Annotated in this window: 85 protein-coding genes, 15 tRNA genes, 1 rRNA gene, 1 pseudogene and 3 riboswitches; of the genes and pseudogenes, 76 read left to right on the forward strand and 26 right to left on the reverse strand. The window is 35.8% G+C overall.

Annotated features, from left to right (window positions below; genetic code table 11):
• Positions 1-82 precede the first annotated feature (82 nt).
• The 19 genes from rrf to AC0ONG_RS29680 all read left to right on the forward strand — a co-directional run bounded on the left by rrf (position 83) and on the right by AC0ONG_RS29680 (position 12,461).
• Positions 83-198 (forward strand): 5S ribosomal RNA (gene rrf, locus AC0ONG_RS29590).
• A gap of 9 nt (positions 199-207) precedes the next feature.
• Positions 208-282, forward strand: a tRNA-Asn gene (locus tag AC0ONG_RS29595).
• A 4-nt stretch (positions 283-286) separates the two neighbouring features.
• A tRNA-Thr gene (locus tag AC0ONG_RS29600) sits at positions 287-359 on the forward strand.
• Between the two features lie 21 nt (positions 360-380).
• A tRNA-Glu gene (locus tag AC0ONG_RS29605) sits at positions 381-455 on the forward strand.
• 5 nt (positions 456-460) lie between these two features.
• Positions 461-536, forward strand: a tRNA-Val gene (locus tag AC0ONG_RS29610).
• A 16-nt stretch (positions 537-552) separates the two neighbouring features.
• A tRNA-Tyr gene (locus AC0ONG_RS29615) sits at positions 553-636 on the forward strand.
• A 65-nt stretch (positions 637-701) separates the two neighbouring features.
• Positions 702-776 (forward strand) — tRNA-Gln (locus tag AC0ONG_RS29620).
• 5 nt (positions 777-781) lie between these two features.
• Positions 782-857 (forward strand) — tRNA-Lys (locus AC0ONG_RS29625).
• 5 nt (positions 858-862) lie between these two features.
• Positions 863-934: transfer RNA gene (locus AC0ONG_RS29630), tRNA-Gly, on the forward strand.
• Between the two features lie 10 nt (positions 935-944).
• Positions 945-1,017 (forward strand) — tRNA-Ala (locus tag AC0ONG_RS29635).
• 117 nt (positions 1,018-1,134) lie between these two features.
• Entirely contained in the window at positions 1,135-2,280 is a 1,146-nt protein-coding gene (locus AC0ONG_RS29640; RefSeq protein ID WP_000869593.1) for a glycerate kinase, read from the forward strand.
• Between the two features lie 210 nt (positions 2,281-2,490).
• Positions 2,491-3,384 (forward strand): arginase, encoded by an 894-nt coding sequence (rocF, locus tag AC0ONG_RS29645; protein ID WP_000711565.1) that lies wholly within the window; start codon positions 2,491-2,493, stop codon positions 3,382-3,384.
• Between the two features lie 248 nt (positions 3,385-3,632).
• Positions 3,633-4,454: a diadenylate cyclase CdaA gene (gene cdaA / locus AC0ONG_RS29650; protein WP_001115692.1), complete on the forward strand. Its 822-nt coding sequence runs from the start codon at positions 3,633-3,635 to the stop codon at positions 4,452-4,454.
• Positions 4,447-5,934, forward strand: coding sequence for a CdaR family protein (locus AC0ONG_RS29655; protein ID WP_000359605.1), 1,488 nt, complete (start codon positions 4,447-4,449; stop codon positions 5,932-5,934). Before cdaA ends, AC0ONG_RS29655 begins: the two co-directional genes overlap by 8 nt.
• A complete protein-coding gene (gene glmM, locus AC0ONG_RS29660; RefSeq protein WP_000521478.1) occupies positions 5,927-7,273 on the forward strand; it encodes a phosphoglucosamine mutase in 1,347 nt (448 codons plus the stop codon). The genes AC0ONG_RS29655 and glmM overlap by 8 nt, the downstream gene beginning before the upstream one ends.
• 288 nt (positions 7,274-7,561) lie before the next feature.
• On the forward strand, positions 7,562-7,747 hold the full coding sequence (locus AC0ONG_RS29665; protein ID WP_001206405.1) for a hypothetical protein: 186 nt from the start codon (positions 7,562-7,564) through the stop codon (positions 7,745-7,747).
• A 12-nt stretch (positions 7,748-7,759) separates the two neighbouring features.
• Positions 7,760-9,562 (forward strand): glutamine--fructose-6-phosphate transaminase (isomerizing), encoded by a 1,803-nt coding sequence (glmS, locus tag AC0ONG_RS29670; protein ID WP_000334156.1) that lies wholly within the window; start codon positions 7,760-7,762, stop codon positions 9,560-9,562.
• 260 nt (positions 9,563-9,822) lie between these two features.
• Positions 9,823-11,787, forward strand: coding sequence for a S9 family peptidase (locus AC0ONG_RS29675; protein WP_000867578.1), 1,965 nt, complete (start codon positions 9,823-9,825; stop codon positions 11,785-11,787).
• A gap of 107 nt (positions 11,788-11,894) precedes the next feature.
• Entirely contained in the window at positions 11,895-12,461 is a 567-nt protein-coding gene (locus AC0ONG_RS29680; protein WP_000147384.1) for a DUF4256 domain-containing protein, read from the forward strand.
• Between the two features lie 72 nt (positions 12,462-12,533).
• Here the strand turns inward: AC0ONG_RS29680 and AC0ONG_RS29685 are convergent, their stop codons facing one another.
• Complete coding sequence (locus AC0ONG_RS29685; RefSeq protein ID WP_000586147.1) at positions 12,534-13,040, reverse strand: DoxX family membrane protein; 507 nt, start codon at positions 13,038-13,040, stop codon at positions 12,534-12,536.
• 393 nt (positions 13,041-13,433) lie between these two features.
• Between AC0ONG_RS29685 and AC0ONG_RS29690 the strand changes: the two genes are divergently transcribed.
• Positions 13,434-14,210 (forward strand): SDR family oxidoreductase, encoded by a 777-nt coding sequence (locus AC0ONG_RS29690; RefSeq protein WP_136996852.1) that lies wholly within the window; start codon positions 13,434-13,436, stop codon positions 14,208-14,210.
• 40 nt (positions 14,211-14,250) lie between these two features.
• Here the strand turns inward: AC0ONG_RS29690 and AC0ONG_RS29695 are convergent, their stop codons facing one another.
• From AC0ONG_RS29695 to AC0ONG_RS29710, 4 genes are all read right to left on the reverse strand, one after another.
• Positions 14,251-14,919, reverse strand: coding sequence for a methionine ABC transporter permease (locus tag AC0ONG_RS29695; protein ID WP_000428878.1), 669 nt, complete (start codon positions 14,917-14,919; stop codon positions 14,251-14,253).
• Positions 14,894-15,934, reverse strand: a complete 1,041-nt coding sequence (locus AC0ONG_RS29700) for a methionine ABC transporter ATP-binding protein (RefSeq protein WP_000571305.1) — start codon at positions 15,932-15,934, stop codon at positions 14,894-14,896. The genes AC0ONG_RS29695 and AC0ONG_RS29700 overlap by 26 nt, the downstream gene beginning before the upstream one ends.
• Before the next feature lie 12 nt (positions 15,935-15,946).
• Positions 15,947-16,759 (reverse strand): MetQ/NlpA family ABC transporter substrate-binding protein, encoded by an 813-nt coding sequence (locus AC0ONG_RS29705; protein ID WP_000756989.1) that lies wholly within the window; start codon positions 16,757-16,759, stop codon positions 15,947-15,949.
• Positions 16,760-16,844: 85 nt separating this feature from the next.
• A riboswitch (SAM riboswitch) is annotated at positions 16,845-16,959 on the reverse strand.
• A 79-nt stretch (positions 16,960-17,038) separates the two neighbouring features.
• Positions 17,039-17,947 (reverse strand): NAD(P)-dependent alcohol dehydrogenase, encoded by a 909-nt coding sequence (locus AC0ONG_RS29710; RefSeq protein ID WP_000643848.1) that lies wholly within the window; start codon positions 17,945-17,947, stop codon positions 17,039-17,041.
• Positions 17,948-18,103: 156 nt separating this feature from the next.
• Here AC0ONG_RS29710 and AC0ONG_RS29715 point away from each other — a divergent pair, with 156 nt between their 5' ends.
• The 5 genes from AC0ONG_RS29715 (at position 18,104) to AC0ONG_RS29735 (ending at position 24,075) form a co-directional block, all read left to right on the forward strand.
• On the forward strand, positions 18,104-18,868 hold the full coding sequence (locus AC0ONG_RS29715; protein WP_000733608.1) for a DUF6612 family protein: 765 nt from the start codon (positions 18,104-18,106) through the stop codon (positions 18,866-18,868).
• Between the two features lie 66 nt (positions 18,869-18,934).
• On the forward strand, positions 18,935-20,371 hold the full coding sequence (locus tag AC0ONG_RS29720; RefSeq protein WP_000746278.1) for an FAD-binding oxidoreductase: 1,437 nt from the start codon (positions 18,935-18,937) through the stop codon (positions 20,369-20,371).
• Positions 20,368-20,901 carry an MFS transporter gene (locus tag AC0ONG_RS29725; RefSeq protein WP_000222368.1) on the forward strand — a complete coding sequence of 178 codons (534 nt, stop codon included), beginning with the start codon at positions 20,368-20,370 and terminating at the stop codon, positions 20,899-20,901. The genes AC0ONG_RS29720 and AC0ONG_RS29725 overlap by 4 nt, the downstream gene beginning before the upstream one ends.
• A 78-nt stretch (positions 20,902-20,979) precedes the next feature.
• On the forward strand, positions 20,980-22,698 hold the full coding sequence (locus AC0ONG_RS29730; protein ID WP_000674042.1) for a DUF3981 domain-containing protein: 1,719 nt from the start codon (positions 20,980-20,982) through the stop codon (positions 22,696-22,698).
• Positions 22,699-22,815: 117 nt separating this feature from the next.
• A complete protein-coding gene (locus AC0ONG_RS29735; protein ID WP_223266695.1) occupies positions 22,816-24,075 on the forward strand; it encodes a multidrug effflux MFS transporter in 1,260 nt (419 codons plus the stop codon).
• 33 nt (positions 24,076-24,108) lie between these two features.
• Here the strand turns inward: AC0ONG_RS29735 and AC0ONG_RS29740 are convergent, their stop codons facing one another.
• Positions 24,109-24,555: a hypothetical protein gene (locus AC0ONG_RS29740; protein WP_000282869.1), complete on the reverse strand. Its 447-nt coding sequence runs from the start codon at positions 24,553-24,555 to the stop codon at positions 24,109-24,111.
• A 274-nt stretch (positions 24,556-24,829) separates the two neighbouring features.
• Here AC0ONG_RS29740 and AC0ONG_RS29745 point away from each other — a divergent pair, with 274 nt between their 5' ends.
• Entirely contained in the window at positions 24,830-25,333 is a 504-nt protein-coding gene (locus AC0ONG_RS29745) for a hypothetical protein (RefSeq protein ID WP_000756523.1), read from the forward strand.
• Between the two features lie 16 nt (positions 25,334-25,349).
• On the opposite strand, the gene AC0ONG_RS29750 is transcribed toward AC0ONG_RS29745, so the two are convergent.
• Positions 25,350-25,565, reverse strand: a complete 216-nt coding sequence (locus AC0ONG_RS29750) for a DUF3951 domain-containing protein (RefSeq protein WP_127725542.1) — start codon at positions 25,563-25,565, stop codon at positions 25,350-25,352.
• Positions 25,566-25,734: 169 nt separating this feature from the next.
• A riboswitch (SAM riboswitch) is annotated at positions 25,735-25,840 on the forward strand.
• Between the two features lie 136 nt (positions 25,841-25,976).
• Between AC0ONG_RS29750 and AC0ONG_RS29755 the strand changes: the two genes are divergently transcribed.
• Genes AC0ONG_RS29755 through AC0ONG_RS29775 form a run of 5 tightly spaced genes read left to right on the forward strand, consistent with a single transcriptional unit; the run spans position 25,977 to position 31,277 of the window.
• Positions 25,977-26,894 carry an ABC transporter permease gene (locus tag AC0ONG_RS29755; RefSeq protein WP_000289326.1) on the forward strand — a complete coding sequence of 306 codons (918 nt, stop codon included), beginning with the start codon at positions 25,977-25,979 and terminating at the stop codon, positions 26,892-26,894.
• A 17-nt stretch (positions 26,895-26,911) separates the two neighbouring features.
• Positions 26,912-27,916, forward strand: coding sequence for an ABC transporter permease (locus AC0ONG_RS29760; RefSeq protein ID WP_000501537.1), 1,005 nt, complete (start codon positions 26,912-26,914; stop codon positions 27,914-27,916).
• Complete coding sequence (locus AC0ONG_RS29765; protein WP_136996855.1) at positions 27,873-28,883, forward strand: ABC transporter ATP-binding protein; 1,011 nt, start codon at positions 27,873-27,875, stop codon at positions 28,881-28,883. Before AC0ONG_RS29760 ends, AC0ONG_RS29765 begins: the two co-directional genes overlap by 44 nt.
• Positions 28,880-29,653, forward strand: coding sequence for an ABC transporter ATP-binding protein (locus AC0ONG_RS29770; RefSeq protein WP_000205646.1), 774 nt, complete (start codon positions 28,880-28,882; stop codon positions 29,651-29,653). Before AC0ONG_RS29765 ends, AC0ONG_RS29770 begins: the two co-directional genes overlap by 4 nt.
• Positions 29,654-29,666: 13 nt before the next feature.
• Complete coding sequence (locus AC0ONG_RS29775) at positions 29,667-31,277, forward strand: peptide ABC transporter substrate-binding protein (protein WP_000714110.1); 1,611 nt, start codon at positions 29,667-29,669, stop codon at positions 31,275-31,277.
• A gap of 16 nt (positions 31,278-31,293) precedes the next feature.
• On the opposite strand, the gene AC0ONG_RS29780 is transcribed toward AC0ONG_RS29775, so the two are convergent.
• The gene (locus AC0ONG_RS29780) at positions 31,294-31,761 is read right to left on the reverse strand and encodes a YusW family protein (protein WP_001221557.1); all 468 of its coding nucleotides are present in this window, start codon (positions 31,759-31,761) and stop codon (positions 31,294-31,296) included.
• A 172-nt stretch (positions 31,762-31,933) separates the two neighbouring features.
• Between AC0ONG_RS29780 and AC0ONG_RS29785 the strand changes: the two genes are divergently transcribed.
• The gene (locus AC0ONG_RS29785) at positions 31,934-32,149 is read left to right on the forward strand and encodes a hypothetical protein (protein ID WP_000949587.1); all 216 of its coding nucleotides are present in this window, start codon (positions 31,934-31,936) and stop codon (positions 32,147-32,149) included.
• Between the two features lie 39 nt (positions 32,150-32,188).
• Here AC0ONG_RS29785 and AC0ONG_RS29790 read toward each other — a convergent pair whose 3' ends face one another.
• The 7 genes from AC0ONG_RS29790 to modA form a co-directional block, all read right to left on the reverse strand.
• Positions 32,189-33,829 (reverse strand): peptide ABC transporter substrate-binding protein, encoded by a 1,641-nt coding sequence (locus tag AC0ONG_RS29790; protein ID WP_000731063.1) that lies wholly within the window; start codon positions 33,827-33,829, stop codon positions 32,189-32,191.
• A gap of 404 nt (positions 33,830-34,233) precedes the next feature.
• Positions 34,234-35,874, reverse strand: coding sequence for a peptide ABC transporter substrate-binding protein (locus AC0ONG_RS29795; RefSeq protein ID WP_474205327.1), 1,641 nt, complete (start codon positions 35,872-35,874; stop codon positions 34,234-34,236).
• Between the two features lie 132 nt (positions 35,875-36,006).
• A riboswitch (SAM riboswitch) is annotated at positions 36,007-36,111 on the reverse strand.
• A 152-nt stretch (positions 36,112-36,263) separates the two neighbouring features.
• Positions 36,264-37,097 (reverse strand): aldo/keto reductase, encoded by an 834-nt coding sequence (locus AC0ONG_RS29800; protein WP_106082487.1) that lies wholly within the window; start codon positions 37,095-37,097, stop codon positions 36,264-36,266.
• A 1-nt stretch (position 37,098) separates the two neighbouring features.
• The gene (gene proC, locus AC0ONG_RS29805; RefSeq protein ID WP_133964250.1) at positions 37,099-37,902 is read right to left on the reverse strand and encodes a pyrroline-5-carboxylate reductase; all 804 of its coding nucleotides are present in this window, start codon (positions 37,900-37,902) and stop codon (positions 37,099-37,101) included.
• Positions 37,903-38,229: 327 nt separating this feature from the next.
• Complete coding sequence (locus AC0ONG_RS29810; RefSeq protein ID WP_000353549.1) at positions 38,230-39,081, reverse strand: GRP family sugar transporter; 852 nt, start codon at positions 39,079-39,081, stop codon at positions 38,230-38,232.
• Between the two features lie 299 nt (positions 39,082-39,380).
• Positions 39,381-40,055: a molybdate ABC transporter permease subunit gene (modB, locus tag AC0ONG_RS29815; RefSeq protein WP_000020519.1), complete on the reverse strand. Its 675-nt coding sequence runs from the start codon at positions 40,053-40,055 to the stop codon at positions 39,381-39,383.
• A gap of 5 nt (positions 40,056-40,060) precedes the next feature.
• On the reverse strand, positions 40,061-40,867 hold the full coding sequence (gene modA, locus AC0ONG_RS29820) for a molybdate ABC transporter substrate-binding protein (protein ID WP_001032237.1): 807 nt from the start codon (positions 40,865-40,867) through the stop codon (positions 40,061-40,063).
• A 160-nt stretch (positions 40,868-41,027) separates the two neighbouring features.
• Here modA and AC0ONG_RS29825 point away from each other — a divergent pair, with 160 nt between their 5' ends.
• Positions 41,028-41,948 (forward strand): substrate-binding domain-containing protein, encoded by a 921-nt coding sequence (locus AC0ONG_RS29825; protein ID WP_016078966.1) that lies wholly within the window; start codon positions 41,028-41,030, stop codon positions 41,946-41,948.
• Positions 41,949-42,013: 65 nt separating this feature from the next.
• Here the strand turns inward: AC0ONG_RS29825 and AC0ONG_RS29830 are convergent.
• Both AC0ONG_RS29830 and AC0ONG_RS29835 read right to left on the reverse strand, forming a co-directional pair.
• Positions 42,014-42,094, reverse strand: a pseudogene (locus tag AC0ONG_RS29830) (DUF3948 family protein); the annotation flags it as partial.
• Between the two features lie 425 nt (positions 42,095-42,519).
• Entirely contained in the window at positions 42,520-43,386 is an 867-nt protein-coding gene (locus AC0ONG_RS29835) for a LysR family transcriptional regulator (RefSeq protein ID WP_106082484.1), read from the reverse strand.
• Positions 43,387-43,513: 127 nt separating this feature from the next.
• Between AC0ONG_RS29835 and AC0ONG_RS29840 the strand changes: the two genes are divergently transcribed.
• Positions 43,514-44,482, forward strand: coding sequence for a DMT family transporter (locus AC0ONG_RS29840; protein WP_002083994.1), 969 nt, complete (start codon positions 43,514-43,516; stop codon positions 44,480-44,482).
• Between the two features lie 21 nt (positions 44,483-44,503).
• Positions 44,504-44,644 (forward strand): YrzO family protein, encoded by a 141-nt coding sequence (locus AC0ONG_RS29845; protein ID WP_000894065.1) that lies wholly within the window; start codon positions 44,504-44,506, stop codon positions 44,642-44,644.
• A gap of 60 nt (positions 44,645-44,704) precedes the next feature.
• On the opposite strand, the gene AC0ONG_RS29850 is transcribed toward AC0ONG_RS29845, so the two are convergent.
• A complete protein-coding gene (locus AC0ONG_RS29850; RefSeq protein WP_001059387.1) occupies positions 44,705-44,800 on the reverse strand; it encodes a DUF3948 family protein in 96 nt (31 codons plus the stop codon).
• Positions 44,801-45,137: 337 nt separating this feature from the next.
• Here AC0ONG_RS29850 and AC0ONG_RS29855 point away from each other — a divergent pair, with 337 nt between their 5' ends.
• On the forward strand, positions 45,138-45,743 hold the full coding sequence (locus tag AC0ONG_RS29855; protein ID WP_000277778.1) for a lysophospholipid acyltransferase family protein: 606 nt from the start codon (positions 45,138-45,140) through the stop codon (positions 45,741-45,743).
• A gap of 72 nt (positions 45,744-45,815) precedes the next feature.
• Here AC0ONG_RS29855 and AC0ONG_RS29860 read toward each other — a convergent pair whose 3' ends face one another.
• The gene (locus tag AC0ONG_RS29860; protein ID WP_001059999.1) at positions 45,816-45,911 is read right to left on the reverse strand and encodes a DUF3948 family protein; all 96 of its coding nucleotides are present in this window, start codon (positions 45,909-45,911) and stop codon (positions 45,816-45,818) included.
• 305 nt (positions 45,912-46,216) lie between these two features.
• Between AC0ONG_RS29860 and AC0ONG_RS29865 the strand changes: the two genes are divergently transcribed.
• From AC0ONG_RS29865 to AC0ONG_RS29885, 5 genes are all read left to right on the forward strand, one after another.
• Complete coding sequence (locus AC0ONG_RS29865) at positions 46,217-47,194, forward strand: LacI family DNA-binding transcriptional regulator (RefSeq protein WP_001273902.1); 978 nt, start codon at positions 46,217-46,219, stop codon at positions 47,192-47,194.
• Positions 47,195-47,356: 162 nt separating this feature from the next.
• Entirely contained in the window at positions 47,357-47,686 is a 330-nt protein-coding gene (locus AC0ONG_RS29870) for a PH domain-containing protein (protein WP_001004243.1), read from the forward strand.
• Between the two features lie 118 nt (positions 47,687-47,804).
• Entirely contained in the window at positions 47,805-48,641 is an 837-nt protein-coding gene (locus AC0ONG_RS29875; protein WP_000248045.1) for a YitT family protein, read from the forward strand.
• A 138-nt stretch (positions 48,642-48,779) separates the two neighbouring features.
• On the forward strand, positions 48,780-49,136 hold the full coding sequence (locus AC0ONG_RS29880; RefSeq protein WP_000728422.1) for a YxeA family protein: 357 nt from the start codon (positions 48,780-48,782) through the stop codon (positions 49,134-49,136).
• 736 nt (positions 49,137-49,872) lie between these two features.
• Positions 49,873-50,637, forward strand: a complete 765-nt coding sequence (locus AC0ONG_RS29885) for a TatD family hydrolase (protein WP_136996927.1) — start codon at positions 49,873-49,875, stop codon at positions 50,635-50,637.
• A 116-nt stretch (positions 50,638-50,753) separates the two neighbouring features.
• Here AC0ONG_RS29885 and AC0ONG_RS29890 read toward each other — a convergent pair whose 3' ends face one another.
• Positions 50,754-52,403 carry a DUF2334 domain-containing protein gene (locus AC0ONG_RS29890; protein ID WP_127725552.1) on the reverse strand — a complete coding sequence of 550 codons (1,650 nt, stop codon included), beginning with the start codon at positions 52,401-52,403 and terminating at the stop codon, positions 50,754-50,756.
• A 248-nt stretch (positions 52,404-52,651) separates the two neighbouring features.
• Between AC0ONG_RS29890 and AC0ONG_RS29895 the strand changes: the two genes are divergently transcribed.
• On the forward strand, positions 52,652-53,185 hold the full coding sequence (locus AC0ONG_RS29895) for a transglycosylase SLT domain-containing protein (RefSeq protein ID WP_000713249.1): 534 nt from the start codon (positions 52,652-52,654) through the stop codon (positions 53,183-53,185).
• 37 nt (positions 53,186-53,222) lie between these two features.
• Here AC0ONG_RS29895 and AC0ONG_RS29900 read toward each other — a convergent pair whose 3' ends face one another.
• Entirely contained in the window at positions 53,223-53,984 is a 762-nt protein-coding gene (locus AC0ONG_RS29900) for a DUF4931 domain-containing protein (RefSeq protein ID WP_136996929.1), read from the reverse strand.
• Positions 53,985-54,119: 135 nt separating this feature from the next.
• Positions 54,120-54,248: a hypothetical protein gene (locus tag AC0ONG_RS29905; RefSeq protein ID WP_002083998.1), complete on the reverse strand. Its 129-nt coding sequence runs from the start codon at positions 54,246-54,248 to the stop codon at positions 54,120-54,122.
• A 420-nt stretch (positions 54,249-54,668) separates the two neighbouring features.
• Between AC0ONG_RS29905 and AC0ONG_RS29910 the strand changes: the two genes are divergently transcribed.
• Positions 54,669-54,803 carry an RAxF-45 family protein gene (locus AC0ONG_RS29910; protein ID WP_000830643.1) on the forward strand — a complete coding sequence of 45 codons (135 nt, stop codon included), beginning with the start codon at positions 54,669-54,671 and terminating at the stop codon, positions 54,801-54,803.
• A 124-nt stretch (positions 54,804-54,927) separates the two neighbouring features.
• Positions 54,928-56,808 (forward strand): ribosomal protection-like ABC-F family protein, encoded by a 1,881-nt coding sequence (gene abc-f, locus AC0ONG_RS29915; protein WP_106082478.1) that lies wholly within the window; start codon positions 54,928-54,930, stop codon positions 56,806-56,808.
• 413 nt (positions 56,809-57,221) lie between these two features.
• Here abc-f and AC0ONG_RS29920 read toward each other — a convergent pair whose 3' ends face one another.
• Positions 57,222-57,419: a hypothetical protein gene (locus AC0ONG_RS29920; protein ID WP_000369259.1), complete on the reverse strand. Its 198-nt coding sequence runs from the start codon at positions 57,417-57,419 to the stop codon at positions 57,222-57,224.
• A 368-nt stretch (positions 57,420-57,787) separates the two neighbouring features.
• Between AC0ONG_RS29920 and AC0ONG_RS29925 the strand changes: the two genes are divergently transcribed.
• From AC0ONG_RS29925 to AC0ONG_RS29945, 5 genes are all read left to right on the forward strand, one after another.
• Positions 57,788-59,515 (forward strand): ABC transporter substrate-binding protein, encoded by a 1,728-nt coding sequence (locus tag AC0ONG_RS29925; RefSeq protein ID WP_474205340.1) that lies wholly within the window; start codon positions 57,788-57,790, stop codon positions 59,513-59,515.
• Between the two features lie 103 nt (positions 59,516-59,618).
• Positions 59,619-60,575: an ABC transporter permease gene (locus tag AC0ONG_RS29930; RefSeq protein WP_000860748.1), complete on the forward strand. Its 957-nt coding sequence runs from the start codon at positions 59,619-59,621 to the stop codon at positions 60,573-60,575.
• 13 nt (positions 60,576-60,588) lie between these two features.
• Positions 60,589-61,509, forward strand: a complete 921-nt coding sequence (gene opp4C / locus AC0ONG_RS29935) for an oligopeptide ABC transporter permease (protein ID WP_000451075.1) — start codon at positions 60,589-60,591, stop codon at positions 61,507-61,509.
• A gap of 10 nt (positions 61,510-61,519) precedes the next feature.
• Positions 61,520-62,500: an ABC transporter ATP-binding protein gene (locus AC0ONG_RS29940; RefSeq protein ID WP_098829080.1), complete on the forward strand. Its 981-nt coding sequence runs from the start codon at positions 61,520-61,522 to the stop codon at positions 62,498-62,500.
• Positions 62,497-63,462 carry an ABC transporter ATP-binding protein gene (locus AC0ONG_RS29945; protein WP_063546235.1) on the forward strand — a complete coding sequence of 322 codons (966 nt, stop codon included), beginning with the start codon at positions 62,497-62,499 and terminating at the stop codon, positions 63,460-63,462. Before AC0ONG_RS29940 ends, AC0ONG_RS29945 begins: the two co-directional genes overlap by 4 nt.
• A 35-nt stretch (positions 63,463-63,497) precedes the next feature.
• Here the strand turns inward: AC0ONG_RS29945 and AC0ONG_RS29950 are convergent, their stop codons facing one another.
• Positions 63,498-64,370 (reverse strand): Cof-type HAD-IIB family hydrolase, encoded by an 873-nt coding sequence (locus AC0ONG_RS29950; RefSeq protein ID WP_000766424.1) that lies wholly within the window; start codon positions 64,368-64,370, stop codon positions 63,498-63,500.
• 441 nt (positions 64,371-64,811) lie between these two features.
• Between AC0ONG_RS29950 and AC0ONG_RS29955 the strand changes: the two genes are divergently transcribed.
• The 14 genes from AC0ONG_RS29955 to uvsE all read left to right on the forward strand — a co-directional run bounded on the left by AC0ONG_RS29955 (position 64,812) and on the right by uvsE (position 77,976).
• Positions 64,812-64,919: a DUF3948 family protein gene (locus AC0ONG_RS29955; RefSeq protein ID WP_000664237.1), complete on the forward strand. Its 108-nt coding sequence runs from the start codon at positions 64,812-64,814 to the stop codon at positions 64,917-64,919.
• Between the two features lie 34 nt (positions 64,920-64,953).
• Complete coding sequence (locus AC0ONG_RS29960; RefSeq protein ID WP_000654250.1) at positions 64,954-65,070, forward strand: DUF3948 family protein; 117 nt, start codon at positions 64,954-64,956, stop codon at positions 65,068-65,070.
• A 43-nt stretch (positions 65,071-65,113) separates the two neighbouring features.
• Entirely contained in the window at positions 65,114-65,221 is a 108-nt protein-coding gene (locus AC0ONG_RS29965; protein ID WP_000664237.1) for a DUF3948 family protein, read from the forward strand.
• 34 nt (positions 65,222-65,255) lie between these two features.
• The gene (locus tag AC0ONG_RS29970) at positions 65,256-65,372 is read left to right on the forward strand and encodes a DUF3948 family protein (protein ID WP_000654250.1); all 117 of its coding nucleotides are present in this window, start codon (positions 65,256-65,258) and stop codon (positions 65,370-65,372) included.
• Between the two features lie 43 nt (positions 65,373-65,415).
• Positions 65,416-65,526, forward strand: a complete 111-nt coding sequence (locus AC0ONG_RS29975) for a DUF3948 family protein (protein WP_001083691.1) — start codon at positions 65,416-65,418, stop codon at positions 65,524-65,526.
• A gap of 419 nt (positions 65,527-65,945) precedes the next feature.
• A complete protein-coding gene (gene hppD / locus AC0ONG_RS29980) occupies positions 65,946-67,064 on the forward strand; it encodes a 4-hydroxyphenylpyruvate dioxygenase (protein WP_000810920.1) in 1,119 nt (372 codons plus the stop codon).
• A 66-nt stretch (positions 67,065-67,130) separates the two neighbouring features.
• On the forward strand, positions 67,131-68,087 hold the full coding sequence (locus AC0ONG_RS29985) for a fumarylacetoacetate hydrolase family protein (RefSeq protein WP_000673996.1): 957 nt from the start codon (positions 67,131-67,133) through the stop codon (positions 68,085-68,087).
• Positions 68,053-69,225 (forward strand): homogentisate 1,2-dioxygenase, encoded by a 1,173-nt coding sequence (locus AC0ONG_RS29990; RefSeq protein WP_012614724.1) that lies wholly within the window; start codon positions 68,053-68,055, stop codon positions 69,223-69,225. Before AC0ONG_RS29985 ends, AC0ONG_RS29990 begins: the two co-directional genes overlap by 35 nt.
• A gap of 233 nt (positions 69,226-69,458) precedes the next feature.
• Positions 69,459-70,874, forward strand: coding sequence for an amino acid permease (locus AC0ONG_RS29995; protein WP_000809361.1), 1,416 nt, complete (start codon positions 69,459-69,461; stop codon positions 70,872-70,874).
• Between the two features lie 109 nt (positions 70,875-70,983).
• Positions 70,984-72,255 (forward strand): MDR family MFS transporter, encoded by a 1,272-nt coding sequence (locus tag AC0ONG_RS30000; protein WP_098437721.1) that lies wholly within the window; start codon positions 70,984-70,986, stop codon positions 72,253-72,255.
• Between the two features lie 243 nt (positions 72,256-72,498).
• Entirely contained in the window at positions 72,499-73,584 is a 1,086-nt protein-coding gene (locus AC0ONG_RS30005) for a D-alanine--D-alanine ligase (RefSeq protein WP_000161434.1), read from the forward strand.
• Between the two features lie 63 nt (positions 73,585-73,647).
• Entirely contained in the window at positions 73,648-75,024 is a 1,377-nt protein-coding gene (gene murF / locus AC0ONG_RS30010) for a UDP-N-acetylmuramoyl-tripeptide--D-alanyl-D-alanine ligase (RefSeq protein ID WP_000595968.1), read from the forward strand.
• A gap of 305 nt (positions 75,025-75,329) precedes the next feature.
• On the forward strand, positions 75,330-76,919 hold the full coding sequence (gene cshA / locus AC0ONG_RS30015; RefSeq protein WP_000206602.1) for a degradosome RNA helicase CshA: 1,590 nt from the start codon (positions 75,330-75,332) through the stop codon (positions 76,917-76,919).
• A gap of 94 nt (positions 76,920-77,013) precedes the next feature.
• Entirely contained in the window at positions 77,014-77,976 is a 963-nt protein-coding gene (uvsE, locus tag AC0ONG_RS30020) for a UV DNA damage repair endonuclease UvsE (protein WP_000961146.1), read from the forward strand.
• On the opposite strand, the gene AC0ONG_RS30025 is transcribed toward uvsE, so the two are convergent.
• Positions 77,969-78,541, reverse strand: coding sequence for a rhomboid family intramembrane serine protease (locus AC0ONG_RS30025; RefSeq protein ID WP_000908529.1), 573 nt, complete (start codon positions 78,539-78,541; stop codon positions 77,969-77,971). The genes uvsE and AC0ONG_RS30025 overlap by 8 nt on opposite strands.
• A gap of 93 nt (positions 78,542-78,634) precedes the next feature.
• On the opposite strand from AC0ONG_RS30025, the gene acpS reads away from it, so the two are divergent.
• From acpS to AC0ONG_RS30055, 6 genes are all read left to right on the forward strand, one after another.
• Entirely contained in the window at positions 78,635-78,994 is a 360-nt protein-coding gene (gene acpS, locus AC0ONG_RS30030; RefSeq protein WP_000583418.1) for a holo-ACP synthase, read from the forward strand.
• A gap of 156 nt (positions 78,995-79,150) precedes the next feature.
• Complete coding sequence (locus tag AC0ONG_RS30035; RefSeq protein ID WP_003276258.1) at positions 79,151-80,101, forward strand: LolA family protein; 951 nt, start codon at positions 79,151-79,153, stop codon at positions 80,099-80,101.
• A 117-nt stretch (positions 80,102-80,218) separates the two neighbouring features.
• On the forward strand, positions 80,219-81,388 hold the full coding sequence (gene alr / locus AC0ONG_RS30040; RefSeq protein ID WP_000390595.1) for an alanine racemase: 1,170 nt from the start codon (positions 80,219-80,221) through the stop codon (positions 81,386-81,388).
• A 310-nt stretch (positions 81,389-81,698) separates the two neighbouring features.
• Positions 81,699-81,986: an antitoxin EndoAI gene (locus AC0ONG_RS30045; RefSeq protein ID WP_000004570.1), complete on the forward strand. Its 288-nt coding sequence runs from the start codon at positions 81,699-81,701 to the stop codon at positions 81,984-81,986.
• 4 nt (positions 81,987-81,990) lie between these two features.
• Positions 81,991-82,341 carry a type II toxin-antitoxin system endoribonuclease NdoA gene (gene ndoA / locus AC0ONG_RS30050; protein ID WP_000635965.1) on the forward strand — a complete coding sequence of 117 codons (351 nt, stop codon included), beginning with the start codon at positions 81,991-81,993 and terminating at the stop codon, positions 82,339-82,341.
• Positions 82,342-82,408: 67 nt separating this feature from the next.
• The gene (locus AC0ONG_RS30055) at positions 82,409-84,577 is read left to right on the forward strand and encodes a Tex family protein (RefSeq protein WP_000426209.1); all 2,169 of its coding nucleotides are present in this window, start codon (positions 82,409-82,411) and stop codon (positions 84,575-84,577) included.
• A 57-nt stretch (positions 84,578-84,634) separates the two neighbouring features.
• Here AC0ONG_RS30055 and cmpA read toward each other — a convergent pair whose 3' ends face one another.
• On the reverse strand, positions 84,635-84,751 hold the full coding sequence (gene cmpA / locus AC0ONG_RS30060) for a cortex morphogenetic protein CmpA (protein WP_001143640.1): 117 nt from the start codon (positions 84,749-84,751) through the stop codon (positions 84,635-84,637).
• 195 nt (positions 84,752-84,946) lie between these two features.
• Between cmpA and AC0ONG_RS30065 the strand changes: the two genes are divergently transcribed.
• The 7 genes from AC0ONG_RS30065 (at position 84,947) to AC0ONG_RS30095 (ending at position 86,032) form a co-directional block, all read left to right on the forward strand.
• A complete protein-coding gene (locus AC0ONG_RS30065; RefSeq protein ID WP_000343553.1) occupies positions 84,947-85,405 on the forward strand; it encodes a SprT family protein in 459 nt (152 codons plus the stop codon).
• 113 nt (positions 85,406-85,518) lie between these two features.
• Positions 85,519-85,593: transfer RNA gene (locus AC0ONG_RS30070), tRNA-Asn, on the forward strand.
• A gap of 3 nt (positions 85,594-85,596) precedes the next feature.
• A tRNA-Ser gene (locus tag AC0ONG_RS30075) sits at positions 85,597-85,687 on the forward strand.
• 8 nt (positions 85,688-85,695) lie between these two features.
• Positions 85,696-85,770: transfer RNA gene (locus AC0ONG_RS30080), tRNA-Glu, on the forward strand.
• Between the two features lie 4 nt (positions 85,771-85,774).
• Positions 85,775-85,850, forward strand: a tRNA-Val gene (locus AC0ONG_RS30085).
• Between the two features lie 26 nt (positions 85,851-85,876).
• A tRNA-Met gene (locus AC0ONG_RS30090) sits at positions 85,877-85,953 on the forward strand.
• Positions 85,954-85,956: 3 nt separating this feature from the next.
• A tRNA-Asp gene (locus tag AC0ONG_RS30095) sits at positions 85,957-86,032 on the forward strand.
• Positions 86,033-86,037 lie beyond the last annotated feature (5 nt).

Consider the following 86,037-nt stretch of genomic DNA (forward strand, 5'->3'; position numbering starts at 1 on the left):
TAGCGATGTTATCTAGTTTTGAAGGAATATATATTTAAAATTCCTTTTGACATTCTGAAAAGAATGTGTATAATGATAAAAGTCTGGTAATGATGGCAGAGAGGTCACACCCGTTCCCATACCGAACACGGAAGTTAAGCTCTCTAGCGCCGATGGTAGTTGGGACCTTGTCCCTGTGAGAGTAGGACGTTGCCAGGCTTGTATTGTTCCGCAGTAGCTCAGCGGTAGAGCTATCGGCTGTTAACCGATCGGTCGTAGGTTCGATTCCTACCTGCGGAGCCATTATGCTTCCATAGCTCAGCTGGTAGAGTACTTCCATGGTAAGGAAGAGGTCACCGGTTCAAGCCCGGTTGGAAGCTTGGAAAAGTTTTTAAATTTTTGGCCCGTTGGTCAAGTGGTTAAGACACCGCCCTTTCACGGCGGTAACACGGGTTCGAATCCCGTACGGGTCACCACTTTTGGAGGATTAGCTCAGCTGGGAGAGCACCTGCCTTACAAGCAGGGGGTCGGCGGTTCGATCCCGTCATCCTCCACCATATATGTTTAAATGTCGGAGGGGTAGCGAAGTGGCTAAACGCGGCGGACTGTAAATCCGCTCCTTCGGGTTCGGCAGTTCGAATCTGCCCCCCTCCACCATTTTCTTTAAAATAACCTGAAAGGGTTTATTTTTTTGAGAAGATAACCATACTAGTAAATATTAATGGGCTATAGCCAAGCGGTAAGGCAACGGACTTTGACTCCGTCATGCGCTGGTTCGAATCCAGCTAGCCCAGCCATTTACGAGCCATTAGCTCAGTTGGTAGAGCATCTGACTTTTAATCAGAGGGTCGAAGGTTCGAATCCTTCATGGCTCACCATTTTCGCGGAAGTAGTTCAGTGGTAGAATACAACCTTGCCAAGGTTGGGGTCGCGGGTTCGAATCCCGTCTTCCGCTTTATTACTAAGGGGCCTTAGCTCAGCTGGGAGAGCGCCTGCCTTGCACGCAGGAGGTCAGCGGTTCGATCCCGCTAGGCTCCATCTAAATAGAAAAAGCTTACATCATACGATGTAAGCTTTTTTGTGTTTAAAAAGACAACTTTTATATTTATCGTTTAAAATGAAGAAAACGTAAAAATAAGGGATGGGGGGATAATTGTGAAAGTTGTTATTGCATCTGATTCATATAAAGAAAGCCTAAAAGCTATAGAAGTATGTGGAGCTATTGAAAGAGGTTTTAGAGCGATTTTTCCTAATGCAGAGTATGTGAAAATACCAATTGGAGATGGAGGAGAAGGGACGGTTGAATCACTTGTTGATGCTACAGGGGGGAGAATTATATCAATTAGTGTGACAGGACCGCTTAGAGAAGGTGTACAAGCTTTTTATGGCATTTCTAAAGATAAAAAGACAGCGTTTATTGAAATGGCAGCAGCATCAGGATTACAGCACGTTCCAGTTGAAAAGCGCAACCCACTTATTACAACGACAAAAGGAACAGGAGAACTTATATTACATGCGCTAGATCAAGGAGTGGGGTACATAATTTTAGGACTTGGAGGAAGTGCTACAAATGATGGTGGGGCAGGTATGTTAGCAGCTTTAGGAGTAAGATTTATAAATGACAAGGGTGAAGTAATAGATCCATCTGGAGGCGCATTACATTCAATTGATGCTATTGATTTTTCACAACTGGACCCACGCTTAAAGGGAGTAAAGATAGAAGCGGCCTGTGATGTGGATAATCCATTAGTCGGAATGCAGGGGGCATCTTTCGTATTTGGGAGACAAAAGGGTGCGAATGTAGAGATGATGAAAGAGCTAGATGAGAATTTAAAACATTACGCGAATATCCTTAAACGATATGTATCTTTTGATGTATCTGAAATACCTGGTGCAGGGGCAGCAGGAGGAATGGGAGCGGCTGTTATTTCAGTGTTAAAGGGAGACTTGCGAAGGGGCATTGAAATTGTATTGAATTATACAAATTTCGATAAACATATAGAAGATGCAGATCTCATTATAACTGGTGAAGGTAGAATAGATGAACAAACTGCATATGGGAAGGCTCCTGTTGGTGTTGCGGGGCGTGCGAAACGTTTTTCTGTGCCTGTAATTGCTATTGGAGGGTCTGTATCATCTGATTATCCAGCTGTTTACGAGAAAGGAATAGATGCGGTATTTAGTATTACAACAAGACCGATGACACTAGAAGAAGCATATAGAGTAGCAGAAGAAAATATTGAAATGACAACGAAGAATATTGCAGCAGTATGGAAAATAGCGTCAGAAAAACACTTCTAAATGTAGGAGTGTTTTATTATTATTATTTGATAATAGTGATTGCGATTGTTTCATTAAGTTAACTTTATACATAGAATAGTCTTGAAATTTGATTTTCAACGTGAATATAAGTGAATAAATTGTATATCCATACAAAAAAATGTCGAGTTGAGTCAGACTATATAAAAGATTTAAAATATTTAGTGAAGGCATAAAAGGGGGATACTATCTATGAAAAAAGAAATTTCAGTTATTGGAGTTCCAATGGATTTAGGACAGATGCGTCGTGGAGTTGATATGGGACCGAGCGCGATCCGTTATGCAGGGGTAATTGAAAGAATTGAAGAAATTGGATATGACGTTAAAGATATGGGAGATATATGTATAGAGAGAGAAAAAGAGGTAGATGAAAATACAAAATTAAGAAACCTTACACAAGTTGCAACTGTATGTAATGAATTAGCAAGTAAGGTGGATCATATTATAGAAGAAGGTCGTTTTCCACTTGTATTAGGTGGTGACCATAGTATTGCTATCGGTACATTAGCTGGTGTAGCCAAACATTATAAAAACTTAGGTGTTATTTGGTATGATGCACACGGTGATTTAAATACAGAGGAAACTTCACCATCTGGAAATATTCACGGTATGTCACTTGCAGCAAGTTTAGGTTATGGACATTCTTCACTTGTAGATTTATACGGAGCATATCCAAAGGTGAAAAAAGAGAATGTTGTAATTATCGGTGCGCGTGCATTAGATGAAGGAGAAAAAGACTTCATTCGCAATGAAGGTATTAAAGTGTTCTCGATGCATGAAATTGATCGTATGGGGATGACGGCTGTTATGGAAGAAACAATCGCATATTTATCTCATACTGATGGTGTACACTTATCATTAGATTTAGATGGTCTTGATCCTCATGATGCACCAGGTGTTGGAACGCCTGTAATTGGTGGTCTATCTTATCGTGAAAGCCACTTGGCGATGGAAATGTTAGCGGAAGCTGATATTATCACATCTGCTGAATTTGTTGAGGTAAATACGATTTTAGATGAGAGAAATAGAACGGCAACAACAGCAGTTGCTTTAATGGGTTCTTTATTCGGTGAAAAACTAAAATAAATGTAAGAAAAGCAACTGAGAAGTTGCTTTTTTTATTTGAAAATAGGCGTATAATAATGATTTATATTATACTGTAAGATAAAAATGTTTGACATCTTACCAATTTGAGCTAAAGGGGGTTGTTTGTAATTGTCGTTTGTTTCATGTATGGTATAATTAACTAGTTGTTGGAAATACATACAGATAGAGCATAAAACAATATTTCAATATATGGATAGAATTGCTCGTAAGTAGGAGGAAGGGATAGCATGCCTTTTGAAGATACGACCATTTTGAAATATCTTAGTACGGCATTAGATATTGCCATTGTATGGTTTATTATATATAAGCTGATTCTCATAATCCGAGGGACGAAAGCTGTTCAACTTTTAAAAGGGATTACAGTTATCATTGTCGTTAAGATGATTAGTATTTTCCTTGAATTGCATACGTTATCTTGGCTAACTGAACAAGTATTAACATGGGGATTTTTAGCCGTTATTATTATCTTTCAGCCAGAATTGCGAAGAGCACTTGAGCAGCTAGGGCGCGGGAGTTTATTTTCGCGTGGTGGACCGCATGAGGATGATGAACCTGAAATGGTTGCAACAGCGATAGCAAAAGCAACCGAATATATGGGGAAACGTAGAATTGGTGCATTAATTACTTTGTCAAAAGAGACCGGTATGGGTGATTATGTGGAAACGGGTATTCCGCTGAATGCAAACGTATCATCGGAATTACTTATTAATATTTTCATTCCAAATACACCTCTTCATGACGGAGCGGTAATTATGCAAGGAAGTACAATTAAAGCAGCAGCATGCTATCTTCCATTATCAGAAAGTCCGTTTATTTCTAAAGAATTAGGAACTAGACATCGTGCTGCAATGGGAGTTAGTGAAGTTACTGATAGTATTACAGTAGTTGTGTCTGAAGAAACTGGTCAAATTTCTTTAACGAAAAATGGTAAGTTGCATCGTGATTTGAAGACAGAACAGCTGAAGGATATGTTATTAGCTGAATTTAGTGGGAACGAAAAAACGACTTCTTCGTCTTTATGGAATTGGAGGAGAAAGCGTCATGGATAAGTTAATGGAGAATCATTGGTTTTTAAAAGGGATCTCATTACTATTGGCGTGTATGCTTTTTATGTCAGCGACGTTAACTGAAAAAAATACGACATCAGGTATATTACCTTTTGCAAATGATACGAAAGAAACATTAACTAATTATGCGATTAACCTTAAGTATGATGAGGAGAAATATATTGTAAGTGGTATTCCAGCAGAGGGCGTTAAGGTGAAGTTAGAAGGCCCAAAAGCATCAGTTGCTACAGTAAAAGCAAAAAAACAATTTGACATACCAATTGATTTGCGAGATAGTCCAAAAGGAACTTATGAGATTTCTTTAAAAACGAACGGGCTTCCAGATGATGTGAAAGGAACAGTTCAGCCATCAACAATTAAAGTTACTCTTCATGAAAAGGCGAGAAAATATGTTCATGTAGATTTGAAATTATCAAATGAGGATCAGATGCCAGCGGGGGCTACTCTCGAAAAATCAAGCCTTAAACCGGATACTGTTGAGGTAGTTGGGACGAAAGAAGAAATTGAAAGCATTTCATCTGCCAAAGCGTATGTTGATTTAAAAGGTGTTAATAAAACTGTTACAAAAACGCCCGAAGTTACATTATACAATAAAGAAGGAAAACGTTTAAATGTAAGAACAAGTCCATCTAAGATTAGTGTAACGTTGAATGTGGCAACGCAAACTACAGCCAATAATACTGAAAAAACTGTTCCTGTAACGTATACGAAGAAGGGGAGTTTAGCAGAAGGGTTGGCAGTTACAAATATCAGTGTCGAGCCGAGAGAAGTAACGATAGCTGGTCCAAAAGATATTTTGGATAATATACAATCGCTAGAGGGGGTCGAAGTAGATTTTAGTCAATTGACAGAGTCTACAACATTCGATGCCTCTGTTTTATTACCCAAGGGTGTAACAAGTGCAAAACCGAATCAAGTGAAGGTTTCGGTGGGAGTACAAAAAACAAAACAAACGAAAACAAAAACGATTGATGGTATCCCAATCCAAAAAAATGGACTTTCTAAAGATGTTACGGCTCAGCTGATTTCGCCGCAAGATGAAAAGATAAGTGTTGATATTTCAGGAGAAGCAAGTATAGTAGATAAAATAACAGCTGCTCAAATAACAGCGGTAATTAATCTGCAAAATGTATCTTCAGGGACGAAAGATATTTCTATTCAAGTGAGTGGTCCTGGTAATATTTCAATAGAGCCAAAACAAAAAAGTGCTAAAGTTACTATTGTAAAGAAAGAAAAACCAGATAAAGAAGTACAGGGTAACGGTCAACAACCGGATTCAAACACCAATCAAGAAAATCAAAATGAGAAGCCAAAAAATCCTGAACCCGATCCAGAAAAGGAAACGGAACAGGAAAATAATCAAAACCAAAATCAAGATAAAGATAAAGAAACTAGTCAAGAACCAACAGTAGATAACCATAATCAAAAAGAGCAAGAAAAAGGAGCGAATCATAATGGGTAAATATTTTGGTACAGATGGAGTACGCGGAGTTGCAAATAAGGAGTTAACACCTGAATTAGCTTTCAAAATTGGGCGTTTTGGTGGTTATGTATTAACAAAAGATACAGATCGTCCAAAAGTAATTATCGGTCGTGATACACGTGTATCTGGCCATATGTTAGAAGGAGCTTTAGTAGCAGGTCTATTATCAACTGGAGCAGAAGTAATGCGCCTTGGCGTTATTTCTACACCGGGTGTTGCTTATTTAACAAAAGCACTAGACGCACAAGCGGGTGTTATGATTTCTGCATCTCATAATCCAGTACAAGATAACGGTATTAAATTCTTTGGTTCAGACGGCTTTAAATTAACAGATGAGCAAGAAGCTGAAATTGAAGCTTTATTAGACAAAGAAGTTGATGAACTACCACGTCCAACAGGTACTAACCTTGGACAAGTGAGCGATTACTTTGAAGGTGGACAAAAATATTTACAATACATTAAACAAACTGTTGAAGAAGACTTCTCTGGCCTACATATCGCTTTAGATTGTGCACATGGTGCCACATCTTCTTTAGCTCCATACTTATTTGCAGATTTAGAAGCTGATATTTCAACAATGGGGACTTCACCGAACGGTATGAATATTAACGAAGGTGTAGGATCTACACATCCAGAAGTATTGGCTGAATTAGTAAAAGAAAAAGGTGCTGACATCGGACTTGCTTTTGATGGCGATGGCGACCGTTTAATTGCTGTAGACGAAAAAGGAAACATCGTTGACGGTGATCAAATTATGTTTATTTGTGCGAAATACATGAAAGAAACTGGTCAATTAAAACATAATACAGTTGTTTCAACTGTTATGAGTAATTTAGGTTTCTACAAAGCACTTGAAGCAAACAATATTACAAGCGATAAAACAGCAGTTGGTGACCGCTACGTAATGGAAGAGATGAAACGCGGTGGTTACAACTTAGGTGGAGAACAATCAGGCCATATTATCTTACTTGATTACATTACAACTGGTGACGGAATGTTAAGTGCACTTCAACTTGTAAACATCATGAAAATGACGAAAAAACCATTATCTGAGCTTGCAGGAGAAATGACGAAATTCCCACAATTGCTAGTAAACGTTCGTGTAACAGATAAAAAATTAGCATTAGAAAATGAAAAAATTAAAGAAATTATTCGTGTTGTAGAGGAAGAAATGAACGGTGATGGCCGTATTCTTGTTCGTCCATCTGGAACAGAGCCACTTATTCGTGTAATGGCAGAAGCACCAACACAAGAAGTTTGTGATGCATTTGTACATCGCATTGTAGAAGTTGTGAAAGCTGAAGTTGGCGCTGAATAATTAGCTGAATTTATATGAAAAAGGAGCACAATAAGTGCTCCTTTTTCATATGTTTTATAGACGATGAAAAAAATTTCATTGACGGTTTATCCATGTTTGTTATAAGATGGTCTTGTTCTTTTTCTCAAAGGAAATATTGTAAATTATAAAAGCGCCAGAACTACAAATAGTGTAGTTGACGAGGTGGGGTTTATCGAGATTTCGGCGGATGACTCCCGGTTGTTCATCACAACCGCAAACTTTTACTTAAATCATTAAGGTGACTTAGTGGACAAAGGTGAAAGTGTGATGAGAGAAGAGGAACGGATGAAAACTAGCTGTATAAGTATATACGGACTTAAACCCAATCGAGAGGAAGGTGAAAGCCGTTACAAGCTTACAGGGCTAGCAATATGTAATCCGTTTTTTAGTATAAATAAAAATGGTATCGGACTATGTCGTTACATGTTCGCAGAGCAGTGTAAGCATTTGTAACGGCGACTAAACATGTGTGGAATCGTAGGATTTATTGGAGAGCAAGATGCAAAGGAAATTTTATTAAAAGGTTTAGAAAAGCTAGAATATCGTGGATATGATTCAGCAGGTATTGCAGTACAAGCAGAGAACGGTGTTGTTGTATACAAAGAAAAAGGCCGTATCGCAAAACTTCGTGAAATCGTAGATGAGAACGTAGCAGCAAGCGTAGGTATCGGACATACACGCTGGGCTACACACGGTGTTCCAAGTAAAGTAAACGCGCATCCGCATCAAAGTACATCAAAACGCTTTACACTAGTTCATAACGGTGTAATTGAAAACTATGAATTAGTGAAAAAGGAATATTTACAAGATGTAACGTTCGTAAGTGAAACAGATACAGAGATTATCGTACAGCTTATGGAACAACAAGTGAGCACAGGATTAAGTGTAGAAGAAGCGTTCCGTAATACGCTATCTCTTTTACATGGCTCTTATGCAATCGGATTACTTGATGCTGAAAATCCAAACATGATTTATGTTGCTAAAAACAAAAGCCCGCTATTAGTAGGTGTTGGTGACAACTTTAATGTTGTGGCAAGCGACGCTATGGCGATGTTACAAGTTACAGATCAATTTATTGAGTTAATGGATAAAGAAATCGTAATCGTAACGAAAGAAAGTATTACAATTAAAAACTTACAAGGTGAAACGATTGAACGTGCACCTTTTACAGCGGAATTAGACGCAAGTGATATTGAAAAGGGAACATATCCTCACTTCATGCTTAAAGAAATCGATGAGCAACCACTTGTAATCCGTAATATAATTCAAAAGTATCAAGATGAAAATGGCGAAATTGAATTAAATCAAGACATCCGCAATGCGATTTTAGATAGCGATCGTATTTACATCATTGCATGTGGAACGAGTTATCATGCAGGTCTTGTTGGAAAACAATTTATCGAGAAGTTTGCAAACATGCCAGTTGAAGTACATGTAGCAAGTGAATTCTCTTACAACATGCCATTATTAACAGAAAGACCATTCTTCATTTACATTTCACAAAGTGGTGAAACAGCTGATAGCCGTGCAGTACTTGTACAAACAAATGAAATGGGTCATAAAGCATTAACAATTACAAACGTGCCTGGTTCTACTCTTTCTCGTGAAGCTGATTATACACTTCCATTATACGCTGGACCAGAAATTGCAGTTGCATCAACGAAAGCTTACACAGCACAGCTTGCAGTACTTTCAATTTTAGCAGCTGATATTGCTAAAGCAAAAGGTGAAGTTCTTGATTTCGATTTAACACACGAACTAGGACTTGTAGCAAATGCAATGATAGAACTTTGTGATCAAAAAGAAGAAATGGACGCATTAGCAAAACAATTTTTAGCAACAACGCGTAACTGTTTCTTCATCGGACGTAGCGTAGACTTCTACGTAGGATTAGAAGGTGCGTTAAAACTAAAAGAAATCTCTTACATCCAAGCAGAAGGATTCGCTGGAGGAGAGTTAAAACACGGTACAATCGCTTTAATCGAAAATGGTACACCAGTTATCGCACTTGCTACACAAGAGCACGTAAACCTTGGAATTCGTGGTAACGTGAAAGAAGTAGTAGCACGCGGTGCTAACCCATGTATCATCTCAATGAAAGGCTTAGAAATGGAAGGTGACAGCTTCGTATTACCAGCTGTCCACGAAGCACTAGCACCGCTAGTAGCAGTTATTCCATTACAACTTATCTCATACTACGCAGCACTTCACCGCGAGTGTGACGTTGATAAGCCACGTAACTTAGCTAAATCTGTTACTGTTGAGTAGGAGATTGGTAGGTTAATAAATATAGTTATAGCTTTAAAATAAATTTACAAATTTGCACCCCTTTAGATATTTTATCTAAAGGGGTGTTTTTGTGCCGAAAAAGAACATCTAGAATTGGTAAGTGGATAGAACCCTATAGATTAATGTTTTACTTTTATTTATCTGAATTTTCCGTTATTATTTTAAGTATCTGTGAAAAATCTCCTTTATTACGACAAAAAGAGACGAGAGATTTATGGAAATTTCAAGGGGGGATATTGATGAAAGTGAATAAAAAAACATATCTAAGTATAGAAGAGATTATTTCATTACCAACCTTATCAAGTACAAACATAAGTGATGATGGTAAAAACGTAGCGTTTGTTAAGAAGACGGCTAACTGGAAAGACAATACATATAGGAATCATGTATGGATATATGGAAAAGAAAAGGGACAGAGTTGTTTATTGATAAATGGAGATATAGAAAGTACATGCCCATTATGGTCTCCAAATTCTAGGGATATAGCATATCTTAGCCCCGTTGGTAATGGGAAAAATCAGATCTTTGTTAAGTCACTAGATGGTTATGAAGGGGTTCAAATTACTGATGAGAAAGAAGGAGTCAGTACATTCAAATGGGGTCCTACTGGCAAGGGTCTTTATTATGTTACGCAGTCAAAAGAATGTGTGGAGATAAAGAAGCGTAGGGATCTATATGGAGAGTTTCAACATATAGGTAAGGAACACCAGAATAATTGTTTATATTACATTGAAATAGAAAAGGTGATACAAAGTGATACATATGAACACGAGAAAAGAGTTGTTTATCAATTAACTGATGGTAAGGATTTTCATATCCATGAATTTGATATTTCAAATGATGGGAAGAAGATTGTGTTTATGGCGACACCAAGCTCAAATATGGCGGATTATATAAATGGAGATTTATACATACTCCATACTAAAGCTGGAGAGCTACAAAAGCTGAATGTGGATAAGTTGTTGGGCGGTAGCGTCTGCTTTTCTCCTGAAGGCAGTAAAATATGTTACACAGCAAGTATAAGAGAGAAGGATTACTATAGAAACCATATACAAGACAGTACGTTAGAGGTATATGATATAAATACAGGAGAGGTAATTCAACCTGTAACAGATTTTGATAGTACTGTTATGCCATTACAGTGGACAGCTAAAGGAATTTTAATTAGATGGCAGGATAAAACGAATTATCGTATTGGATTACTAGCTGAAGATGGCACTGTAGAAGCATTAAGCGAAAAAGTAGATGGCTTTATAATGGATGCTTCTATAACAAAGGATGGAAAACATATATCCTATAATAAGGCTATAACAAATGAAACCTTTGAAATCTATTTAGACGATAAAAAAATAACGGATGAAAATAACTTTTTCAAAGGGAAACTTAAAAGTAACAGGCAAATCATCTCATGGAAAAGTAGTGATGGTCTTGAAATAGAAGGTGTTTTATCAACGCCAGTAGAGTTTGACGTAAATAAAAAATATCCTTTATTAGTAGTAATTCACGGCGGTCCGGCTTGGGCATCCTTTCCGATATTTTCAGACTGCTTCAATGAGAAATATCCGATTGAACAGTTTATCGAAAAAGGCTTTATCGTTTTAGAGCCAAACTACAGAGGAAGTTCTGGTTATGGTAATGAATTTTTAAAAGCAAACTATAGAAAACAGGGAATCGCTGACTATGATGATGTTATATCAGGGGTGGATAAACTAGTTGATCAAGGGATTGTAGATAATGATAAAGTAGGAGTTATGGGATGGAGTAACGGAGGATATATATCAGCTTTCTGTTCTACATTTAGTAGCAGGTTTAAAGCTATTTCAGTTGGAGGCGGAATCACGAACTGGAGTACTCATTATGTAAATACAGATATCCCTTATTTTATTAGAATGTATTTAGGAAATACCCCATGGAATGATCGAGAGATATATACGAAGACATCACCTATGACGTATATTAAATCAGCTTGTACGCCTACCTTAATTCAACATGGGGAAAAGGATGCAAGAATTCCAATTACAAATGCATATGATCTATATCAAGGATTAAAGGATATGGAAGTTGATACAGAATTAATTATATTTAAAGGAATGGCATATAGTCCTAATCAGCCGGGAATGAATGTAGCTATTATGAAGCAGAATTTGATGTGGTTTTCACACTATATTCTTGGAGAGAGTGTAGAGGGTTTTAGGACTTTATAATGGATGTTTGTAAAAGACATAAGGTTGAAACGCTCTTCATATTGAGATGATTTATTATAAAATATATACTTAAACTACTATCCGTACACATATCAGGGAGGATTAATATGACAGGAAATAAAAATGACTTACTAGTAGAAAAACGTGAAGAGTTATTGAAAGTATTGAAAGCTCGTTTTGAGAAAAACATGAACCGCCATGAAGGTCTTGAATGGGCTAAAGTTGAAGCGAAGCTGACTACTAATAATGAAAAATTGTGGTCACTTAATGAAATGGAAGTAACTGGCGGTGAGCCGGATGTTGTTGGTTATGATGAAGAAAAGGACGAGTATGCTTTCTATGATTGTTCAAAGGAGAGTCCTAAAGGCCGCAGGAGTCTTTGTTATGATCTTGAAGCGTTAGAATCAAGAAAAAAACATAAACCAGAAAATAACGTTATTGATGTTGCAAATGCTATGGGCATTGAACTATTAACTGAAGAACAATATCGGGAATTGCAAAAACTTGGGGATTTCGACATGAAATCATCAAGCTGGGTACAAACACCTTCAGATATTCGAGAACTCGGTGGTGCTCTATTTTGCGATTATCGCTTCGGACATGTTTTCGTGTACCACAATGGAGCAGACTCTTACTATGCTGCCAGAGGTTTTCGTGGCTCGTTAAAAGTTTAAATTAGGATAAATAAGAAAAAGAGCCTATACTCAGGCTCTTTTTCTTATTTATATTTTAAAAGTAAACTGTTACTACGCAGTTTTACTTAATTTATATGTTCCGTGGTTGTTTTTATGGAAAAGTTTAGGAGAGATATAGCCATCTAATCCAATACGTCCAGCGTTCTGCCCTGCAACTAAAATGAATATAGTCAAAATAAGCAGGTTTGGGTTTACACTAACAGTTCCACTTAATAAAAATGAAAGATTCATTATGATTCCGAAAAATGCAGCTGTTTTTGTTAATCCGCCTAAAATTAAACCTAGACCTACTAAAATTTCTCCCCATTGAACTAAAAAGCTAAATAGGTCTGCGTTTGGAAGGACAAAATGTTGAAGAAAATCTGCCCACCAATTTTGTACTGCAGGGTGGTCACCTGATGCTTGAGCAATAGCACCCTTTAGAAAACCACTTGCGTCAAAAGATTGTCCGAAGACTTTGCCTATCCCAGCAGCGAGCCATGTATATCCTATGTAAAGACGTAAAAGTAATAATATGAAAGTAGCACGTTTATCAGTTCTTAAAAAATTGATAATCATTGAAATCCCTCCAATATTGTATTTACAAGTTTATTATATATTCAATGTGAAAAGATTCACAATGGAGAGAATGTGAACAAGGATAGGTTGTGAGTAATTGTTTTATTTTTTGTAACATTTTATCTGTTTTGGTAAACTAAGAATAGAGATATATGTAAAGGGGACAAAGACTTAATATGTGGATGAATTTGTAATGATTAGAAATTAGATAGATGAATTTTTCTCTCATAAGTGAGGGTTTATTTAGCTATCTGTAAATCATTCAAGGACTGCATATTTGGCTTGTACATCCCTTTTGTAAGGATAGATGCCTATTTTATGTATCTGTCTTTTTTTGTGGGAAATTTTATATCTCTTATATAAAGTATGCGCCCTTTAAACTTGGAGGAGTATATGATGAATCAATTAAAAAATAAAGTAGCAGTTGTTACAGGGGTAAGTCGTCTAGATGGTATTGGGGCAGCGATTTGTAAAGAATTAGCTGAAGCAGGATACGATATGTTTTTTACGTATTGGACAGCTTACGATAAAGAGATGCCTTGGGGCGTCGATAAAAATGAACAAATACAATTAAAAGAAGAGCTATTGCAAAACGGTGTTAGAGTATCGAGCATGGAGTTAGATTTAACTCGGAATGATGCACCGAAAGAGCTTATAAATAAAGTTACTGAACAATTAGGGTACCCTTATATATTAATTAATAATGCAGCGTACTCTACGAATAATGATTTCTCTACGTTGACTGCTGAAGAACTAGATAAGCATTACATGGTAAATATCCGTGCGACTACATTGTTAAGTAGTCAATTTGCCCGAGGATTTGATAAGAAATCTGGTGGTAGAATTGTTAATATTACTTCGGGGCAATTTCAAGGTCCTATGGCAGGAGAACTAGCTTATGCGACAACGAAGGGAGCTATTGATGCTCTTACTAGTACATTGTCAGCAGAGGTAGCTCATTTAGGAATAACAGTGAATGCACTTAATCCAGGACCAACCGATACAGGATGGATGACTGAAGAGATAACACAAGGGTTAAAGCCGATGTTTCCTTTTGGCAGAATTGGTGAGCCAAAGGATGCAGCTAGACTCATTAAATTTTTAGTAAGTGAAGAAGCTGAGTGGATTACTGGGCAAGTTATTCATTCAGAAGGTGGATTTAAAAGATAAAAAAAGAAGGCATCTCACCCTGGTGAGATGCCTTCTTTTTTTAATCTTTCTTCAATCTTCGTGCAACACCATTCCCTAAAGACTGTAATCCTTGAACGAGGATAATTAAAATAAAGACTGTTGCATACATTACTTCAGGTTCATAGCGTAAATGTCCGAAGCGGTATGCCAAGTCCCCTAGCCCTCCAGCACCTACGAGTCCAGCCATTGCTGTTGCGCCAATTAAGCCAATTGTTGCAATTGTTAATCCAAGTACAAGGGAGGGACGAGCTTCTTTCACCATGACGTGCCAAATGATTTTAATAGTAGAGATACCCATTGCTTGATAGGCCTCAATAACACCGCGATCTACTTCTAGTAAGGCTGTCTCCATTAAACGTGCGATATAAGGAGCTGTGAAGACGACAAGCGGTACGATGACACCTTGCACGCCAATGGATGTTCCCATTAGAAACTTTGTAAAAGGTAAGATGAAGAATAATAGAATGATAAATGGAAGAGAGCGAATTATATTAATAATTGTATTAAGAATAGGATAAATGATTTTATTTTCGTGCTGTCCACCAGGTCTTGTTAAAACAAGTGTTACACTAAGTGGCAGTGCAATAAGGATCGAGATGAGTAATGAAATAGATGTCATTTGAAAGGTTTGGATTGTGGCTTCCCATATGACTTTACTCCATTCATCCAAAAAGGACTTGTTTTCCATAGTCTGTTTTCCCTCCCTCTACGATGATACCTTTCTCTTGTAAGAATGCTAAAGCACGGTTTACTTCATTTTTTTCACCTTGCATATGAACGACAAGTTTCCCATATGCCTCATGTTTTAACTGTGTAATATTACCAGATAAAATATTTGGATATACTTGGAAACGTTTTGTGGCGACAGCTAGTGCTGGTTCTCCTGAAGAACTTCCTATAAAAGAAAGTGTTACAATTTCTCCAGTACTTTGTAGTTCTTTCTGTACCTCTTCTGGAATTTTCGCTGCAAATGCGCTATTTACAAATTTCTTCGTTGTTACATGTTGTGGGTTTGTGAAAATATCTTTCACAGTCCCGCTTTCGACTACAGATCCATGTTCCATAACGGCAACGCGGTCGCATATACGTTGGATGACATTCATTTCATGTGTAATGAGTAAAATCGTAATTCCAATTTCTTCGTTAATCTTTAATAACAAATCAAGAATAGAATCAGTTGTTTCTGGATCTAAAGCGCTCGTTGCTTCGTCACTTAATAACACTTCAGGCTCATGTGATAGTGCACGTGCAATTGCAACGCGCTGTTTTTGACCGCCAGAAAGTTCGCTTGGATAAGCATCTTTACGGTTAAAAAGATCCACGATGCGTAAATATTTTTCTACTCTTTTTTCAATTTCCGCTTTTGGAATGCCAGCAAGCCGTAACGGTAATGCAATATTTTCATAGACGGTAACAGTTTTAAGTAAATTGAATCCTTGAAAGATCATTCCGATTTTTTGTCTCGCTTTTGCTAGTTCTTTTGTTGATAATGTTGTTAGGTCTTGTTCGTTTACAATGATATTTCCTGTCGTTGGTTTTTCTAATAGATTTACACATCGAATCAATGTGCTTTTACCAGCGCCACTATACCCAATGATTCCAAATACATCGCCTTTTTCTACTTTAAGGGAAGTAGACTTAAGAGCCTCAACATTCCCTTTTTTTGTTGTAAATACTTTGGATATGTTTTTTAATTCAATCATTATCGTCAGCTCCTACCAAGATGGTAAAACTGAACCATCAAATTTTTTCTCGATAAACTCTTTTACTTCTTTAGATTGATAAGCTTTCTTTAATTTGTTTACAACGGCATCATCTTTATTTTCAGTACGAACAACGACCCAGTTCACATATGGTGAATCTTTTCCTTCGCGGAAAATAGAATCTTTCGCTGGACTTAATTTTGCACCTAATGCAAAGTTTGTATTAATTGCAGCTGCTTTCACTTCACTTAGTTGCGTTGGTAATTGAGAAGCTTCTAATTCAACAATCTTTAAATTTTTCGGGTTTTCAATTACATCTTTCGCAGTCGCTTTTTCTGTAGCCTTCGGATCAACTTTTAAAACCCCTGCTTTTTCAAATAATTTTAAAGCTCGCAGTTCATTCGTTGGGTCATTTGGTACAGCAATTGCATCGCCCTCTTTTAAGTCTTTTACATCTTTTATGTTTTTAGAATATATGCCCATAGGGAATGTTACTGTTGAAAATACTTCAGCTAATTTCATATTGCGTTCAGCTTTAAATACATCTAAATACGATTTTGTTTGGTAGCTATTTACATCAAGGCTTTTTTCATCTAAAGATACGTTCGGCGCTACATAATCATTAAATACTTTTATATCAATTTCGAGACCATCTTTTGCTGCAACTTCTTTTACCTTTTCAAAAATTTGTTCATGTGGTCCACCTGTTACACCGACAGTAATCTTTTTCTCGTCTAATGCTTTTACCTCTTTATCTGAACTCACGCTACAGGCGCCTAATAATAATACTGCTCCGCTTACAATGCTTAATAATACCTTTTTCATCTATAAATCCCCCTTCATATACGTTCCAAAATAAAAAGCACCTCCCAAAAATAAGAGAGGTGCCGAATAGACGAAATAGATTCCTCTCTTATCGTCCAAAACGAAAACTCGTTTTGCAGGAATTAGCACCTTAGCTTATATGTTATAAGCTCGGTTGCCGGGCATCATCGGGCCAGTCCCTCCGCCACTCTTGATAAGAGTATGTGTATGTAGTTTTGAATATGGTACTAATAGTAAATCGTACAAAAAGAATTGTCAATGATATTTTCAGAATATATTTTATTTTAAGGTAATCGAAACATTTCCTTTCTTATGGCCCATTTCTACATACGTATGGGCTTCTACAACTTCTTCTAATCGGTAAGTTCTATCAATAACAGGTTTTAGCTTTTCTGTTTCAGCTAGTTGTTTTAGTAGGTTCATATCTTCTTTACTGACCTTTGCCATCATTCCATTCACAGATACATATTTTCCATTAGGCATTAATGCATCTGTACAAAGAGACTTTTTATATTTTCCAACTGCATCAAATATAATATCGTAGTGCTCGCCCTGCTTAGTAAAATCTTCTTTCATATAATCAATTACGTTGTCTGCCCCTAAGGCTGTAACTAAATCGAAATTCGAACTACTACAAATAGCTGTGACAGTCGCCCCGAAGTATTTAGCAAGTTGTACGGCAGCTGTCCCTACTGAACCAGAGGCGCCGTATATAAGTACTCGTTGCCCTTTTTTTATCTGTCCTTTTCTAAGGAAGTGCAATGCTGAAGTTCCGCCAAAAGGAATAACGGCAGCTTCTTCATATGTCACATTGGTAGGTTTTAATGCTATTAATCCACTTTCATGCACGCATGTGTATTCGGCATAACCACCAAGGTTTAGTTCTGTTAATGCAAAAACTGGATCTCCTTTTTTAAATTGTGTTACATCTGTTCCAATGTCTTCGATTTCACCGGATAACTCTACGCCAAGTATAGGTTTCCTCGGTTTTCTGAAACCTAATATGATCCGCATAGGAATCCAAAATAAGAGGGGGCTATTAAAGCCACGTATTCTACAATCTCCAGTCGATACACTTGTTGCGTGAATTTTAACTAATACTTCATTTTTTTTAGGTTTAGGCTTTTCTACATTTTGAATCTGGAGAACATTAGGTGGTCCATACTTTGTGCAAATAATTGCTTTCATAATGACCTCCTGAAATGAGTTGTTATTATTTACATCATATTTAAACTTTTTCTCAAACATGTTACTATATAGGAAAAAAATTAAAGAAGAATATTACGAATTATATAGATTTCATAGGAAAAGAGATGATATTATTTTTGGGAAGGAGGGGACGTTATGAAAAAACTTATTTTAATTTCAAGTTTAGTACTTGCAGTTGGTCTAGGAGTAGGGTGTAGTAATGAGGAAACAAAAAAGACTGATGAACCGAAAAAAGAAGCTGTGCAGAAAGAAAAGGAATTAACAGCGAAGGATGTTTTCAATAAAGCGAATGAAGCTTTTAAAAACGAAGAAAATGTAACGATGACATATGATGTGGGAATAAAGGCTGAAGGAACAGAGATGAATGTAATGAAGGCTAAAATGCAACTAGAGCCGAAGAAAAAAAACTCTCGTTCTGAAATGAATGTTTCTGGTACAGAGGTTATTGTTTATGATGTGGGTGGAAAAATTGCTGGTCAGGTGAAAAATCCTAATTCGGGTGAAGTTATGTCTGTACCAGAGGAACAATTAAATGCTAACGGAATGAATGCGACTCAAGGAATGGTAGATAATTTAGAGATTCCATCGGAAATTTTAAATAAAGTGAAGATGGAGAAAAGTGGAGATAATTATAAGCTGAAGTTTGCATTAAAAGGGAAAGAGACAGAGAGTATGCTAGCTAGTATGGATGAAAAGCAGAAACAAATGCTACAAGGCCAAAATGCAAAGATAGAAGAAATAGATGGGGAATATATTATTACAAAAGATTTTAAATATGAATCAGCAAAGATAGATATGGTTATGAGTAGCAATGGTGAAGATAAAGCGCACATTATTACGGATGCAAAGTTTACATCGTATGATAAATTTGATCCAATACAATTGCCAGCAGCAAAGTAATCACTGTCAAGAGAGGTACCTGAAAGAACGGGTATCTCTTTTTGTTGCTAATAAGGAGAGTGTCCTTTGAAAAAAAGAAAGATAGCAGTGGTCATTGCGGCATATACGGTTTTGCTTGCAACGTCTGTACATACGTATAAAAAACAAATTGATCATCCTATTATGAGTGATGTAGGTAAATTGCTTCCGACAAAAATAAAACGAGTTGAAAGTGCTACGGAAGAGCACTCGTTAATAAAATTAGTGCGAGATGCAAAAGTTTCAGGAGAGAAAATTTCCATTGCAGGTATGCAACATAGCCAAGGAGGACAGACATATTATCCGAATGGTACGATGCTCGATATGAAAGGATATAATAAAATATTAGAATTTGATCCAGAGAAGAAGCGGATTACAGTTCAAAGTGGTGTCACGTGGAATGATATTCAGAAGAAAATAAATCCATATGGCCTTGCGGTACAGGTCATGCAGTCTCAAAATATTTTTACTGTTGGTGGTTCATTAAGTGTAAATGTACACGGTCGTGATATTCGTCATGAGGCACTGATTGATACAATAGAGTCATTTAGATTGTTAATGGCAGATGGCACGGTACGTAATGTAAGTAGAGAAGAAAATGCAGCGTTATTTCCATATGTCATTGGTGGTTACGGTTTATTTGGAGTTATTTTAGATGTGACGCTGAAGTTAACAGATGATGAATTATATGAAATGCACACGAGAATGATAGATTATAAAGAATACGCATCTTATTTCAAAGAGAAAGTGAAAAGAGATGAGAATGTTCGTATGCACTTAGCACGTATTTCTGTTGCTCCAAATTCATTTTTAAAAGAGATGTATGTGACAGATTATACTTTGGCACAAAATCAAAATATGAGAGAAGAGTACAGTGAATTAAAGGAAGAAAATATTATAGCTGCACCGAAATTTTTACTTGGGTTATCACGTTATAGTGATTGGGGAAAGAATACATTTTGGAATATACAAAGAGGTTATTTTGAACGTACAGATGGAAAGTATGAGACGCGTAATAATGTTATGAGATCAGATAGTGCTTTTATGGAATATGAAAATCCAAATAGGACCGAAGTGTTACAAGAATACTTTGTGCCTATAGATGCTTTCACGGAGTATATAGATGATTTACGTAACGTATTAAATGAAGAAGAGTTTAATTTGCTCAACATTACGATTCGTTACGTGGAAAAGAATGAAAATGCAGTTTTGTCCTATGCGAAAGATGATATGTTTGCGCTGGTTCTTTTAATTAACCAGGGACGCTCAGATAGTGAGATAAAGAAAACAGAAGATGTCATTCGGAAGATGATTGATGTTACTTTAAAGCATAACGGTAGTTACTATTTGCCGTATTATTCTTATCCAACGAAAGAGCAGTTAAAGAAGGCATATCCTCGTATTGAAGAATTTCTCAAGAAAAAGAAGGAAGTAGATTCAGAAGAGAGATTTGTGAATTTATTTTATAGGGAGTATACGAAATGACATATAGAAGATTTGTAGCTTCGCAAAGTATCATCATGATGGCAGGAAGTATGGTATTTCCTTTTTATATATTATTGCTTCGAAACGTTGGAAATAGCTTCTCGCAATTTGGCTGGGCGTATGGCTTATTTGCTTTAACATCAGCACTTGTATATCCACTAGTGGGAAAGGTATCTGATCAAGTAGGTGATAAAAAATTATTAATAATATACGCTTGGTCCATGGCAATCTTAATGCTTTGTTTTCCGATTGCCACGGAAGTATGGCATGTGTATCTTCTTCAAATTGTAATGGGAGTTTTAGGTGCTGTGCAGCGTAATACTGAGAAGACTTCGTTAGCACGAAAGGTTGCGCAGGAAAAGGCTGGTTATGAGATTGGAAAATACCATGTGTGGACATCCATTGGCGGAGCAGTAGCGGTTATTGCCACGGGATATTTAGTAGATTTCTTTACGATTGGTACAATTTTTTATATTGCATCTATTCTATATGTAGTAAGCGGGATTGTATTAAGTAGTAAAAAAATATAACTATTCCTATTTTCACCTTAATACCCTTTATTTGTTATACTAAAAGGGAATACAAAAGAAAAGGGGACAGTGCCTTTGATGAAATTTGTAGTTTTAGCTATTCTTACTTTGTTTTTGATTCCATGGACAAGAAGTAGTAGTAAGCTTCGAGCAGTGGATAAGAAGGGAGATAAGAAGGTTGTAAAGGGTAAGAAATCATCTATTTTAGTTATTCCTGTTTTATTTTGGATAGGTATTGCAATCTATGAATACTTTTGGCTAATTGATGATCGAGTAGATTCGATTCTTACTCATTATTCTGTTGCAGTAGCAATTTTAATTGGGCTTGTTTTATTTTCACAAGATCAAATAGGTAAATTAGAAGGTACGTTAAAAGGACTTCTAATGTTTATTTTACTCGCAAGTTACGGTTACTTTGGTTATTTGCACGATATAGTAATCTCGCAAAAGAAATATGATTCTGTTGTTAAGGTAGAGAAAGATATTTCAGAGCCATTTACTGAAAATGACCAGCCGTTTACAGTGCCGCCAAAGACAGCGGAGAATAAGATGAAAAAAGTATTTGGTGATATTCCGAAAGTAGCTTATTTTGAGCTAGGAGAATTAACGCCACAAATGGTAAACGGCGAAGCTTTATATGTAGCGCCGATTGAAGTTTCAGGATTTTTTAAAGCGCGTAAAGCTGAGACAATTCCAGGGTATGTAACGATGTCAGGTACAAATCCTGATGCGGAAGCGAAACTGCACCTCGGTTATAAAATGAAATATGTGCCAAGCATGTTTTTTGGTAATAATTTAGAGCGTGTGGTAAGGCAAGCAGAACCAGATTTAATCTTTAAAGGAAAACCTAAATTTGAGGTTGATGATAAAGGGAAACCATATTATACAATGACGTATGGTGAATTTATTTCAGGAAGATCTGGATTTGAGGTAGAGGGTGTTGTCGTAGTAGACGCACAAACAGGTGAAGTGAAAAGGTATGATAAAGGAAAGGCACCTAAATTTGTTGATGGTGTATTAAATCATGAGACTGCATCTACGTTAAATACGTACTTTGGTAAATATATTCACGGATTTTGGAATACGAAATTCTCGCAAACTGATATGAAGATTCCGACTGAGTGGGGAACGAAAGAAGGCGTGACCCCGATCTTTGGTAAAGATGGAACACTATATTATTTTACAGACTTTACTTCTCCAAAAGAAGGAGTAGATTCAGCCCTAGGCTATTCATTAGTAGATGCACGCACAGGCAAGCTATATTACTATAATGGAAAAGAAGTGAAGGGGATTATGGATGGTTCAGCAGCTACAGAAGTAGTGGATAATTCCTTTAAGAGAGAGAAATGGCATGGGACAATGCCTGTCATTTATAACGTATACGGTAAACCAGCTTGGATTATTCCGGTTGTTGATGATGGAGGCCTAGTACGTGCACATACAGTTGTATATGCTGCTAATGCAAAAATATTTGCGACAGGTTCTTCGCAGAAAGAAGCGCTTGAGAATTATAAAAACGTAATGAACGGTAATGGTGATACCTTTAGACCAACCTCAACAGGAAAAGAAGCGCAAAAAGAAGGTATTGTACAACGTGTATATAAAGAGAAATCAGGTGAAAATACAATCGTGTACGTACTTTTAGAGAATGAACAAAAGGTATTTATGATACCGGTGAAGAAATTCCCGTATGCTATGTTTACAGAAGTAGGAGACCCAATTCAAATTACATATTTAGATACAGGAGAGACGATGGCCTCAGTATCTAAATTTACGAATAGCAATGTGAAAAAGTAAAGCGATAGAATTTCTATCGCTTTTTTTACATTATGAAAGAGGAAAATGCGCTGTACTTGACGTATGTTTATGATGTAACTATAATTGTTACGATTCAGTGTGTATAGGAAAGGGTGAATTGAAAAAGTGAATGAAGTTAATCACGAAATATATAAACCTGTAAAGGCAAACAGGTTATGGATGATTCTTGTATTAGGAACACTTACGGCGATTGGGCCATTATCTATTGATATGTATTTGCCTTCATTACCGAAGTTAACGGATGACTTGCAAACAGGTGCATCCCTAGCGCAGCTTACATTAACAGCTTGTCTGCTTGGGCTGTCAGTAGGACAATTATTTGTTGGCTCAATTAGTGATATTTACGGAAGACGCAAACCACTTATTATTGCTCTTATTATTTATGTTGCTTCTTCTTTACTTTGTGCTGTTGCGCCATCTATTTGGACATTAGTGTTATTGCGCTTCCTACAAGGAGCTTCAGGATCAGCCGGGATTGTTATATCACGTGCGATGGTACGTGATATGTACTCAGGTTCTGAAATGACGAAGTTTTTCTCACTGCTTATGTTAGTAAACGGAGCAGCACCTATTTTGGCACCGATTATTGGGGGGCAATTATTACAGTTTACAACGTGGCGCGGTGTTTTCATCGTTCTTGGAGCAATTAGCGTATTCATGTTAATCTCAGCTACTTTTGTATTGCGTGAAACATTACCTCCTGAAGAAAGAGAAACGGGTGGTTTGTCAGGGACTTTGGCGACGTACGGAAAATTGTTAAAGGACCGTCTGTTTATGGGATATGCATTGTCACAAGGATTAGTAACAGCGGCAATGTTTGCATACATTTCGGGCTCACCATTTGTGTTGCAGAACATATACGGAGCATCACCACAGCAATTTAGTTTATTCTTTGCGATTAACGGCATCGGTATTATTATTGCTAGTCAGGTAACGGGTCGTTTAGCGGGGAAAGTGAATGAGAAGACATTATTTGTTGCTGGTATTATTATCGCAGCTGTTGGTGGCCTATCTTTACTACTGACAATCGTACTAGGAATAGGTTTAATCGGTGTTTTATGTTCGTTATTCCTTGTTGTATCAAGTGTCGGGGTTGTATCAACAACTGGGTTCTCATTAGCGATGAGAAATCAGAAGCAAGCTGCAGGAACAGCGTCAGCTTTATTAGGCTTATTACAGTTCATTTCAGGAGCGCTTGTCGCTCCGCTAGTAGGTATTGGTGGGAGTAATACAGCGTTACCGATGGGTGTTGTTATTGCGCTTTGTGAAGTAGGGGCAGTATTATGTTATCTATTTATGGCCAGAAGAAGTGAGAAGCAGTTTGAACTGCAACAAAGACAAAATTTAGAGGCTTAACAAAAAAGAACTGATTCAAAGGGAATGTTTGAATCAGTTCTTTTTTTCATTTCTTTGAAATACCTCATACATATTATTCATGATCGTATCATATAAAACAGCAAGTTTATCCCACACCCAGCGATTACTATCGACTTCTTTTTCCCCACAGTCGATAATATCGGTATGGTCAGTAATTTTATACGCTTTTTTAACGATAATAGGAGCAATCTTCGGTATACGTGGGATTTCCTTTAAGGTATCTGCAAAGTTTCCAATGTAGACATGACCGATGATTTCGATTGTTAATGATTTATCCGATATATTTAGCACGGTATGAAATTGATTTGTATGTTGTTGTTTTAAATATTGAGCTAACTTAAATGGAGCATGCTTCTTCTTTAATACGCGGCGAAGGCTCTCTGTATTTTCGATATGAAGTGATTTTTCGCGAATAAGGACACGAATATCTTCTCCCATAAAAGGCATTGTGTTGTACATAGATGATTCTCCTTAAAACCTTACATATGTTTGCGTTATGCATATGTAAGTCTAGCATGGTTTGTTCTTTATGTGTGCTTACAGTTTTGTAAGGTGATGTAGTAAAGCATTGCAAAAGTTATTTGTATAAAGTGACGATACTGTGACAAACATGTTGGTATATATATTACGATGTCGTCTTAAGTGTAAAAAGTAGGGCGTTCTCGGTATAATAACAAGTGGAGATAAAAGAAACTATAATGAGTAATAGCTGTAGATAAAAGGAGAAGAAGAGATGAAGAAGGTTTTGGGTATTGCTGTAATGGGAAGTATGATCCTTCTAGCAGGATGTAATGGAAATAAAGATACGAAAGAACCGAAAGAAAAGGTAGAGCAATCTACTGAACAAACAGAAGAGATGAAAGAATACCTTGCAGTACATGAAAAATACGATATAAAAATGAATAAAGAAATTAATAAAGCACTGCAGTTATTTGAAGTGGCAAAAGAAAAGGGCGGTAAGGAAATAACGAATGCAACATATAAAGAAGACGTGCAAAAGGTAACAACGAGCATGTTAGAAGATATTGATCATATACGTAAAGAAATTCGTGTTCCGAAGTCGAAAGAGCAAGAACATGAGGTATATGTTGGTTTCTTGAATGAATCAGAACAAGCGATGAAAAAATTACAGAAGTTAGCTAAAGAAGAAGATTCATCGTTGATTCGTGATATAGAAATTAACTTTGCAACAGCATCGACATACTATAAACGTTTTCAAGCAGAAACGAAAAAATAACCTTGCCTGTGCAAGGTTATTTTTTCTTCTTGCCATCTCTGTCTTCATCCTCAGATACTAATATTTTCTGTTCTTCGTGAAATTCGGAAATAGTTTGCCCGGTAATATTATCGAAAGGAGTATAAAAAGAAGTAATATGTTTCTTTTTAATAAAGAGTTTATAGGAGCCGATGATGACAAGTATAACGATTGTTAAGGGTAATCCTATAGTAGCAAGAAGTAAGGGGTCCATCTTATAACTCCTTTAACATCATTTCTTTTTATGATAAGCCGAAAACTGTAATTTCGATAAACGAATTAAAAACTGATTTTTCTAAATTTATCCAATTCGATTGACTTTTCAATTTTTCAGAATTATAATTCGAAATATACAATTTGAACCAAATAATAATATAGCAATTTACTTATCCAGAGAGGTAGAGGGACTGGCCCTATGACACCTCAGCAGCGGGTTCTGTAATAGGAACACCGTGCTAATTCCAGCAAGCAAGTCTTGAAAGATAAGTGATGGGCCTTTTTTTGTTAAGCCTTGATCTTATTTTTTAAGATCAAGGCTTTTTGTATTCTAAAAAGAGAAAAGGGAGTAATGGAAAAAGTACATTCATAAAACAAAGTAAATTCATGTGTTTAGGGGGTTATTGAAGTGTATGTAATTAAAAAATTATCGGTTATGGTGTTCACACTATGGGTTATTACGACAGTGACATTTCTAATTATGCATATTATTCCGGGAGATCCATTTTCATCAGATGCAAAAATCTTTCCTGAAGAAGTGATCCAAAACATGAGAGCGAAGTATCACCTTGATGAACCGTTATGGAATCAATATGTTGCTTATTTAGACGGTGTAGTTCATTTTGATTTTGGTGAATCGGTTCAATCAACCGGGCAAGGTGTATCAGAAATTATAACAACTGGCTTTGGTCCATCAGCAATTATTGGTCTACAAGCACTTGTTATTTCATTGTTAGTAGGAATTGCGGCAGGGACATTTGCTGCTCTATATCATGGGAGAGTAATTGACTATAGTGTGAGTTTGCTCGCAATTTTAGGTATTTCTATTCCAAGTTTTATTTTAGCACCACTATTTATACAAGTATTCGCTATCCAATTTGAGTTTTTACCAGTAGCCTCTTGGGGAACATTCGAACATACGGTATTGCCATCCTTTGCATTAGCGTTAGGGCCAATCGCAGTTATTACAAGGTTTGTTCGTTCTAATATGATCGAAGTACTGCAGAGTGATTATATTAAGCTAGCAAGAGCAAAAGGTATACCAATTAAGAAGATTATTATAAGACACGCTCTTCGAAATGCGATTGTTCCAGTACTTACATTTGTTGGACCGTTAATGGCTGGACTCTTAACAGGGACTTTCGTTATTGAAAAAATCTTTTCAATTCCTGGCCTAGGAAAATATTTTGTAGATAGTATTTTTAACCGAGACTATCCGGTGATTATGGGAACAACGATTTTCTATAGTGCATTATTAATTGCTTGTATTTTCATTACAGATATTATTCATCGCATTGTTGATCCGCGTATTCGTTCTATTACATAAGGAGGGGGGATATTTAAATGGGAGCTTATGAGATTAATGAACAGTTATTAACGAAAGAAGAGAAAAAAGAATTAACGATAAATAAAAATCAGCAAACAATTAGCAGAAAGAAAGAAGTGTTTCGTAAGTTTATATCGAATCCAATCGCAGTTTTAGGAACAGTGACGTTATTGCTAATTATTGTTTTCTCGCTTATTGGCGAAAGTTTAACTTCATTTACTGCGAGTGAACAAGTAAAAGAGGCAACAAATTTACCGCCGAGTAGTGAACATTGGTTTGGAACAGATGATCTAGGGAGAGATATTTGGGCACGTACTTGGGCTGGTGGGAAGATTTCACTAACAGTTGGATTAGTAGCAGCTGCCCTCGATATAGGGCTTGGTGTACTGATTGGTGGATTTAGTGGATATGTGAGAGGGCGTAATCGCCTTGGAACGTTAATTGATGAGTGGATTATAAGAGGAATTGAAGTATTATACGGCATCCCATATTTATTAATTGTTATTTTACTATTAATTGTTATGAAACCAGGTCTTTTCACCATTATTATCGCTCTTGCATTAACGGGATGGATTGGAATGGCTCGTCTCATTCGAGCACAAGTATTGTCTTTAAAACAAAGAGAGTTTGTTATTGCAGCAGAGCGATTAGGTACATCACATATGAAAATTATATATGGGCATTTAATTCCGAATTTAACAGGGATTATTATCGTAAATTTATCATTTACAATTCCAGCAGCTATTTTTTCAGAATCATTTTTAAGCTTTATAGGACTTGGAGTACAATCACCAGCGGCAAGTTGGGGGACGATGACGAATGATGCACTCGGGACATTATTGAGCGGAGAATGGTGGCAGCTATTTTTCCCGGCAATCATGATTGCACTCATTATGTTCGCATTTAATGCAATTGGTGATGGTTTGCAAGATGCGATTGATCCAAAAATCGTCAAACGGAATCGAAAGGAGAAAAAACATGGCACAGCTCTTATCTTTAGAAAACGTAACATTGACCGTTGAAAAAGAGAATAGTAAGCAAGCAATTGTGAAGCATGTTTCCTTTTCTATTAATGAAGGTGAAATCGTTGCACTTGTAGGAGAAAGTGGTTCAGGAAAAAGTGTTACAGCACAATCTATTGTCGGATTAAATCAAGAATCTATTCATATCGATGATGGAAATATAGCTTTCCAAGCAAATGAATTAACGAATTTACAAGAGTCAGAATGGAATCAAATTCGCGGAAAAGATATTTCCTTTATATTTCAAGATCCGCTTTCATCTTTAAACCCAACGATGAAGGTAGGCAAACAAATTACAGAAGTAGTTTTGCAACATGGGAAAAAATCGAAAAGAGAAGCAAAGGAAATTGCGATTAACTTGTTAACGGGTTTAGGGATACATGAAGCAGAGAAACGCTTTGAACAGTACCCACATCAATTAAGCGGAGGTATGAGGCAGCGTATTTGTTTAGCAATTGCGTTTGCTTGTCACCCAAAGCTTGTAATTGCAGACGAGCCGACAACAGCGTTAGATGTAACGATTCAGAAAAAAATTATGGGGCTATTAAAAGAAAGAAAAGAAAAACAAAATACGAGTATTTTATTAATTACACATGATTTGGCACTTGTACGTGAAGTAGCTGATCGAGTAGTTGTTATGTACGGGGGACGTGTTGTTGAAAAAGGAACGATACAGGAGGTAATAGGTTCTCCTAAACATCCATATACGAAAAGTTTATTACAAGCAATTCCGAATATGGATGATTCCGAAAAGGTATTACGTGCTATAGAAGGAACGACACCTTCCATTGAAACATTAAATAGCTTTGGTTGTCCTTTTGTAAATCGTTGTCCAGTAGCGATAAAAGAATGTATTCATCGTTTTCCAGAGAGAACCACATATTCTAAGGAGCATAGTTCACATTGTTGGCAACATGTTCTAGAGCATAATAAAGCGAAATCAAAAGAGAAGGTGAATGCCTCATGACGACAGATTTAATTACTATAAAGCAAGTAACGAAAACGTATGGAAGTAAAAGTAAAGAAATCACAGCGTTAAAAGACATATCACTTTCTATTCCGAAAGGAACAACACTTGGCATTATTGGTGAAAGTGGTTCAGGAAAAACAACACTTGGAAAGCTCATAGCAGGGATTGAGAGTCCAACGTCTGGTGAAATTGATTATAACGGTCAAGTCGTTCACAAGCTGAAATCAGCTCATAGGCGAGATTTTTTACAGAAAGTACAGTTCATTTTTCAAGATTCCACAGCAGCATTAAATCCGCGCTGGAAAGTACGCGATAGCGTAACGGAGGGTTATATTTCATTCGGTTTAGGTGATAAAGGATTAAAGGATAAAGTAGCAGGTGATGCGCTAGAACGTGTGGGATTAGATAGACGATATATCGATCGCTATCCGCACGAATTTAGCGGAGGACAACGTCAACGAATTGCTATTGCAAGAGCGTTATTGTGTGAGCCAGAAGTATTGATTCTTGATGAACCAATTTCAGCATTAGATGTTTCATTGCAAATTCAAATTGTACATCTGCTGCAAAAGATTCAAAAGGAACAAGGCTATACATATTTATTTATCGCACATGATTTGCCGATGGTTCACTATTTATGTGAAAAAGTGGCTGTCTTATATAAAGGAGAACTTGTTGAATTTGGAAATACGGACGAAGTGTTCTGTAATCCACAACATTCTTATACAAAAACACTATTGGCATCAACACCAAAAATTTCAGGTTAAAGGAGAATGTAGGATGAAGAAGTTTTTACTGTTTGTCATTATGACTGTTTTAGCAATTACTTCTGTCGCTTGCGGTAAGAAAGAGACGCAAAAGGCGAGTGCTGGTAAGGGAGAAGGAGATCGATTAGTAACGAATATTGGTAGCGATCCATATACACTTGATTCCGCTATTGCGACAGATAGCACGTCAGGTTATGTAATTGGACATTTATTCTCAAGCTTATATACGCAAGATAGTGATGGGAAATATCAAAATGAATTAGCAGAGAAAGAAGAAGTAAATGCTGATGGAACTGAGTATACAATTCATTTAAAGAAAGATATTAAATGGTCAGATGGTTCTGCTATTACAGCAAATGATTTTGAATTTGCATGGAAGCGATTATTGAATCCGAAAACGGGTTCTATGAATGCAACAGAAATGTATTTTATTAAAGGGGCAGAGGCATACAATACTGGAAAAGGTGAAGAAGGACAAGTTGGTATTCAAGTCGTTGATCCTCAAACATTAAAGGTAACTCTTGAACATCCAGTTGCTTCTATTAAACAGAAATTAGCAAGCTCATTATTTATTCCATTAGCTAAAAAGTCGATTGATGATAATAATAAATTAAAAACAGATCCAAAAGAGTTAATTACGAACGGGCCATTCACATTAAAAGAATGGAAGCATAATCAGGCTATTACAGTACAAAAAAATAAAGAATACTATGATAAAAAGGTAACATTAAAAGAAATTGAGTTTCGTATTATTCCAGATTCTAAAACAGCGTACCAATTATATAAATCAAAAGAATTAGATTTACTAAGCGGTTTACCGCAAGAAATGATTGAAAAAGAAAAAGGAAATAAAGAATATAAACGTGTTGCAGGATTTTCATCTTATATTTATTCGTTTAACGTAGAAAAAGAGCCATTCACAAATGCGAAAGTACGTAAAGCATTCTCATTAGCAGTTGATCGTAAGTTTATTGTTGAAAAACTGTATAAAAACAATGCACAAGAAGCAAATGCATTCGTTCCAGAAGGAGCAAAAACACAAAGTGGGCGTGATTTCCGTAAAGAAAAAGGTGGTTACGTTAAATTTGATCCAGCAGAAGCGAAAAAATTATTAGAAGAAGGCATGAAAGAACAAGGCTGGTCTACATTACCTGAAGTAACATTAAAATTCACTACAGATACACAACATAAAAAAGTAGCAGAAGCAATGCAAGAAATGTTTAAGAAAAATCTTGGCGTAGATATTAAATTAGAAAATAAAGAGTGGAAGAGTTACATCGACACATATAAGCAAAGTGATTTCCAATTGGCTTATATGGGATGGGGCGGTTCTTTATTAGATCCAATTACTAAATTAGATTTATATGCAGGTGATGGTCCAAACAATTATGCAAAATGGCATAATAAAGAATTTGATGCTTTAGTGAAGGAAGCAGAAGTTGAACAAAATGAAGATAAGCGTTTTGACTTATTGCATAAAGCGGAAGATATTATGTTTACAGATTCACCATTAATTCCAATTATATTCCCGTCGGATTCCTATTTACAAAAACAAACGGTATCTGGACTTCAATATTATGTTGGATCTAAACCAGATTTAAGATATGCAAAAATAAAGAAGTAGGCAATCGCCTACTTCTTTATTTTATTTCTCTTTTATATTCTTTTTTCGTTCCATCAGAGAAGACAACTTCTAAATCGAATTTTTGGTAGTCTTTATCAAGTTTAAACACGTTCACTACTTGATCGATTACTTCTTGGTCAGGAGTATCTTTATCAAATTTTAATTCTTGTAGAAGTGGGCTTAATTTTGTAATAGCCTCGTCACCTGTAAACTTTGCATTTGTTTTATGGTCTTCAAGCTTTGCTTCCATTTTCTTATCAGCGGCTACATTCTTATAATCAGCTTCGTAGTCTTTCTTCGTATCTTGATAGTCTGCATCTAAACTAAATTCATTAAAGTTTAGTTTTAAATCTGCAGGAGCCTCATTTTTTGCTTCTTCAGTCGTCTTTTTATTAGAAGTTGTGTCTTCTTTTGCAGGGGCTTTACATCCTGTTAATGCAGGTACTAGCATAAGAGCTAATAAAACTGATAGTAGAATTCTCATTATAAATTCCTCCTTATGTAAATTCGTTCTATACAAGTTTTTCCCAAAAACATGTAATTATGTATGTGTTGAAAATAAATTATTATCCTGCAGTCACAAGGGCTCATCCGCAATTTAAATCAAAAATGATTTGTATGTATATGGTAAATTGAAGTTGTGAGGAGGTACTGAAATGCTTTCTAAAACGTATCAAACGATCGGTGAATTATTTCAAGCAACATATGCAGCAAATGGCTATTATACAATAATATTCGGAGGAGTTAGTTTAGAGAGAAATATTATTTCATTATTAGTTATTGTATTGGTTACACAATTAGTAGCAGTGACGACTTTAGCTATAAAAGGAATGGTAAAGGGAAGAGGAAGCTCTGTAGTTAAAGTTGTATAAAAGTAAAAGGTATCCTTCGTAGGATACCTTTTACTTTTGTTATTTTGCAACTTCTGTCCACTTATAGTTAAATTCACCGCCGAAGTCAGTCGTTACAAGTCCTTTAATGAAAGAGCGTTGTAAGTAAGAACGACCTTGTTGGTATAAAGGAGCGACAGCGCCGTCTTGTAATAGAATTTTTTCAGCTTGCTTCATTGCTTCAAAGCGTGCTTTTTCATCGCCAGCTAAATCTGTTTTCACTTTATGAATGAGCTCATCGTACTCTTTGTTAGAGTATTTATCGAAGTTATAAGCACTATCTGTTGTAAATAAATCTAAGAATGTAATTGGATCAGCGAAGTCAGGGCCCCAGCCATCAATACCAATTTCATAGTCACCACTTAATAGTAGTTTCAACTGTTGTTTACGTGGTTGCGGTTTTAAATTCACTGTTAACCCATCTAAGTTCTTTTCTAACTCACCTTTTAAATATTCACCAGTCTTTTTAGCTAAAGCATTGTCACTTGTTAATAGTTCGATTGTTACTTTGTCAGTACCAAGTTCTTGTTTTGCTTTTTTCCAGTTTTCTTTCGCTGTTTTCACATCATCCTTGACTAGATTTCCATTTTCTTTACGGAAGTCATTGCCTTCTGGACTTTTTGCAAATTTCGCAGGAACCATTCCTTCAGCTGGAATAGCACCGTTATTTAAAATTGTTTCTACATAAGCCTTTTTATTCATTGCGCCGTTAATAGCAAGGCGTGCATGTTGATTTTTTAATGTTTCATTTTTCTGATTTAGTCGTAAGAATTGAATGCCGACTTCAGCGCGTTCCTTGAAGTTTGGATCGCTCTTATATTTATCAACAAACTCTGCAGTTAAAGCAACGCGATCAATTTGTCCTGAATCATATAAGTTCACTTCTGTAGACTTATCTTTAACGACATTGAAGTTGATTTCTTCTAATTTTACCGTTTTAGCATCCCAATAGTTAGGGTTTTTCTTCAATTGGAAACTTTGTTCGTGTTTCCAGTTATCTAATGTGAAAGCACCGTTGTAAATTAAATGATTTGTTTCTAAACCGTATTTATCGCCCTGAGACTTTAAGTACTCTTCATTAATTGGCAAGAATGTTGAGAATGTCGTTAAGCTTAAGAAGTAAGGAACAGGACGGTCTAGTTGTACTTCTAACGTTTTGTCATCAACAGCTTTGACCCCTAGTTGATCAATTGGTAATTGTTTTTGGTTTATTTGTTTCGCATTCTGTACATCGAAGAATAAGAATGCGTATTCAGCTGCTGTATCAGGATTTACGGCACGTTGCCAAGCAAAGACGAAGTCCTTTGCTGTAACAGGAGTACCGTTTGACCATTTTGAATCACGCAGATGGAATGTATATTTTGTTTTATCGGGACTAATGTCAACCGACTCAGCAACACCAGGAATCGGTTTATTATCTTCTCCCATTGCATATAAACCTTCAAAAACATTGCGCATTACATTCATGGATTCCCCATCCGTTGCTTTTGCAACATCCATTGTTGGGATTTCTGAAGCGAATGATAAGTTAATTGCTTGTTTATCAGGTACTTTATCGTTTGCTTTCGCTCCGCCTGCATTATCTTTATTTCCCCCGCAAGCAGTTAGTAATAGACTTGCCCCTAAAACAGATGCAACAACAGGTACAACTTTTTTCTTCATTGTTCGTTCCTCCCTAAATGTGTTGTTCGTAACGTCATAATGTCCATGTCTTGAAGTAGCTATAGAAGGAGATAAAACCTATTATAAATATTTGTTTATAGGTAATCAGGTGTTCTATATGTATATACATGTTGAGCTATAATCTATCGTTATATGTTTCAACGTAGTAGACATTATATTTTGATGGTGAAATATTTTGTTTCTTTGATTATTTAGAATATTAACACTGGAAAGAACTATATGTCAATAATAAAAATAGAATGTTAATTTCTTAGAATAATATATTAAAAAAGTAGATTCTCTTGTATGAGAGAACCTGCTTTTAATATATTTTGCTAAAAAAACAATTGGTGTGGGCTAATAATAAGTGGGGATGAAGAACCCTCACTTATTACGGTTTTACTTTATTTTTCAATTTTTGCCCACTTGAAATTTAATTGACCCGCAAAGTCTACTTGCACAATTCCTTTCACATAAGAACGTTCTAAATAAGATTCGCCTTTTTGGTAAAGAGGAGCGATAACAGAGTCTTTAAATAATATTTTCTCGGATGCTAGTAATGCTTCCCAGCGAGCTTTTTCATCACCAGCTAAAGTCGTTTTCACTTTTGCTATTGTTTCATCGAATTCCTTATTAGAGTAATGATCTAAGTTATAAGGGTTATTCGTTGTAAATAGCTCAAGGAATGTAATTGGATCTGCAAAGTCAGGGCTCCAGCCGTCAATTCCGATTTCGTAGTCACCTTTTAATAAAAGCGAAACTTGTTGCTTACGCGGTTGCGGTTTTATATTTACTGTTAATCCATCTAAATTCTTTTCTAGTTGCCCTTTTAAGAATTCACCAGTTTTCTTATCAAGGTCAGCATCACTCGTTAATAATTCTAATGTTATCTTTTCAGAACCAAGCTCTTGTTTAGCTTTTTTCCATAACTTTTGTGCAGATTTTGTATCAACTTTTGTTAAATCGCCGTTTGCAGTATGGAAGTCTTTTCCTTCAGGTCCTTTTGCAAAGTTTTTTGGAACGAGACCAAATGTTGGTGTAGATCCATCATTTAATAACGTATTTACAAAGGATTTTCTATCAATTGTTTGATCAATTGCTTGGCGTGCAGAAACATTTTGAAGCACTTTGTTTTGTTGATTCATACGTAAAAATTGTACGCCTACGTTTGGACGTTCTTTAAAGTTAGCATCCTTTTTATATTTATCGACAAAGTCAGATGTTAGTTTTATACGATCTAATTGTTTTGACTCGAATAAATTTACTTCTGTTGATTTTTCTTTTACGACGTTAAAATTGATTTCTTCTAGTTTGACAGTATCTTTATCCCAATAGGTAGGGTTTTTCTTGAATTTAAAGCTTTGTTCGTGCTTCCAATCGCTTAGTGTAAAAGCTCCATTGTACAAGATTGTATGATCTTCTAAAGCGTACTTATCACCTTGTGCTTTAAAGAATTCCTCGTTAATTGGTAGAAATGTTGGGAACGCTGTTAAGCTAATAAAATACGGAACAGGACGCTCCAATTCTACCTCAAACGTATGGTCATCAACTGCTTTTACACCAAGTTGGTCGGCTGGAAGTTCTTTGTTGTTAATTTTTGTTGCATTTTTAATATCAAAGAATAGAAATGCATATTCAGAGGCTGTTGCTGGATCTACGGCTCTCTGCCAAGCGAACACAAAATCTTTCGCTGTAACAGGAGTGCCGTTTGACCATTTTGAATCTCGCAGGTGGAATGTGTATTTTGTTTTATCGCCACTTACTTCATGAGATTTTGCAACGCCAGGGAAAGGTTTGTTACCTTCACCAAGATTATACAAACCTTCAAATACGTTTCTCATTACTTGACCAGAATCAGTATCTGTAGCACGGGCCGTATCCATTGTTCGTATTTCAGTAGGTGAAGATAAATTTAAAACCTGTTTGCTAGGTGCCTCGTCTTTTGCATTTGCTCCGCTTGCTTCGTTTTTATAACTACCGCAACCAGTTAATAAAATACTTACTCCTACAACTGATGCAATACCGGGTACAAACTTCTTTTTCATTTGATTTTCCTCCTAAATAATTAAGTTTGGATGACGATGAGGGAAATGAAAAATAAAAAATCCCTCTTTTCATATTGAGAAAGAGGGATTTTTACGTACAAGTTATGCACCCGTATATAAACGAAGTCCCTCATTCTATCTTTCAAGCATAAAGCTTGCAGGAAGTGGCACAGTATTCAAAATGAACCTGCTGCCGAGGTTTCAAAGGGCCAGTCCCTCCACCTCTCTTGATACAATGAGTAAACGAATAAATTTTATTAATTTTTGTGTTTCTTTGATAATTCAAAATCTTACACCTTGAACAATGAAGTGTCAACCAAATGGAGTATAGTTTAAATTTTCAGTTATATTAAATGAAAAAACCACTGCATATGGCAGTGGTTTTTCGCTTAGAAGTTAAAGTTATCTGGATCTGGACCAACGCGACGATCTTCATTTAAAGCTTGAATTGCTTTCATATCATCAGCACTTAATTCAAAGTCGAAGATGTTTGCATTTTCAATAATGCGATGTTCTTTAATTGATTTAGGGATTGTTACAACTTCGTTTTGTAAATCCCAGCGTAAAATAATTTGCGCAGTTGATTTATTATATTTTGTCGCAATTTCTTGTAACGTTGGATTATCTAGTAGTTGTCCTTGCATTAATGGTGACCAAGCTTCAAGCTGGATATTATGTTCTTTACAGAAAGCGTGTAACTCTTCTTGTGCTAAACGTGGGTGGTATTCCACTTGGTTGACCATTGGCTTAATTTCAGCAATTTCAAATACGTCTTGTAAGTGGTGAATGTGGAAATTACTCACACCGATAGCGCGAACACGGCCATCTTTATAAAGCTTTTCTAATGCTTTCCATGATTCGTTATATTTCCCTTTTACAGGCCAATGTACTAAATATAAATCTAAATATTCTAGACCTAATTTCTCTAATGTAGTTTCAAATGCTTGAAGTGTTGTTTCATATCCTTGATCGCTATTCCATACTTTTGAGGTAATAAATAATTCTTCACGTGAAACACCGGATTCACGAATCGCTTGTCCAACGCCTTCTTCATTTTGATAGATTGCTGCAGTATCGATGCTGCGGTAGCCATTTTTAATTGCTGCTTTTACAGAATCAATTACTTCTGAACCATCTTCTACTTTAAAAACACCTAAACCAAACCAAGGCATTTTTACACCGTTATGTAATGTTGTATAGTCCTTTAAACTTGTTAAAGTCATATTATTTCCCCCTAGCTTTTTTGTTTGTTGCTTCTACTGCTTTTTGAATTGCCTCTGAAAAATTATATTCGTATAAAGTTTTGAGACCCTCAGCTGTGGAACCACCTGGCGTTGTTACTTGTTCGCGGAGGTTAGCTGGATCTTGCGTTTGTTCGAGCATAGAAGCAGAGCCAGAAATCATTTGAATGACAAGATGTTTTGCGGTTTCTTCATCGACTCCATAACTTTTTGTTGCTTCAATTAAGCTTTCAGCAAAGTAATAAAGGAAGGCTGGTGCACTTCCAGTAACTGCAGTAAGCTGATGAACTTCTTCCTCAGTACAAAGTTGCGAAGTACCAATACCTCTTAAAAGCAGTTGCAGGGTTTCTTGATGCATCTCGGTTACTGATTGTCCCATTGTATATAAGGAGATAGACTTTCCAATTTCAGCAGCTGTATTAGGCATAATCCAAGCAACAGGCGTGCCTTTTGGGAGTCTAGCTTCTAAATAAGATGGTCCAATGCCAGCTGCTACTGTTACGACAAGTTGATTTGATATTAACGGAGATAGCTCAGCTAATAACTCTTCATGAGCAGAAGGTGGCATTGCTAAAACAACCGTATCGACAGATGTAACATGCTGCTTCCAATCTGTTGCAGTAGACACATTATATCGATGTTGTAACTGTTTTAGTTTTTCTGCGTTGCTTCGGTTAGAGATGATAATTTCTTCGATGTACTCTTTGCTTGTTTTAAGTAATCCGGAAAATATAGCTTCGGCCATACGACCGGCACCAATAAATAAAATTCGATGTTTAGTTAGCATATCCTTTATTCCTTTCTAGTAGAGATATGTTATAAAAACGATATCATCTTTAAGAGAATTTTGTAAAAAGAAAAGACTTACCGTAGATGGAATGGATAATGAGAAGGCGGAAATTCATGGTAAAGGAAAGGGCTATTACTTATACTGGTTTCTACGTCATGCTAATATTAGCTATTATTAATCTCTTTATATGTGTAGCTGGTTTGCTAGAGTGGAAGAGCAATTATAAGGGGCAAGAACATACAAATAATTATATCTAGAAAATAATTAGAATTGAAAAACCCCTGAAGCATATATGCTTCAGGGGTTTACTAATAGAATATAAGATTATGCTTTTGTCATACCAAGTAATACAGCACCGCCGATAATTAAAACACTGCCTAGTGCAATAAAGATCAATTGACGTTTTGTTTTCTTTTCACCTAAGAAGACAATTGCACCGAATGTTGAGATAACGATTCCAGTTTGAGATAATGGGAAGCTTGTTGCTACTCCGACACGTGGTAATGAAAGAAGTAAGAATAAGTTTCCAGTTCCCCATAGTAAACCAGATAAAGCATTACGAATTGCATATTTGTTAAATGGTTTATGTTTAGACGTCAGTACAACCGCACCAACAAACATACCAACTGCTTGTGGTAAAATAGCAGACCAACCATCGATATTATACCAACGAATAATAATTACATATACAAGATAGCCGAAAGTAGAAACAATTAAAGTAAGAAGTCCTTTTTTCAATTGTCCTGGTGGCTGAGCATTTTCTTTATCATCTAGTGATGTGAATACAACACCAACTACGATTAATAGGATTGCAATCGTTCCCAGAACAATTGTTGTCGTAGTAGTCCATTCACGGAAAGCGATAACCCCAAAGATAGAAGTTGCAACAAGTTGCATACCAGTAGAAATTGTTACGGTAGTTGAAACACCTAGTTTTTCAACTGTTTTTAATTGGTTTACTTGTCCTAAAGCCCAGAATAAACCTGAAATAAAACCAACAATTAAGACTGTCATTGTTAAAGCTGGTTGAGTAAATACATACATAATTGTTGCGAAGAATAGAGCACCGATTGTCATACCTACCGTTTGGCTATATGCACCACCGCCCATTTTTACGCTTACTAATAAGATGTTTCCCCATGCAATTGCAGGAAGAAGCGCTAATAAAATGTCCATTACAAGACTCCCTTCGGTTTCCTATACCAATATAATTACATATCGTTCTAACGATCGGTAATGCCCCACTAATAGAGTAGAAGATTACCGATCGCTAAAACAGGATGAAGAATTCACGATATAAATGCGTTTTCATTTCTTCATTTTTTGAAACACCTCCATATAATAACAGGAAATTGCCTATTTTAGAAAGTGAATTCAAATAAAATGTATATTTCAATAAGAGGTAAAATTCAGTTATTTCCCAACGACTTATTTATTTCCTAAGAAATAAATAAGCAGCTTCCAAAAAAGCTGCTTTAAAGGTTAGTAATTCTTTTGTTAATAAGCTGAATACATAGCAGAAATAGGAGTGACATACTAATAGTGATAACCACAAGTGTCCAGGCGAGTTGCATATTACTTGCGTCAATGGCCATGTAAATTGCAGTTGGGATTGTCTGTGTTTTACCAGGAATGTTCCCGGCAAACATGAGTGTAGCACCAAACTCACCGAGCGCGCGGACAAAGCTCAAAATCATCCCGCTTAGTAATGCAGGAAATGCGAGCGGAAGTGTAACGTGCAGAAAAACTTGATATTCACTTGCGCCAAGGTCACGAGCACTTTCTTCAATTTGTACATTTGCGATAGAAAATCCCGTTTTCGCTGATTGGTACATAAGCGGAAATGCAACAACTGTAGAAGCGATGATCGCAGCGGTAGATGTGAACATAATAGACTGCTGAAATAATGATTCAACCCACCTTCCAATCGGGCTGTTGTTTCCAAAGATGATAATGAGAAAGAAGCCGATAACAGTTGGTGGAAGTACCATTGGTAATAAAAATATGGTTTCTAATAGTACTTTATATCGCCATGAGGAGCGAGCTAGTGCTCGCCCGACAATCGTCCCTAAAATTGTAACGAGAATAGTGGCACACGCAGCTACTCTTAAAGATAGAAAGACAGGCGATATAATAGCATCAATGCTCATAGTAATTACGACAGGACTGTAAATCCATATTTCTTAAAGATAGATTGTGCATCTTTTGACTGCAAATACTCATAAAATGAAGTCGCCTCTTTCTTATGTTTAGATTCCTTTATAACACCTAAAGGATAGTGGATTGGCTCATGAGAAGTAGCTGCTGCTGTTTCACCAATCTTTACTTTATCTGAAATGAGAGCATCTGTTTTGTATACGATACCAGCATCGATATTCCCTGTTTCTACATATGTTAACACTTGGCGAACATCTTTTGTAAATACGACTTTATTTTGAACATCATTCCAAAGGTTTTCGTGTGTTAGAGAAGCCTTTGCATATTTTCCAGCAGGTACAGATTCAGGTGTACCAAGTGCAATTTTTTTGATTTTCTCATCTTTTAAATCTTGAAATTTTGTAAGAGAACTATCTTTAGGGATGACTAGAACTAGTTCATTTCCAAGAAGATTTTTCCCTTCTTTTTCATTAATGAATCCTTTCTTTACAAGGGTTTGGAATTTATCTTCTGCTGCAGAGAAGAATAAATCAGCAGGTGCACCTTGTTCAATTTGTTGTTGAAGTGCTCCAGAAGCACCGAAGTTAAAAGAAAGTTTGATATTTGGCTCTTTTTCTTTATATTGTTTTTCAATTTCTTTTAATGCATCTTGTAAGCTTGCAGCAGCTGAGATAGTCAGTTCAACTGTTTTATCTTCTTTAGCAGCTGACTTTGTATTCTTTTCCCCACTTGTACAAGCAGCACTAAATATAAGAAGGAAAGAAAGTATAAGTGCCCCAATAGAACGTAATGTAAATTTATTCATAAAAAAATCCCCTTTCGTTTTGATATAACTAATTATAACTAAGTATAACTAAATATAACTAGTTATAATTGAATATAATTTGAACATATATCTATTTTTAAAAAATAGGAGAAATATTCTTTTCTTTGTTACAATGAAAGGAGAAAGTGAGGAATCGTCTATGGATCATCATTCCTACACAACGGAAGAAGTAGCAAAGCGATTAAAGGTATCAAAATTAACTGTATACGACTTAATTAAAAAAGGAGAACTTCCTTCTTATAGAGTTGGTAGACAGATGCGCATTGATGCAGTGGATTTAGATCAATATATAAAACAAATGAAAACAGGAAAGGTACAAGTTACTCCTGTGAAAAACGATGGTAGTAGTATCTTGAACACGTGTATTATTAGTGGTCAAGAACTAACGTTAGATATGTTAGCTAAACGTATAGAAAATCGTTTGCCAAGTTCTAATGTTTTAAGAGCGTATCAAGGTAGCTTAACAAGTTTAGTGAAAATGTATCAAGGAGAAGGAAGTATCGTTAGTTTGCATTTGTTTGATGGTGAAACGGGTACATATAATGTTCCTTACGTAAAACGCATTTTAGTAGGTCAACCATGTATTATGATTAATTTATTGTCCAGAAATGTAGGGTTTTATGTCCAAAAAGGAAATCCGAAGAAAATAAAGACATGGGCTGACATATCCGGATCCACTATAAAGTTTGTAAATCGAGAAAAGGGTTCTGGTATTAGAGTGTTAGTGGATGAACAATTACGAATCCAAAAATTAAATAAATCCGATATTAGTGGATATGAATGGGAAGAATCGAATCATCTTGGTGTTGCCACGCAAGTTGCAAATGGAAAAGCTGATGTAGGAGTAGGTTCAGAAAAGTTTTCGCAAATTGTAAATGTGGACTTTATTCCAATCATGAAAGAACAGTATGATTTAGTAATTTTGAAGAATAAAGAAAATGAAGAGCTGGTTGAAGTCGTGAAAGATATTCTGCAATCGGAAGGATTTTATAATGAATTAAATGCGATTGGCGGATATGATATTAAGAAAACAGGTCAAATTATATATGAAACAAACTAAAAAGCTGCTTGTCTATAAGACGAACAGCTTTTTCTATATATAAAGGGGTTTGGGGAAACAAAGTATTAAATAAGACCTTGAGCAAGTGTGTAAATGAAAGCTGTAAGAAGAGTAGCTCCACTTGCAAGTCCGATAAAATGAAACTTTAATCAGTGAGGGCGGGGTATCCCTCGCTGATTATTAGTTGAACCAATCGGGCTTTTACGGGCAGTTGAACCTAAACCTAACTTCTTTGATTTCGCTGAATTTTGAAGTGGGAGTCTTACTGCCCGTTAATGCGGGGTAAAGTCTGATTTTTTGAAAGTAATGTTGTTCATTATAATCTCTCCTTATTTGTTTAATGTAGTTGCAACAGCTTTTGCATCGATAAGTGCGGATAGCACTATGCCCATTGTATGTAAAAATTTATTTGATTTCATATTGTTCATCATGCGTATCCGCTCCTTTTCGAATTGTTGTTGCCCTGCTTATGTCTTAATTATAGGAAATATGTCCACTTGCAACTATCGAATTAGCTTACGAAAGACTTACACTTTTGTAAGAAAAAAAGACATTCATGTAAGAATGTCTTTCACAGCATATTAATATGATGATGTTCTTCAATTGTTTTTAAAAAACTACGCATTGAATTCGTCATATAGCTATCTTTGCGGCGTATGAAAACCGTTGAAATACTGCCGTATTTTTCAGGGATTGCATGACAATGTACCTTACCTGCTTTAGAAAGATGATGGACAGCAGACTGTGGTACGAGTGTAATTCCGAGGCCAAGTGCAACGCTGTTTAATATTGTCTCTAATATATTGAATTCCATAATTCTTTTTGGTAGCAAACCTTCGTCTTTCAGCCATCGTTCTAATTTGGAACGGTATCCACATCCTTGGTTAAAAACGAGTAGAGGTGTTGTTGTAAATTCTTCTATATGAAAGGCTTTATTTTGTGTTATAAGCATTAATTTCTCTGTACTAACATCGTATTGTTCGATGAGTGGATGTTTAATAGGACCTGATATAAAGGCGCCATCTAATTGATGATCAAGTACTTCTCTAATTAATTCTTCTGTTAGACCCGCTTGTAATGATAAATCGACATTCGGATAGCTTTTATAGTAAGAAGATAAAATGGTAGGTAATGTACTTACTGTTTCTACTGTACCGATTTTTAATATACCGGAGGGTGTTTCACTATCTAAAAATACTTGTTTTAGTTCGTCGACATCTTGCAAAATTTTATTAACATAAACGAGCATTTTTCTTCCTTCAGCTGTTAAAGTCATCCCTCGTTTATGGCGGTAAAAGAGCGGGGTTTTTAATTCGTTTTCTAGTTGTTTAATACGTGCAGTTACATTTGATTGTACATAATTTAATTCCTTTGCTGCGTTACTTACACTACCCTGGTCGGCAACGCTTTTAAAGATTTGTAAGTCTCTTAATTCCATTTTGTAATCCTCCTTGATGTTAACTATCATTATAAATGATAGTTAACATCATTTTGAATCATTTTACGTGATATATTTTTTCTTTTACAATTCTCTTTGTGCAAATAGAAAGAAACGGGGGATTGCGGTGAGAAGAGGTCAAATGATAATAGGGGCTTTAGCTTGTTTAATTGCGAGTATGTCATGGGGAGCGATGTTTCCAGTTGCTGATCATGCGCTAGAATACATAGATCCATTTTATTTTTCGCTTATTCGCTATGGAGCGGTGGCGATAATGCTGATTGTATTGTTGTTAATGAAAGAAGGAAAACAGGCATTTCGTTTAGAGGGAAGAGGAAAGTTACTCGTCTTTTTTGGAACGATGGCATTTACAGTATATAATGTCCTCATATTTTTAGGGCAAATGTTAATGGGTAAGTCGGGTGTAATGGTAGCTTCCATTATGGAGGCACTTATGCCGATGATTTCTATTTGTATTTTATGGGGATATAAGCATATAAAACCGAAGAAGTATATGATAACGAGTATGGTTATTGCTTTTGTAGGAGCTGTGTTTGTTATTACAAAAGGTGACATGAGTTTCTTTGTAACATTGAAAGATAATATGTTCTCATTAGCATTTATATTTATTGGTGTTGTAGGCTGGGTTATTTATACGATGGGTGGTCAAACTTGTAGTGATTGGTCAACATTACGTTATTCTACGTTGACGTGTGTATTCGGTACGACTGTTACAGGAATTATAACGGTAATTATTACGTCGCTTGGATATATTTCAGTTCCGAGTATGGGAACGATTTCTATTGTAAAATATGATTTGTTATTTATGATGACATTGCCAGGTATTGTAGCGCTACTTGCTTGGAACTACGGTGTGAAAATTTTATCATCCATTAATGGGATTTTATTTATTAATTTTGTACCAATTACGACTTTAGCTATTATGATGATGCAAGGGTATCAAATCACAATGTTTGATATTATAGGGACTGTACTTGTTATTGCAGCGCTTATTCGCAATAACGTTTGTCAGAGAAAAGAAGAAAATATAAATAAGAGAGTTTTACAAGAAGAGCAATTACGTCAAGCTGTTTAATAGGCAAATGGAGGATTTCACATGTTAGAAAGTTTATTGTTTTTCTTCGCCGTCGGAGTTGCCTGTGAGCTTGCAGCAATTAATCGAAATGGTCGTAAAAAGATAAAACAACAAGCTGAGCTGATACAGCTTTTAAAAGAATTGAAAGAAAGAAAAAATTAAAAAGACGACCGGGCATAGACGGTCGTCTTTTTCTATATAAAGGGGAAAGGGGACACAAAGTTATACAAGCGTAGCAGCGTAAATGAAAGCAGTAAGAAGAAGAGAGCCGCTAGCTAATCCTAAAAAATCTAATTTGTTAAAAGCAATGTTATTCATAATACATTCTCCTTACTTGTTTAATGTAGAAGCAACAGCTTTTGCATCGAAAAGAGCTGATAATACCATGCCCATTGTATTTAAGAAATTGTTCGTTTTCATTTTGTTCATCATATTGATCCACTCCTTTTCGAATAATTGTTGCCCTGTTTCTGACTTAATTGTATGAAATATAGTAAGAAGTAACTATCGAATTAGCTTACAAGAAAATTACACTTTTGTAAGAATTGAAATTTAACAATTCATCCTTAATTTTATTACCAACTCCTAAAACTTAGTGTTATAATTATTGTAAGAATATGATTATACTTCGGATGTTTAGAAAGGAACGAAACAAATGTATAAACCAATTACATTTTTGTTGAAATATATATTTAAAACAGCTGGGAAAGTAGAAGTACAAGGAAGAGAAAAGCTACCAGAAGGTGGACCGTATGTTGTTGCGTGTACACATACAAGTTTTATGGATGTATTAATGTTAGCTACAGGGATGTATCCAACTCAAATTCATTACATGGCAAAAAAAGAGTTATTTGAAGGTAAATTCAAAAATTGGTTCTTTAAAAATGTAAATGCATTCCCTGTAGATCGTGCGAATCCGGGACCAAGTACACTTAAAATACCATCACGTTTATTAAAAGAAGGAAAGGTAGTAGGAATTTTTCCGAGTGGAACGAGATCAGCGGAAGATGTTTCATTAAAAGCGGGTGCTGTGACAATTGCGATGCGTTCTAATGTTCCGTTAGTACCAGCAGCTTATGTTGGTCCATCAAGTGTAAAAGAATTAATAAAGGGGAAAAAGGCACAATTGATTTTTGGAGATCCAATTCAAATTGAGGCTGGAGAACAAATAGATCGAAAAACCGCTATGAAAATGATGACAGATCAATTAAATGAGAAGTTTGAGGAGTTAAAAGAAGCTTTGCAATCAAATCAAAAATAAGAAAAGACGACCGGGCATAGACGGTCGTCTTTTCTATTACTATTTATAATAAAGGGGAAAGGGGACACGAAGTTATACAAGCGTAGCGGCGTAAATAAAAGCAGTAAGAAGAATCGAGCCACTAGCTAGTCCTAAAAAATCTAATTTGTTAAAAGTGATGTTATTCATAATACATTCTCCTTACTTGTTTAATGTAGAAGCAACAGCTTTTGCATCAATAAGAGCGGAAAATACCATGCCCATTGTATTTAAGAAATTGTTTGTTTTCATTTTGTTCATCATATTAATCCGCTCCTTTTCGAATAGTTGTTACCCTGTTTCTGACTTAATTGTATGAAATGTTGCGGAAAGTCACTATCGAATTAGCTTACAGAAAAATTACACTTTTGTAAGAGAAACGAATGAAGGTGTAATGATAAGAAGATTTGACATATGTTCATGAGATTCATTAAGTTAAAGGTAGAGGTGAGTGTATGGCTAATATTAAAGATATTGCAAAGATGGCGGGAGTTTCAGTTACGACTGTTTCGAGAGTGTTGAATGATCACCCATATGTAAGTGAAGAAAAAAGAAAAGCGGTTATAGAGATAGTTGAGAAATTGAATTACTCGCAAAACGCAAATGCTGTTCATTTATCAAAAGGAAAAACGAATATTGTTGGTGTGATTTTACCGTATATTAATCATCCGTGTTTTGATGCGATGGTGAGCGGAATGATGGAGACTGCGTTAGCGCATAATTACAGGGTGCTACTTTGCCAAACGAATTATAATAAAAAAGAAGAAATGAAAAGTTTACATATGTTAAAAACAAAACAATTGGATGGTCTTATTATTTGTTCACGTGCAAATGATTGGGAAACGATAGAACCGTATGCTTCTTACGGCGCAATAATTGCTTGTGAAGACAATGATATTTCAAACATCTCAAGTGTATATACGAATCATTCAGCGGCCTTTCAATTAGGAATGGATTATTTGATTGAGAAAGGTTATAAAAAAATTGGTTATTGTACGGGAAGAAAATTAGGGCCGAGTAGTCAAAAGCGTTTTGATGTTTATAAACAGCAATTGCAATCTATAGACGAAGATGTTAATGAAGAATGGATTTTTACAGAATGTTTTACACTAGAAGATGGTGTGAAAGTAGCTCATAAGTTAAAAGAGATGCAGGATCTTCCTGAAGCATTAATAGTAGCAGGTGATGAGGTTGCGATTGGTGTTATGACAGAGGTTGAAAAATTAGGCATTCAAGTTCCTGAGGATTTAGCAATTATTGGCTTTGATAATCAACCTATCTCACAAGTGTTACAACTGACAACTATTGATCAAAATTTAAAGGAGATAGGGAAAACTGCTTTTGAAATGTTGCATAGAAAAGTGAATGACGAGAGTTCTGAACAAGAAAAGCTGGAAATTCCATACGAACTTGTGGAACGCTCTACAGTTTAATTTTAATCCGTTATGTGTATAATCGCATAACGGATTATTTTTTTTGAAATATCTTTGACAGGAAACGCGTTTCATACTTTATAAAGGAGTTAAACCGGTTTGTAATAATCCATGGATTCTTTTCAAGTGTTAATGCAATGAATAGAATTTGGAGGAATATGCATGAATGAACTTTTATCGAGTATGAAAAAGTATGTAGATGATGATGAAAAGATTCTGGCTTTTGTGGTAGGGATATTTGAGAAGGATAATTTTATATTATCGTATCAACATGGGGTTTTTGTTGCCACTACTAGACGTCTCCTTTTTTACGGGAAATTTCCGTACTATTCTTCAACATTTAAAGAGTATTCATATTTGCATATAGATAGCATAGATTTTCATCCGTATTTTGAATTTACTTGTAATCATGAAACCATTCGCGCTAAGTATATTCAGAAAGGGAATGTGGAGCAATTTGTCCGTGCAGTTAGAGTAAATATGAATAATTAATCACCCCTATGTTTAAACATAATATTTCAATTTTTAACAGGGAAAAAGCGGAATAAAAACCACTTCTAAACCTCTAGGAGATAGTGATACAATGTCAAATGGGGGGAGGGTATGAACTATGGTTAATCAACGTATAAAGGAAATAACACTAATTACAATTGGTTCATTATTATTCGCAATTGGTATTAATTACTTTGCAATTCCAAACCGTTTATCGGAAGGTGGAATTATTGGTTTAACGGTTGTTACGTACTACTTATTTGATTGGTCACCAGGAATTGTGAACTTTGCTATAAATGCAATTTTACTAGCTGTTGGTTATAAATTTTTTGATAAGAAAACAATGATTTATACAATTTTAGGGATTGTAGAAACATCTTTGTTTTTATACGTTACAGAACATATTGAATATCATGTAAATAGTGATACATTATTAGCAGCTTTATTTGCTGGCTTATTTGTGGGTATTGGATTAGGCTGTATGTTCAAAGCCGGAGGTACATCGGGAGGATCAGCAATCTTAGCTCAGTTAGCAAATCAATATTTAGGTTGGAGCGTAGGTAAAGGCGTACTAATTATTGATATTGTTGTAATTGCTGGTTCTGTATTTATAATAGGGCAAGAAAAGGCGATGTATACACTTGTGGCTGTGTTCATTGGAGCGAAGGTGATTGATTTCATTGTAGAAGGAATGGACACAAAAACGGCTGTTACGATTATTTCGAATCAACCAGATTTAATTCGTGAAGCTATTACGAAAAATATGACACGCGGTGTTACTGTATTAGAAGGGCGCGGCGGATATACTGGTAAAAATAAAGAAGTTTTATATGTTGTTATTAATAAACAAGAGCTTGTTAAGTTAAAACAAGTTATTAGCCGGGTAGATGAAGATGCTTTCGTTGTTATACATGATGTACGTGATGTACTTGGCGGTGGCTTTAAAGCAAGCTAAAAGGTGAACGAGTAAATTCGTTCACCTTTTTTAATTCTTACAAAAATGTAAGTGTAATGTAATGAGATTCAATAGTAGATTTTATTCCCCCTTTTTAAAATGGATGTATATATATCCTGCAGAGGAGGAATGTTTATTATGAAGAAAAAAATGATCACTACTATAATAGCGATGATAGTGATAGTAGTAATGTTACTGCCTACGAAACTTGGACCGGTTATCGATAAATATAATCCATTTTATAAGACGAAAGAATACTATACGGTTGTGAATACAATTGGTCAGCATATTGGTGATGAGTGGTATGAATATGAATTTATTGCATTCGATGAACGTGGTAGAGAGCAGAAAATAAAGAAAACGGTTAAGCATATGTTAAAGAGAGATGAAGCATTAAAGGTTTTTGCAAAAGGACGTTACGGTGAATCGATTGAAGAGATTGAGGTTGCAAATATTCCTATAAATGCGAAGAGCAAACTTTTAACGATGAGATAGTAAAATATACCCCCAGCTATTTTTTGTCGAAAATAAAAATACTGGGTAAGGGTATTTTTGAGATTAACAAAAAAGCCTTAGTACATATAGACTAAGGCTTTTTTATTATATAAAGGGGAAGGGGGTACATTGTAGTAGCATAGGTGAAAGGTATAAGAAGAGTAGCTACTAGCAATGTAATTTGGTTATGTGAGTGTTCTTCTTATTTGGCTTACTTTCTAACGTTATTGTACGAAATATAAGTAAGGAGAACTATCGAATTACATTACACATAACTTACAAACATGTAAGCCTTCTGTAATGTAATTCGATAGTTAAAAGATAGTAATTTTCATATAGTGTAACTAGAAAGTCTCAATGTATTACTTTCTGTTTGTAATGAAGAATGAAAAACCAACTAATTTTTAATAATCCTCATCTGAATAAAGATGGGGATCTTTTTTAAACCTTACAACATTGTAAGGTTTACGTAAGTTAATTCGATAGTAAATTTGTCATATTTTTTGCATAATAGATACAGATAGAAAAATAATTAGGGATCTAGTAAGAAGGGAGAAAAATGGGATGCGTAAAGAAGAAGTAGTGAAGTTACCAATTAAAGATTTCTGTAGCTACTTTACTGTTGCCGTAGTGTGTATTGGATTATTTGATATCATAACAAACTTAATTGTTAAATAATATAGATGCTAAAACAAGAAAGGAAGTCCTTTCTTGTTTTTTTTATGGGGGCATAAAGATGAAATGGATTGATAGTCATATACATGTTGATCAATATAAGGATGAAGAGAAGAGCAGATTACTAAAAGAGGTGGAAAATAGTAATGAAATAAAGGGGCTTATTGCGGTATCTATGAATTATCAATCTTGTAAGGAAACGTTATCTTTAGCGAAGAAGTATCCCTTTATATATCCAGCGATAGGGTTTCATCCAGAGCAACAGATTCATAAAGAGGAGTGTGAACAGATTTATCAACTTATTGAACAGAACGCAGAGGGAATTGTTGCGATTGGTGAAGTAGGTTTGCCCTATTATTTGAGAAAAGAAGATGAAAGAATTGCTGCAGATCCATACCTAGCTGTATTGAAAAAATTTATAGAACTAGCTAGTAAGTATAATTTGCCGATTGTATTACACGCAGTTTATGAAGATGCTGACATTGTATGTGATTTGCTAGAGAAATATAAAGTTTCACGTGCACACTTCCATTGGTTTAAAGGAAGCGATGAAACAATGAAACGGATGATGAGAAATGGTTATTATATTTCGATTACACCGGATGTTTTACATAAGGAGAAGATTAGAAAAATCGTTTCGTATTATCCGCTTGAATATATGATGGTAGAAACAGATGGACCGTGGGAATTTCAAGAGGGTGTTATAACGCACCCAAGAATGATTCGAGAGGTATTAAAGGAAATTAGTTCTATAAAAAACATATCCATTGATAAGGTCGCAGAAACAATATATGAAAATACAAGTCGATTTTATTTGAAAGGATAGGAGAATTATAGTTTTAATCATGTAACGGAAAAAGTAAAAGTTGAATTTATTTAGTAAAATACCACGGTTTGATATATGACAAAAAACCACCAAGCGTTCCGCTCGGTGGTTTTGTATTAGGATTCTAATTTTTTCGCACGTTTTAATAATAAAAGAAAGACAATGATAACGAACCCTAGTATAAGGAAGAAGCCATATTGCTTTATATAATCAATTATGTCATTCGCACTGGTTGGTTTTTCAACGTGAATGCCATCTTTATTCGTCGTAATATGAATATCTTTCATTTTTACTTCATTCTTTTCCTTTTGTAAATCAATCCATTCTATATTTGGAATACTTTCTAGATCCTTTAACACTTCTTTTAATGGTTTCACACCTAAGTAAGGATGATAGAATGCTCCAATAATCCCATCGGATAATTTAGCAACAGATAAAGCATTTGCTTTCATTTTAGCAATAGCTTGTGGCTTATCTTCTTCAATAAAACCGACTGTTTCAGGCATTAATTTCATTCCATGTAGAAATGTTGGTGTACTTCTATATGCTGGAGAGTGCATGGATTTCCAAGTTGTATCACTTAACTGTAGTTGTCCTACATAAGTTGAAAAGTATCTTGATAATATTTCATACCCTTTTTGAGACATTGTGTAATGAGGTGCTTCAAAGGCGACAGGATATAGTTTAGCATCTACAAGTTCTTGAATCCCCTTTTCGATATGATCTGTCGTATATTTTTCCTCAAACTCTTCCCCTTTTTTTACATATTGGTTATATGCCTCTATATTTGGAAAGTCATCTTTTGTCTTCGGTTTTTCATGTTTCGGTTGGCGAATTGGTTGATCTGTCTTTACGTCCCAAAATTCAAAACCTTCCCCAGTTTCACTATCATAAAATTGATGAGTGTAACCATGCATAATAATCGCTGCACCATCATTTTGCATAGAGCGTAAAAGATCGACTAGTTCGGGTTTATCTTTTAAATGTAGTGTTTTACCTGTATCTGGATCTGTATATACAGGAATAACAGTGATCATGTAAGGAATCTTTTTCTCTTTTAGTAATTCAGCAATTTCTTTTAATTGATATGTATCTGCGGCTGGGTGAACATCCTCAAGACGTAAATAAGCTAATTTTTTATTAGTTTCGGGTTTTTGCTGAAAATAAGAAAATAGGCTTTCGCCAATATAATAAGATATCCAATCAAAGAGGTTAGAAGTTGCTACATAATAAGAATTGTTTTGCTGTACAATTAATGGATAAGTATTATTTCCTCTTAAAGCATGGGCGAGAATTGTTCCATTTGTGTCAAGTTGTTTAATTGTTCTTTCTTCTTCTAATATATTCTTTAGTTTACGTGTTGGATATTCAATTGTATCAGAGTTTATATCTTCATTTTTAAGTGTGATAAATGAAAAACGATTAGATAACTGTTCTATATTTTGACCTAAAACTAGTAATGGTCCTGGGAATCCTTCTAGAAATTTCTTTGCTTCAGTAGAAAGTTCTTCTTGTTTTTCACTCATGTAAATAACATGTGTATACAAAGATTTATCAGTTATTTCAGCTAACTGTTTTATGTTTTTAATTGTTATATTATTAGTGAAATGTCCTACTTGTGTATTAAGTATTTGGATATCACTTGTAATTTGATCATCGTTTGAACTGTATAAAATAAGGGTTTTTGGTTGTTCGGTTTTTTGTGCGGAAATAGGGACAGGAATTAATAGTAGTAAACTAAATAAGAGTAACAGCCATTTTTTCATATTATTATTCTCCTAGTTTATATTTAGAATTCAATTTACAATTATATACAATAAATGCGTTATAGTCTATGAAAGTTACATTTTTGTACGTATTTACCAGCTGTTTTTTCACAAAATCGGTCTAAAGCATGATGATAATACGCATAGTTATTTGCTATGATAAAAGGGTAAGAGAATGATAGAATGTGGGTAATTGTAAAGGGAAGGCTGAAAGGGGACAAATTTCAGCGGAGAAAGAGGTAGAGGTAGTGAAGAAATTCTTTGTAGGATTTTTAGTTGTTCTTGGAGTATATTTATATTTCCAAGGAAAGTCTGAAGGAATGGATAAGCTAGTGAATGGAACAAGCTATGTTGATTCAGAAGAAGCAAAACAGATGAAACAAATCATTATAGAGGAAGCGAAGAAAGTAAATCTTCCGGAATGGATACCTCTTGCAATTGCTGAGCATGAAAGTCGATTAAATCCAAGAAGTGTTGGAGATAATGGAACTTCATTCGGATTGTTTCAACTACACCGCGGCGGCGGGCTTGCACCAGAACATTTAACTGATGATGAGCTGAAAGATCCACGTACAAATGCGCAAATTGCAATGCCGCATTTAATGAAAGGATATAAGCGTGGGGTGCAAAAAGGTTTGACTGATTTTGCATTACTGAAATATATAGCGAATACATCTGGATGGCCAGGGAATTTAGGGCCAGAGTGGACGGATAATAACATGAAGTATAACATCGGATTAGAAGATGTGTACTATCGAAATAAAGGTGTAATTAAAGAGTAGGTTTTGATACCTACTCTATTTTTTTTTGATAATCGTTTCATTTTGTGAAATACTCCGCTAGTTGTATTTTTACGTATTCTAGTTTTGTGGAAACTTGAGGTATTTTATATCCTACATACAGCGGTGAAACGACAAACCTAGGAACAACTTTACAAATGATTTTTCCATTTAAGTAATAGAAGAATAAGTTATAACTACTGCATCCTTTATGGAAATCTGTCAGTATGTAACGTATAGTTTGCTGAATGTAATTTGCCATATCATCTATATATGAAATATTATCAATGATTATATTGAATTCAGTGAAGCCAATAATGGGACGCTCTGAAATATTAAGCTCAATGCGTTCGTTTTTTTGAACAATTACCCCTTGGAAATTTTCTTCTTCAATATTTTCAAGATAATCTACATATTTCATTCCGATAATTTGCATGTGTGCATGATGCAAACTTCCGCCTGAAAATGGACCGTGATTTTTGTATAAAATTACAGATGCGAACTCTTCTTTCTTCTGTAAGTGTAACCAATGTTGAATAGAAAATTGCATTAATTTCCGCATATGTTCTTCTGTATATGTTGCGATATGATCTTCGCAATTATCGGTTTCAATTAACACTGTTTGAAATGTATCTTGTAATGTAGGAAATTTATTTTTTAACCAAATAATAGAACCATCAGTTGCTAAAATATCCGTTAAATGTTCTGTATCGCAAAATGGACATGCAGCGCTTCTATTCCGAATACTTTCTGGTTTTTGTTTACCGATATCGTTTAAAAAATATAGTTGTTGTGTATCCATTTATATATATGCCCCTTTAAAATATGTGTAAAAATCCCGCTTAATACATTCGGGAAAAGGAGAAGGAAATCCTCTAAAGGAATAAGGGAAAAATAAAAGACAAGATATCCTCATTACGATAGGGTACCTTGTCTTTTATTTTTTCTCTAATAGTGTGTATGGATAATATAGAACATTTTCAGTATTTTTCTTTTTTCTATTTTTTATTGTGTATAAGGTAATTGCTGTGCTTGCAATTATAATAATGGCTTTCTTCATATTCATATACCCCTTTTTATTGTTGGTTTAATTCTTGGCTAACTGCTTTTGCATCGACCAAAGCGTGTAAAATCATTTTTACCATGTTCATCATATTTCTTCACTCCTTTTTATAGTTCATTTAGTTCTTTTACAACTGCTTGTCCGTTCACTAATACCTCAAAGATTGCTTTTACGATTTCTTTTATCATGTTTGTTTCCTCCTTTTGTTTGTCTCTCTTGTTTACATCTTTATTGTATAGGGAGGCATCTTTTCGTACTATCGCTTTCCATTACGTGAACATAACAGTTTTGTAAGATTTGATGTCACTCATTGAAATGTTTAGTCTATCTTCATTATTTTCAGAAAAATGACTATTCAAACATGAAATAGGGAAGTATAATAAAGAAGTAAGTATTAAATTCCGTACGAAAGGGGTGAATGAGATGAAACGTTCTTTAGCTGCACGTGCCAAATTTTTAGATTTTATCTATTTTTGTCGTGCGATTTTTCATGATGTAGTTGTTAACGGGATACGTATGCCCTTTTTTAACAATTGCATAGTGACTATTGAACGATAGGAATCTCTTCACCCATTTTTAATAAACGTGTGAAAAGGGAGCTATTTGGCTTCCTTTTTCTATGCCGAAAACCATGGGGAATGTTTCTTTCTCATGGTTTTTTATATTGAAAGGAGTACGGAAAATGACTATTTGTAGTGTAAATAATGTAACGAAATCTTTTGGTGGAAACATCATATTTGAAAATATATCGCTTGAAATAAAGAATGGTGAACGTGTTGGGTTAGTTGGTCGTAACGGTAGTGGGAAGACAACAATCTTTGGGCTTCTAACGGGAATGGAGAGTTTGGATACAGGAGCCATCCATATGAAGAAAGGTACACGTATTGGTCATGTCGCACAAATTCCGAAGTTTGATGAGGCCATGACTGTATATGATGTATTGAGTTCCGCTTTTAAAGTAGAAAAGGAATTAGAAAAAGAAATGCATGCTCTAGAAAAAAATATGGCAGAAGAGCAGGAACAATCTTCTTTGCAAAAGCTAATGGAGAGGTACGGAGTAATTCAAGAAAAATTTGCATTTCTCGGTGGTTATGAAATAGAGGCAAATATAATGAAGGTAGCAAATGGCTTACAAGTGACAAACTTATTTTCAAGAGTATTTACGGAATTAAGTGGAGGAGAACAGACGAAAGTAAGCCTTGCATATATGCTATTGCAGAAACCAGATTTACTTCTATTAGATGAACCAACAAATCATTTAGATTTGTTTGCAGTTGAATGGTTAGAGCAATTTTTAAAAGAATATAATGGAACAGTTATGGTTATTTCACATGATCGCTATTTCCTTGATGAAGTTGTAACGAAAATTTTTGATTTGGAAGATGGAGCGATTCACGTGTACCATACGAATTATTCTCAGTTCGTTGAGGAGAAGGAAGGAAGATTACTTCAAGAGTTTCAAGCTTATCAAGAGCAGCAAAAGAAAATAAAGAAAATGAAAGAAGCAATTAAGCGCCTACGTGAATGGGCAAATCAAGCGAATCCTCCGAATGAAGGATTGCATAAAAGAGCGAGAAATATGGAACGTGCGTTAGAACGTATAGAGAAATTAAAGAGGCCGATTTTAGAACGGAAACAGATGGGTCTTCAGTTTGAAGGGCAAGAGAGAAGCGGGAAAGATGTTGTTGTAATGAAAGAAGTGAGTAAAGGTTTTGCTGGCCGACCTTTATTTGAACAAGCGAATTTACATGTTCGTTTTCAAGAGCGTGCTGCTATCGTTGGTCGCAACGGCACAGGGAAGACCACTTTACTAAAATTACTATTAAAAGAAATGGAACCAGAAGCTGGCGCAATTAGGGTTGGTAGTAGTGTGAAAATCGGTTATTTATCACAGCATACGTATGAAAATATGAAGAGTAATGTATTGGAAGCATTCAGGGAGAATGTGGCTGTAACAGAGGGAGAAGCAAGACATATATTAGCTAAGTTTTTATTTTATGGTCCAGCAGTATTTAAGAAAGTAACGCAACTTAGTGGTGGAGAAAAAATGAGGTTAAGACTTGCGCAACTTATGTATCAAGACATCAATTTTCTAATTTTAGATGAGCCGACAAACCATCTTGATATTGAATCAAGAGAAGTTTTAGAGGAAGCCCTTGAGCAATATAACGGGACGATTTTAGCTGTTTCACACGATCGATATTTTTTAAATAAGTTATTTGAAAAGACGTACTGGATTGATGAATGTAAATTATTTGAGTTTGCAGGAAACTATGCATGGGCTCGTCAAAAGTGGGAAGAAAAGCTTGAGAAGCAAGTAATAAAGCAGAAACGCCAAGGAAAAAAAAGTGTTGAAACGGTTCCTGTAAAAGAGAAAGAAGCTAGGAATCTTGAAGAGATTGAAAACGAGTTAATGCATGTAGAAGAAGATGTATATGCAATAGAATGTGAAATGGAACATGTAGCTGATGTTGAAAGACTTGAAAAATTATATGAGGAAAAAACGAAGAAAGAGTTGTTACGAGCAGAGTTATATAATGAATTAGAGAATATTGTGGAGTAATGAGTAGAAAGCCACTTCCTTTCAGTTTTGCTGGAGGAAGTGGCTTTTTTCATAATGATATTTGGCTTTAAAGGTTAAATAAAGCGATGTGTTTCACGTGAAACAGTAACTTAGATAAATCCGTGTTCCTCAATTTGCATAGCTTGTGAAACATATGAAATGATAAGGTGAAAAATAAATGTCATTAGTGGTTTTTCGATAGGAGTAATTACAAAAACAAAGGCTAATTATTTCCCGAGAGATAAAGTGAGACTTTAATCAGTCCTCACGAATCGGGCTTTTACGGGCAGCACGCCCCCCACCTAACTTCTTTGCTTTCGCTGAATTTTGAGGTGAGGGTCTTACTGACCGGAAAATAGTGGGATAAATATGTGTAAAAGAGACTAGTGAATGAAAACGAAAAGAGAGCAAAGTTACAGCTTTACGCGCTGAACTCTGCTCTCTTTTTGCGTGGTATCTTCTCTCGTTGAAATTATAATAGCGATCCCGAGCATGATAAAAAAAGCTAAAAAGAGGACGAACTTTGGGAAGAACGGGAATAGTAATAGCGCCCCGACTATCATAATTGTTAATAATACGTAGTGCAGGACGTATTGGAATAGGTTGTCCATATTTTCGCCCCCTTTTTGGTAATTGGTTATTAGTATTCTATGTTTCATACTGAAGAAATAGAAGTAGATTTTTAAGTTTTTAATACGAATTATAGCTGAGTTTTCTTAAAGTATAAATGTAGAGATAAAATTTTGTAAAAATTCTAAAAATATTTATTTAGAAAGAATTGACAAAACATAATGAACGATATAAGCTAATAACCATAAAGTCTACCGGAAAGGTCGGAATAAGGTTGTTACCCCTCAAAAACATCTATTTTTTTACGATTAAAACCGACTTTTCCGATTGGCTATAAATGTTGCTGTGGGAGGCATACATAAGGTAATTCGTTCAGAGGGTATAATCATAAAAAGTTAGGGTGGGGACAATGAAGAAAAAGACAAAAAAATGGGCTGGTGTATTTTCGGTATTAATGAGTAGTTCGCTTGTGTTGTCTGCTTGTGGGGGACAGGAGGACGCGGCTTCTACAGAACCGGTTAAACAGCAGGATTTAAAAAATGTGAAAATTGAAAAGATCGCTGCGACAGATAAAACGAAAGTGCCAGACAAAGCGAAGAATAGAAAAGATACGTTAGTAGTTGGTATTAGTAAGCCAGGCGGCGTATTTTTACCATACTTCCAACAAAATGGTTGGGATGGAAACGTAACTTCAGTTATTTTTGCATCTCTCGTATCAACCGATAAACAAGGGAAACCAATTCCAGAATTAGCTGAGAAGTGGGACGTTTCTTCTGATCAGTTAACATATACATTCCATTTACGTAAAGATTTGAAATTTAGTGATGGATCGCCATTAACGGCGGATGATGTAGCTTTCACATTGACGCTTTTACATGATAAGGCATATGAGGGTGAAGTAGATATCTCTCAATATGCGGTTAAAGGTGGTAAAGAATATAAAGAAGGAAAAGCAACTTCAATTGAAGGTATTCAAGTTGTTGATCGACAAACAATTAAAATTACAACTGAAAAAGTGAATTCACAAGCTATATTTGTTTTAGGAGGTACAGTACTATCAAAAGCTTATTATGGAAAAGATTATAAGCAAAATACAAGCTTAGATTACTTAAAAGATTTATATGGAAAGCCATTAGCTGCGGGTCCATATAAATTTGAAAAGTATATTCCAGGTCAAGAAGTTCGTTTTGTAGCAAACGAAAATTATTATGCGGGTAAACCAAAAATTCAAAACTTCATTTATAAAATTACTTCTGGTGATACGAAGCTTCAGTTGTTCCAAACAGGAGAAGTTGACCATACTGGCTTAGGTACTGGTGATGAGGTTCTTGAACAGGCTAAGGCTTTAGAATTCGCAAATATCCAAATCGAAACAGCACCGTCATATAGTTATATTTATATGAATAATAATAAGCCTTACTTAAAGGATAAAAAGGTTCGCCAAGCACTTATTTACGGATTAGACCGCAAAAAATATGTTGATACAGCGTTAAAAGGATACGGTACAGTAGCCAATGTACCAATTCATCCAACTTCTTGGGCTTATACGGAAGAAGGAGTTAATAAATACGAATACGATAAAGAAAAAGCGAAAAAATTATTAGATGAAGCAGGGTGGAAAGTTGGTTCGGATGGAATTCGTGAAAAAGATGGTCAAAAATTAAAACTTTCTTATTTCGGTCCAAGTTCGGCTAAAGATAGTGATTTATTAATTCCGATTGCGAAAGAGAATTATAAAGAAATAGGTGTAGAGTTTAATCCTGAATTTATGGACTTTAATACGATGCTTTCTAAGGTAAACAAAGGGGATTATGATTTAGCTTCTGTTTCGACACCGATTACAAGTGACCCGAGTGAAACAGCTGGTGAATATTTGTCTACTGCAAATGAAACTAGTCTTGGTTATAAGAATGCAAAAGTAGATGAGCTAATTCAAAAAGGTATTGAAACTGTAGATATCGAAAAGCGTAAACCTATTTATAAAGAATTGTATAAAGAATTAAGTGATGATCCACCAGTAATTCTATTAAACTACCGTAGAACAATTACTGGTTATAACGGGAATATAAAAGGAATTGATCCTGAAAAGTACAACAGTATTAGTGCAAACTTACCAGTATTATCATTTGAAAAATAACGATAAGAATGTATAAGTAGAAGACATTTTTTCATTCGGTTAGTAATGTGCCGCTTTGAAAAAATGTTCTTCTATTTTAAGCATAAGATTGGAGAGAAAAAGGGTGAAAACATATATTGTTCGTAGGTTGTTACAAATGATTCCTACACTGCTTGGTACATCAATTATTATCTTCGTCCTGTTCGCACTTCTTCCTGGGGATTATATTGATTCAAATCCGAAAATTACACCGGAAAGAGCAGCTGAACTGAGGGAATTATATGGGTTGAACAAACCGATTGTTGAGCGTTATTTTCATTGGTTAGGTAATGCATTGCAAGGGGACTTTGGCTTCTCGCTTCAATATCAAGAGCCTGTAACGTCATTATTAAATAAATTTATTTGGAATTCTTTTAGTGTAGCAATTATTGCATTGTTTTTTATTTGGCTAATTGCACTTATTATCGGTGTATTCTCGGCGACGAAGCAACATTCTTTGTTCGATAAACTTGTAACAATCGGTGTTTTTGCAGCAATGTCATTCCCTTCATTCTTTATCGGTTTGTTTTTAATTAAGGTGTTTGCGGTTGACTTTAAGTTATTACCGATAGGTGGAATGATTGATGTTGGCAGTAATTCAACAGGATTTGCTTACGTGATAGAAGTTGCAAAACATATGATTTTACCAGTATTTATTTTGACACTTCTTGGGGTCGGCTCGCTAACTCGTTATTTTAGAACAAGTATGTTAGAGGTTGTAAGACAAGATTACATACGAACAGCAAGAGCGAAAGGTTTGAAGGAGAAGACGGTTATTTATAAGCATGCATTAAAAAATGCAATTTTACCGGCAATTACGTTATTAGCATTTGAATTACCTGGCTTGTTTTCTGGGGCAATTATTATTGAACAAATTTTTAACTGGCCAGGAATTGGTAATATTCAATTAGAAGCATTAAATTTCCGTGACTATACAGTATTGATGGCATTTACGATGTTTCTTTCTTGTTTAACAATCGTTTCAAACTTTTTAGCAGATATCGTATATGCAGTTGTTGATCCACGAATTCGGTTGAAGTAAGGTGGGGAAAGAAATGGAGACTGTTACAGTAATTACAGAAAAAAAAGAAAAAAAGAGAAGAAACGCATCATCACCATGGCGACAAGCTTTTAAAAAGATAAAGAAAAATAAGATGGCACTTGTAGGGTTTTATGCATTAATTTTTATGTTTTTATTTTGTTTTATCGGTCCGTTCTTTTCTCCATATGCATCAGGAAAAATACAAGTTGCGCTCATTAACAAACCACCTAGTTTTTCTCATTGGCTTGGTACAGATCAATTAGGAAGAGACATTTTAACAAGGCTTATGCAAGCGGGACGTATTTCATTAACCATTGGTTTAGCTTCAATGGTTTTATCAGTTATACTTGGAGCTTTATTAGGAGCGATTGCAGGTTTTTATCGTGGTATTGTGGACAATATTATTATGCGGCTTGCAGATATTTTAATGTCGATGCCAGGATTACCGTTACTTATTATAATGGGTGCGATTTTATCAGAGTGGAAAGTACCGTCTGATTATCGGTTGTATGTCATTATGATTATTTTAAGTTTAGTAGGTTGGCCAGGGCTTGCACGCCTTGTAAGAGGGCAAATTTTATCACTTAGGGAGCAAGCATTTATGCAAGCTGCTGATGTGTTAGGAATAAAAGATTACCGGAAAATTATATATCACTTAATACCTAATGTTTTACCCATTTTAATTGTCGTATCTACATTAGGTGTTGCAGGTTCTATTTTGGGAGAATCCGCGCTAAGCTACTTAGGTCTCGGCGTCGTCCCACCTACACCATCATGGGGGAATATGATTAGCGCAGCTAACTCATTAATTGATTTTCAAAAGCGTCCGTGGTTATGGATTCCTCCTGGTTTCGCAATCTTTATAACAGTTGTATCCATTAATTTACTTGGTGATGCACTTCGTGATGCGTTAGATCCAAAGATGAGACGGTAGGTGAGAGAATATGAGTAAAGCGGTAGTAGAGCTGAAAGACTTACAAACACACTTTCAAACGGAGGAAGGAATAGTAAAGGCTGTAAATCATGTTAGTTTTGCTGTTCGAGAAGGTGAAACTGTTTGTGTTGTAGGTGAATCAGGTTGCGGGAAAAGTGTAACAGCTTTATCTATTATGGGGCTTATTGCTGAATCAGGTAGTGTAGTAGGCGGAGATATTCTATATGAGGGAAAAAGTCTTTTAGGAATGAAAGAGAAAGAACTTCGTAGTTTACGAGGCAATGATATTGCAATGATTTTCCAAGAACCGATGACATCTCTAAATCCCGTCTTCACTGTAGGTGAGCAAATTGTAGAAACGCTAAGGGAGCATGAATTACTTAGTAAAAATGAAGCGTATAAGAAAGCAATTGAGTTAATTCGTAAAGTTGGCATAGCTCGTGCTGATGAAATTGTCCATTCTTATCCGCATGAACTGAGCGGCGGGATGTTACAACGTATTATGATTGCTGTTGCGCTTAGTTGTAATCCTAAGTTATTAATTGCAGATGAACCAACAACAGCTCTTGATGTTACGATTCAAGCTCAAATATTGGATTTACTAAGACAAGTGAAAGAAGAATTTAAAACGTCAATCTTATTAATTACACATGATTTAGGTGTCGTAGCAGAAATGGCTGATTACGTTGTCGTTATGTATGGCGGGAAAGTTATTGAAGAAGCTCCAGTACTAGAGATATTCCAAAATCCAAAACACCCTTATACGAAAGGATTGTTGAAATCAAAACCAGTAATGGGAAAACGAATAGATAAACTATATTCTATTCCAGGGCAAGTTCCGAATTTAGTTGGTTTAGGTGAGTTTTGCTACTTTAGTGGGCGTTGTGAGCATTGTATGGAAATATGTGAAAAAGAAGCCCCAAATCTAAATGTAAATGATGAAAATCATAAAGTAGCTTGCTGGTTATATGAGGAGCGTGCGGAACAATGAGTGAACCATTATTAGAGGTGAAAAACCTAAAGACATATTTTCCAATTAAAGGTGGCATATTTAGTAGAACGATCGGGCATGTAAAAGCAGTTGATGGAGTAAGTTTTACTATTAATAAAGGTGAAGTGTTTGGTCTCGTTGGCGAATCAGGGAGCGGAAAAACAACGATAGGAAAAACAATTTTACGTCTCGTTCAAAAAACGGAGGGGGAAGTGAAGTTTAAAGGGAAAGATGTTCATTCTTTATCCAAGGATGAATTGAGAAAACATCGCCCTAATATGCAGCTCGTTTTCCAAGATCCATTTAGCTCATTAAATCCGAGAATGAGAATTGGTGAAGCGCTTGGAGAGCCGATGTTGGCCCACGGATTAGCGACGAAAGAAAATGTTCGTGAAAAGGTAATTGAAGTATTGGAGTTATGTGGCTTAGCTCCTTATCATATTGACCGGTATCCCCATGAGTTTTCTGGAGGACAACGTCAGCGTATCGTAATAGCAAGGGCTATGGTATTAAATCCAGAATTCATTGTAGCTGATGAACCTGTGGCGGCATTAGATGTATCTATCCAAGCACAAATTATTAATTTATTTAGTGAGTTACAGGAGAAAAAGGGATTATCTTATTTATTCATTTCACATGATTTGAGTGTAGTAGAACATTTATGTACGAAAATCGGAATTATGTATTTAGGTACAATTGTGGAGACGGCGCCGCGTGATGAGTTATTTACCAATCCGCTACATCCGTATACAAAAGCATTGTTATCAGCTGTTCCAATACCAGATCCAACAGTGAAGCGAGAGCGAATTATACTAGAAGGGGATATTCCAAGTCCAGCAAGTCCACCTTCGGGTTGTCGTTTTCATACACGTTGCCCGTTTGCAACAGATGTTTGTAAAAAAACAATACCAGAATTTCGTAATGTTGGTGATAATCATTTTGTTTCTTGTCATCATGTATAAAAAAAGGACTCTTTCAAATTGAAAGAGTCCTTTTTTTATTTACTAGATGAAGTTTGTTTCAATACAAATTGCTCGATTGCGTGAGCAACACCATGTTCATTGTTTGTTAGTGTTACAACATCACATAGTTTTTTTACATCTTCTTCAGCGTTGCCCATTGCAACAGATAAGCCTGCTACTTCTAGCATTGGTACATCATTAAAATTATCACCAATAGCAACTGTATCTTCAATAGGGATATTAAAATGAGCTGCCATCTGCTGTAGCCCGTTTCCTTTATGTCCATTCTTATCCATAATTTCTAAGTTAGTAGGAGCTGATGCTGTAACCATAATATCAGCGTCTTCTTGTAACACGCTTAATAGCTGTGCGCGATGCGCTGCATTAAATGTTGAAATGAAGAATTTAGATATTTCTAGTTCTTGGTTATTTACAACATCTTCTATTTTTTTGAAATCAGTAATTAGGTTTGATTTCTTTTGCTTTTCTGTAATTCGTTCAAGCTCCTCTAATGTAACATCGAGCGCATGCTTATTTTCTTCGAACGCTTGCATCACTTGATCTTGCCATGTATATGGAGAATAAACTCCTTTATTCGTATATAGCTTATATGGGAAACCTTCAGATTCTAGTAATTTTGCAAGTTTGTACACTTTGTCGTTTTGTATACAACGAGAGTTAATTACTTTTCCATCCACATAAACAATAGCCCCATTGCTTGCTCCGACTGGAAGAGATAATTTATATTCTTCCAATAGCTTTAAAGCATCCTCTTTCGCACGACCAGAACAAATCATTACAATATGACCAGCTTCTTGTGCAGTTTGGATTGCTTGTAGGTTTTCTTTGGAGATTTCAAGATTAGATGATAGTAGTGTACCATCCATATCTAATGCGATTAATTTCAAAATGACCACCTCTTTGTTTTTATTATACATAGTTATATAGAGGAAACATATAAACTTATCTTGGAAAGACGGTATTTTATCTCATATTAAAAGTAAGTAAAGATTAGATAGGTTTAGTGTCACTAAATAAACTGTTTGTAACAAAAATAGAGAGAAGGATGACTACATTTCACTTTATGACTTTAATATTACAAGAATGTTACAAGCGTGAGCTTAGTGAAAAGTGCATTAAATAAGGGTTTTTGGAGAGTGTTATAAAAAAACGTAAAAAAAGTGTAATAAATTTCACGTTATTATATTGCAACGTAACAATAGTTATGTTACATTAATGTTACAAACGTTACGTTATCAAATTTAATGTAACGTTAACATAAAAACTATGAAATAAACATTTCTTAGAAATTACATATAGATAACTTATGAAAAGGGAGGATAAATGATATGAAAGAGCAAGTATTACAAGTAACAAAAGGTGACTTCGTAGGATCAGCAAGTGGGGCGGTAGTATTAACAGCATTAATCGTATTTCTATCAAGCGTATTAGTATAATAGAAGTTTTGTAACAAAAGAAAAAGAAGGGAGAATGAAAGATATGAAAGAGCAAGTATTACAAGTAACAAAAGGTGACTTCGTAGGATCAGCAAGTGGAGCGGTGGTATTAACAGCATTAATCGTATTTCTATCAAGCGTATTAGTATAATAGAAACTTTGTAATAAAAGAAAAAGAAGGGAGAATGAAAGATATGAAAGAGCAAGTATTACAAGTAACAAAAGGTGACTTCGTAGGATCAGCAAGTGGAGCGGTAGTATTAACAGCATTAATCGTATTTCTATCAAGCGTATTAGTATAATAGAAACTTTGTAACAAAAGAAAAAGAAGGGAGAATGAAAGATATGAAAGAGCAAGTATTACAAGTAACAAAAGGTGACTTCGTAGGATCAGCAAGTGGAGCAGTAGTATTAACAGCATTAATCGTATTTCTATCAAGTGTATTAGTATAATAGAAGTTTTAAATCAAACAAAAATGGAAGGAGAATGAGGGATATGAACAGTGAACAAGTGTTTCAAGTAACAAAAACAGATTTATTAGGATCCTTAGGTGGAGCGGTAATATTAACATCATTTATTCTATTCCTTGCAAGTGTATTAGTATGATATATGTAAATACAACCATTCAAAAAAAATAAAGACTCTAACGTATTAGTAAGTAGTTAATATGTTGGAGTCTTTTTTATTTTCTTCTTATATACCTTCAAGTGTTAAAGTTACCTCATTATTTAGCATCCATGGCTAATTAGACGCTGCGGTTGCAACTTGATTCAACGAGTAATCAAAAATCCACTGAGTAAAAGCCTGATTGGTGAGGGCTGATTAAAGTTTCACTTTATTTCAAAGAGAAAAAAGTCGAATTTTATATGTAAGAAAAAAAGAGGAATTTGACAGAAAAGATAGAAAATTTTAAAGGTCAGAATTTGTTAGCTTGCTAACTAATTTCTATTTATTTATGTTGGAAGCGTTTTCGGTTGGTTTTAAGTATGGACCATTTAATCTATTTACAGGGGGATGAAGATATTATGAAACAAAAATCTATGGATACGCTAGCTGCACAAATGGAGGACTTTTTTCCAGTACGTGATGTAGATCATTTGGAATTTTACGTAGGGAATGCAAAGCAATCGAGTTATTATCTTGCGAGAGCATTCGGATTCAAAATTGTGGCTTACTCTGGATTAGAAACTGGAAACCGTGAAAAGGTATCTTATGTTCTTGTGCAAAAAAATATGCGTTTCGTTGTGTCTGGAGCTTTAAGTAGTGAAAATCGTATTGCAGAGTTTGTAAAGACTCATGGTGATGGCGTGAAGGATGTGGCACTACTTGTTGATGATGTTGATAAAGCATACTCAGAAGCAGTGAAACGTGGTGCCGTCGCAATTGCTCCACCAGAGGAATTAACAGATGAGGACGGTACATTGAAAAAAGCAGTTATTGGTACGTATGGTGATACAATTCATACGCTTGTAGAGCGTAAAAATTATAAAGGGGCATTTATGCCAGGATTCCAAAAGGTAGAGTTTAATATTCCATTTGAAGAGTCTGGTTTAATTGCTGTCGATCATGTAGTTGGTAATGTTGAAAAAATGGAAGAGTGGGTTAGTTATTACGAGAATGTCATGGGCTTTAAACAAATGATTCATTTTGATGATGACGATATTAGTACAGAGTATTCGGCGTTAATGTCGAAAGTTATGACGAATGGAAGCCGTATTAAGTTTCCGATTAACGAACCAGCAGACGGAAAGAGAAAGTCACAAATTCAAGAGTATCTAGAATTCTATAATGGAGCTGGTGTACAGCATCTTGCTTTATTAACAAGTGATATTGTTAAAACAGTTGAAGCGCTTCGTGCAAATGGGGTGGAGTTTTTAGATACACCTGATACTTATTATGATGAGTTAACTGCACGAGTTGGAAAAATCGATGAAGAAATTGATAAGCTAAAAGAATTAAAGATCTTAGTAGATCGTGATGATGAAGGTTACTTACTACAAATCTTTACGAAACCAATTGTAGATCGCCCGACTTTATTTATTGAAATCATTCAACGTAAAGGTTCTCGTGGATTTGGTGAAGGAAACTTTAAAGCGTTATTCGAATCAATTGAAAGAGAACAAGAGCGTCGCGGAAACTTATAAGATTTATATCCACCAGCAAAAGTCCCTTTGCTGGTGGAAATTTCATTTTTATAAGGAGGAATCAGGATGAAATTTGTTACATTTCGTCTTCCTTCAAAAGAAATACGGGCTGGATGGCTTGAAGGTGACAAAGTAATAGATATGAATCTTGCTAGTGAAGGGAGAATCCCTTCTTCTATGATGGCTTTTTTAGAGAAAGCTGATGAGTATGTAGAAGTAGTGAGGAATGTTAAGAATCCAAATAAGGGTATATATGCTTTAGAAGAAGTACAATTGACAGCTGCTCTTCCTAATCCGAGTAGTATTCGAGATTTTTACGCATTTGAACAACATGTAAAAACAGCTCGCGGACGAAGAGGACTAGATGTTGTGCCTGAATGGTATGATATTCCGGTCTTTTATTTTACTAATCATCGTGCTGTAATTGGTTCCGGTGATTTTGTAATTGGTCCGAAAAAGTCTAAAAAGCTTGATTACGAGTTGGAGATCGCTTGCGTAATAGGAAAAGAAGGGCGAAATATTTCTCGTGAGCAAGCAGAGGAATATATTTTTGGTTATTGTATTATGAACGACTGGAGTGCGAGAGACTTACAAGCAACAGAAATGAAAGTAGGTCTCGGTCCAGCGAAAGGAAAGGACTTTGCAACTTCGTTAGGAGCACATCTTGTTACGAAAGAGGAATTAGATGTTTATCGTAATGGTGATCGATATGATTTAGAAATGACTGCTCATGTAAATGGAAAACTATTATCAAAGGGAAACTTCCAAGATATTTACTATACATTTGCTGAAATGATTGAACGTGCTTCAGAGGACGTTACGTTATATCCAGGAGATGTGATTGGTTCTGGGACAGTAGGAACAGGCTGTATTTTAGAACTTGGTACAGAAGAGTGGCTACAAGATGGAGATGTTGTAGAGCTGTCGATTACTGGTTTAGGTACACTACGTAATACGATCAAAAAAGAAAAGGAAGCGAGTGATGGGCATGTTTTATCGTCACATGGGAGAACTACCTCATAAACGACATGTACAATTTCGTAAAAAAGATGGATCGCTTTATCGTGAACAGGTAATGGGAACAAAAGGTTTTTCTGGTACACAGTCTATTTTGTATCATCACTATATGCCAACAGAAGTAGGTCATTCTGCATTATCGCATTCTTGTCAGTTGCAGTATGAAGAGGATGTTGCTCTTTCTCATCGCCACTTCCGAACGAAAGAAAATAAAAAAAGTGGTGATGCAATAAGTGGACGAAATTTCATACTTGGAAATGAAGATTTGTTAATTGGAGTAGTGAGCCCAACAGAAAAAATGGATTATTTCTATCGTAATGGTGATGGCGATGAAATGTTATTTGTTCATTATGGAACAGGGAAAATTGAAACGATGTTTGGAACGATTCACTATAGAAAAGGCGACTATGTAACGATCCCAATTGGAACGATTTATCGTGTTATTCCAGATGAAGGAGAGACTAAGTTTCTTGTTGTAGAGGCGAATAGCCAAATTACAACGCCGCGTCGTTATCGAAATGAATACGGACAATTGTTAGAGCATAGTCCGTTTTGTGAAAGAGATCTTCGTGGTCCAGAAAAATTAGAGACCTATGATGAAAAAGGCGATTTTGTCGTAATGACAAAATCAAGAGGTTATATGCACAAACATGTTTTAGGACACCACCCGTTAGATGTTGTTGGATGGGATGGCTATTTGTATCCGTGGGTATTTAATGTAGAGGATTTTGAACCAATTACAGGGCGCATTCATCAGCCGCCGCCAGTACATCAAACATTTGAAGGGCATAATTTTGTTATTTGCTCTTTCGTACCACGTTTATACGATTATCATCCAGAGTCAATTCCGGCACCATATTATCATAGTAATGTTAATAGTGATGAAGTTCTTTACTATGTAGAAGGAAACTTTATGAGTCGCAAAGGTGTGGAAGAAGGTTCTATTACACTTCATCCGAGCGGGATTCCCCATGGGCCGCATCCGGGGAAAACAGAGGCAAGTATAGGGAAGAAAGAGACACTTGAATTAGCTGTTATGATAGACACATTCCGTCCGCTTCGTATTGTAAAACAAGCACATGAAACAGAAGATGAAAAGTATATGTATAGCTGGATTGAACAAGGTTCATATACTGTGAAATAAGTAAAAAAAGCATGCTCTCAATAAGGGAGCATGCCTTTTTTTGTGGAATCGACATGTATAATAATACCAAAAAGAGTTGTCGAAAGATATATAGAAAGAATGATAAGGATAGTGCATATTCAGAAGAATTTCTACTTGTTTCGACAAAAGTATTGACTAGGAAAAGCGTAATGAGTAAAATAAAAAAGCGAATTAAAAATTTTCAGAAAATTTAAAACTTGGAGGAGTGAAAGATGAAGCAAATTTTTCAAAAGAAGCCAATTGCAAAGTTAATGCAAGAAAGTAAGCAAAAAACGTTAGCAAGAACATTGGGCGCGCTAGATTTAACTATGCTTGGAATCGGAGCAATTGTTGGAACTGGTATTTTTGTTCTAACGGGTGTTGTGGCAGCGAAACATTCTGGGCCAGCTATTATATTATCGTTTGCGATTGCCGCGCTAGCTTGTGCCTTTGCTGCATTTTGTTATGCTGAATTTGCTTCTTCAGTTCCTGTATCGGGCAGTGTGTATACGTATACATACGCGACGATGGGAGAAGTATTCGCATTTTTAATTGGCTGGGATCTAATGCTTGAATATTTACTTGCTACATCTGCTGTAGCAAACGGTTGGTCTGCATATTTTCAATCTTTATTAAAGGGGTTTGGAATTCACATTCCGACTATTCTCTCCTCGGCTCCTGGTACAGGAAAGGGTGGAATAATTGATCTACCTGCAGTTCTAATTATTTTAGTGATGACAGTTCTTTTATCTAGGGGTGTTCGTGAAAGTGCACGAGTAAATAACATTATGGTATTTATTAAAATAGCAGTTGTTCTTATTTTTATCTTTGCTGGTTTTAATTATGTGAAACCTGAAAACTGGACGCCTTTTATGCCGTTTGGTTTAGATGGTGTAATGGCTGGAGCGGCTACAGTATTCTTCGCATTTATAGGATTTGATGCAGTTTCAACAGCGGCAGAAGAAGTGAAACGTCCGCAACGTGATTTACCAATTGGTATTATTGCATCGTTATTAATTTGTACAGTTCTTTATATCGTTGTTTCGCTTATTTTGACAGGAATTGTTCCATACGGACAGTTAAATATATCAGATCCAGTTGCTTTTGCACTTCAATTTATTGGACAAGATGGCTTAGCTGGAGTAATTTCAGTAGGAGCAATTACAGGAATTACAACAGTAATGCTAGTTATGATGTATGGACAAGTTCGTGTTTCTTATGCGATGAGCCGAGATGGTTTACTGCCGAAGCGTCTTGCTAAAGTTCATCCGAAATTTAAAACGCCATTTTTAAATACATGGACAACGGGAATTATTGCGGCACTGATTTCAGGATTAATAGATTTAAATGTTTTAGCACATCTTGTAAACATGGGGACATTGTCAGCATTTGCACTCGTAGCTGTTGCGGTAATTGTAATGAGAAGAACCCATCCAGACTTACCAAGGGCATTTAAGGCTCCGCTTGTACCATTTTTACCAGCATTAACAGTAATTTTCTGTTTATACTTAATGCTTCAATTATCGGGGACAGCATGGATTAGTTTTGGGATATGGATGGTTATTGGTATAGCGGTTTACTTCTTATATAGCCGAAAACATAGTGCTTTAAATAATAGTAAAAAAGAAGAAGATGTTGCGAATTTATAAGCGAAAAAAATCCATTCTAATTCTGTTAGAATGGATTTTTATATTTGAAAATTTACATTTTTCTGAACTTATTATAAGATAATTGTTGGCTAACTAAAGGGGTGAAATGATGAAAAATACGTGGCGTGAGTTAAGGGAGATGGACCGTAACGTATGGATTCGATTTATTGGAGAGACGTTAAATGGAATTGCAATGATGATGTTAATGCCTTTTTTTGCATTATATTTAAAAGATAAGGTAGATTCGTTGTTGGAAGTTGGGGTTATTATGGCGCTTTCTCCAATTGCTGCAAGCTTTGGATCACTTATAGGAGGAAGAATTGCTGACATATATGGAAGAAAACCGATTATGATATTTTCTATGGCAAGTAATGCATTATTAATGCTCGGTTTTCTATTTATAGAAGGGTTTATTCCATATGCAATTTTATCTATTTTTTTAGGGTTGAGTAATTCTTTATTTCACCCAGCTGCATCAGCTATGGTCGCAGATGTAACGGCACCAGAAAAAAGAACAGAGGCATATGGTTTATTACGAATGGGACACAATATAGGTGCTGCGATTGGTCCGATAATGGGAGCATCAGTAGTTGTGTTGTCAAAGAATCTTGTGTTTATTATTGCCTCTTCTACAATGCTATTTTATGCGTTACTTGTATTACTTCTTATTCAAGAGACGATGCCAAAGAGGATAGATAAGGAAGAACATAAAGAAAAGGAATCTGGGGCAGTTTGGAAAATTGTAATGCGAGATAAGGCATTAATGATTTACTTATTAGCAGGTATTATCATTTCGATGGGGTTTTCTCAAACAGAAAGCATGTTGCCACTACATTTTGATAATGAAATGAAGCGTATTTTTGGAACGAATAATCCATATCCATATTTAATGGCGTTAAACGGACTATTAGTTGTTTTATTCCAATTTCAAATTTCAAAATGGGCTACGGATAAACCAGTCGGGAAGACGATGTTATATGGTGCATGTTTGTTCGGGATTGGATTATTTTTTATAGGGTGGTTACCGAAGTGGTTTGGAGAGTTTAATACAAATGCTACAGTTATTTTAATAACACTACTGTTCGTTTATGCTATATATACGTTAGGTGAGATGATTATGTCGCCTGTACAGATGACATTTGTAGCAAATTTGGCCCCTGAGCATTTGAGAGGGACTTATATGGGCGCTGCAAGTTTGCAGTGGATTACAGGAAGCGCATTTGGTCCACTTTTGGGGGGGTTTTTATTAGATCGATTACTTGGCCACTTTCTATTTACAATTTTAGCTGTAGGATGTGTAGTTGCAGGTATTGTATATATTTCTTTAGATCGCCTTGTTGAGCAAAGGCAAAAAGATACACTAACCAAACAATCTTCTTAGTAAATAGGTGACATACACAAAAAAGGGGATTTCTACATATTTTAGGTACATAACTAGATAGGATTACCATTTCATTTTAAAATTCACCTTTGTATAGTAGTGGAATAGAAAAAGTGTAGAAAACCAATAAGTGGTGTCATTTAATTATTTGTGGAAGTTACATTTTATTTCAAATAGGAACTACCTATTTTTATAAAAAGTGCTAAAATAGAAAAATGAAAACAATTGGTTAGGGTGATTTCAGTGACAAAAATTAAATTAGGTTTATTATATGGTGGAAAATCAGCTGAGCATCAAGTTTCGTTACAGACGGCTCTTGCTGCTATTAAAGCGTTAAATCAAGATAAATTCGAGATTCATCCAATTTATATTACAGAACAAGGTCAATGGGTACGTGGTGAGCGTATTGAAGGCGAAGTGACAGATGTTGAAGCTTTAAAAATGAGTAGTGCAGAAAATGCGATTTCTCCGTTATCATTAAGTACAGAGATTATTCCATCTGCAGCTTCTGAGGAAAACGCTATTGACGTTATTTTCCCATTACTACATGGACCAAACGGTGAAGATGGAACGGTTCAAGGACTATTAGAATTGATGAATATTCCTTATGTAGGAAATGGTGTTCTAGCATCATCTGCTGGTATGGATAAAGTTGTTATGAAAAACATCTTTGCAGAGGCTGGTTTAAAACAAGCAAAATATGCGTCTTTCATTCGCAGTGCATGGGAAAAAAATCGTGAGGAAGCTTATTCTAAAGTAGAAGATAAGTTAGGATATCCTTGTTTCGTAAAACCAGCAAACCTTGGTTCAAGTGTTGGTATTAATAAGTGTAAAAATCGTGAAGAACTTGAGAATGCATTTGTAGAGGCATTCCAATTTGATCGCAAAATTATTGTAGAAGAAAATATTGTAGGTCGTGAAGTAGAAGTGGGGGTACTAGGTAATGATGAGCCGAAATGTTCAGTTGTAGGTGAAATCGTTCCGAAAAAGGACTTCTATGATTATAAGTCGAAATATATCGATGGTGATACGGCGTTAATTATTCCAGCTGAAATGACAGAAGAAGAATCTGATGTGATTAAGCGTGATGCAATTATTGCGTTCCAATCATTAGATGGTGCAGGCTTAACGCGAGCTGATTTCTTCTTAACGAAAGACGGAGAAGTGTATATTAACGAAGTAAACACTATGCCAGGATTTACACCGTTTAGTATGTTCCCTCTATTATGGCAACATACTGGGTTACCGTATCCAGAGTTAATCGAAGAGCTAATTCGTTTAGCGATTGAACGTCACGAAGAAAAACAAAAAATTAAATATACAATCTAACAAAAAAAGGAGGAAGCACTATTCGTAGGAATAGTGCTTCCTCTATGTAAGGAGCGTTTCTATATGATAAAGCGAATGTTAAAGCAAGTAGAACAGATGGTAAATGGTACTGGATTAGCAGAGCAATATGAGGGAACTATTATTCAAGGCGTGTCTATTGATACGAGAAAAATTGAAAAAGGAAACTTATATGTTCCGATTCAAGGGGAGCGTTTCGATGGACATGCTTTTGTAGATAAAGCAGTTGAAAATGGAGCTGTAGCTACATTATGGATGAAAGATGTAGCAAATCCACCCGAGAATCTTCCGGTTATTTTTGTAGAAGATACGCTATCTGCACTGCAAATGTTAGCGAAAAACTATCGCGATCAATTGGATGTTAAAGTTGTTGGTGTGACAGGTAGTAACGGTAAAACATCCACGAAAGATATTGTGACAAGTATTCTCGCGACTAAGTTCAAAGTTCAAAAAACAGAAGGAAATTTCAATAACCATATTGGGTTACCTCTCACTATTTTAAACTTAGAAGAAAATACAGAAGTAGCTGTATTAGAAATGGGTATGTCAAGCCGAGGAGAGATTGAATTTTTATCTAAGTTAGCTCGTCCTAATGCAGCTATCATTACGAATATTGGTGAGGCACATTTAATGGATTTAGGATCTCGTGAGGCAATTGCTGAAGCGAAATTAGAAATTGTTACAGGGTTACAAGAAGGTGGCGTGTTCGTATATAATGGAGATGAGCCGTTATTAACGAATCGTGTTCCTGAAATGAATTTAGCAGCAGAAACAGTTACGTTTGGTGATGCAAGAGCCAACGATTACTATCCAACGACTGTAACATTACAGGCAACTGGGACACATTTTAAAATGAATAGAGATGAAAATATTTCATTCTACCTACCGGTGTTAGGAAAACATAATGTGTACAATACACTTGCTTCAATGGCAATTGCGACACATTTTGGGGTGACGTGGGAAGAAATGAAACAAGGTTTAGTAACACTTCAAATGACGGGCATGCGTATGGAGATTGTAAAAACGGATAGTGGATTAACAATTATCAACGATGCTTATAATGCAAGTCCGACGGCTATGGAGGCAGCATTCCATTTAATGAATGGTTTAGATGGATTTACTAAAAAAATCGTTGTGCTCGGTGATATGTTAGAACTTGGAAATCAAGAAGTGCAGTTCCATTATGAGGTAGGTAAATTAATCGATCCAGCAAAAATCGCACATGTATTCACATACGGTAGATTAGGAGCTCAAATTGCTGAAGGAGCGAAAATTAATTTCCCTAATGAACGTGTAAAGGCGTATGATAATAAAGAAGAGTTAGTAAGAGATTTACAAGCGGTAGTCGATGCCAAAGATGTTGTATTAATAAAAGCATCTCGCGGTATGAAATTAGAAGAAGTAATTACGATGTTGAAATAATTGGTGTATATAAATAGGGATGATAGTCACGAAAATAGAAGAAACTTATAATAAGCGCTTACAGTAAATGATAAAAAAATAAAAGTAAAGAAAAAGGCCCTGAATATAAAATAAGGTAACAGTTGGGTTTGCTTTTTACACATACAAAACTTATAATTGATAAAGTGTAATAACGTTTAGAAGTATTTTCGTGAAGAATATACGCCCGGTTATATACGTGAGCATTCAGGAAAAGGGCTTTTCCGCAAATTCGGAAAACGCCTTTTTTTAAATGATAAGTATAGGATAGAAAAGGAGAAGTAACATTGACAACATTTCGAGAATTAGGATTAAGTGAGTCTTTACTGCAATCGGTTGAAAGTATGGGCTTTGAAGAGGCTACGCCGATTCAAGCTGAAACAATTCCACATGCATTGCAAGGTAAGGATATTATTGGGCAAGCGCAAACAGGTACAGGGAAAACAGCAGCATTCGGATTACCACTATTAGATAAAGTGGATACAAATAAAGAAGCAGTTCAAGGTATTGTTATCGCGCCAACGCGTGAATTAGCAATTCAAGTTGGAGAAGAGCTATACAAAATTGGTAAACATAAACGTGTTCGTATTCTACCAATTTATGGTGGTCAAGATATTAACCGCCAAATTCGTGCTCTAAAAAAACACCCACACATTATTGTTGGTACGCCGGGTCGTATTTTAGATCATATTAACCGTAAAACACTTCGCTTACAAAACGTAGAGACTGTTGTTCTTGATGAAGCGGATGAAATGTTAAACATGGGCTTCATTGAAGATATTGAAGCGATTTTAACAGATGTGCCAGAAACACATCAAACATTATTATTCTCAGCGACAATGCCAGATCCAATCCGTCGTATTGCTGAGCGTTTCATGACTGAGCCTCAACACATTAAAGTAAAAGCAAAAGAAGTAACAATGCCAAACATTCAGCAGTTCTATTTAGAAGTGCAAGAAAAGAAAAAGTTTGACGTGTTAACACGCTTACTAGATATTCAATCTCCAGAGCTTGCGATCGTATTCGGTCGTACAAAGCGTCGTGTTGATGAATTATCAGAAGCATTAAACTTACGTGGTTATGCAGCAGAAGGTATTCATGGTGACTTAACACAGGCGAAACGTATGTCTGTATTACGTAAATTTAAAGAAGGTGCTATTGAAGTTCTTGTTGCAACAGACGTTGCTGCACGTGGTCTTGATATTTCAGGCGTAACACACGTATACAACTTCGATATCCCACAAGATCCAGAATCATACGTTCACCGTATCGGTCGTACTGGCCGTGCAGGTAAAAAAGGTATTGCAATGTTATTTGTAACACCACGTGAATCAGGACAATTAAAAAATATCGAGCGTACAACAAAACGTAAAGTTGATCGCATGGAAGCACCGACACTTGATGAGGCATTAGAAGGTCAACAACGTTTAATCGCTGAAAAACTTCAAAGCACGATTCAAAATGAGAACTTATCATACTACAAGCGTATTGCAGAAGAAATGTTAGAAGAGAATGACTCTGTAACAGTAGTAGCTGCTGCTTTAAAAATGATGACTAAAGAGCCGGATACAACTCCGATTGCTTTAACATCAGAACCACCAGTTGTTTCAAGAGGTGGCGGTTCTAAAAAACGTGGCGGTAACGGAGGCGGATACCGTGATGGTAACCGTAATCGTAGTCGTGATGGACGCGGTGGTGGCGATGGTCGTAACCGTGATGGACGTAATCGTGACGGAAACCGTGATCGCAATCGTGATGGAAACCGTGATCGTAATCGTGATGGTGGTAGTCGTGGTCGTAGAGGTGAAGGTCAAGGTCGCCCAGGATCTTCAAATGGACGCGGCGAAAGAAAACATCATAGCCGTCCACAAGCTTAATAAAAAAAGAGAATGCCCTTTGCGGGCATTCTCTTTTTTTATTTCTGTAATTGTGCATACTACATAGTAGTTATGATAGAAAAGGGGCTGTTATATGCTTGTAAGGCTTGGTTACGTTGCGATGAGTGTGCATTTGAAGAATGCATCCCCATCTCAAACGATGACGTACGCACAGTTTCAGAAAATAGATGATCGTGATGCTGCAATTCGTAAACTTGAAAGAATTGCTAATTCCAATTTGGAAAATTGTTTGCGTTTATTAAAGCATAATAAGGGACATGACATATCTTTCTTTCGGCTTAGTTCTAAGCTCATTCCTTTAGCGAATCATGAGGAATTGTTAGAGTGGAACTATATTCGTCCTTTAAAAGAAAAATTGAAAGAATTAGGTGAATATGCAATTCATATGAATATGCGAATTGATTTTCATCCAGATCATTTTGTTGTACTAAATTCACCTGAGGAGAGTGTTTTCAAACAATCTGTAAAGACATTGCAGATGCACAAAAAATTATTAAAAGGCATGGGGATTGAACATAAGCAACGATGTGTACTACATGTTGGAGGAGGGTATAAAGATAAAGAACTTGCATTAGAGCGTTTTATAGAGAATTGGTCTAATGTCCCAAGGGGTATTCAAGAAATGATTATATTAGAAAATGATGATACAACTTTTACGTTAGAGGAAACATTATATTTAGGAGAAAAATTAGATATTCCCGTCGTGTTTGATTTGCATCACCATATGATGAATAATGAGCAAGAAGATTGGTATGAAGATTGGGCACGTGTTGTTCATACGTGGGAAACATCTTTGTTGCCAGTTAAAATGCATATCTCTAGCCCTAGAGAGGGAAAAGATCCAAGAGCTCATGCAGATTATATTAATGTAGACGCATTTTTATCTTTTTTAAGAAGGATAAAGGGAAGTGTTCCGCAAATTGATTGTATGATTGAGGCGAAGATGAAGGATGAGTCTTTATTTCAATTAATGAGGGATTTAAGCGAACAGGTAGATGTAGAAATTATCGATGGTGCAAGCTTTTATATTAAATAAGCTTTGCACCATCGTTTTTTTTGGTTAAAAAAGGAGTTAAAATGCCGCCGGTTATTAAACCTGTTAAATGACTGATCGGATTGGCGGAAGGGTTAAAGAAAGTAAATAGCAGTAATAGAAGTATCATAATTGAGAAAATGGCAATTTCTTTTGGTTGTGAAGAGCGGTAACGATTGTACAATAAAAATAATTGTGCGCCTAATAGTCCGAAAATCCCACCTGATGCACCTGCGTGAATATATTCAGGTGGCATAATAATATAAGAAGAAATATTTCCAGAAATTCCAGAAATAAAAAATAGAATAAAAAAAGAAAAGTGTCCGAGTTGCTTTTCGATAGAAGAACCAAGTGCAAACAAAAAAATACTATTAGAAAGAAAATGTTGTAAGTCTACGTGTACCAGAAGGGAAGTTATGACACGCCACCATTCTCCTTTAGCGATATATTCATTAGAGGCTGCCAGTGGGAAGAGGAAAAAGTCGCCTAATATCATCAGGACTAAGTGAATAAGAAGTAAGGTGAGAATAGTCGATTGTAAAGAAATCTGAGTGGATCTTATTAGCATACGGTTACTATCCCCCCTTTTGCATCAGAAAGATTCTCTGTTATTCTTATCAATATGAAAGAAGAAAGTTAAATAGAAGAAGGGGATTTTGAAATGATTATAGGGATTGGAATCGATATTATTGAATTAAATCGTATTGAAAAAATGCTAGATGGAAAGCTTAAATTTATGGAACGTATTTTAACGGAAAATGAACGTAATGTTGCTATGGAGCTGAAAGGAAGTCGCCTTACAGAGTTTGTAGCTGGAAGATTTGCAGCGAAAGAGGCATATTCAAAAGCTGTAGGTACTGGTATCGGGAAAGAAGTGAGCTTTTTAGATATTGAAGTGAAAAATGATGAAAGAGGTAAGCCGATTCTGATTACAAGTACAGAGTATGTTGTTCATTTATCAATTAGTCATAGTAAGGAATTTGCTGTTGCTCAAGTTGTTTTAGAAAGCTCGTCACGCTAGTCTGCATATTTTATATCTTTGTCTCATATATTTGAGGTAGCGATAAGGAAGGTACATCTTCCATTCATTTATAGGGGCAAAGGGGCTGAAGTGATGAAAAGGCGTCTGTTTTTAGTTCTTGTCGGTTTGTTGACCGTTTTTGTATTGGCGGGTTGTGTGGAAAAGAAACAAGATGATGTCGTGAAAGATTTAGAAGCGAGAGTAAAAGGGATGAAAAGTTATCAAGCTGAAGCGAAATTATCTATTAAAACAGGAAATGAGCCTCAGGAGTATAACGTAGAAATTTGGCATAAGGAACCGTCTTTTTATCGTGTGAATTTAAAGAATGCAAAAAAAGATCAGAGCCAAATTATTTTAAGAAATGAAGAAGGTGTATTTGTATTAACGCCAGCACTTAATAAGAGCTTCCGTTTTCAAAGTGATTGGCCGCAAAATAGCAGCCAGGCTTATTTATATGAATCACTTGTAAGGGATATTTTGCAGGATAAGAAAAACCTTACTTTCGAGAAAACAGATAAGTATTATATTTTTAAAACAAAAACAAACTATCAACATCAAAATATGTTACCGAAACAAGAGATTACACTGAAGAAGAGCGATTTGACTCCAGTTTCAGTGAAGTTAATGGATAATGATCAAAATGTTCTTGTAAAAGTAGATTTCTCTAAGGTAAAATTCGATGCGAAATTTGATAAAGGTGCATTTGATACGAAACAAAATATGTCTAGAGCGCAGGTAGATGTTCAAACAACAGCGAAAGAAGACAAACCGTTTGCTACTTTGTATCCGCTTGATACACCACAAGGTATGACTCTGCAAGATGAAAAAGAGTTGAAGACAGACAGTGGCAAGCGTGCGATACTCACATACACTGGAAATAAGAAATCCTTTACTTTAATACAAGAAAAGGCAAAAGTTGCAGAGGCTTCATCAGCGGTAAGTGTAAGTGGAGAACCGGTTGATCTTGGGTTTACGATTGGTGCGTTGACGAAAGACTCTGTAACGTGGTCGCATAACGGAGTAGAATATATGCTCGTGTCTAAAGGTTTAGAGCCGAAGGAGCTGTTAATGGTTGCTCGTTCAGTTACAGCGAAGCAGGTGAAGTAAACTTCTTAGACGTGGTGATATATGTGCACCACGTCTTTTCTTAGTTTGAAGGTGGATTTCATAAAAGAAGCATATAAAAGAATAAGCTTCGCATATCGTGTATAAGGAAGTGTATTTATGGAAGAAGCACCATTTTATCGTGACACGTGGGTGGAAGTGGATTTAGATGCCATTTATAACAACGTTACACATATTAAAGAGTTCATCCCAAGTGATGTAGAGATTTTTGCTGTAGTTAAAGCGAACGCATATGGGCACGATTATGTACCGGTTGCTAAAACGGCATTAGAAGCGGGTGCAACAAGGTTAGCTGTTGCTTTTTTAGATGAAGCTCTAGTGCTTCGGAGGGCCGGTATTACTGTGCCAATTTTAGTGTTAGGTCCCTCGCCGCCGCGTGATGTAAATGTAGCTGCTGAAAATGATGTAGCGCTAACTGTTTTTCAAAAAGAATGGGTGGACGAAGCAATTAAACTTTGGGATGGTTCATCTGTAATGAAATTTCATATTAATTTTGATAGTGGTATGGGGAGAATTGGAATACGTGAAAGAAAAGAGCTGAAAGAATTTTTAAGGAGTTTAGAAGGTGCACCGTTTTTAGAGTTAGAAGGAGTATACACGCATTTTGCAACGGCAGATGAGGTTGAGACTTCGTATTTTGATAAGCAATATAACACGTTCTTAGAGCAGTTAAGTTGGTTGAAAGAATTCGGAGTGGATCCTAAGTTTGTCCATACAGCTAATAGTGCTGCCACGTTACGTTTTCAAGGGATTACATTTAATGCAGTGCGAATTGGGATTGCAATGTATGGATTATCTCCTTCTGTAGAAATACGTCCTTTTTTACCATTTGAATTAGAACCGGCGCTATCACTGCATACGAAAGTAGCTCATATTAAACAGGTGATTAAAGGTGATGGAATTAGTTATAACGTCACTTATCGAACGAAAACTGAAGAATGGATCGCGACTGTAGCGATTGGTTATGCAGATGGATGGCTTAGAAGATTACAAGGATTTGAAGTGCTTATAAATGGTAAAAGGGTACCGATTGTAGGGCGAGTAACAATGGATCAGTTCATGATTCATCTTCCTTGTGAAGTGCCGCTTGGTACGAAAGTTACGCTTATTGGAAGGCAGGGAGATGAGTATATTAGCGCTACAGAGGTTGCGGAATATTCAGGGACTATTAATTATGAAATTATTGCAACGATCAGTTTCCGTGTGCCAAGAATATTTATACGGAATGGTAAGGTTGTAGAGATAATTAATTACTTGAACAATATATAGAAGGTAGCATGATTGCTTCTTGTCATTGGAGTGACTGTTCATTGCTGGATAATAAGCTCTTTTTGATGAGAAGCTTTTTACTTATAATCATTTTTTATATAAGTTACACGTAAGTTTTGAAGAGGAGTTCTATTGTTTTTAGTTAGTTATGAGATAAAAAATTTAAGAAGATGAATGTTTTGTTTGTGAATTGGAAAACATAAGCAAGGAATAAGGAAGTCTTTGCAACAGGCTCCATACAATGGTATTATTACAATAGGTGTCATATATATATATTTGGGTGTGTAGTTGACGGTGGAGGTGTATTTTTGTGTCCGAATCAAGTGTAACTACTGAAATCGTGGTTCGGTTGCCAAAGCAAATGGTAACGGAATTGGACGGAATTGGAAAACAAGAGAATAAGAATCGCCATGAACTAATTTGCCAGGCAACACAATTGTTATTGCGTCAACATAAGACGAAGAAACGCTACCAACATGAATCAATGCGACGTGGGTATATTGAAATGGGAAAAATTAATCTTGGTATTGCATCTGAAGCTTTCTTAGCGGAGTATGAAGCAGCTCATACAGTAGAACGCTTAGTTAGCGGGGGGTAATATTTTGATTGTAAAACGCGGCGACGTGTATTTTGCAGACCTTTCCCCAGTTGTTGGTTCTGAGCAAGGAGGCGTTCGTCCGGTTCTTGTCATTCAAAATGACATCGGAAATCGTTTTAGTCCAACGGTGATTGTAGCGGCTATTACTGCACAGATTCAAAAAGCGAAATTACCCACTCATGTGGAAATTGATGCGAAAAAGTATGGTTTTGAGAGAGATTCTGTTATTTTACTTGAGCAGATTCGAACAATCGATAAGCAACGCTTAACGGACAAAATCACTCATTTAGATGAAGTGATGATGAGTCGTGTAGATGAAGCGTTACAAATTAGTTTAGGACTAATAGATTTTTAAATCGGCAGTTTAAGTTGCTCTCTTTGAAGGGCAACTTTTTTTATTATAGAGGAGGTTACGGTTGTATATGGAAATGGTAGATAATCGACAAGCGTTAATGAAAATGTTAGTGAAAGAATTAGGCTTTAGCGAAAAGCAAGTTCGTCATGTTATTCAATTAACAGAAGAAGGTAACACAGTTCCATTTATTGCTCGTTACCGAAAAGAATGGACAGGCTCTTTAGATGAGGTGCAAATTCGTGCGATTTTAGAGAGATGGCAATATATGATGCAACTTGAAGATAGGAAGGAAGAAGTTATTCGTCTTATTGGTGAGAAGGGAAAACTGACAGGAGAGCTAAGGCTGCAAATTGTTAAAGCTACAAAGTTGCAGGAAGTAGAAGATTTATATCGTCCATATAAAGAGAAAAGAAGAACGAAAGCAACGATTGCAAAAGAAAAAGGGTTAGAACCGTTAGCTGAATGGTTATTGTTATATAAGAAAGAAGATCCGGCTAAAAAGGCAGTGGAATTTATTAATGCAGAGAAAGAAGTGCAATCTGCAGAAGAAGCTTTACAAGGTGCACAAGACATTATTGCAGAAATGATTTCAGATGAAGCTACGTATCGTAGTTGGATTCGAAATATTACTTTTAGAAAAGGTATTATGTCTTCGTCTGTAAAAGGTGAAGAAAAAGATGAAAAGAATATATATGAAATGTATTACAGTTATGAAGAACCATTGCAAAAAGTAGTACCACATCGTGTATTAGCAATGAATCGCGGTGAGAAAGAAGATATATTGAGAGTTTCTGTTGTCCCACCAGTAGATGAGATATTAAATTTCTTAAATAAGAAAGTAATTCGTGATAACGATTCTAAAAGTGCGCATTATGTACAATTAGCGATTGAAGATGGTTATAAACGATTAATTCAATCTTCAATTGAAAGAGAAATTCGTAAAGAATTAACAGAAACAGCTGAAGAACAAGCGATACATATTTTCTCTGAGAACTTACGTAACTTATTATTACAACCTCCGATGAAAGGGAAAGTCGTGCTAGCGGTAGACCCGGCATATAGAACTGGTTGTAAATTATCTGTAGTAGATGATACGGGGAAAGTACTACATATTGATGTTATTTATCCGCATCCGCCTGTTCGTAAATATGATGACGCAAAAACGAAAGTTCTTTCTATTATAGATAAATATCAAGTTGAAATGATTGCAATTGGTAATGGGACAGCATCTAGAGAAACAGAGGAATTTATAGTAGATGTATTGCAAAGTGTGAAACAGGAAGTCTTTTATATTATTGTAAATGAAGCGGGTGCTAGTGTATATTCAGCTTCTGATTTAGCTCGTGAAGAATTCCCAAATTTACAAGTTGAAGAGAGAAGTGCTGTTTCTATTGGAAGACGTCTGCAAGATCCACTGGCTGAACTTGTGAAAATTGATCCTAAATCAGTTGGAGTTGGACAATACCAACATGATGTATCTCAAAAGAGATTGAATGAGTCATTAACATTTGTAGTAGAGACAGCTGTTAACCAAGTTGGGGTTAATGTAAATACGGCTTCGGTTGCATTGTTACAATATGTTTCAGGTTTATCGAAAACTGTTGCGAAAAATATTGTGGCAAAGAGAGAAGAGGATGGGAAATTCACAAAGCGCACGGAATTAAAGAAAATCCCACGTTTAGGTGCAAAGACGTACGAACAATGTATAGGTTTCTTGCGTATATTAGAAGGAGCGAATCCATTAGATCGGACAGGTATTCATCCTGAACAATATAAAAATGTTGAATTGTTATTGAAGAGTTTAGGGTTATCGATAGATGACGTAGGACAACCGCAATTACAAAAGAGATTGGAAGAAGTAGAGATTTCTAAGTTGTCTCAAGAAACGGGAGTTGGGGAGCCGACGTTAGTTGATATTATAGATGCACTCATTAGTCCAGAACGAGATATGAGGGATGAGTTGCCTAAACCACTTCTGAAAAAAGGGATTTTGAAATTAGAAGATTTAAAACGTGGTATGGAACTAGAAGGAACAGTGCGTAACGTTGTTGATTTTGGTGCTTTTGTTGATGTTGGCGTAAAGCAAGATGGTTTAGTGCATATTTCTAAGCTTAGCAAACAGTTTGTAAAGCATCCGTTAGATGTTGTATCAGTAGGACAAATTGTAAAAGTATGGGTAGATGATATTGATACAAAAAAAGGACGCGTTGCACTATCTATGTTGCCGATTGAATAGTAAGGGAAGAGAGCAGATAAAACTGCTCTTTTTTTATAGAATAAAAAGTGTAATGGATCATGAGTTTTGATGTATTTTGCTATAATAAAACCAGCATTCATTTAGCAATTTAATTTGATACCGGTTTTTTTCGAAATATGCACGTTGCATCTGTTTTTTTAGCCACGTAGGCATAGGAATCCCTCCTTGTTTAATCCTACTCTCAAAAATCTAAAGTACTATTAATGAGAGGTTGGTGAGTGGATTTCTATTCATGTTGTGTTTTTAGAAACCACGCGTCTTGAATGAGGATGGGTATATGTACTATTTAATATATGTATAAGAAGCGTGAAAAGTGTAAAAATATTTTTTTGTTTAGGAGGAATGAGAATGGACGAGAAAGAAATTCAACGGCTAGTGGAAGAAGTATCGCTACAATACTTCGGAATGCCATTTTTACATAAAGTAAAGTTCAATAGTAGGTTGCGTACAACTGGCGGGCGTTATCTGTTGAAGAGTCACAATGTTGAACTGAATTATCGATATTACGAAATGTATGGTAAGGAGGAATTAATCGGAATCATCAAACATGAACTGTGTCATTATCACTTGCATATTACAGGAAGAGGGTATAAGCACAGGGACAGAGATTTTCGTGAGTTGTTAAAGAAAGTTGATGCACCTCGTTTTTGTAGACGAATGATTAATGAAGAGAAGGAAAAAAAGATTTATAAGTATGAATGTATGGAGTGTTTACTTCAATATGTAAGAAGGCGTCAAATAAATACAAAAAGATATGTCTGCGGAAAGTGTAAAGGGAAACTCAAACCGATATCGAAAACATCTTGACAGTAAAAACGCAATCCAGTATATTATAAACATGTCACGTTTGAACAAGATGTTGTTAAAAACTTCTTGACTTACAGAAAGAAATTTTATAAGATACAAATTGTCTTCATTATTCCGCAGTAGCTCAGTGGTAGAGCTATCGGCTGTTAACCGATCGGTCGTAGGTTCGAGTCCTACCTGCGGAGCCATACAGAGAAGTACCCAAGTGGCTCAAGGGGCTCCCCTGCTAAGGGAGTAGATCGCTAACGCGGTGCGAGGGTTCGAATCCCTTCTTCTCTGCCATACATATTGGCCCGTTGGTCAAGTGGTTAAGACACCGCCCTTTCACGGCGGTAACACGGGTTCGAATCCCGTACGGGTCACCACTTCGGAGGATTAGCTCAGCTGGGAGAGCACCTGCCTTACAAGCAGGGGGTCGGCGGTTCGATCCCGTCATCCTCCACCATATGAATTTTATATGAATAGTATCATCGCGGGGTGGAGCAGTACGGTAGCTCGTCGGGCTCATAACCCGAAGGTCGCAGGTTCAAATCCTGTCCCCGCAACCAAATGGTCCCGTGGTGTAGTGGTTAACATGCCTGCCTGTCACGCAGGAGATCGCCGGTTCGACCCCGGTCGGGACCGCCATTTTA

It is taken from the genome of Bacillus sp. TCT6 (genome assembly GCF_056033845.1).

Bases quoted from the DNA above. Each gene is read 5' to 3' on its own strand.
- AC0ONG_RS29770 (WP_000205646.1), top strand. From the start codon at position 28,880: ATGACGACAGATTTAATTACTATAAAGCAAGTAACGAAAACGTATGGA.
- AC0ONG_RS29760 (WP_000501537.1), top strand. From the start codon at position 26,912: ATGGGAGCTTATGAGATTAATGAACAGTTATTAACGAAAGAAGAGAAA.
- AC0ONG_RS30025 (WP_000908529.1), bottom strand. From the start codon at position 78,541: ATGCTAATAAGATCCACTCAGATTTCTTTACAATCGACTATTCTCACC.
- rocF (WP_000711565.1), top strand. From the start codon at position 2,491: ATGAAAAAAGAAATTTCAGTTATTGGAGTTCCAATGGATTTAGGACAG.
- AC0ONG_RS29925 (WP_474205340.1), top strand. From the start codon at position 57,788: ATGAAGAAAAAGACAAAAAAATGGGCTGGTGTATTTTCGGTATTAATG.
- AC0ONG_RS29945 (WP_063546235.1), top strand. From the start codon at position 62,497: ATGAGTGAACCATTATTAGAGGTGAAAAACCTAAAGACATATTTTCCA.
- murF (WP_000595968.1), top strand. From the start codon at position 73,648: ATGATAAAGCGAATGTTAAAGCAAGTAGAACAGATGGTAAATGGTACT.
- AC0ONG_RS29890 (WP_127725552.1), bottom strand. From the start codon at position 52,403: ATGAAAAAATGGCTGTTACTCTTATTTAGTTTACTACTATTAATTCCT.
- AC0ONG_RS29940 (WP_098829080.1), top strand. From the start codon at position 61,520: ATGAGTAAAGCGGTAGTAGAGCTGAAAGACTTACAAACACACTTTCAA.
- AC0ONG_RS29905 (WP_002083998.1), bottom strand. From the start codon at position 54,248: ATGAATATGAAGAAAGCCATTATTATAATTGCAAGCACAGCAATTACC.
- AC0ONG_RS29740 (WP_000282869.1), bottom strand. From the start codon at position 24,555: ATGTACAACACAATGCCTTTTATGGGAGAAGATATTCGTGTCCTTATT.
- AC0ONG_RS29990 (WP_012614724.1), top strand. From the start codon at position 68,053: ATGTTTTATCGTCACATGGGAGAACTACCTCATAAACGACATGTACAA.
- AC0ONG_RS29665 (WP_001206405.1), top strand. From the start codon at position 7,562: ATGAGAGAAGAGGAACGGATGAAAACTAGCTGTATAAGTATATACGGA.
- cdaA (WP_001115692.1), top strand. From the start codon at position 3,633: ATGCCTTTTGAAGATACGACCATTTTGAAATATCTTAGTACGGCATTA.
- AC0ONG_RS29970 (WP_000654250.1), top strand. From the start codon at position 65,256: ATGAAAGATATGAAAGAGCAAGTATTACAAGTAACAAAAGGTGACTTC.
- AC0ONG_RS29880 (WP_000728422.1), top strand. From the start codon at position 48,780: ATGAAGAAAAAAATGATCACTACTATAATAGCGATGATAGTGATAGTA.
- AC0ONG_RS29780 (WP_001221557.1), bottom strand. From the start codon at position 31,761: ATGAGAATTCTACTATCAGTTTTATTAGCTCTTATGCTAGTACCTGCA.
- AC0ONG_RS29800 (WP_106082487.1), bottom strand. From the start codon at position 37,097: ATGACTTTAACAAGTTTAAAGGACTATACAACATTACATAACGGTGTA.
- AC0ONG_RS29975 (WP_001083691.1), top strand. From the start codon at position 65,416: ATGAACAGTGAACAAGTGTTTCAAGTAACAAAAACAGATTTATTAGGA.
- AC0ONG_RS30055 (WP_000426209.1), top strand. From the start codon at position 82,409: ATGGAAATGGTAGATAATCGACAAGCGTTAATGAAAATGTTAGTGAAA.
- AC0ONG_RS29825 (WP_016078966.1), top strand. From the start codon at position 41,028: ATGGATCATCATTCCTACACAACGGAAGAAGTAGCAAAGCGATTAAAG.
- abc-f (WP_106082478.1), top strand. From the start codon at position 54,928: ATGACTATTTGTAGTGTAAATAATGTAACGAAATCTTTTGGTGGAAAC.
- AC0ONG_RS29790 (WP_000731063.1), bottom strand. From the start codon at position 33,829: ATGAAGAAAAAAGTTGTACCTGTTGTTGCATCTGTTTTAGGGGCAAGT.
- AC0ONG_RS29960 (WP_000654250.1), top strand. From the start codon at position 64,954: ATGAAAGATATGAAAGAGCAAGTATTACAAGTAACAAAAGGTGACTTC.
- AC0ONG_RS29985 (WP_000673996.1), top strand. From the start codon at position 67,131: ATGAAATTTGTTACATTTCGTCTTCCTTCAAAAGAAATACGGGCTGGA.
- AC0ONG_RS29865 (WP_001273902.1), top strand. From the start codon at position 46,217: ATGGCTAATATTAAAGATATTGCAAAGATGGCGGGAGTTTCAGTTACG.
- AC0ONG_RS29685 (WP_000586147.1), bottom strand. From the start codon at position 13,040: ATGATTATCAATTTTTTAAGAACTGATAAACGTGCTACTTTCATATTA.
- AC0ONG_RS29775 (WP_000714110.1), top strand. From the start codon at position 29,667: ATGAAGAAGTTTTTACTGTTTGTCATTATGACTGTTTTAGCAATTACT.
- AC0ONG_RS29725 (WP_000222368.1), top strand. From the start codon at position 20,368: ATGACATATAGAAGATTTGTAGCTTCGCAAAGTATCATCATGATGGCA.
- uvsE (WP_000961146.1), top strand. From the start codon at position 77,014: ATGCTTGTAAGGCTTGGTTACGTTGCGATGAGTGTGCATTTGAAGAAT.
- AC0ONG_RS29910 (WP_000830643.1), top strand. From the start codon at position 54,669: ATGAAACGTTCTTTAGCTGCACGTGCCAAATTTTTAGATTTTATCTAT.
- AC0ONG_RS29900 (WP_136996929.1), bottom strand. From the start codon at position 53,984: ATGGATACACAACAACTATATTTTTTAAACGATATCGGTAAACAAAAA.
- AC0ONG_RS29695 (WP_000428878.1), bottom strand. From the start codon at position 14,919: ATGGAAAACAAGTCCTTTTTGGATGAATGGAGTAAAGTCATATGGGAA.
- alr (WP_000390595.1), top strand. From the start codon at position 80,219: ATGGAAGAAGCACCATTTTATCGTGACACGTGGGTGGAAGTGGATTTA.
- AC0ONG_RS29655 (WP_000359605.1), top strand. From the start codon at position 4,447: ATGGATAAGTTAATGGAGAATCATTGGTTTTTAAAAGGGATCTCATTA.
- AC0ONG_RS29870 (WP_001004243.1), top strand. From the start codon at position 47,357: ATGAATGAACTTTTATCGAGTATGAAAAAGTATGTAGATGATGATGAA.
- AC0ONG_RS29765 (WP_136996855.1), top strand. From the start codon at position 27,873: ATGGCACAGCTCTTATCTTTAGAAAACGTAACATTGACCGTTGAAAAA.
- glmS (WP_000334156.1), top strand. From the start codon at position 7,760: ATGTGTGGAATCGTAGGATTTATTGGAGAGCAAGATGCAAAGGAAATT.
- AC0ONG_RS29860 (WP_001059999.1), bottom strand. From the start codon at position 45,911: ATGAATAACATCACTTTTAACAAATTAGATTTTTTAGGACTAGCTAGT.
- AC0ONG_RS29995 (WP_000809361.1), top strand. From the start codon at position 69,459: ATGAAGCAAATTTTTCAAAAGAAGCCAATTGCAAAGTTAATGCAAGAA.
- AC0ONG_RS29875 (WP_000248045.1), top strand. From the start codon at position 47,805: ATGGTTAATCAACGTATAAAGGAAATAACACTAATTACAATTGGTTCA.
- AC0ONG_RS29680 (WP_000147384.1), top strand. From the start codon at position 11,895: ATGACAGGAAATAAAAATGACTTACTAGTAGAAAAACGTGAAGAGTTA.
- AC0ONG_RS29745 (WP_000756523.1), top strand. From the start codon at position 24,830: ATGAAGAAGGTTTTGGGTATTGCTGTAATGGGAAGTATGATCCTTCTA.
- modB (WP_000020519.1), bottom strand. From the start codon at position 40,055: ATGAGCATTGATGCTATTATATCGCCTGTCTTTCTATCTTTAAGAGTA.
- glmM (WP_000521478.1), top strand. From the start codon at position 5,927: ATGGGTAAATATTTTGGTACAGATGGAGTACGCGGAGTTGCAAATAAG.
- AC0ONG_RS29730 (WP_000674042.1), top strand. From the start codon at position 20,980: ATGAAATTTGTAGTTTTAGCTATTCTTACTTTGTTTTTGATTCCATGG.
- cmpA (WP_001143640.1), bottom strand. From the start codon at position 84,751: ATGCCTACGTGGCTAAAAAAACAGATGCAACGTGCATATTTCGAAAAA.
- modA (WP_001032237.1), bottom strand. From the start codon at position 40,867: ATGAATAAATTTACATTACGTTCTATTGGGGCACTTATACTTTCTTTC.
- AC0ONG_RS29710 (WP_000643848.1), bottom strand. From the start codon at position 17,947: ATGAAAGCAATTATTTGCACAAAGTATGGACCACCTAATGTTCTCCAG.
- AC0ONG_RS29700 (WP_000571305.1), bottom strand. From the start codon at position 15,934: ATGATTGAATTAAAAAACATATCCAAAGTATTTACAACAAAAAAAGGG.
- AC0ONG_RS29715 (WP_000733608.1), top strand. From the start codon at position 18,104: ATGAAAAAACTTATTTTAATTTCAAGTTTAGTACTTGCAGTTGGTCTA.
- AC0ONG_RS30000 (WP_098437721.1), top strand. From the start codon at position 70,984: ATGAAAAATACGTGGCGTGAGTTAAGGGAGATGGACCGTAACGTATGG.
- hppD (WP_000810920.1), top strand. From the start codon at position 65,946: ATGAAACAAAAATCTATGGATACGCTAGCTGCACAAATGGAGGACTTT.
- AC0ONG_RS29885 (WP_136996927.1), top strand. From the start codon at position 49,873: ATGAAATGGATTGATAGTCATATACATGTTGATCAATATAAGGATGAA.
- acpS (WP_000583418.1), top strand. From the start codon at position 78,635: ATGATTATAGGGATTGGAATCGATATTATTGAATTAAATCGTATTGAA.
- AC0ONG_RS29690 (WP_136996852.1), top strand. From the start codon at position 13,434: ATGATGAATCAATTAAAAAATAAAGTAGCAGTTGTTACAGGGGTAAGT.
- opp4C (WP_000451075.1), top strand. From the start codon at position 60,589: ATGGAGACTGTTACAGTAATTACAGAAAAAAAAGAAAAAAAGAGAAGA.
- AC0ONG_RS30065 (WP_000343553.1), top strand. From the start codon at position 84,947: ATGGACGAGAAAGAAATTCAACGGCTAGTGGAAGAAGTATCGCTACAA.
- AC0ONG_RS29845 (WP_000894065.1), top strand. From the start codon at position 44,504: ATGTTAGAAAGTTTATTGTTTTTCTTCGCCGTCGGAGTTGCCTGTGAG.
- AC0ONG_RS29955 (WP_000664237.1), top strand. From the start codon at position 64,812: ATGAAAGAGCAAGTATTACAAGTAACAAAAGGTGACTTCGTAGGATCA.
- AC0ONG_RS29850 (WP_001059387.1), bottom strand. From the start codon at position 44,800: ATGAATAACATTGCTTTTAACAAATTAGATTTTTTAGGATTAGCTAGC.
- AC0ONG_RS29965 (WP_000664237.1), top strand. From the start codon at position 65,114: ATGAAAGAGCAAGTATTACAAGTAACAAAAGGTGACTTCGTAGGATCA.
- AC0ONG_RS29750 (WP_127725542.1), bottom strand. From the start codon at position 25,565: ATGGACCCCTTACTTCTTGCTACTATAGGATTACCCTTAACAATCGTT.
- AC0ONG_RS29795 (WP_474205327.1), bottom strand. From the start codon at position 35,874: ATGAAAAAGAAGTTTGTACCCGGTATTGCATCAGTTGTAGGAGTAAGT.
- AC0ONG_RS29675 (WP_000867578.1), top strand. From the start codon at position 9,823: ATGAAAGTGAATAAAAAAACATATCTAAGTATAGAAGAGATTATTTCA.
- AC0ONG_RS29810 (WP_000353549.1), bottom strand. From the start codon at position 39,081: ATGGACATTTTATTAGCGCTTCTTCCTGCAATTGCATGGGGAAACATC.
- proC (WP_133964250.1), bottom strand. From the start codon at position 37,902: ATGCTAACTAAACATCGAATTTTATTTATTGGTGCCGGTCGTATGGCC.
- AC0ONG_RS29855 (WP_000277778.1), top strand. From the start codon at position 45,138: ATGTATAAACCAATTACATTTTTGTTGAAATATATATTTAAAACAGCT.
- AC0ONG_RS29835 (WP_106082484.1), bottom strand. From the start codon at position 43,386: ATGGAATTAAGAGACTTACAAATCTTTAAAAGCGTTGCCGACCAGGGT.
- AC0ONG_RS29705 (WP_000756989.1), bottom strand. From the start codon at position 16,759: ATGAAAAAGGTATTATTAAGCATTGTAAGCGGAGCAGTATTATTATTA.
- AC0ONG_RS29920 (WP_000369259.1), bottom strand. From the start codon at position 57,419: ATGGACAACCTATTCCAATACGTCCTGCACTACGTATTATTAACAATT.
- AC0ONG_RS29785 (WP_000949587.1), top strand. From the start codon at position 31,934: ATGCTTTCTAAAACGTATCAAACGATCGGTGAATTATTTCAAGCAACA.